The organism is Bacillus cereus group sp. MG16 (assembly GCF_040459875.1).
Classification (GTDB): Bacteria; Bacillota; Bacilli; order Bacillales; family Bacillaceae_G; genus Bacillus_A; species Bacillus_A paranthracis.
In genome coordinates, this window is record NZ_JARVHE010000001.1 from 1,992,094 (window position 1) to 2,107,436 (window position 115,343).

Genomic DNA, 115,343 nt, shown 5'->3' on the forward strand with positions numbered 1-115,343 from the left:
TTTTAGAAGAAGCTTACGATTGGGTGAGAGAGCATCCGGAATATCGTTTTCAGTTATCTTTTTACGAGTACAATAAGTTTGAGGTAGTGAAATGAAACTTTAATTTTGAGAACATACATAGTGACTAAAAGAACTCGGTCCACTAAAAATATTGAAGAAGATACTTTTAATGGAAATGAGCTTGTACAACAAGGAAGCGATATACTTAATACTGCAACAAATGTCTTCTTGAATCAAAAATAAACATATTTTGTTATAAAGCAGAAAAACCGATTCTTAGTAGAATCGGTTTTTAATATAAATGAAAACTATGCCCCAAATAAAAGAGCGCTTATTAAAAGCGCCCAGTATAAACAGTTAAATGGAAGAATTTATTCAATCCCGTTCGGGTCATAAGAATACTGCTGCTTATTCTCAATCCGTTCAATTACGTCTTGCAACTCGTCTGGCTTCAGAAACTCAATTGGAGAGAAGCCTTTCTCAAATGTAAGTGTATCAGCCTCAATCATTAATACGTATCGGTCATTTACCTTTGCGATATGTATTTGATCCCCGAAATCAGCAAGTAGGGCCTTTACAGAGATATGGTCTGCTTTTAGCTTCAATTCCACTTCAGGCGCATGCTCGACGATTTGAGCGGTAGCCTCCATTACTTCTTCGGTTGAAAATTGTTCCATAATTTCGCGTTTCGGACTGGCAGCCCATACTTCCATTGCTTGGTCGAATTGTTCGCGTTCTTCCGTACCTTCTTCAAATACATCTTCAATTTGGTCGTATACCATGTCCATTACTTGTGTTTTCATAATTTCAGGCATAGAGCGTTCGTATTCGACGAATTTTAAGAAGTCTTCAAAGTAACGGGCGTGTGATGCTTGGTGAATTTTTAGCTCGCCCACTTCGACCATACCTTCTTCAGGCATGTACGGATATTGGATAGATTTCATATTTTTTGTTGTGATGGCCATCTCAACGTTACGAATTAGTGTGGATTCATCGGAAATAGAAGCGACTTTCGGCTCGAAGTCACATTTCATAACGAAGACGAATGGATCATCAAAGTATTTGCGTAGTTTTGCTTGCGCAATTAAAAATACACCACCGCGCACAGCACTTGTGTCAAGATATGTATAAACGAGAGGTTCGCTCATATCTTTGAAGTTTTCCTTCGTTTCTGCAAAGCGGATGCGATTAAATAAGTTGTAATGAGGATTTGAATCAAGTTCGTGCCCTTCTTCTACAATAAAGCGACCGATCTTTGTCGGAGCTTGCTCTGTTTTCGCATGACGTTCTACTTTTCTCTTTGAAATTTTTAATAATTCTCCATTCAAAAATTCTTTTAAGGAGCTATCTTCATACTCTTCAGCGTCTAATGTTTGAAAATGTTTGTAGCGTTTATCAACAGCTTCACCTTTTCCTTCTACTTGTACAACATAAAAGGAAAGATAATTTATTTCAAAATCCATATTTATCACCTTGTTTCATTTCATTAACTCTTATCAGTATAGAGATGGAAAAAACTTTCGTCAATTTATATAAGGAAGGGGAAGCCCCCTTCCTTCATATATTTTTTATTTCCGAAATTAAAATCCGTCTTCTAATGCTGAAAATGGAATGTTCAGTCTGTTTTCTACTGTACGTAAACGTTGGTTTAAGCGGTTTAATCTACGTGTATGACGTTCAACCGTGTTTTCTAATTGACGTACTCTTTGTTCAAGCTCATTTACTCGTCTTTCTAGCTGACGGTTTCCAGCACCAGGAAAAGAGATTGGAAGTTGGAATTGTCGAGTTTGATCATATGGATTAACTTGTTCTACTGGATCTATATATTGTTGGTATTGTGCTTGTAAATCATATTGAGGTTGATAACCAGTTTGGTTATATGGATCGTATGGATTGTAGGGGTACATAAAAACATCCTCCATTTCTTTAAAATAGGTTAATTCACCATAATGTATGTGTAAAAGCGGAGTGTGGCACGGCAAATACCTATTTATGTTCACAGGATGTTTTTTATAAATACCAATATGGATTTTTACATTTGTATTTCGTTCGTTTTATGGTATATACTGGATAATGGGGAGAGGTTACGTAAAGGTTACAATTCTATCAAACTCAAACTTTTATGTAAATATGTATAGACATTTGGAAAAGAAAAGAGTAATTTATATAGAGTAAAAAATAACTTGTAACAATTTATAAATATATTGTAAAATGATTGTAACAAAACATACATAAAAATGAAATAATACATAAAAGTAGTATTGGGGAAAAGGGGAGAGTATATTGTTCCGTAAAGTAAAGGGTATATTAGTTGGGGTTTTATGTGTAGCTGTAGTGAGTGGCTGTGGTACAAAAGTAAGTGATGTTGCATTAGTAAGTGATATTGGTGGCCACACGGTAGAGGCTAAAGCAGAAGTACAGGATTCTATTAGTTTAGTAGATGGTCGTACAGGTACGGAAGTAAAAAAGTTAGATTTGTCGAGTCTAGGTTATTTTGAAGATGAAGCGAAATTTAAAAAATCAGTTGAGAAGGTTGCTAGGGAAGTTGGAAAAAATGTTGACAAAAAGATGGTCCCTTCACGTCTAGGATCTGATGGAAGTTGGCAAGAAGGGAAACCTTCTTATGAATTAATGGAAAAAGAATTAGTAGATAAATTATTAAACGTAGGTATGTGGGATTCTTCCTATCAATTACCTATTGTTGAGAAGAAGCCTACTGCAACATTAAGTGATGCGCAAGGAAGTGGTACGGTAATTGGTAGATATGAAACGAATTTAGGTGGCTCAACAGGTGGCCGTATTGAAAATATTCGTTTGTCAGCAGCGAGTATAAATGGAGTTGTATTAGCGAAAGGGGACAGTTTCTCTTTCAATGCATTAATTGGTGATACAACGCCAGATAAAGGATATCAATTAGGAAAAGAAATTGTAGATGGTAAGTTAGTAGATGGATATGGCGGTGGCGTTTGTCAAACATCATCAACATTATACAATGCAGCAGATCAAGCTGGTTTGAAAATGGTAGAGAGAACAACACATTCTAAAACGGTAGGTTACGTTCCACAAGGAAGAGATGCTACAATTGCATATCCATACTTAGACTTAGTGTTTGAAAACACGAATGATGCACCTGTGAAGCTTTATATGGGCATTCAGGGCGGAAAGTTAGTTGCTGAAGTACATAAAATGCGATAAGAATAATAATCTATAAAAAAGCCATGCTTTCTATTAACAATAGAAGCATGGCTTTTTCTGTACGGTTTATCCAGTATTAGTGATACATTTCAAGACTAGGTGAATGTGAGGGACAAGCTATTTGGAAAAGTATTGAATTTAATTCTTAGTTTTCATATTGACATTATGTGTGATTAACTGTATTCTTCATAATAACAACTAAATAAATGGAAAAATTTATTAGTTTTCTTATCGAGAGAGATGGAGGGACTGGCCCGATGAAATCTCAGCAGCAGGCTACAAAAGTACTGTGCTAATTCCAGCAAACGTATGAAGCGTTTGGAAGATGAGGGGAAATGGATTAACATTCAACTCTTCTTATATGTGTAAGAAGAGTTTTTTATTTAGAGAGGGGGGATAGAGTGAAGTTTGATGTAACGTATTTTTTAGAAAGTTTTCCGCAATTATTTAAGTATGTATACATAACTTTAGGAATTACTGTAGTTTCAATGATTATTTCTTTTGTTATAGGGATAGGCTTGGCGATCATAACGAAAAACAAAACGAAATTTCTATATTCTATTGCAAGAGTATATATATCTTTCTTTAGAGGAACACCTTTATTAGTTCAATTGTTCGTATTGTATTTCGGATTGCCACAAATATTCCCAACCTTTACAGTACTTACAGCGATGCAAGCGACTTTAATTGGTCTCAGTTTAAATAATGCAGCGTATTTGTCAGAAATTATTCGGGGTTCATTAAATGCTGTGGAATCAGGACAAATGGATGCTTGTTTATCAGTTGGAATGACAAAGGCGCAAGCTATGCGACAGATTATCTTTCCACAAGCTATTCGTGTTGCAGTACCGTCACTTGGAAATAATTTTGTTGGATTGTTAAAAGAATCTTCGTTATCTTTTGCACTTGGGGTGGCTGAAATTTTAGCGCAAGCGAAAATGTTAGCGGCACAATCGTATCGTTATATGGAAAGTTACTTAGCGGTAGCGATTGTATATTGGATTATTACAATTGTAATTAGCTGGGGACAGAAAAAGTTAGAAAAGAAACTGGATGCACCATACTTGTAACAGAAATGAGGTGATATGTGTGATTGAGGCAAGAGATTTGTATAAGTCTTACAAACAAAATGAAGTACTAAAAGGAATCTCACTTACTGTCGGTAAAGGGGAGGTAGTAGTCATTATTGGACCTTCTGGTTCAGGTAAATCGACACTATTAAGATGTTTAAATTTATTAGAACAACCAGAGGATGGAAGTATTAGAATTGAAGATTTAGAGATTCATGCGAAGAAGCTTTATAAAAAGGAAATAATAAAATTACGCCAAAAAACAGCAATGGTTTTTCAAAACTATAATTTATTTAAAAATAAAACAGCATTGCAAAATATTACAACGCCATTAACAGTTGTACAGAAAAAAAGTGAAGAAGAAGCAAAAAGAATAGGAAGAGAAATATTAAAACAAGTAGGTTTAGCTGAAAAAGAAAATTTTTACCCAACGATGTTATCAGGTGGGCAACAACAAAGAATAGGTATTGCTAGGGCAATGGCTTTAAATCCTGCTGTATTATTGTTTGATGAACCGACTTCTGCACTTGATCCAGAATTAGTGAACGAGGTATTGCAAGTCATTAAGGATTTGGCAAGGCAGCATATAACGATGGTTATTGTCACACATGAAATGAATTTTGCAAAAGAAGTAGCGGACCGTATTATATTTATGGCTGATGGCATTATTGTAGAGCAGGGAACGACAGAAGAAATTTTTCGGAATCCACAAAATGAGCGTACGAAAAAGTTTTTGCGACAATTGAATGCTTCAGAAGAAGGCAATCATTTCGTTATTTAGGAGGGAAAATTATGAGGAAATCATCATTATTACTAACATTGGCATTAACAGTATCGATTGGGCTTTTATCTGCTTGTGGTTCAGATACAGCGAGCAAAAAAACAGATGAAAAAGTAGTGAAAGTTGGGACGTCTGCAGGTCGTAGTCCATTTATTTTTAAAGAGGGTGAGAAAGTAAAAGGTTTTGATGCTGAAATTATTGAAGCGGCTGCTAAAAAAGCTGGATATAAAGTTGAATGGAACGTTTCTGATTTTGAAGGATTATTCGGTTTATTAGATTCAGGTCGTATTGATACGATTGCAAATGAATTATCGGTTTCTCCGGAAAGAAAAAAGAAATATGACTTTTCAATTCCGTATGTATATTCAGGATCTGTTTTCGCGGTGAAGAAAGATAATAATACAATTAAATCGTTAGAAGATCTAAAAGGAAAGACTGTAGGTGTGGGGCTTGGTACAGCTGGGGAACAAGAATTAAAAGCTTTAAATAAAAATAATGCTTTTACAATTAAAACGTTCTCAGAGGATCCAACAGCAGAATTGAACGAAGTAGGACTTGGCCGTGTAGATGCTTACTATAATGATAAAGTGCAAGTAGAAACAACAATTAAAAAAGCGGACTTAGATAATGTGAAAGTAGGATTTGGTCCACTTAAATGGGGAGAGATTGCATTTCCATTTGCAAAAAAGAGCGAAAAGTTAGAAGATATAAATAAATCGTTAAAAGAATTAGAACAAGATGGCACATTAAGCGAAATATCAAAAAAATGGCTGAAAGTTGATGCTACGAAAAAAAAAATTAAGTTATGTTCGTTGAATGTGGCTATTGTCCATCAACTTATATAAAAATAAAAGAGAGTTGGAGAGGAAGTTATTCATGGTACAAATTCATCCGAAAACACGTATTGGTCATGTTGAATTTAAGGTGATAGATTTAGAACGTCAAATTGCCTTTTATGAGAATGTTGTAGGCTTAGAAGTAATTAAGCAAGAGGGGAATAAAGCATATTTATCTGGAAAAGGTGGAAAAAATACATTACTTGTTCTTGAAAAGTTAGAGGACGGGGTACTGCAAGAGCCGCGTACGACTGGTATATATCATGTAGCCTTTTTGGTTCCGACTCGTGAGGCTTTTGCGTCGGCATTATTTGGTGTGATTCGTAATAAGAATGTAATTGATAGTCCAGCTGAGCAAGAGGGGCGTTATACATATTCAAATGAAATTTTACCAATTTCAAGGTTTAATAGTGCGAGTGATCATACGTATAGCGAAGCGTTTTATTTACAAGACTTAGAGGGAAATGGTATTGAAATATATGCGGATCGTCCGCGCGATCAATGGGGAGAAGGGCCAGGAGGAAGTACCCCGCTTGATTTAAAAGAACTAGCAACGCTTGTTGATTATGAATTTGATGGATTACCTGCTAATACTGTCGTTGGACACGTACATTTACGAATAGCTGATGTAGAAAAGTCACACGAGTTTTATGTAGAGACAGTAGGGTTTGAAGTGCAACAACGCGAAGATGACTGCTTATTCATTTCTGCAGGAGGATATCATCACCATATAGGTGCAAATACGTGGAACGGAGTAAATAATCCGCACCCACCGGCATATGCAACTGGATTAAAAGTGTATACGATAGTACTGCCGCATAAAGAAGCGTTAGATGAAGTGAAAGAAAGATTAATAGAAAAACAACATGGAATAAATGAGATTTTAACTGGATTTACTGTAGTAGACCCGAGTGGTATTACAGTACAGTTTGAAATAGAAACAGCATAAAAGAAGTCGGAAGGTGTATAATTACCTTCCGATTTCTTTTTGATACGTAATCCAGGTAGCACAAGGATTGAAAGGAACGGATTTTAATATCTCCATTGCATATATACTTGTTGAATCGAATTCACCTTGAATGAAAGAATAGCCATGTTTATTTACATACATAAATTGTTCGAAAACGAGCAGTTTCAGTAAGGATAAATCGTCTTTCGTGTGAGTTCCGCACCATCCTAGTTCTACCGTATTATCCTTTTCTGATGTATGGAGGAAAGAGTATGCCATAATTTGATGCTCTTCATCTATAATGAGAAAGCTCCCATCTAGTAGTACGTCATCAGCTAAAATCATCTCTTACCAAGTTTGTAGTGGGAATGCGGCAACGGGATTTGCTAGGTGGGTTTGCTCATAATTTTCTTTTACTAAGTAGGCTAGTTTTTCTAATAAATTATTATTTGATACGATGTTCGATAAAGTTTTTACATGATAATTTGAATTAGGGACTATATCGATAGAAACTATTTTTTGTAAGTCTAATATCGGCATATATGTTCTTCGAATTTCCGTAAAATTATGTTCTTCAAAAAACGTTTTTAAATGAGCTGATGTTTCCCATATAGAGGTTTGTAATGGGAGTTTAAAGTTTTCTCGCTTTTGAATCTCGTTTAATAAAAATTCTTCAATGTGTAGCTCTGCATAGAAAGGATTCGTATATATTCGAAAGTATGTGCAGTATGGATGGAAGTTACTGCCCCAGGTGAAAAAGATGCCTACTACATCTTTTTTATAGTAGGCAACATACGCACATTTTGTTTTATTATCTCGTAATAAGTGAAATACGTACGATTCTTCATTGTATAAATCAATAAGTTGTTTTACTTGTAGCTCATTATTTTTACTATACTTCTCTATAACAAGATTATTTTCATTGGAGGACTTCATCATAGCTCAATCCAAAAACGTCTTACTACATTCCCATCTTCCTCAATGAAATCCTCATCACGAAGCCCGCCGTTATGTAAAATTGTTTTTTCTGAAGCAGTATTTACTTCATCGCAAACGATCAGTGCTTTCGTGATGTTTAATTGCTTCGCTTTTTCCAGTGATAATGCTAGTAATTTCGTAGCGTAACCTTTTCTTCTTTCAGAAGGGCGAATGCCATAACCGATATGACCGCCAGCGTTAAATAAATGTTCGGTTAAACTATGACGTATATTAACAGCTCCTACGATCCTATTATGGTCTGTAACGAGCCAATACGTAGAATCTGGTACCCAAGAGTCAGGAAGATTTATTCCATTATGTGCATCGAGTAATTCTTGTACCATAGCAGGGAAGTTAGAAGGATCCTTTGTAATAACCCACGGAATCATCGTTTCACCACTATCTTTCCATTCGTTATAAAAATCTAAGTATTCTTCTTGTAAATCGGTAGTAGGTGTAAGTAAAGAGACGTTCATTGTTAATAAGCTCCTTTATTTATGTAGTATGTATAAAAAAATTACGACACAAAATGAAAGCGTTTTCTTGATTTTCTCAACCTCATTTCATGTTATCCACCTTTGTTTTTTCAAGAAAATGATTGGATGTTTAAAATTAGAAGTTATTTATTTTATGTTAATATTTAAAATATTAACATAAAACAGCCTAGGTATTAAGTGTATTTTAGTAAAATTCCTTCATATCGATAAATGGATGTGTGTGATAATTTTTATTTTATCTATCTATAATGAATGAAAGGGGGAAGGGCTCGTGAGTGTAAATATTGATTTCATTATACGAATCGGTGTTGCTGGTTTTTTAGGAGCAATAATCGGTATTGAAAGGGAAATTCGATCAAAAGAAGCGGGCTTAAAAACACATTTCCTAGTAGCGGTAGGAAGTGCTTTAATAATGGTCGTTTCGAAATATGCTTTTTCAGATATTATGAATGAAGATCATATGGCGCTAGATCCGAGTCGTATTGCAGCGCAAGTTGTTAGTGGAGTAGGTTTTTTAGGTGCAGGTACAATTATTATTCAAAAGCAGGCGGTGAAAGGATTAACGACAGCAGCTGGTTTATGGGCTACAGCAGGAATTGGATTAGCAATTGGTGCTGGTATGTATGTAGTAGGAATTGGAGCGACGATTCTCGTTTTAATTGGTTTAGAGATTGTAAGTCGTATTTTTAAGGTGCAATTTTTATTTCCGCAAAATATAATGGTGCAAATGTGTATAAATAAACGTGAAGCAGTACAACAAATATTAGAAACACTTCATATGAAAGGCATTCCAATACTTTCATATGAAGTGGAAGCTTCACAGCAAGGGATAGAAACTGTTTATAAGGTAGGGATTCAACTGAAAAACATATCGTCAGAAGAAAAGAATGAGTTTATTCAGCATATGCAAACATTACCAGAAGTTACATTCATAAAGTTAAAATCATAGTTTTGAAAACGAGGATAGATGTAGCGGGAATTTCGCTATTATCTATCTTTTTTTGATATAAAACGCACATAAAGTCAAGTGTTAATTTTGCATGGTATGGATACATGTGTGAACGTTACCTTATTTTTTCTCAATACAGTATAAAAAGTAAAAATAGTAAAATAATGGTGCGGTACACTAAAAAATGTAAGGTAGGGGAGAGCATGAAAGGCTATTCAAAAAAAGTGTTAGTAGGGGTAAGTTTTGCTAGTTTAATATTAGGGAGTTTTCAAGGGGACGCATTGGCAGAAGGTACAAAGGGAGAGCAAGTTTCATATCGGAATGTGCTCAAAATGGAGCCGATTGGTTTACAATTACCGGTGCAAGAATTAGCTCATTCATCAAAAGTGTTGGAAAATAAGTCTTTTGAGAAAAGGCTACAATTTGCTGATTTGTCACAAAGACCGCCTGAAGTGAAAAAGGAAAGTAAGCAATTAGCTGTAGCGAAAACGTATACAATTGCTGAATTAAATCAATTGAGCAATCAGCAGTTAGTGGACTTACTTGTAACAATTGATTGGGAGCAAATTACTGGGCTATTTCAGTTTAATAAGGATAGTCTTGCATTCTATCAAAATGATAGTAGAATGCAGGTAATTATTGATAAATTGAACCAACAAGGACAAGCTTATACGAAAGATGATTCAAAAGGGATTGAGACTTTAGTAGAGGTGTTACGATCTGGTTTTTATTTAGGATTTTATCATACAGAATTAAGTAAACTAAATGAGCGAAGTTATCATGATAAATGCTTACCTGCACTAAAAACGATTGCGAATAACCCGAATTTTAAACTCGGTACGTTAGAACAAAATAGAGTTGTCTCATCATATGGAAAATTAATTGGAAATGCTTCAAGTGATGTGGAAACGATCACATCAGCTGCAAAGATTTTTAAACAATATAATGATAATTTTTCTACATTGGTAGATAATCTTTCAGCTGGAAATGCGATTTACGATATTATGCAAGGTGTTGATTATGATATTCAATCATATTTGTACGATACGAGAAAAGCACCGAAAGATACAGTATGGTATCAAAAAATTGATAGCTATATTAATGAATTAAGTCGTTTTGCTTTAATTGGAACGGTGACAGAGAAGAATGGTTGGCTTATTAATAATGGTATTTATTATACAGGTAGACTTGGTACGTTCCATAGTACAGGGACGAAAGGGTTGCAAGTTGTAACAGATGCCATGAAAATCTATCCATATTTAGGTGAGCAATATTTCGTAGCTGCTGAGCAAATTGCGACGAATTATGGCGGGAAAGATGCGAATGGTAAAGTGGTTGATCTAGATCAAATAAGAGAAGATGGTAAGAAAAAATATTTACCGAAAACGTATACGTTCGATGATGGAGCAATTGTGTTAAAAGCTGGAGATAAGGTGACTGAGGAAAAAGTAAAACGTCTATATTGGGCGGCAAAAGAAGTGAAGGCACAATTCCATCGTACGGTTGAAAGTGACCAGCCGTTAGAAAAAGGCAATCCTGATGATGTATTAACGATAGTTATTTATAATAGCCCAGCTGAATATCAATTTAACCGTCAATTATACGGGTATGAAACGAATAATGGCGGTCTTTATATAGAAGGAACAGGTACGTTCTTTACTTATGAACGTACGCCAGAAGAAAGCATTTATAGTTTGGAAGAATTGTTCCGACATGAGTTCACGCATTATTTACAAGGTAGATATGAAGTGCCAGGACTTTGGGGACAAGGGAAGATGTATGAGAATGAGAGATTATCTTGGTTTGAAGAAGGGAATGCGGAGTTTTTTGCAGGTGCAACGAGAACAGATAATGTTGTACCGAGAAAGAGCATTATAGGAGGAATATCTTCAAATCCAGCAGACCGTTATACGGCAGAGAGAACGTTAAATGCAAAGTATGGGACGTGGGATTTCTATAATTATTCCTTCGCTTTACAATCGTACATGTACAATAAGAGATATGATATGTTTGACAAAATTCATGATCTTATTAGAAAAAATGATGTAACAGCATATGATGCATACCGCTCTGCTTTAAGTAAAGATGCGAATTTAAATAAAGAGTATCAAGACTATATGCAAATGTTAGTAGATAACCGTGAGAAATATAATGTTCCATTAGTATCAGATGATTATTTAGCGACGCACGCACCGAAACCAGTTTCAGATATTGCAGCAGAAATTACAGCAGAAGCAAAATTAAGTAATGTATCGGTTAAGAAAAACAAATCACAGTTCTTTCATACATTTACACTACAAGGAACATATACAGGTACGACTGCAAAAGGAGAATATGAAGACTGGAAATCAATTACACAAAACGTAAATGATACGTTAAAACGTTTAAGTGCAAAAGAATGGACAGGCTATAAAACAGTAACAGCGTACTTCGTGAATTATCGTGTGAATGCATCAGGACAATTTGAGTATGATGTTGTATTCCATGGTATTAATACGGAAGAAGGCGCTGTGAATAAAGCGCCAGTTGCGGTTATAAACGGCCCATATAGCGGAAATGTAAATGCAGCAATTTCGTTTAAAAGCGATGGATCGAAAGATGAAGATGGAAAAATTGTTGCTTATAAATGGGAGTTTGGTGATGGTACTGTAAGTAATGAACAAAATCCGACTCATGTATACACAAAAGAAGGAACATATACGGCAAAATTAACAGTAACAGATGATAAAGGGTTAACGAATACTGTTACAACGAATGTAACGGTTCAAAAGAAAGAAGATAATAGTGTAGAAAAAGAGCTGAATAACTCATTCCAGACAGCAAATAAACTGCAATTCAATCAAGTTTTACGTGCTAGTTTAGGAAACGGTGATACGAGTGATTACTTTGAAATAAATGTGGAAACGGCGAAAAACCTGCAAATTAATGTAACGAAGGAAAATAATATTGGAGTAAACTGGGTTCTTTATTCGGAAGCAGATTTAAATAATTATGTTACGTATGCCTAGCAAGAAGGAAATAAGTTAGTAGGAAGTTACTACACGTATCCAGGGAAATATTATTTACATGTGTATCAGTATGGCGGGGGAACAGGGAATTATACGGTAGAAGTGAAATAGTAAAAAGGTCGCCGTGAGTGGCGACCTTTTTGTTGCGTGTTATACAAAAAAAATTACAAAAGCTTGATAGGCACTACCAAGAGAAAATAACGTAGCTACCATATGTGCAGTCCATTTAGGCATATTTAAATTCAATACGACATTATACAAGATTCCATATAAGATACAAATGATTAATATAAATGCAATGAATTGAAGAACTAATAAAAATAGTGGTTGTCCCATTTATTCTCACCTCTTTATTTGATATATTAATATAATAAATTTATAAACGGAAGAATTATTTTTATAAAGTACCAAAAATGCGATATGAAAGGATCATCACCAAAAGATGGGGTTGATAAAATCAACGTTCTGTTTTTAAGCGAATGCGCAAGAAAAGATGGTCATCACTTCTGTAGCCAAACCCACGCCGTTTGATAAGTTTAATCTTATTGTTTGTTCCCTCCATGATTCCATTGGATAAAGGTGACACAATTGTATCGAGCATCGCTTTCTCACGTAATACGAAGCTTTTCACAATTTTCGCAACCGCACCACAAACATGGAATTGATAGCGTTTTATCCAATCAGCTAATCGTCTTTTTGCCTGTTTCGATTACCTCTTGATTACGATTCGGAACGACAGTTAAAACACGCCCTGTATCTGCATTTAGCACACTTGTTGCATACGTGTGCTCTTTACGAATCGCAAACTTATCTACACAAATTCGAGTAGCTATTTCATCATGGAATTGTTCAGGTGTATACCAATAAAACCAGCGCTTTACCGTGGTGTAAGGCAAGTTATATTCGCAAGCAACATCTGACAAAGCGCGCCCCTTACAACGCTGTACAATTTCACGACGAAATGAGGCTGTTGAAGAGTGAATCAGCCCTAACCCGTAATCAAAAGTAAATGTATAATTGCACTGTGTACAACGTTGACGAGGTACCGCTAATTCAATCCAAAGCACTCCAATTCATGCTAAGCATAAGTTTACCAATAAAATAAAAAACAAAGTCTGTAAATTTATGTAAAATAATGATATAATTTAATTGAATATAAAGAAAAAGGAAACCGATACAGCTTGTGCGTATGCAGTGCATTTTGGTCTGGGTCGCAGTCTTTTAACGTGCTCGAACTACAGGAGGAGTAAGCATATTCCCGATGGATCCATTTCTGTACTTCCATTATTTGGGGAAACCCCCTGGTATCCAAGACTAAATTTTACCCATACATCATTTTTTTGATGTAGCTCTTGAAGATAAAAACTATTTAATTTTCAAGGAACAGTTATTAACTTAAAACTTATTATACGAGGAGGGTGTATCATGAAAAAAATATGCTTTGTATTAATTGTCGACGCTGGTATAAATTATGGTTCAATATTTTCTCTACCATTTTTAAGGAATCAGGATGATTTGAAGGAATATTTTTCTGAGTATTATGATGTTTCGATTAATTATATTAGGGATAAAAACTCAGTTGACTATTTGGTAGTTCCTAAACCGTGTCCACCTTTTGATAATGAAAATAATCTTCCAATAATTGAAGTACCAGCAAACTTATTTATGGAAAAGAATTTTGAAAAAATAAAGACTTATATAGACAATTATTTTTCTAATAACTCATAAAGAAAATAAAAGTACAGTAAAAAGAAGTCCGATAAAAAACGAGTGGTGAAGATTCAATGAATAAGGCACAAGCAACATTAGTAAATTACCAGCACCAACTAGATTTAGCTTCTTATTGGGGAGATGGTACCACTTCGTCTTCAGATGGGATGGGCATGCAAATGGGGGTTTCATCTTTACATGCAGACGCAAATCCACAGTACGGAACAGGTAAAGGTGCTACCATTAAAGTCCGATTGGTGAAGGCAAATAATCAGTGGGGGATGAAGAAAACCCAAACTAATTAAAGTTTCACTTTATCGCTTTATGAGTGATCAATTCTCTAGCTTTCATACAAAAGTGATTAATCCGAATGCTAGGGATGCCGTTCATGTCATTGATGGTTTACTACATCACGAAACAGATTTACATATTGAAGAGCATTCTATTGGATCATTACGCCTCTTAGAACATAAATAAAACCCTTGATTTTCTGCTTAGCGTAGACAAATCAAGGGTTTTTCTTTCAAAATCTTTTTTACGCGTTATACCCGAATAATTTTAAACCTTCTTCTGAGTCTGAAATTATCTTTTCGAACTGCAATCCTACTTTTTCTAAAAGCTTTCCTGAATGGATGTTATCAATAGTAGTAATTGCTACAATTCGTTTCAGACCTAGGTTCTGTACACCGTAGTCTATTACAGCAGAAGCTGACTCGTAGCCATATCCATTTGAACGGAATTCTTCTAAAAAGGCAAAGCCGATATCAACATCTTCTAATGAATCTCTTTTAATAAGACCGCACATACCGAGTGGAGTGAGATCTTCTTTTCGCTCTACTAAGTAAAGACCAAATCCAAGTTTGTTATACATATCGATTGGTCCGTTTACAATATAATTTGTTGCGTCTTCCAAGGTTCTAACTCCTTTATTACCGATAAACTGAATCCATGCAGGATCGTTTACTAACTCAAGAATAAACGGAGCATCTTTTATATCGAGCCAACGAAGAATGAGTCGTTCCGTTTCTAGAACTATCAAGCTACTGCACCACCTTTAACATTTATAATCATTAGTATGGATTGTGTAATACAAAATCGCAACATATTTTAAAAGAGCCCGGATTGTTCACATAAAGTTCGTTTGTTTTGTATAAAGGGATATTTTATAATTAGAATTGATTGTAAAGAGTGAGATGCTTATACAATGACTCCTAGGTGACTAGGAGTTTTTACTATATAACTATCATTATTACTAAATATGACACACTACACATTCTACTCAAGGAGGTACATAATGAAGAAATTATATAATGCATCGTTTACGTATTTGATTATCGGTTTATTATCAGGGATTTTCGCTAGGGAGTATGGAAAGTATAAAGGGATTGTAGGATCTACTTTGTTAAACCTTTTACATACACATACACTTGTACTCGGCTTTTTCTTCTTTTTAATTGCTTTAGGATTAGCAAAAGTATTCGCGTTTCATGAAGCGAAAAGTTTTAATAAGTGGTTTGTTGTACATAATATCGCATTAATTTTAATGTTAGGTTCGCTAGCAGCAAGAGGGCTTCTTCAGTTAAATGGAGCGAACTTTAAAGGATTAACTTATATTGTTGGTTTTTCTCATTCGCTGATGGCATTTACTTTAATTTGGTTTATGTTGTTAATAAAGAAGTCGTTTAAAATGTAGTTTTATAGAAAAGAACTTGCGATAGGTATTGCAAGTTCTTTTTGTTTATTCGACAGTATGAAACGAATTGCATATGTATAAAACTTGAATTATTTAATTTTTCGGATTATTATGTATAAAGCACTTAACATATTTTGTAATTCTAATTTATAGAAAGTAGGAGAATGTACGATGGAGATAACAGTAGAGCGTTTAGTAAATGAATTAAAGGGTGTACTTCCCGGCGATCGAGTAGTTGTGAATACGACAGTAAGAGAGTTACATAGTAAAGATGAATCTTATCATGCCAGTAGTTTACCTGATGTAGTAGTTTTTCCGAAAACGACAGAAGAGGTTAGCACGATAATGAAAATAGCGAGTGAGCACGGGACACCCGTCGTTCCGTTTGGGGTAGGTTCTAGTTTAGAAGGACATGTAATTCCTTATGAAAAAGGAATTACGGTTGATTTTTCATTAATGAACAAAATTCTTGAAATAAGAGAGAAAGATTTTCTGGTGAAAGTACAGCCAGGAGTGACTCGTTCTCAGCTCAATAAAGAATTGAAGAAATACGGTTTGTTTTTTAGTGTAGATCCAGGGGCAGATGCAACGTTAGGTGGAATGGCTGCTACAAATGCGAGTGGAACGACAGCCGTGAAGTATGGTGTTATGCGTGATCAAGTTCGTGATTTAGAAGTCGTTCTTGCTAATGGAGAAGTAATACATACTGGGAATTTAGCAGCGAAGTCATCATCAGGTTATCATTTAAATGGTATTTTCGTAGGTTCAGAAGGGACACTTGGATGTTTTACGGAGTTAACATTAAAAGTATACGGTATACCAGAACATGTTATGGCCGCGAGAGCATCGTTTCCAACTATAAATGATGCAGTAGAAGCTGTTATTAACATATTGCAAGCGGGTATTCCGATTGCGAGAATTGAACTCGTTGATGAACTATCTATGAAACAAGTCAATCATTATAGTGAAACAAGTTACAGAGAAGAACCTACATTGTTTTTAGAGTTTCACGGTAATGAAGCAGGGTTAAAGCAAGATGTTGAATTTACGAAGGAAATTGTTTTTGATCATAAATGTAAAGAAGTTGCTTTTGAAACGGAAACTGCAGCGAGAAATAAATTATGGGATGCACGGCATAATCTAGCATATGCTTACGTTCATAGCTATCCTGGTAAAAAGCTTATGAGTACAGACGTATGTGTACCTATTTCAGAATTAGCTGGAGCTATCCAACAAGCGAAAGAGACATTAGAAAAGAATGGTCTTGTTGGTGGTATTCTTGGTCATGTAGGAGACGGGAATTTCCACGTGCTCTTGATGGTTGATCCAAACGATAAAGAAGAAGTGGAAAAAGCAGATGAAATAAATGAAAGTATCGTTCTATATGCTCTTAAACGAGGAGGAACATGTACAGGGGAACATGGCGTTGGTATTGGAAAACGGAAGTATCAGGAAGAAGAACATGGGGAGGCATTACTCGTAATGGAAAAAATAAAGAAAGCTCTTGACCCGCAAAATATTTTGAATCCGAATAAAGTTTTTCAGTTAAAGGATAGGGGATGATGGGGTGAAAGTACTAGAAGCGATAAGTAATATAGCTGGAAAATATTTTGCATTTTGGGTTATTTGTATTGCAGCTATTGCGTATTTTATTCCTGCTCCATTTCTGGGGTTAACTAGTTACATAACGATTTTACTTGGGGTTGTTATGTTTGGGATGGGATTAACGTTAAAGGCTGTTGATTTTAAAATCATTGCTACAAAACCATTGCCAGTTATTATCGGTGTATGTGCTCAGTTTATTATTATGCCACTTGTCGCATACGTACTAGCCTACGTTATGAATCTGCCAGCCGAATTAGCAGCTGGATTAGTGTTGCTCGGTTCAGTACCGGGTGGCACCGCATCAAATGTTATGGTTTATTTAGCAAAAGGGAACTTAGCGCTGTCTATTGCAATGACATCATTATCAACGTTACTAGCACCAATTGCTACACCTCTTATTTTACTATTGCTTGCAGGACAATGGATGCCGGTTAATCCTATGTCTATGTTTCTTTCTATCGTACAAGTTATTATCATACCTATTATTTTAGGATTAGTAGTGAAGAAGTTTTTCCCGAAAACTGTTACGAAAGGAATGACTGTTATTCCTTTCATATCAGTTTTAGCAATTATCATTATTGTTTCAGCGGTAGTTTCAGCAAATGTAAGTAGTATTACTTCTTCAGGCCTTCTTATCTTTATTGCCGTTATGCTCCATAATGCTTTCGGTTTTTTACTCGGATATATAACAGCATTCATACTTAGACTAGACGAAGGGACAAGAAGGGCTATTTCAATAGAAGTAGGAATGCAAAATTCAGGTTTAGGTGTTGCGCTAGCAACTGCACATTTTGGACCAGTTGCCGCACTCCCAAGTGTGTTAGCAGCAGTATGGCATAACATTGCAGGACCGATTTTAGCAACCATCTGGTCAAAAAATGCAAAGGATACTTTCAGTGATGAAACTTTATCGGTAAATATAGAAAAATAGGAATGATAAAGAATGCAAAAACGTATTGTACATTTTGAAGGGCTAGTTGTTTTCATAGCTGCGATTTATGCGTATTCATTATATGAATTTAGTTGGATAATATTTTTTCTGTTCCTTTTAGCTCCGGATTTATCAATGTTAGCGTATGGTATAAATAATCATGTTGGGGCTAACATTTATAATTTATTTCACACATATATCATATCGATATTAATTGTTATCATAGGTGCTTATTTTAAGATAGATATAGTTATTATGATTGGTTTAATATGGACAGCACATATTGGAATGGATCGAATGTTTGGATATGGATTGAAATATGAGAGGCACTTTAAAGATACTCATATTCAAAGGTTATAGTTGCTTTTGAGAAGAGGGATACATTGAAACAGAGAATTACTATCGAAGAATATAACATTAAATGGGAAAGTGAATTTAATAAGCTACAAACTCTCATTAACGATGTAATGGAAGACAGCATTTTATCCATTGAACATGTGGGGAGTACATCTATTAAAGGGCTTGCAGCAAAACCAATATTAGATATTGATATCGTAATAGAAGATTATGAAATCTTTCCTGAAGTAGTAAAAAACTTGAAACGATAGGATACTACCATCAGGCAGAATGGAGCTACAAAGGGAGAGAGGCGTTTGGCAGAAAGGACGCTTTCGTTCCGTGGGACGGAGAAAGTACAGATTGGATGGAACATCATTTGTATGTGTGTGATAAAGAAAGTGAAGAGCTAAGAAGACATATAGCGTTTCGGGATTATCTTCGTGAACATGAAGATGTTGCTGTTGAATATGGACATTTAAAGGAAGAGTTAGCAAGAGAGGCAAAAAGTAGAACGAGCTATAGTGAAGGTAAGACAGCATTTATTACAAATATATTAGAAAAGATAAACTAAGGCGGCATGGAATACATGTTGCCTATTCTTTTGAAATAGAACGCTGCCATTATAAAACAAATACAAACTGGCCCTGTTGAATGCCACAAGACTTAAATATAATGAGAAATAAAAGACCGGAAAAGAGGGAGGTTATGTATATACCAAAATATTTCGCAATACAAGATGAAGAAATGAAGTACGAAATAATGGAACAAAATAGCTTTGCAACGTTATTTTCTCAACATAATGGGGAACCATATGCAACGCATTTACCATTGTTATTAAATAGAGAGACCCTTACTTTACATGGTCACTTCGCACGGCCGAATGAACAGTGGAAAGATATTGGGACTCAGCAAGTACTAGCTATATTTCAAGGACCACATAGTTACATCTCTCCGTCATGGTATGAAACAAACAATGCAGTACCAACATGGAATTACGTTGCAGTGCATGTATATGGTGAATTAGAAATTGTTGAAGATGAACAGGAATTAATAGATTCTCTTCAAGAGTTAGTACATAAGTATGAAGATCCAGAGAGCGCCTACTCACTTAATGATGTAGACCCGAATTATATGGGAGGATTAAGTAAGGGAATAGTTGGGTTCAAAGTAAAGATAAATAAAATAGAAGGAAAAGCGAAGTTAAGTCAAAATCATTCTGTAGAGAGACGGAAATTAGTTGTGGAGGAACTTGAGAAAGTTGGTAGTGAGGGGAGTAAGGGGATTGCTAGAATGATGACATGGAATTCATTGTGATAGAAAAAACAAGTTATATATTATTGATTTTGATAATGTAAATGAAATAAGAGAGCTAAGAAAAAGAAGCAAAAATTTTAACGAATAAAAATGAAGTCATACGATAATGAATGACTTCATTTTTTCGCGTGAACAAATGTATAGATCAACCGCCTCCATCACCTACAGAAAGGCTTTGTATCTTAGTATTAGAATGATCCAAATTTGTTGGACTTGTTATACCAGTACTAAATGCTAGTATTGTAACGATTCCCATAAAACTTAAGAGTAATTTTTTCATTTTAATCCTCCTTTAGCATTTGCTTTTTTCTTTGCTTGTAATGCCATATAAAAATATTTACTTGCTTCAGAATGTTCGTTTTCATCATAGAATTTAATTGCCAATGTTTCATATTGTTCCTGAACATCTTCGTATAATTTTTCGCGTTCGAAATATTTAATTCCTGCTAATGCTATTTTTTCAAGTGTTTTAACAGGTGAACTGTTATTTAGTTCTTGTAAAATCATAAAGCGATGTTGGAACTCCTCTTGTTTTAGTTCGTTACTAATATTTAATCCTCTTTTTATTAGCTCGTCTGCGACGCTAAGTTCCTTTAATTTGTAGTATTCTAAAGCACTAGCAAAGATAGCTTTATAATGATTTGGGGATTTCTCGATAACTTCAGAGAGATAACGAATAGCTAATGCATTAAGATTTTGATTTGAATACATCCATCCTAAGTTATGTCGAACCATTAAAATGAATTTTTCTTCTCCTGTTTTTTGGAATTGATTCATTGCAGCTGTAAAGTGTTCTTCAGCAAGTTCCCATTCTTTTAAGTTTATACATGCTAAACCTAAAATGTTATCACAAAAAGCTACATTCACTTCATATCCTAGATGATTAGAAAACATATCTTTAGCTTTTGTTACTTCTTTGATGGCTTGAAGTGCTTGTTGATTATCATAGTAGGAATATCCTAGTTTATAGTAGAACTCTGCTTTCTCAATTTCATCTGGAATGTATTGAAGCAAAGCTTCAGCTTTATCATAATGTTCTCTCGCTAGTATATAGTTTCCAATTGCATCTGAGTGAATAGCTTTAAAGAAATGATAGTAATATGATAAGAAATTATTTGTTGGAATTTCAAACGACTCAATTTTATTAAAACTGTCTTTAGAGACGCCTAAATTATCAATTAAATAATTATATCGGAAATTTAGTAAAGAATAATATAGCAATAAGTTTTGATCAGGTATACCTTTTGGATAGTCGTTTTTTAAAATATTGATTCTATTATCTATTTGTTCTTTAAAACGGTTTGCGCTATCAATGCGTCTTAAACGGATTTCTATGTACCACTCATTTAATAGTTGTGTGATTTGTTCACTTTTAGTGGATGTAAACATGAAGATTCCTCCTTTTTAGAATATTCTTATAAATAATGATAACAAAAATAATAATACTAAAAAGCAAAACTTATATTTCTCAACATTTTTCACGAAGATAATCAATTAATATGATTGGAATAGTGATATATGTGTGGTTTGATTGGAGTACGATTTATGCCTATGTAAAAAATGTGCCTTCAATAATTGAAAGCACATTAAAAGAGATTAAACCATCAAGTCCCACAAAAAGTACGATAAGGACGATTCGTAGGCGCAGGTGGAGCGCAGTATTCTTCTTGATCTGTAGAATACGCATAAGGATTTGCTAGAGCTTCAAGAAGTTTCTCCATTATGCTATAATCTCCACTTGTAACAGCTGCTTCTAATGCTTCTTCTACACGGTGGTTCCTAGGGATGATGGATGGGTTATTATTTTTCATCATTTCGTAGGCATTTTCTTTCGATTCTTCTTGTCGTTCTAATCGAGATTGCCACAGTTTGTACCATTCTTTAAATTCAGGACTTTCAAATAGAGCTGTATTTTCGATCGTATTAAGAGTTAATGAACGGAATGTATTTGTGTAATCCGCTTTATATTTCTCCATCATTTTTAAAAGTTGCTCAATAAGTGATTGATCTTGTTCTTCATTGCTAAATAGTCCTAATTTCTTTTTCATTCCAAGGAACCACTGGTTTTCATACTGTACGCTAAATTTTGAAATTTCATCTTGAGCAATCTTTAATGCTTTTTCTTCATCTTCGTGCAGGATTGGTATTAAAGATTCAGCTAGTCGCGCGAGATCCCATGCGGCCATATATGGCTGATTTCCATATGCGTAGCGACCTTGTGTATCAATCGAGCTAAATACGGTTCCTTGATCATAATTATCCATAAATGCACAAGGACCGTAATCAATCGTTTCTCCGCTAATTGTTATATTGTCAGTGTTCATTACACCGTGGATAAATCCAACAAGTTGCCATTTAGCGATGAGGCTTGCTTGTTTCTTTATGACTTCTTGTAGCAATGCAGTATATCGGTTTTCATGAGCTTCAATTTCTGGATAATGCCTTTTTATTGTATAGTCAGCTAGTGATTGAAGATCCTCGATAGAACCGCGAGCTGCAGCATATTGAAATGTGCCGACGCGTATATGGCTACTTGCTACTCTAGTCAAAATAGCTCCAGGTAACTTTGTTTCACGATAGGTTGGTTCACCAGTTGTGACAACTGCTAAACTGCGGGTAGTTGGGATATCAAGTGCATACATTGCTTCGCTAATAATATATTCACGTAGCATCGGACCGAGTGCAGCACGACCATCACCGCGGCGTGAATACGGAGTAGGGCCAGAACCTTTTAGCTGAATGTCAAAACGTTTACCTGAAGGAGTAATTTGTTCGCCAATTAAAAGAGCACGACCGTCGCCTAACATATTAAAATGCCCGAATTGATGACCAGCATATGCTTGAGCTAATGGATGAGCGTCTTCTGGGAGAGCATTACCGGCGAAAATAGCGATTTCGGCTTCTTTCTTCAGTTCTTCAGGATTAAAGCCAAGAGATATTGCTAGCGAATGGTTTAGCTTAACTAACTCCGGTGAACTTACGGGAGTAGGGGGGATTTCTGTATAAAATGATTGTGGTAAAGTCGTATAACTATGGTCTAAATTCCAACCAGCTTCATTATTTTTAGTCATTTTATCTCCTCCTTGTTTATTTTTTTATTATGTATTTGTACGTATGTATTCTTTGTAAAATTAGCTAAAAGTATAATATGATATTTCCCCTTGCAATCTATTGTAAGGACTTCAGTACACTATGTCTATTTAACAGCAAATTTAAAACCTCCATTTTAAGAAAATGGAGGTTTTATTATTATTTCATTTTTACAATTATTTTCCCCTTTGCTCTTCCAGCCTCTGAATATTCCATTGCTTTTTGAGCATCCTCAAAAGGGAAAACGCGATCGATTACCGGTTTGATTTTGCCAGCTTCAATATAGTTTGCAATAGTGCGTAATTGATCGCCGCTTGGCTTCATAAATAAAAATGAATATTGAGCATTATGCTTTTTTTCAAGTGCAGTAAGTTTTTTGCTTGCTAATGAAAATAAGAATGTTTTAAAAAATCCAGAACCAAATTCTTTACCGAAACGAGCATTTGGCATTCCTGAAACAGAAACAATGTTGCCACCGCTTTTTATAATATCGAATGATTTTTCAAGTGTTGTACCACCGATTGTATCAAATACTGCATCATAATCTTTTAGTATTTCTTCAAATTTTTCTGTTTTATAATTAATAATTTGATCTGCGCCAAGAGACTTTACTAAATCGGAACCAGCTTCACTAGCAGTTGTTGTAACGGTAGCGCCCATTATTTTTGCTAACTGAATTGCGAAAGTACCAACACCGCCAGATCCAGCGTGAATTAAAATGTTTTGACCTTTTTGTAATTGCATAATGTCATGTAATGCTTGGTATGATGTTAAGCCAACAAGTGGAATTGAAGCAGCTTCTTCAAAACTTAAATTTTTCGGTTTTAAAGCTATGTCATCTTCATGAATGGCTATATACTCCGCAAAAGTACCAATCTTATTTTTTCTTGGACGTGCATATATTTCATCGCCGACTTTAAAACGAGTTACTTTTGATCCAACCTTTATGATGACACCAGAAAAGTCATTCCCAAGGATTAGGGGCATTTCATATTTAAGTAACATCTTTACTTTTCCATCGCGTATTTTAAAATCAATTGGGTTAATACTAGCTGCATGAATTTCTGCGAGCACTTCATGCTCATTTATTTCAGGAATAGGTACCTCTGTCATGCGCATTGGAACTTTTCCGTACTTATCAATTATCATCGCTTTCATTTCTTATACCTCCAAATTTCAATAAAGTGAAACTTTAATCAGTGGGGGGGTTCTTCATCCCCCACTGATTATTAGTTGAACCAATCGGACTTTTATGGGCAGTTGATCCCCTATCTAAATTCTTTGCTTTCGCTGAATTCTGAGGTGGGGGTCTTACTGCCCGTTAAAGTGGGATAAAAGTTGTGCAATAGCTTTTCGATATCTAATACAAGATTTTTTAATAAACTTAATTTTGTACGTATATCAATATAATAAAAGTTTTTTGTACCTTCTTTTCGCATTAAAATAATACCGGCTTCTCGTAAAATTCTAAGGTGATGTGATACCGCTGGTCGAGAAAGGTGTGTTTGTTTCGTAATTTCACCTACACGTAATCCTGTTTGACATTCCGTTTCCATGAGAACTAACAAAATAGCTTGACGTGTTTCATCGCCAATTGCTAATAATACTTTTTGAGAATCTATAAAATCTTTTTTTATAACATTTAATTGTTCTTTTTTATTCATTTCAATCACTATACCTCCTGGAAATTAGTCGAAAGGTTTAAGATGATGGACCATTACATCGATACGGTAATGCTACATGATTATTGTATGTGCTGCAATATTGGGAAAGAAAATCGAGACGAATGAAATTTTTATGTTGAAAATGGTAGGGGGATAAACAAGGCTTTAATAATACGTTGTTTACAGATGAGAAAGGTTAAGCTATTGGCCAAAAAATTAAGCGGTCGTAACCTTATATAATTTATAGGGTTACGACCGCTTATCATGTTTTTATTATTTTAAAGTGAGTTGTTTCGTTTTACTCTTTCATACATGCATAATTCAAGCTGATTATAGATGTATGAAAAAGTAAAAAAAATTGGGGGCGTAATCTATCTATATGATAATTTAAACTGAAATATAAGTCTATATCTTTGTTGTTTTTTTGATTATATTTATATCACTGAGCTCAGAACAATGATGTGGAGGATAAGTATATGGAATCGAATGATGTACCAGTTTTAATTGTTGGAGGGGGATTATCAGGGTTAGCATCTGCGTTATTTCTTGCAAAACATAATATTGAGTACTTACTTATTGAAAGGCATCCGTCTACTGCAATTCATCCAAAAGCAGGTGGAATCACTTTTCGTACGATGGAGTTATTTCGAGAATTAGGTTTAGAACAAAGAATTAGATCAGCGGGTAAAGCGTTAGAAAATTGCCGAGGAAGAATAGCGGTGCATACAATAGCTGAGGCGAATCAGGAAGAATTGGCACAAATGAGGGCGAATCAGTATGAAAATGATGAAAAGTTACTTCAGAAAATAGAAGAGATTAGTCCATTAAAACAAACTGCTTGTTATCAAATTACTTTAGAAGAGATCATGTTACAAGAAGCGAGAACATTAGGCGGAGAATTATCTTTTTATCATGAATTAGTTTCTTATGAACAAAATGAGCAAGGAGTAATCGCAACGATTCGGAATCGTGAAACGGAAGAAGAAAGTATTATTCATTGTGACTATGTAATTGCAGCGGATGGAGCGAAAAGTAAAACACGTGAGCAGCTAGGGATACGTACCGATGGAAGAGGTACAATCGGTGGCTATTATATGAATATTTATTTTGAAGCAGATTTAAGTGAGTTTATGCAAGGAGATGCATTTGGTTTTACTATGGTACTTCATCCTGAAGTTCTTGGTGCACTTATTCCAGTTGATAACGCAAGAAGGTGGATTTATCATGTATCCTACGATCCATTAAAAGGAGAGGGGCCAAAGGATTTCACTATAGAACGTTGTAAACAAATTATTCAAACCGCAATAGGAAGTACAAATGTTGAGTCAGAAATAGTAAGTGTTTTACCGTGGGAAGCGACTGAAAGTACTGCTACAAAATTTCAAGATAATCGAATCTTTTTAGTTGGAGACTCAGCGCATATTATGCCGCCAACAGGAGGATTTGGTTCGAATACAGGAATACAAGATGCGCACAATCTAGCCTGGAAATTAGCGGCTGTTATAAAAGGAAAGGCAAAACCAAAACTGTTAGAAACATATCATAAAGAGAGATATCCTGTTGCAAAATTAACGACAGATTATGCAAGTAGTTTACTGTTTCGTGCTGCGAATAGAGAGGAAGGCAGTTTGAATAAGATGGATGGTTTAGCTGTAACTGCTGGGTATCATTATAGTTCAGATGCAATAATAGATGATGACTCAGTCACTCCACATAGAATGGATATAGTACAGTTGAACGGAAGACCTGGAACGCGAGCACCACATTTTATTGGAATGTATGAGGAGAAAGAAGTCTCTGTCCTTGATTTATTAGGTAACGATTTTGTTTTGCTTACTGGAGCAGAAAATGATTCTTGGGCTGAATCAGCACATACTGTTTCAGCTAAATTAGGAGTAAATATAAAAGTATATCGCGTTGGTTTAAGTGGAGATTTTATTGCTCAAGAAAATGTTTTTAGCGAATTATATGGTTTAAGTGATGGAGGAGCTGTATTAATTAGACCAGATGCTTTTATAGGATGGCGTTCGGAAAAAGAGGTAGTAAATCTAGATGTAGTGATTGAAGAGGTAATGGGTAATTTATTATGTGATTTTTAAGTAACTAAGGAAGTATTGTCTTTTATAGAACGATACTTCTATTTTTTTAGCTTAAAAAATAAAGATTGTGTAGTGAAGAGACATTATTATTATAAAAATATATGCAAATTAATTCTCTTTCTTTTTTTGTTATTAGAATTTTTTTAGTTTTTAGTTATAAGTGTTGGCAATTACTAGATTGAATCATTTTTTTATTGTATTATATTTCCTAGAGATTACATACTACATTACCTCTAGCCGAAGTAAAGCAAATAGACGATGTAAAAAGACATATTTTATCACCAAAAGAATTTCTTAAAGATTGATTAAAATTAAAAACAATTGCTTTAGGCTATACAGCAATTGGGGTTGGTACAACTGCTGTAAGTGCTTTTGCGGGAGCCAAAGCAGGTGCATTGGTTGGAACTTTTTTGGGAGGTCCAATCGGAACTGCTGCTGGGGCTTGTATTGGCTTTGGTGTTTCTATAGGAGCTAGTATAGTAACTGATGGAATCAAAGGTGATTGGAATCATGATGGTAAACAGGATTCGATAAAAGATAAAGTTAAAACTGGAATCGGAGCAACTTTAGATAAAATTTTTTAGTTTTTGGGAGATAAATATGGAAAAATACCACGGAAAGAGCACGGAACAAATTATTCAGAAAGTGATGCCTGGCAGTGTAAGATCGAGTGTCGTTATGGTATGGGTAGTTATTAATTTTATGATTTTAACCCCATTTTTATTTCCACCAACCTTTACTATATACTTATATATAATTTTACCTTTTCTTTTGATTGCTAATATATGGGGAGTATGGGTATTTTTTTATAAACCAAATGAGCTAAGGTTGGTACACATTTTATATAATGGATTTATGGGAATAACTTTTTCTTTTGGAAGCTTTATAGTGATTCAAAAGATTGCATATACTTTTATTAAAATTGAAACACCTCTGTTTTTTATTGTTACTTTTCTGCTTTACATTCTTACAAACTATAAATTAATTTCTATTGGAATGAAAAGTTTTTTAAGGCGATTAAACAATGAAGAAAATGATAATATAAAAATTTCTCCAATTGTGTATGTATCAGGATTGGGATATGTTATTGGACAAATATGCATAGGTACATTATCACAAAACGGTTTAGCGACGGTCTTAATTTTAGTCTTTTCTTTATTTGCTGTTGTGCTTAGTATATCTGGAGTATATATATATATGGGTATATGTTGATTTGAAGAGGAAAGAAATGGATGGGATGCATAATGGACAAATATAATGGCAACAACATAGTGGATTGTATACGAATATTAATACCATTTGATATAAGAAATATTGTAGGGGCCTTTATGTGGGTTATCATGAATTTTATGCTACTTATCATTTTATTCATATTTCCACCGTTCAATATATACTCTTACGTAGCTTTACCATTTTATGTGATATGTAATCTATGGGGGATTTGGGTTTCCATTTATAAGCCTCGGCAGCCTCAGTTGCAACATTTATTATATTCTGGATTTGTTACGTTAAGTATTTCATTATGTAGTTTTATAGCTGTGCAAAAGTTAGCTTACGAATTCGTAGAAATAGAATCTCCTTTATTTTTTATTCTATCGCTTATTGCATATAGTTTAATTGTTTATAAATCTGAATTATTCTGGATTAAATATTTTACAGCCCGCTTAAGAGGGACAACGGATCAAGATGTGAAAATCCCTAAAATTGTATTTTTTTCAAGTTTAGGTTATATGATTGGTCAAATTAGTATTGGAATTTTGAGCCAAAAGGCTATGGCTATTTTATTAATCATTCTCTTATCATTTTTTTCCGTTGTGTTCTTAGCTCTAAGTACACATGTATATTTTTACTTTGATTTTAGAAAACAAGGTATTACTTCGGGACATTTAAAAGAATTACATTCTCAAAAGAAACCTAAATTGTCAAGGAAGGAAAGGAGACAATCCACGGCTACTTCGGGGCATGTAAATATACCACATTCTCAAAAGAAACCTAAACTTACAAGAACGGATATACGAAATTAAGAATTTGTAATTAAGTAAAGCCTAGATTTACGTAAATATCATGTCAAATGACAATAGAATTTTATCTTGTATGAATGGAAATTAAAGAAGTTACATAGGAATCGGGCTGTTCGGAAAAATTCGATGTGTTCAAATACTAATTAGTATAAGATAGATATATAACTTATACTGATTAAAGCTTTACTGTACTGAAAAAATAATATTCACAAATTTTAATAGGTTTGGTATGATTAATTTCGACAAGTTAATCGAGGCCGGAGATATTTGAGGTAAGCCATAAATTTATTTATTTAGGGATACAGAAGTGTCCTCTAAATAATTTATGGCTGGAATGTCAACACTAGACTGGACAATTTTTATAAGGTCTGTTTCTTATATTCCACTGGCGTTAAATAGCCTAGTGTTCCGTGAATTCGAATGTTGTTAAACCAATGAACATAATCATCAAGTTCAAGAGCGAGCTGTTCAAGAGAAGCGAAGTGTGCTCCGTTTGCGAATTCTGTTTTAAACACTTTGAACATCGCTTCGGCCACAGCGTTATCGTAGGGGCAGCCCTTCATACTTAATGATCGTTGAATTCTGAATGTTTCTAAAGCCTCTGAAATCAGTTTATTATCAAACTCTTTTCCTCGGTCTGTATGAAACATCTTGATGTTATGTAAATTTCCTTTAATACTCGCTAATGCTTTATACACAAGGTCTGCTGTCTTATTTGGACCAGCACTGTAACCTATAATTTCTCGGTTGAAAAGGTCCACAAATAAGCATACATAGTGCCATTTTTTTTCAACACGGACGTATGTTAAATCACTGACAACTACAGCTAATTGCTCTTCTTGTTTAAACTGACGTTGTAACTCATTTTTGATTGGTGCTTCATTACAGGTTTGTTTATACGGCTTGTATTGTGACACCGTATAATTTGATACAAGTCCTAATTGTTTCATAATTCGACCGATTCGACGTCTAGAAACGACCATCTTCTGTTTCTTTAATTCTACTTTGAGTTTACGAGTACCATAGTTACTACGGCTTTCTTTAAAGAGTCGTTCTATTTCGTTGGAAAGCTCAACGTCTTCTTTTTCATGTGCGTCTTGTTCACGCGGCTTGGCGTGATAGTAGTAGGTACTTTTGGCGATGTTAAGGACGTTACACATTGCTGATACTGAATATTTGTGAGTGTTATTTCGGATCACATCTATTTTCGTCCCATGATCAGCGCTGCTTGCTTTAAAATGTCATTCTCCATCATTAAACGTTGATTTTCTTTACGTAATCTGATTAACTCATTTTCTTCTTCTGTCCGATTTTCTTTAGCAGTAAATGTCCCAGTTTCTTGATGATTCTTAATCCAGCGATCCAACGCAGAAGGCGTTATTTCATATTCTCGACAGATATCTGCACGGGACTTTCCATTTCCATATAGCTTTACTAATTGAAGTTTAAATTCTGGTGTAAAAGTTCGACGTTGACGTGACATAGTAGCACGCTCCCTTAGGTTAGTATGTTAAGTCTACTAGCCCTTATAGTATCTGTCCAACTTAGTGTAGCCGATTCAGGCTTTTTTTATTGATGAAATGTAATTAATAGGAAGTTACATGTGAATAGGAGGGATATGGAAAATAAATAGTATAGTAATAACATAGGAGAATTATATTTGTAAGATTGGAATTTTAATATAGGCTTATAAAAATAATGAAAGTGTATCTTCTATTTCGTGTAAATCTTATTAACTTGTTGAAATTTACAACGTAGGAAGGGTTAAAAGGATGAGAAAAATTATTAGCGTATTAGTTATTTTCTTTATGACGGGAAGTATTTTTGCTGGGGGAGCTGTTCATGCGAAAGCAGAAGGAAAGCATGAGTGGAATAAGAATAAGTTTTTAAATATTGCACATCGCGGAGCAAGTGGACATGCACCTGAGCATACTTTTGCTTCTTATGATTTAGTGAAAAAAATGAAAGCGGATTATTTGGAGTTAGATATTCAATTAACTAAAGATGGCCAATTAATTGCAATGCATGATACAGCAGTTGATCGCACGACAAATGGAATAGGTGAAGTACGAGATAAAACATTAAGTGAAATAAAAAGCTTAGATGCAGGATCTTGGTTCAATAAAGCTTATCCAGAAAAGGCTAAGCAAGAGTACGTTGGTCAAAAGGTTCCGACTCTTGAAGAAATCTTCCAAAAGTACGGAAGAAGCATGAAGTATTACATTGAAACAAAATCACCAGATGTGTATCCAGGAATGGAAGAGAAATTATTAGCTTTATTAAAAAAATATAATTTAGTAGGTCAAAACATGTCTTCTAGCCGTGTTATGATTCAGTCATTTAGTAAAGATAGTTTAACAAAGATTCATAGTATGAATAAAAATATTCCGTTAGTTCAACTGCTTTGGTATTATCCAAATGAAAACAATGAGATTGTTGAATGGTCTGGCATTACACATGAACCGAAAAGTGTAACAAATGAAGATTTTCAAGAAATTAAAAAGTATGCAGTTGGTATTGGACCGAACTTACGCAATGATAACGGAGAACTAATTATTGATGAGTCATATATGAAAATGGCTAGAAATAATGGTCTGTTAATTCACCCTTATACAATTAATGAGAAACCAGATATGAGATTGTTAATGAAATGGGGTGCTACAGGAATGTTTACAAATTATCCTGATCGATTACATAGTGTGTTAAAAGAAAAATAAATAGGAGAAAAGGTATACCGACATTTTGGTATACCTTTTTCTATTATGCTAGATTATAGTAATAGGATACATATTCTTCTAAACCTTCAACCTCATTTTCAGGTGGCTCAATGCCGCCCTTTCTACCGTAGCAAATATTTCTCAAGTATTCTCCAAAAATCATAGAGCGACTTTTTTCATTTTCCATCCAATTATATCTATTAATTATAAACTCACCATCGAAACTTGTATCAAATGTATATGGGATACAAGTAATAGTTTTAGGTAAATGTTTTTTTAATACTCTGTATTGCCGACCAGCGCCTAAGCTTTTGCAAACAAATAGTAGCCGATTAATCTTTGTAAAATCAAAAATCTTTTTCGCTTCTATTACATTAGCGATAGAATGGAGGGAGTTTTTCTCGAACATGATAGCGTCTTTTGGTACGCCGTGTTCCATTAATTTATTTACAATTACTTCTGCATCTGACAAATCCCCATAATTCCAGCTCGGATGTTTCATACCATGCAAACTAGTACCGCCTGTAACAATAATTTTATTTCCTAAACCTTGTCGATAAGCTTCTAGAGGAGCTTGCCAATTGCCGGGGTGAGAACCGCCGAAAACGAAAATGACATCACATTTTTGTGGTGTTATTTCTTTTAGAAAAGCGATTTCTGTAATTTGATCGATTTGTTTTTTCGTAAGAGTAGGGACATCAGGATATTTAGGTATTACCATTTGAAAACCTCCTATATAATAAAATGACAAATTCATTATATAGCGATTTTAATAAGTGGAAAAAGGGAAGCTTTTCATTTGAAAGTACCCCTTTTAAGATAACTCTCCAATAAACCAAATCTCTTTTTCATCGATTGCATCCTCATCATAAATGACTTCTTGAAAGCGCAACATTTGAGGAGTAGGACAAATTGAAATTCCCCATGTTTCCCAAAAATCAATTTCATTCGAAAGAAGAATCCATTTTTGAAATTCATTATTTCTATTGAAAAAGTTATGAAAGTAGTCATCGTTTTTGAATACGATAATTTGCGATCTCCATAAATTCTCTATAGAAATTAAAGCAACAACTCGATATGTATGTGTATCACTCGGTTTTATTTTTATTAAATAATTTACTCGATCTATTAAGGTTTGTATACATAACCGTTTTACTTTTCTAGGTGTTTTATGAGACTCGATAAAATCTTGCGAAACGGGTAAAGGCATATACCAATATTCATCGTTATAGAAAGTAGAAGGGAACGTTTTTGTATGTTCCTCAATTCGTTTTATCATAGCGTTTGTTTTTCGTTTTATCCCACGTATTTTCTTTTTATGCATTGTGAGTTACCTCCATAAATTTTTGTAATGCAGCTGAGCGAAATATATCGTTTCTAGTAATGAAAGTAGTAGGAACTTTTTTGAAGCTATTTGGTAAAGGATTGAATGATACGTTATGTTCATGACCCTTTAAAATTGATTTCATCATAATCGCTACGCCCATACTTGATTTTACACATGCAAGTATCGCTTCAATTGTTCCGAACTCTAATACTCGCTTAGGCGAGATGTCTTCTTCTTGAAGCCAGTCTTCTAATAAACTTCTATAATAGCAACCGTGACTAAAGGCAAGTAAATTCATATCTTCTATGTCTTTAAGAGAGGATAAAGTTTTTTTACTAATGAGAACTAATTCTTCTTCATGAAATACATTTGAATGAAGTTCATTATGCTGAGTAGAGCCAGCTATAAACGCTCCGTCTAGTTTTCGATCTAATACAAGCTTAATTAGTTGTTCGGTCGTATTTGTTTCTAAAATCAATTCGACTTCTGGGTACTTCTCATAGTAGGTCGTTAATATAGAGGGGAGCCTTACCGCAGTTGTAGATTCTGTACATCCAATTTTTAAAGTGCCTTTAGGTGTAGTTCCATTACTTTGAACCGCTTTTATAGATTGATCCATTAAGTGGATAATTTGTTTGGCGTACGTTAATAAAATCTCACCGTTAGAAGTTAAAGTTACACCTTTTCCGTTACGGTAAAATAAAGGCACGCCTAATTCATTTTCTAGTTGTTTCATACGCATTGTTACGCCTGATTGTACATAATTTAAATTTTTCGCTGCGTGAGAAATATTATTTTCCTTCGCGACTTCGAAAAATACAGTTAAATCTTTTATGTCCACGTATCATCCCTCCAAAAAGATATCAATTTTTTTGATGGATTATATGATGAATCTTTATTTTATATGATATCAGAACTTTCATACAATGGAAGAGGATGGAGGGATTATTGTGTTAATGGAAGAAAGGCTGAACAGTACTTATAAGTGGGTGATGTTAATTGTTGCGACGATTGCTCAAACAACAGCTACACTTATAACATATGGTGTCGGGGTTTTCGCTTTATTTTGGAAAGAAGAATATGCGCTTACGAATATGGAGAGTGGATTGTTAGTAAGTGTTGTAAATGTTGGACCGTTATTTTGTATGCTTTTTGTCGGTCGGCTACTTGATCAATATAATGAAAAAATATTAATTTCTATCAGTTCATTTTTGCTAGGGAGTTCGCTTTTACTGACTAATATAGTAAGTGGATTTAATGGGTTATTATTTGTACTTTTATTAATAGGAATGTTTTATAGTGTTTCCCAGCCAGGAGGAAGTAAAGTGATTTTAAAATGGTTCCCAAAAGAAAATCGTGGGTTAGCGATGGGAATAAGGCAAGCTGGTATACCGATTGGTGGCGCGTTAGCGGGAGTGTTAATCCCGTTTCTTACAGTACAATATAATATGACTTACGCGATCAATAGTATCGCATGCATTTGTATAATTGGAGGAGTATTATTTTTTGTGTTTTATAAAGAGCCATATGTTCAGGAGGAAGCGAGGAAAGGACATAATAAAATTTCCTTTTGGATGGAGCTAAAAGTAGTGATCTGTAAAAAAGAGTTGTATCCAATTTATATAACGGGTATTTGCATGATTTCATTACAAATGGTGTTAGTTGGACACTTCATGAAATTTTTAGCAGGGGAACAATCGATTACATCTATTGTAGCCGGAACAGTATTTTCAGTTATGTTCTTTTCTGGAATGATTGGTCGTGTTGCATTAGCAACTATTAGTGATGTGTTGTATAAGGGGAATCGGCGTATACCTTTATTTATAGCTGTCTGCGCTTCTATCGGCTTGATGTTATTGTTAGTAATGAATATACATACAATAACGAGTGGAGTCTTGTATAGTGTAAGTGCATTGTTAGGATTCTTTTCAATTGGATGGTTTAGTCTTTTTATAGCCGAAGTTGCTGAATTGGCAAGTGAAGAGTCTGTAGGAATAACAGTGAGTGTAGCACTTACATTAAATCAAATTGCTATTATTGTTGCACCTGTTTTATTTGGTTATATTGTGGATGAGAAAGGGTATGCGTATGCGTGGTTATGTATAGTAGTATTGTTAAGTATCTCGGCAGTCAGTTTATATAGAAAAAACAAAAAAATAAAAGAAAGTTAGCAATGTAAATTTTTTATGAAGAAAATATAAAGAAATGCCGAGTGAGCGACATTTCTTTTTTTATTTGTTGTATAATCAAAGTATAAATGAGATTCATTTTCAATGAGGTTCATTGCCTGTAATTTTAGCTATAATGATTTGTTTTTCTTTATCGTTATTTACATGATTTATTTTGTTTGAAAATTTTTAGTATCATTTCCTTTTAAAGTTATAATCTATTTTACTTAATATTAAATTATAACTATATTTTATTATAGGATAATGAAACGTCATATCATTTAAACGATTGTTTCTATCTGTGTTTTTCATCGTAACAACTCCGTTTCTTATCTTGTGTAACAAATGTTACATAATATGTTGAAATTATAGTAGGGTGCATCCGATTGTAAGGTGGAAATTTTGCAAGAAAGAAATACAATAGAGAGTAGTCAAAAACTGAATATGAGAAAAAGGAATCTAGTTCATTTAGGTGAATAATAGGTAGTATTATAAAATATTTGAAAATTAAAAGATATAGAACAGAATGGATGTACGTTAAGTGAAACTATATAAAAGAGGGTTCCTATTATGCTAAAGAAATGGTTAATCGTTTTCTTTGTTTTTGCTATTTTTTGTGGGAGTGTCGTTGCACTAATACATGCAAATAAAGATAAGAAATATGATATAAAGGCATTTTCTAATTTAAATAGTAAGCAAAAGGACGATATGCAAGAAGTTGATGCAACTGAGAAAAAACGCTATGAAGCTGTAGCTGGAAAACTAGATCAATATTTAAAAGATAAAGGATTTAATGGGAGCGTTCTTGTAGCTAGTAAAGATCATGTGATTTTACGAAAAGGTTATGGATATGCGAATGTGAAAGATAAAGTAGTAACAACGCCAAGAACGAAATATCGTATTGGTTCTATTACGAAAACGGTCGTTGCAATATCTATTATGCAGCTAAAAGAAAAAGGGAAATTAAATATTGAAGACAATGTAAATAAGTATATTCCATCGTTTCCAGCAGATAAAAACATTACGTTACGAAATCTATTAACACACACATCTGGCTTGCCAGATCAAGGACAAGGTAGGGTGGATGCAGGGTCACGTTTAAAGTTAGTAACGTGGATTGGAGCGCAAAAATTGCAATTTCCTGCAGGGACAGGCTGGAAATATACAGACTATAATTATATGGTGCTTGCATATATTGTAGAAAAAATTACGAATAAACCGCTCGCTGAATACGTGAAAGAAAATATTTTTACTTCTGCTGGCATGTATGAATCTGGAATGGGGGCGACTCTCCCAGAAGATATTTTTTTAGCAGAAGGTTATACGAGAAAAGATAATGAATTAATAGCTGCCCCCCGCTTAAAAATGAACTGGTTGTATGGGTGTGGTGAAATGTATACAACTGTTGAAGATATGAAAAGATTAGATGAGGCAATAATGGATGGAAAGCTGTTATCTAAACAAAGTGTATTAGATATGTTTACTGCATCACCTGCAAGAAAATATGGATTTAGTTTCTATACGTATCCAGATTATTATCATAACCACGGGGTATTAGCAGGTTGGAATACTTTTAATAATTTTAACTGGGATAAAAAAACGTTTGTCATATTATTCTCTAACGTCCAAAATGGTATGAATGATGCATTTAATCAAGAGTTTAGGAAAATGGCGAATGATTTAATAGAAGGAAAGGGAGCATGAAAGAGAAAGAGCCTCTAGCGAGAGGCTCTTCTTTTTTATAAAGTTGAAAACTCTTCAACAAGTTCACTAAAACGATGTAATGCACTTTCAATCGGTTCTGGCGTAGTTAAATCAACCCCAGCTTTTTTCAGTAGATTTAATGGATAATCTGAACTTCCACCTTTAAGGAATTCGAGATAGTTTTTCTGTGCATTTGGATCGCCGCTCAATAACTTATCTGCAATTTGGATTGCAGAAGCGAATCCAGTTGCATATTTGTATACGTAAAATGGACGGTAGAAATGCGGTATTCTAGCCCATCCGTATTTTACTTCTTCGTCAAATACGAGGGAGTCGCCATTATACTCTCTAAACAAGTTTTCATAAACTTCGCTAAAGACTTGGGCATTTAATGGTTTACCTTGCTGCGCCATTTCATGTGTGATTTTTTCAAACTCAGCGAACATGATTTGTGTAAAGAAAGTGCCTTTAAATTTATCGATGAAATGGTTTACTAAATGATTACGTACATTAGCATCTTTTGCTTCTTTTAATAAATGATGAATTAATAGCACTTCATTTACTGTAGAAGCGACTTCTGCAACAAAAATAGTATAGTGTGCAGAAATTCTTGGTTGATATCCGTGTGAGTAGTGCGTGTGCATACCGTGTCCACATTCATGAGTGAGAGTAAAAAGGCTATTTAAATCATCGTGATGATTTAAAAGAATGAAAGGATGAACACCGTATACACCAAAGTTATAAGCACCGGAACGTTTTCCTGGCGTTTCTCTCACATCAATATAACGTTTATCTTTAAAGCTTTTTAATGTTTCAATATATTCTTCACCTAATGGAGCTAGTGATTCAATCATGATATCAAACGCTTTGTCATATGGAATGTCTTGTTTTACACCCGCTACTAAATCAACGCTCAAATCGTACTGGCGTAGTTCATCTACATTTAATTTTTCTTTTCGAAGTTCATTATAAGTATGTAGTGATTGAATGTTTTTTTTCGTCGTATCAATTAAATTTTCATATACTTCTTTCGGAACCATGTCGCCAAATAATGATTTTTCTAAAGCTGATGGATAGTTTCTTAGCTTTGAAACAGTAACATTATTTTTAATAGCAGCAGATAAAGTAGAAGCGATAGAATTTTTTAATTGTACGTATGGCTTGTAATAAGCTTTATAGGCTTCTTTACGTTTCTCGCGATTCTCATCTTCTATTAACTTTGCATACATCCCGCGTGTTAAATTTACTTTTTCTCCATCATCATTTGTAATTTCTCCAAATAGTATATCTGCATTATTTAACATGCCGTATGTATGCTGAGGAGAGGAAAGTGCTTCACCCATTTGTGATAAAATCTCTTCTTGGTCCTTATTCAATACGTGTTTTTTATAACGATATAATTCAAATAAGTCTTCTTTATAATATTGTAAGCCTTCTGCTTCTTCTATGTAAGAATGTAATGTGTCTTCATCTATGCTAAGTAAGAATGGAGAAAAGAAAGATTTAGCCGCACTTACTTTCACGTGCAATTGTGACACTTTATCAACAAGAGATTGAGCGTCAGTATCACGCGTATCAAGATCAGACTGTAATCGTGCATAAGCAAACATTAAAGATATTATGCTAGATATTTCTTCGCTCTTTGTTAAATAGGCTAATAAACTATTGCCATCGTGAATGTTTCCATTAAACTCGTGTAATTCATTCGTTAATACTTCAATTTTATGAAAATCGCTTTCCCAATCTTCAATGGTATCGTAAATATCCGTTAAATCCCATTTCTCTTTCTCATCTACTTGTAGTCGCTCTTTAAGTTCAGTCATAATCATTTCCTTTCTAAATATGTAGTTATATTCCTATATAACTATGAAATACAACAAATTGCAAAAAATCCCTGCTGAAAATTAAAAAGCCTTGCTAAAAGGCAAGGCTAAACAAATTATAATGTAATTCCGAATTTTGAATGTAAAAGATTTTTATATTGCACATCTGTAACTTTTTCTTTCATTTTTTTACCGGTTTTCGCTATTGTTAGACTATCCTTCGTTAAAGAAGCATGCCCATCTTCAGTTAGTTTTACAATAAGAGGTACTTTGTTAAATGGTGAGCCATCATGTTCAACAATAATTTTTTGTACTGCATTTGCTTTTTTTTCATCCACTTCTTCTATATAAAATGCATAGCCTAACGTCCAATCATCAGTAGAAGATTGATCCAAAAACTCATTATTTTTACGCATCTCTAACATGTAGTTTCCTTTTTCGGTCATTTCTTTACGAATACGATAATCTCCTGTAACGGATTGAACGACTTCACCTGAGAAAGGAACAGGTGCAAGCGGTAAGTATGATCCGAATCCAACTTCAATTAAATAAAGCTCATTATGATGTTTTAAAACGGTTGCGATATGTCCGGAATCAACAGCCCATATGGAATTTGCAGCGTTATACACTGTTCCTGAAACGAGATAAACATCGAATCCAGCATCTTTAAGGAAATAATACATAGTAGGATTGAGTTCATAACAAAGACCACCACGATTGTTTACTAAAATTTTTTCTTTTAGATTTTCTTTTGATATTTCCTTAAAATTCTTTTCGAGAACATTTAAGTTTTCAAATGGGACAGTTTGTGCCATCGCGTACATAATGTTAGGTAAATCTTCAAATGAAACTTTGTCTTTTTCTTCTATATGTAATCGTGCGAAAAATTGTTTTTGAAAGTCTGTCATAGAAACCCCTCCGTTAAACGATTTATATATATTGTATCTAATATTGCAAGAGGAAACATCTGCATATGTGCGTACGACTAAAGTATGACACCTTTACTTCTTGCTATACATATAGTATGATGATTTCAGTAAATTAGATTTCAATGACCATAATATAAAATAATGAGAGGTGCTTTTTGTGAGTGCGGTAGGTACTAAATAGGAAAAATTGAATGAAATAAATCGGATAAGAACAGGGGATTTTTATGTATACCATACCCCTAATTTTGTCATGGATTTATTTCGATACCTATGAAGATACCTACAATACTTTATAAAGCGTGTAATAAGGGGATTGCCATCCGTTTTTTATGGTTTATTTCCCCATATGTTATTACTCATGCCTTGTAAATGTAAAAGCTGCGGTATCCCCGCAGCTTTTTTGTGTATATTTTTAATGTTTAAAAATGGTAATTGAATAATGTAGAACTCATTGGAATCTAATGAGTAGGTATCTTCATTTATGATAGAAATCAATCATAGTGAGGAGAAACAAAATGAATACGATGACTTTTGAAAAGTTACAATATAACGAATTAAAGGATATAGTGAAATCTTATTGTGTAAGTGGATTAGGAAAAGAATTAATAAATAAATTAGAGCCGAGTGCAAGTATAAAAGTAGTAAGGAATCGATTGAATGAAACAACCGAAGCGCGAGCTATATTAGATGCAGAAGGGCATGTTCCTTTCTTCGGTATTTCAAATATCGCAAGTACAATTCAAAAATTAGAAAAAGGGATGATTTTAGATCCAGAAGAATTAGTAAGTGTTTCAGACTTTTTACGTGGATGTAGAAAAATTAAAAAGTTTATGTTAGATAAAGAATTTTTTGCGCCAGTATTAGCTTCTTATGCAAATTCAATGACTGAATTTAAAAGTATTGAAGAGGAAATTAACTTTTCAATTAAAGGAAATAGTATTGATTCTGCCGCTAGTAAAGAGTTGAAACGAATTCGAAATAACATGGATTCGGTAGATGGGAAAATAAAAGAACGTTTAACGAAGTTTTTAAATAGCAGTGCAAATAAGAAGTATATCCAAGAATTCTTTATTAGTAAGAAGGACGATAGGTACACGATTCCGATTAAATCTTCTTATAAAAATCAAGTTGCGGGGAGTATAGTTGAAGCTTCCGCTAAAGGTTCTACTGTATTTATAGAACCACATACGGTTACAAAGTTAAATGTGGAACTCGCAAGTTTGAAAGCAGAAGAAGCGATGGAAGAATATCAAATTTTAGCGACTTTATCAGGAATGGTAGTAGAAAATATTTATCATATAAAAATTAATATGGAATTGATTAGTCAGTATGATATGGTGTTTGCGAAAGCGAAGTTTAGTAAAACAATTGATGGAATAGAGCCGAAGTTAAATGATCATGGCTACGTTCATTTAGTAAATTGTAAGCATCCGCTTTTAAGCGGAAAAGTAGTACCATTAAACTTTGAAATCGGTCAAAACTATCGTAGTTTAATTATTACAGGGCCGAATGCGGGCGGGAAGACAATTGTGTTAAAGACGATTGGATTGTTAACATTAGCGACAATGTCAGGTTTGCATATTGCCGGAGATAAAGAAACAGAAATTGCTATTTTCGAAAATGTATTTGTAGATATTGGTGATAATCAAAGTATTGAAAATGCACTCAGTACATTTTCATCACATATGAAAAATTTATCTGAGATTATGAGGATGTCAAATAATAATACGTTGCTATTGTTTGATGAAATAGGAAGCGGGACTGAACCGAATGAAGGAGCAGCACTTGCAATTTCTATTTTAGAGGAGTTTTATCTTGCAGGATGTATTACAGTTGCGAGTACGCATTACGGTGAAATTAAACGCTTCTCAGAAATGCACGATGATTTTATGAATGCAGCGATGCAATTTAATAGTGAAACGTTAGAACCACTTTATAAATTAGTAATCGGTAAATCAGGGGAAAGTAATGCGCTTTGGATTGCGAATAAAATGAACGTAAGAGAACATGTACTGAAAAGAGCAAAAGCGTACATGGGAGATAAAGAATACGCATTAGAAAAAGTGAATGAAAGTAAAATTAGAAAACCGAAATTCGTGCAAGAAAAAAGAGAGTCCCATTATGAGTACAAAATCGGTGATCGTGTAAATTTATTGGATCATGATGATTTTGGTATCATCTATAAGGAAAAAGATAACTTCTATAACGTCGTTGTATATTATAACGGTGAATTCATTGAAGTGAATGTAAAACGTATTACTTTAGAGGTATCAGCAAAAGAATTATACCCAGAGGGATACGATTTAAATACACTATTTGTCGATTATAAAGAAAGAAAAATGCAGCATGATATTGAGCGCGGATCAAAAAAAGCACTTCGTAAAATCCAAAAAGAAATAAGAAAAAATAGAGGATAAGTTAAAATGGTAACGATTAGACAAGAACGACAAACCGATTATAGAAAAACGGAAGAAGTTGTACAACAAGCATTTTTAAATGAAGAATTTAGTGATAAAAAGGAACATGAACTTGTAAAACGTATTAGAGAGTGTGACGCATTTATTCCAGAGTTATCAATTGTTGCAGTAGATGAAGAAATAGTCGGTCATATTATGTTATCTAAAATTACGATAGAACAAGATGGAGCTTCTGTAGATTCATTAGCGCTTGCACCAGTATCAGTTACTAGGGGCTATCAGAAAAAAGGAATTGGTGGAAAGCTTATAGTAGCTGCGTTAGAAAAAGCGAAAGAACTTGGATACGGATCAGTTGTAGTATTAGGACATCCAAAGTACTATCCGAAATTTGGTTTTAAGAAAGCAAGTGAGTGGAATATAAAGGCACCATTTGAAGTGCCTGAAGAAGTGTTTATGGTAATGGAATTAACAGAAAATGCTCTTGAAAGTGTAAAAGGAGTTGTACAATATTCGAGTGCTTTTGCTGAGTAGGAGTATCGGTTAAGAAATGTAATCATAAAAGATGCTATCTTTTTGTATGGATATACAGAAAGGTAGCGTTTTTTATTAAGTGAAGCTACTTACATATATTTTGCTCAATGAATAATTTTGGTGGTAAAATTGATATAGAAATGTAAAGGGAGAGAAAAAAGAATGAAGACTCGAGAAACAGATAGCAACGTAGTTACGTTATATGTTACAAGACATGGTAAAACAATATTAAATACGAACCATCGCGCGCAAGGTTGGGCAGACTCTCCGTTAGTAGAAAAAGGTGTGGAAGTTGCCTCTAATTTAGGAACGGGATTAAAAGATATTCATTTTACAAGTGCGTATAGTAGTGATAGCGGCCGCGCGATTGAAACTGCTAATTTAGTATTAAAATATAGTGAGCAATCAAAATTGAAACTTGAGCAAAGAAAAAAATTACGAGAATTAAATTTTGGTATTTTTGAAGGTGAAAAACTTGATAATATGTGGGATGCGGTTGGAAAAGCTGCAGGCGTTGCATCACCAGAAGAACTTATGAAGTTTTCTATTCAAGAAGTTATTGATCTTATTAGAGCAGCAGATCCTACAAAACAGGCGGAAGATTGGGAATTATTTTCTACTCGTATAAAAGCAGAGATAGATAATATTAGTGAAGAAGCAGCTAAAAATGGCGGCGGTAACGTTTTAGTTGTCGTTCATGGGCTGCTGATTACAACCTTAATAGAAATGCTAGACAGTAGTAAAACAAAACTTGGCGTGGAAAATGCTAGTGTGACGAAGATTGTATATCAAGACGGAACATATACAGTCGAGTCAGTTGGAGATATGAGCTATGTTGCAAAAGGGAAAGAAAGTGTGGAAATATAATTATACCTCAAATAGAAATATGAAAAGGAAGTTAGAAAAATCTAGCTTCCTTTTCACTTTTTAGTATACTATTTATAGATTTGAGTTTGAATGTTCTGATAAAAGTATACCGTGAGAATTATTGTGATGATATAGTAAGAGGTAGGTATTTAGTAGCATCTTAGGAACAAAGAACCGTCTTGTAATATATTGGATGGATAGTGGCATAGTCTTACATCCCGAAATTTAAGTAAGTTTACAAGAACTAAAACAAAGTAAGGAACGAGTAAATATGGATCGAATATATTTTGTGGACAATCCGTGGCCTAATGGTCATCGAATTGTTAATTTTAAGTGGAGTGCACATTTTAAATATGCAGAGGAAGAAGAGTTAAAAGGTATAGCTGGTTTGTATTTTGATTTACATTTAGAGACTGCGGATTATGATGAGGAAGATTTGGATGAAGAAGACGAAGAAGATGAAGAAAACGAAGATGATTGGCATGCGAAGATTGTATGGAACAACTTCCATAGTTGCACCTTGTCATCAGAAGAATGGGATTTTAAAGGATTTCGTGTAGGAAGTGATGAGGTACCATTTGACTTGGATATGCTAAATGGGAAGGAATTTGCAATTGATTTTTTATCCGAAGATGAACAGAAGAACTTAGATTTAGAGTTAACGGCATTTGATGTTTATTTACTTGGACATGATGCGTCAGCCTTTCATGATATTAAGTTCACTAGATTAGAAGGGAAGACGTATCAAATTGAATGGAAAGGGAAATTGGCGCTTGCGTATATTGGAGACTATGAGTTCAAATATGATTTTCATACATTAATTTCCTCAACGTCATTTAGTGGAATTAATATTCCTAATGAAATAACTGATCATGAGGCATACGTTTTGTTAAAACGATTTGTTAGTAATCCAGTAATGTTTAAATTGCTCCATGATAATGGCAATAGACGATTTGTATTTAAATAAAAATATATCGTTGCCTTTGCGAAATAACTGTATAATGTTTTCAATTTATTTGATTAATTTTTGAGTCGAAGAGTAAGTGATAATATAAAACCCTTTTTTTAGGTCATGGACGAGAAAGTCTAACGATATATAGGAGGGGGTTCTACTGTATATGAGGTTTTGGATATGAGTAAAAGTCATACTGTGTTCAGCATAGTTAATAACTTTCGTGTCGGAAAATTCAAATGAAATGATACATATTATGTTATTTATGTTCAGCTCTAAGAGGAAAAGAATATTAACAATTATATGGAGAAGTGATTATGTTGATTAAATTAGTTCATTTTTTATTTGGAAAACCGTGTAAAAAAGGTGATTCGTTCCAAACTAAATTTCCACGTTTTATTTATTGGAATGCAGTTGTATTTTATTTTTTTGGAATGATATTCTTTGGGATTTTTTCTTTTATTGATACTGTATTTATTGAGTCGTTCATATTTGGAGGTTTGTTTTTTCCTTTAATATTTAGATTCGTTTATTTTATGAACTTAAAAATGAGCGGTCTAGAAAAAGAAGTATAGAAAGAATATAAATAACAGGGTTATTGGGAAGAAGCGAAAGTGAACATAAATAACGTTAAAAAAGGAAGCGAAGAAATACATTCTAGCTTCCTTTTTTATTGGAACGATTATGGGATTAATAAAATCTTCCCTGTGCTTTTTCTGCTCTCTAATAATTTATGTGCAAGAGCACCATCTTGTAAGGCGAATGTAGTAGGACTCGCGCTGTTTAATTTTCCAGTAGCGATCCAATCAAATAATTGAGTAGAGCGTTTTTTACGTTCTTCATACGTAGTAAGCACGTTCCAAAGGTCTCCGCCAGTTAAAGTTTTTGAAGTATCCATAAGCATACGTGGATCAACGGGAGCAGGATTACCGCCAGCCATTCCGAAAAATACGACAGTACCACCAACTTTAGTAGCGTTAAAACTTTCCTCAAGTGTAGAGCCTACTGATTCATATACAACATTTACCCCGGTACCATTTGTTATTTCAAGTACTTTCGTAGCCCATGATTCCGTATATAAAAATACGTGATCGGCACCAGCTAATGTGGCTACTTTTCCTTTTTCGCTTGATGAAGTTAGGCCGATTACTTTTCCGCCTAGCAGTTTAATCATTTGAATAAGAAGTTGACCAACACCGCCAGCTGCAGCGTGCACTAAAGCTATATCACCTTGTTTTATTTCATAGCTATCTTTCGTTAAATAATGTGCTGTTAAGCCTTGCAATAAGACAGAAGCAGCTGTTTCAAAAGAAATTGAATCTGGAAGCGGGATTGCTTTTTCTACTGGAACGGCAACTAATTCTGCATTTGCAAATGGAACATCAGCAAATGCAATACGGTCTCCGGGATTGATATTTGTAACGTTAGCTCCTACCTCTTCAACAATACCAGCCCCTTCATAACCTAATATATATGGCGGGTTGCCAGCGAGATGATAATCACCGCGCCGTCTATAAATATCAGCGAAGTTTAAGCCAATTGCTTTCGTACGGATAAGAATTTCTTTTGGATTAATGATTGGATTGAGGATTTCTTTATATTGAAGTACATCAGTATTTCCGAATGTTTCGAAACAAAGTGCTTTCATATGGAATACCTCCATTTATATTGTTTGTCGATGCTCTTTATCATACAATACAAATATCAATAGACAAAGAAGATTATTTCGATGAAATCAATCGAGAATTACGATTGAAAAGAGGGATGATAAATGGAGATAAAACAATTAATTACATTTAAAATAGCGGCAGATACTTTGAACTTTACACAAACTGCGAAGAAATTAAACTTTGCTCAATCGAGTGTAACGGCGCAAATTAAAACGTTAGAAGCTGAGTTAGGTACGCAGTTATTTGAAAGATTAGGAAAACGTCTTTTTTTAACGGAAGCAGGCAGAAAGTTTCAATTATATGCCGACAAGATGATTGTACTTAGTAATGAAGCGAAAATGGCTGTGAAAGATGATGAAGAAATAGCTGGCACGTTAATAATCGGTGCACAAGAAAGTCAATGTACATATAGACTTCCTTCTATATTAAAGAGGTTTAAAGCACAATTTCCTCAAATAAAGCTTATATTTAAACCAGCACATTCTAATAAAGATGCGAAGGAACAATTGATAGAAGGAAAAGTCGATCTTGTATTTATTTTGGATGAATGTAAAACAGAAGATGCTTTACATGTGAAGCCTCTTATGAAAGAAGAATTAAAAGTAGTAGCTGCTCCAGGGCATCATTTACTCCAGCAAACTTCTGTTTCGATAAAAGATTTAGAGACGGAAACACTTTTATTAACAGAACTAGGGTGCTCATATCGGACTTTATTTGAGGAGTTATTTCGTGCGAAAGACATATATCCAGCAAATAAGATTGAGTTTGTTAGTGTCGAGGCAATTAAACAATGCGTCATTGCAGATTTAGGTGTTGCTGTGTTACCAGCTATAGTAGTAGAAAAAGATATGCGAGAAGGGACGATAAAGGAGTTAGTTTTAAAAGAAACAATTCCTCCGATTTATACGCAAATCGCTTGGCATAAAGACAAATGGATGACAGTGCCACTGCAGCAATTTATTGATGTAACAAGAGAGTTTTTTACAACGGATTAAGTGGAGAAATATTTGTTTTCTATAAAAGAAAAAATAGCAATTTTGTATAAAGAACCGATGCTTGCATGAAACGAGTATCGGTTCTTTATGTTTTAAATAAAGGATGTTTTCAAATGTGTATTTCTCAACTTTTTTTCTTACAAGGGTAAGTAAATTTCTTCGTATATTCCAATAATCGTAAGGGAATTTACAACTTTTATTCGTTTCTGTAAGATGCCTCTAGGCAGCATGAAAGGAGGGGCGTACATAGGGGATAGATATACGTACTTATTTTGAGGGAGGAGATTTACAATGTTTAAAAAGCTAATGAAAGTATGTGTGTTAAGTGCAGCGAGTGTAGGGGTATTATTTAGTTTTCAAGGGAGTACATTTGCAGCTACTGATTTAAGTAGTTATTATGACGGGAAAAATCCAGCTACAACGAAAGTATACGGGGGAAGTACAACGTGTGATGCAGATGGATTTAATGCAAAGTCTACAGCGGTATACGAAGGTAGTAAAAAAGTAGGGACAGTGTATTTACGTTACAGTAATAAATGTCATGCAGCTTGGGCTAAGTTTGTTTTAGATCAACCAGCACCAGCTGTTTCAGGAGGAGTGTATGCGTACGCTGTTGTGAATAAATACAAAAATGGTGTGTTTCAAAAATCAGTCACTTCCAATCAAGGAAATGGCACAATTAAAACTGGTCAAACGAGTACTTATACAGGAATGGTATTTGATTTAACTGCTGATTTCGGATACACAGCAGATGCTGAAGCAGTTACGTTTAATAACGGTTACGGGAAAACAGCACGTTATTAATAAAGGAGTGAAATTATATGAAGCTATTAAAAAAGGTGAGTGCATGTTTATTGCTATCTTTACTCGTTGTAACTAATATGTTTAGTACAACTAATAGCGATAAAGCATACGCAGAAGACCATTCATATGATGGGAAAAGTCCGTATTACAATAGTTGTGATCAATCAGCAGTAACGAAAGAGAAGAAGTGGATTGATTCAAATTCTTATGTGGAATTAAAATTTAGCACGACGTGTAAAACAGCATGGGCAAAAGTTACTGTAACCCGCCCGGCAGTTTATAATAACGAAGCTGATGCAAGGATTGTTAGAAAAACAGATGGAAAGGCATATACTTGCGGAAGGGCTGGAGGAAATGGTGTTGTAAATAAAGGGCAAACATCATGCTATACGCCGATGGTATATGATTTAGATCCAAGAAAAGCGCAAGCGCAGGGGAAACATGCAATTCCGAATAGTGATGCATATAATTATGCTGAGACTATTTGGTATTGATGAGGATATGGAGATTGTAAGGTAGAATATTTTAAGAGCATGTTTTGATTGGTTTTCAAAACATGCTCTTTTTGTTCGTTTATTCAGTGGTAACGAATAGCAAGACCCTAACGTTGAGCCTTGATTGAAGTGGAGCGGATAGCGGGATATTTCGTAAAGGTCTAATTCAGTATGGATATTCCTTTCGGGTATTGGGATAATTTAACATAACTTATTTTCATCCTCCGAAATTTATGCTCTAATTAAAACAAGGGAGGCAAGTAGATGAGTAATGATATTAAACGATATGTAATTTGTACTTTTATAGGTACATGGACACTTTGGGGGTTATTAATTAACTTAATAAAATTAAACATTACGACATTTGGTACACCGCTAGCGATGATATTATTTGTTTTCGGTGGGATTATGCCGGCAATCATTGCGATTAGTCTAAAGAAAAAATATGGATCACAAGAGGAGTTTAGAAGTTTTATTAAAAATATTGTAAATCCTAAACATCACTTTGCATGGTATATTCTAATCATTATTCTAGCTTTTATTAGCTGTTATCTTCCAACGATATTTGGTGGAGCAACGATGCAAAAACCATTATACGTAGCATTGATTAGTTTTCCAATAATGATTGTTGGTGGTGGTCTTGAAGAAATTGGATGGAGAGGATTCTTACAACCTGCCCTTCAGAAAAGGTTTTCGGAATTATTTAGTACGGTTATTGTGAGCGTTATATGGGCTATTTGGCACTGGCCGTTATGGTTTATTCCGGGCACGAATCAAACTCAAAGGGATTTTATAGCTTTTATAATTACGACAATTGCCATATCGTTCTTATTAACTACAATTTTTAACGCAACTAAAAGTATTTTTATGTGTCTAATTTTCCATGCGCTTCTTAATTCTTTTTGGAGTGTGTACGTGCCAAATGATAAAGTGTTACCAGCGTTTTTGACTTTTATTTTCGGAATTTTCGTGTTTGTTTTATATACATTCATAATAAAAAGAAAGAACCTCTTATTGATTAGGTAACTGACATTATAGAAGGAAACATATTAATATATTTTTTATGGATATGAAACTAGTTAGTAAGAACACGACACAAACATAATTAAAATATATTACAAGTTTGTGCCGCAAAAAAATTGCAAAACTATAAATAACATCAAAAAGAATGAAGAGCCTTTCCATATATATAAGGACTGCTAACGATAGTTATAGTAATTCATTTGTTTGAACGATTGAATTAATTAAGATTAAGATCTGTATTAGGAGGAGTGTATCCAAGGTGACGAGCCATAGATACAATTTGTCCTTTATGGTGAAATTCATGCGTTTCCGTATGAGTTAAAAGCCATAGCGGAGTTATGCTCCAAGGCTCTTTTTGCCATTTTACTTCATTTGCTATATTTTCGAGCCATCGGTCGTTGTATTCCTCTAAAAACCGTTGTACAGTCTCATCTACTAACTTAAATCTAGCACGGACTTTCTCTACATCTGCATGCTCAATTTCATCATCACTAGCAAATGAAAAATCTTCTCGTTTTTGTTTGAATGCAAATGATCCAAGCCAGTATCGATAGCAATCGGCTACATGAATATGTGTCTTTATAATGCTACCGTTTCCGAAATCTGGAACAGTACTATGTAATTTTTCTAATGGGATTCCTTCTAAAAATGTGAATAGAGTTTCTCTTGTAGAGCTAATGAGATTATATTGTTGTTTTAAAATATGTAACATGAAATTAACACTCCTCTTTTGTTTATTAAAATATTTGTGCAGTAAGTAATTCTATATTGACGAGGAGTGAACCTTTTTATTATTTTTAATAAGCATATTAGATGTGTTTTTTCATTGTTTCTGATAGATTAAACAAGGTAAAACCTTAACGAATTGAACATTTTTAGTTCATAATAAATTGAACATGGAGAAAGGGAACGATAAAATGAATAGACTAGTTGGTTTAAAACAATTTGAAATAACGCGTGGGGAATTGCTTAAATTTATGGAGACGCTAGACGATAAAACTTTGGATACGCAGCCGGATGGCTTTAACAATACAATTCGCTGGCATATTGGTCATGTATTAACAGCAGCAGAAACTTTCATGTTCGGAAGAGAGTTTAAACAATTACCAACGGAATATCCAGGTATGTTTGGGTATGGGTCAAGACCGTCTAGATGGACAACAGAAGGACCATCATTAGAAGTATTAACGACTCAATTAAAAGACCAAGCAAAACGTATTAAAGAAATTCCAGCAGAAGCATTTGAGAATAAACTGCCAGAGCCATTCTTAGGACTAGAAACAGTTGGTGAGCTTTACGGTATGATGCTTTATCATGAAGCAGATCATATTGGGCAAATGAAGGCGATGGAACGTATTATTAAGGTTCTTTAGTTTGAATTGCATATAACAAGCAATACAGGTGTAATGTTAAATAATATATACAAAAAAGGTAGATAAATTATTATCTACCTTTTTTGTATAACTTCTTGAAGGATTAGGGGTTATCATCGTGATGCTGATGAAGAAGGGCGAAAAACCAATATATAGGGATAAAAAATTATTATTTTTATGATGGATTATTAATTATAGTATTCCTAAATATGGAATATGCGTATAATAAAAGAGAAGAATTAGAAATAGGGGTGAATACTATGATTACATTAGAACAAAAGTTGGAGCAATATACATATACATATGCACAGTTAAAGGGCGAACTAAAATGGAAAACGAGTGATTCTCGAACGGGAATGATGATTGCTGCTATGTATGCAGGTAGTGATAGATTGTTTGATCTCGCACGTTTTTTAGAAATTAGTAGCTATATTAAGAATGAGGTAGGGATGTTTTCATACTTAAAGTCTTATCATCGCTTTGTAGTGGCCGCAACATTAGATATTCACTTTACAGATTATAAGAAAGCTTTTCGAAGTTTTTTAGATTTATATGAACAATTGGTTGCTGTTGGTTTTAGCCGGAGTATATTTACTTATCTCGCAGCAGCTGTGCTTTTAACAGAAGAAAATGAACAGCATAGCACGCACATTCAGCGTTCGATGCAAGTATATAAACGCATGAAAGAGGATCATCTTTTTCTTACAGGTACAAATGATTACCCGCTCGCGGTTTTACTAGCAGGACAATCAGAGAATGTAGACAAGCTTATGGACCGAGTGGAACGTCTTTATAAAAAACTAGCGGAAGCTGGTCTGCGTAAAGGGAATGATCTTCAATTTCTAAGTCATATCCTTTCACTAAAGAAGGATGTCCGTGAAGAAATGTTAGTTGCAACATGTACAAACATATGGAATTTGTTAAAACAAGAAAAGGTAAAAGTGAAACAGATGCATTATCCAGCTATCGGGCTACTAGCGTTACTTGAGGATGGAGAAAAAGAGATTCATTCTGTTAAAGCGTTGATTGAAAAATTGCAGGGAGAGAAATTGTTCCGTTGGCATACAGATACGAATATTCTTATTGCTATTCAACTATTCGTAAGTCAAAAAGGTGAGGAAAGTAAAGCTACCAACACAGGTTTACAAACAATGATAGAAGTCCTCATACAAGCACAACAGGCAGCTATGATGGCAACGATTGCCGCTTCATCTGTAGCAACTGCTTCTGCTAGTAGTAGTTCATAATGTGCAACTGCTTATGCTTTTGTAAATTATAAGTCCTTTGATAAGGATGGTTTAAAAAATATTACTAAAAAAAGTCCGTCACTTTCTAATGAGTGATGGGCTCAGACTGTAGATAAGCTATTTTGGAGAGTCCAGATGCTAAAAAATAGTTTGTCTTTTGCTTTATGCAAGATTTATACGTAGTGCTTTCTATGCTACAACTTACTATAAGTGAGGAAGGTATCTTATGAAAATATCTGTTTATGTTGCAAGTGCATTTAGTAAGGATCATAAAGGCGGAAATAAAGCAGGAGTGGTATTTATTGAGAATCCATTGACCACTACTCAAAAAATGGCAATAGCCAAACAACTGGGTTATGCGGAAACCGCATTTATATCAGAATCTGAAATTGCGGATTATAAATTTGAGTATTTTACACCAAAAGAAGAAGTTGATTTATGTGGTCATGCTACAATTGGCTCTTTCGCGATACTGATACATTTAAATAAACTTTTCAGGAATCGCTATACAATTGAAACGAACAGCGGTGTTCTTACTATTACTATAAAAGATGACAGCATATTCATGGAACAAAACAATCCGATATTCTATGATGTTATATCTCCAAACGAGTTCATCGACTGTTTTGACATGAAAGATATAGACAATACATACCCAATCCAAATTGTCTCCACGGGCTTAAAAGATATTTTAGTTCCTATAAAAAACGAAACACGATTACATGCACTGCAACCTAATTTTGAAAAAATTAAAGAAATCAGCAAGTATTATAATGTTGTCGGGATGCATCTATATACTTTTAATGACGATCGAATTATATGTAGGAATTTTGCGCCACTATACGACATTAATGAAGAAGCAGCGACTGGAACTTCAAATGGTGCATTAGCTTGCTACCTTCATGAACAGCACAACTTGCAAAAAGAAGTCTATGTATTTGAACAAGGTTATTCTTTGGAATCGCCTTCTGAAATATTAGTTAAATTAGCAACCAATAGCAAGAATGAAATAGAAAAGGTTTATGTTGGCGGCAAAGGCTATTACTGTGAAACTAAGTGTTTAAATGTAGAAAATATGGAGTGAAAATAAAAACAACGAATAAAAAGGTTGAGAAAATACTTTCTCAACCTCGGACTGTAGACAAAGTATCTGATTATTCGATGCTTTGTCTTTTTTCTTTGTAATATGAGGGCACAGATGTAACAGAAGAAAATTACAAGCTTACAAGAAGAGGTTGAGCAGGATAGAGAAAAATGATTGGAAAAGTCCTTAAAAAGAAAAATAGGAAGTGATTTAAAAGTAAAAAAGACGAAAGTAAGTACGACAGATAATGAGAGTGTTTTTTTGTTTTTACATAATCAGCATTATTTTTTCAACTGCTTCAAATGTTTAAGTTGTGTAACAATCATAATGCTAATAACAACGAGTAAAAACCATGAGCTAATTTTGCTTAAGTGAACGAGATTCCATACTTCTCGTTGATTTGGATATTGCCATGCTCCGAAAAATGTTGCGATGTTTTCGGCAATCCAAATAAAGAATCCGATAAGGAAAAAGGAGAGAACGAGTGGCATTTTATATGTAACGCCTCGTAATGAAAATTCCACAAATGTCCGAAAGAAAACGATGAATAAAAGGACAGTTAATACCCATCTAAAGTCATATAGAAAATGATGTGTGAAAAAATTAAAGTAAATCATTGCTCCTAGCGGTATGGCAAAAATAGCCCTCGGCCAATGATGCATTTGCAAATGCAATCTTCTCCAAGCTTGGCATATGTAACTTGCAACACTTGCATACATAAAACCACTGTATAGCGGAACTCCAAAAACCTTCGCATATGCCTCTTCAGGATAACTCCATGAACCGAAATGTACTTTATATATTTCTAGTAGCAGCCCGATAAAGTGAAAAACAGTAATTACTTTTAGTTCGTCTTTCGTCTCAAGTCCAGTCTTGTACATAATCAACTGCATAAGAAGACATACGATAAGTATGAAATCATACCGATATAAACCTGGAATCATTATGAGTTTTGAAAGAGCTAGTGTTAAAAAAATGACGACTGGGAATAAGCAAGATAATGCTTGCTCATAAGTGAAGTGTAGTAGTTGTTTTATATAGAACATTGTGTCACCTTCGATATTTTTGTTAGAAAACTCAAAATAATGACTAAGTATACTACAATTTTAAAAATAATCCAGTAGTCTATTTTTCATGTATGTGTAAGTTTTAGAAAGGAATTGTAATAAGCATTTTAATATTTAAAGAAGTAAAAAAATAGTTTGCTATTTAAAAAAAGTAGGGATATAATATCTAAATGAAAATGATAATTATTATCAGTAATGATTATAAATTAAAAATAATTATAAAAATCAACTGAATATAAAGGATGAAATGAAACATGTTACATAAGTCTACTATACGTGCTGGCAATAACTGCTGGATGCATCTTAAGTTTATATGTTTTATGAGCTTAACAATTATATGTTTAATTGGATCTATATTTTTGGCCGTTGCATTTGGTGCAAAGGATATTCATTTGCAAACGGTGTGGGCAGCGGTTTTTGATTACAATCCGAAATTAACACAGCATCAAATCATTTACGAATTAAGGCTCCCAAGGGTAATTGGCGCAGCAGTTGTAGGAGCGGCTTTTGCAGTGGCTGGCGCTGTTATGCAAGGAGTAACACGAAATCCTTTAGCTGATGCAGGTGTGCTTGGCATAAATGCAGGTGCGATGTTTGTAGTAGCACTTAGTTTTGCCTTTTTCCCGCATATGCCGTATTCCTATTTGATGGTTGTTTCCTTTATTAGAGCGGTTTTAAGTACAGTACTCATTTTTATTATCGGATCAGCAACAGCAGGCGGATTAACACCGATGAGGTTAACGATCGCTGGGGCAGTTATGGCAGCACTTTTACATTCATTAAGTTCAGGTGTTGCAATTTATTATGACTTAAGTCAAGATTTAGCGTTTTGGTACGCTGGTGGTGTTGCAGGAGTTAAGTGGGAACACTTGAAATTTTTAGTTCCTATTATTTTTATAACGATTGTTTTTGCGACAGTGTTAGGGCGGTCTATTTCACTCATATCAATGGGGGATGATGTTGCTACGAATTTAGGTGTGAAAACGAATCGAACGAGGATACTTGGAATGATTATAGTAGTTATTCTAGCAGGTGTTTCTGTTTCAGCTGTTGGTTCTATTGGATTTGTAGGACTCGTTATCCCGCATATTGCTAGAAAAATAGTTGGTGTGAATTATCGACTCATTATTCCTATGTCAGCATTATTAGGAGCTATGTTATTAGTTTTAGCTGACCTAGGGGCAAGAACAGTAAACCCTCCTAAAGAACTTGCGATAGGGATTATGGTAGCTCTCATTGGAGTTCCGTTTTTCCTCTATATAGCACGTAAAGTTGGGAGGGAGTTGTAAGTGAAGAAGATTTTAAACACAGATAAGAAGAGAGTTATTACTGTGACTACTATATTTGGTTGTATTGGTATCGCTGTCATTTTGCTTAGCTTAAATACGGGGACACTTAGCATTGCACCGCTCAAAGTAATTCAAACGCTTTTCGGTTATGGTGATTTTGAGAGTGCAACCGTGCTATACGATTATCGTATGCCAAGAATTATAATCACAATGTTAGCTGGTATTGGCCTTGGGATTTCCGGTGCGATTTTGCAAGGGTTATCAAGGAATGCGTTGGCCGATCCTGGTATTCTTGGATTGCATTCAGGTGCATCTTTCGGGCTAATTATATTCGTTACTTTCTTTCATTCTATTAATGAGAATGCATCGATATTAATACCGTTATTTACATTTGGCGGAGGAGTATTAGCTGCATTTCTTATTATTTTACTTGCGAGTGATCGGTCAAAAGGCTTACTTCCCATTAGACTTATTCTCGTTGGTATTGCGGTTTCAGCTGGCTTTAGTGCAATTTCGTTATTTTTCTCTCTCAAGTTAAATGATGAGACATATACATTCGCTTCTAGATGGCTAGTTGGTAACGTGTGGGGGAGGGAGTGGATTCATGTCCTAGCATTATTACCTTGGATTTTCATACTAACCCCGTATGCATGGCTAAAATCTAAAACGTTAAATGCATTGTCACTAGGTGATAGTGTAGCAGCAGGACTTGGTGTTTCCGTTCAAAAAGAGCGATTATTACTTTTGGCTACAGCGGTTGGATTATCTTGCGGGAGTGTATCGATGACAGGAGGAATTGGCTTTATCGGTTTAGTTGCTCCGCATATCGCCAGAAAGTTAGTAGGTACTACCTATCAACATTTCCTTCCACTGGCTGGTATTATCGGAATGATTATTTTAGTACTAGCAGATACGATAGGTCGTTCTATATTTGAGCCAAATTCTATTCCAGCTGGTGTAGTAGTGGCCGCATTAGGAGCACCGTATTTTCTTTATTTACTTACAAAAACAAAATAAATACTTCAAAGAGGAGAACATATGAAAAAGAAACTTACTATTTTATTTAGCATCATGTGTATTTTAGTATTAGCAGCATGTGGTCAAACGAAATCTAATGAAGAGGCAACGAAAAAAACGGAAAAAAGTAATGACCCAAAAATTGCTTCAATGTCTATTCATTTAACAAATGATTTACTTGCATTAGGAATTACACCAGTAGGTTCTGTAATTGGTGGAGATTTAAAAGATTTCTTACCACATGCAAAAGAACAACTGAAAGATACGAAAAAACTTGGTGTTGTAACTGATCCGAATATGGAAGCATTACTTCAATTAAAGCCTACTGACATTTATGTGGATGAAAAATACGCGGGTAAAGATGTAGCGAAATACGAAAAAATTGCAAAAACACATACTTTCAATTTAGATGAAGGTACGTGGAGAGACCATTTAAAACAAGTTGGTAAACTTGTAAACCGTGAGAAAGAAGCGGATCAATATATTCAAGATTACGAAGAGCAATCAAAACGAGTAAAAGGTTTAATAGATAAAGAGCTAGGTAATAACGAAAAAGTAATGGCAATTCGCGTTACTGCAAAAGAATTACGTGTATTTAGTACGAAAAGACCGATGGGACCAATTTTATTCCAAGACTTAGGATTACAACCTGCAAATGGTGTAGAGAAAATCGATGGAAACCGTCCTTTCGAAGTCATTTCACAAGAAGTATTACCTGACTTTGATGCAGATGCTATTTTCGTTGTTGTAAACAGAGACGATAAGGCAAAAGCTGCATTTAAACAACTTCAAGAAACACCAATTTGGAAAGACTTAAAAGCTGTTAAAGGCAAGCACGTATACATTATTAATGACCAACCATGGCTTGACTATTCTGCTTTAGGTAACAAAATGGCAATGGATGAAGCGGAGAAAATGTTTACGAAATAATATCGATTCGTCGTTAGGAAGATCCTCTAAATTTAGAGGGTCTTTTTTTATTGTTAGAATAAATGAAAAATTATACAATGAATTTAATTTAACGTAGAGGAGATGTGCCAATGTCAGCGCTTATTGTAAATATCCCGTTTATGAAACGAGGGGGTAAATAGGCTCGAATAATTATCCCCGTTATTTAATAAAGGGGGAGTTTGAAATGACGATGAATCTTTTTCAAAATAAAACGATTAAATTATCAGCTATGAGAGAAAAAGATGTTGAAGTAATGGCTATGTGGCAAGAAGATAGTGAGTATTTAAGAAATGTTGATACAGATGTAGCATTCCCGCAATCTTTAAATGAAATAGCAAGTGATGGGCTATTAAAAGGACGGAGATCGAATAGTGTATCTTTCATGTTGAGGACAGTTCAAGATGATCGTTTAATTGGTTTTGTTGCAATTCATGGCATAGAGTGGAATAACAGAACAGGGTTATTAGCAATTGGTATAGGAGATGCAAATAATAGAGGTAAGGGATATGGAAGAGAAGCAATCCATCTTATTTTAAAGTATGCTTTTTATGAATTGAATTTACACCGTGTCGGTCTTGATGTTATTTCTTATAACAAAGCTGCTATTGAGTTGTATAAAAAGATGGGTTTTCAAATGGAAGGCTGTATGAGAGAAGCTGTGCAAAGAGATGGGAAGTGTTTTGATCGCATGATTATGGGGATATTGCGGGATGAATGGATAGAGCTGCAAGGTTAGAAAGTACATTCGAAATTATATATGTAGTATGCAGGAGATATAATAATAATTGGCGAATTTTTACAGTGTACTGATTGCATTTATAAGGAGCTATGTGAGATGAATTTAGAAAAAGCAAAACCAGTAAATGAAGAGGTCGCTGAATTAAAGGAGTTAATTAAAGAATTGCACGGAAGTGTACATCAATTGCAAAGCGAAGTGCAGCAACTAAGGCACGAAAGACCGGTTGTTGAAGTGAGGAAAGGTGTTCAACTATCACCAGCAATCATTGGACAAATTGGTGGTATGATTTTAGGTGGATTAGCAATTATCGGTATATTTTGGTGAACGAAAAAAGGTATGCAGTTTAGCGCTACATACCTTTTTCGTTGTCGTTATTTGTCGGTAAGTCGATATTGTCTGTCGAATCGTCGATATACTTAGAAAATTGTTGATATATTTTAAAAATCGTCGATATAATTTCATGCACTACAACTTTTACATTAAATAACGTAAATATATATAAGCATGTGATAATAGTAATGCAATGATTGTTAACGGCAAACCAATTTTTAAGAAGTCCATATAAGAGAAAGCATGTCCTTCACGTTTAGCAATACCAGCAACGACTACGTTTGCTGATGCTCCGATTAACGTTCCGTTTCCTCCTAAGCAAGCTCCAAGTGATAATGCCCACCATAGTACTTCAATTTGCGGAGAATCGACAGATAGTCCGAGTCCTGTAGCTAAATCTTGAATAAGCGGAATCATCGTTGCGACAAAGGGGATATTATCAATTGTCGCAGATGCGATGCCTGATACCCATAATATAAGTACGGCAGCGAAACCAATATCACCGTTTGTTACGTCGAGTACTTCTTTTGCGAGTGAAGAAATAAGTCCGATATCAATTAATCCGCCAACGAGAACGAATAGTCCAGCGAAGAAGAAAATAGTTACCCATTCAACGTGGGCAAATACATCTTCAATATCATGTTCTTTCACGCCGATTAGCATAAGAAGTGTAGCGCCTGTCATCGCGATAACGGCAGCGTCTACGTGAATAATCGAATGAAGTACAAAGCCTAAAATAGTTAGTCCCAAAATCGTGATCGATTTTAAAAGGAGGCTTTGATCTTTAATATAATCTTTTTCGTTCAATGCCATTAATATTTTAATTTGCTCAGTTGTTGTTTTTAGTTTGTTGCGATACATGAAGTAAATAATGCCAAGTGTAACGATAGAAATAATAATTACGATAGGAGCTAAGTTAAGTAAAAAGGCATTAAAGTCTAAATGCTTATTTGCTGATCCAATCATAATATTAGGTGGGTCACCGATTAATGTTGCTGTTCCGCCTATATTTGAAAATAATACTTCTGAAATCAAATAAGGAACAGGGTTTACTTTTAAAATACGTGTAATGGACAGTGTAACAGGTACGATTAATAAAACGGTTGTTACGTTGTCCAAAAATGCAGATCCGACAGCAGTTAATAGGGATAGCAATAATAAAATGCGGATTGGTTTTCCGCCAGCTGCCTTCGCTGCTTTAATGGCCACAAATTCAAAGACGCCTGATTGACTCGTAATATGTACGAGAATCATCATCCCAATTAAAAGGGTGATTGTTTCCCATTGAATATGTGATGTGAAAGCAGCGTGTAAATCTACAATTCCAAAAATAATCATAATAGCAGCACCAAATAGTGCAATTACAGCACGATTCAATTTCTCAGAAATAATAAATCCGTACGTGACTAAAAATACGGCAATTGCAAAATAATATTGCCAATTTGCTACTTCATGTGCTGATTGTTCCAATCATGTCACCTTCTTTAAAGTATGTATTCAATTGTAAACATGCATCCTTCTGCATAATTTATATTGTAGCAAATTCAAAAAAGAAAGAAAACTATTTAACAAAGTGAAGGAAAAAATGATGATTTTACAGATTTTCCGAATAGGAAAGCCCACTACGTTGCGATAGTACCCCCTTTAGGGGTGGATGATAGTGAGGTCAAATGCGATGTACAGATAAAATACCGAAAGTATGTTCTGTACATCAAGTATTTGAAATGGTATGATTTTCATAACAGACAAGTAAAAGTCTCTAAAACAATCTTGTTCTCTGAAAACAGAATACATATGAGGTTGGAGTAACAAATTCTTCTACTCCGTAAAATGTATTGAGTCGTCAAGTACAAGACGCTAAAACACATTTGAGAACTCACAATCTGACTCGTTTGGTAATAGAACGAGTGCCGTATCTGCTAGATGCACTGGATACGGAGTGGTGATGGCACACCGCAATCTTGCACGTCAGCGATACTAGAAATAGACGTCGCCTTTGGTAGCAAGAATCCCATTGACGTTAGTCAGCTTGCGGCTTTAGCCGTGGGAGTGTCAAATATGATATAAAAAAATGAAGAAACACAGTGCAAATTATTAGGAAAAGTGGGCGTTGTCCTCTAATATAGAGATAGCAATTTACATTATTTTTGCGTAAAATGGTTTAAAGAGGTGAATTCCGATGGAAATAGTAAAAGATAGTTCTCTTATTCAAAATGAAATTGAACGTTTTGTAAATAAAGATGTATATATTCATTTAGAAACGACGAACGGAGCGTACGCGTCACACTTTAATGAAAAGATGATGACAGTTGGAGCATTCATTCGAAATGCAATTATTCGCTTTGAGCGCGGGAAAATAACTGGAACAAACCCATACCGAGTTGGTTTAAAGATGGATCACGGCTGGGTATATGCTGAAGGTATTACGCACTGGGAAGTAGACGATAAAGAGCGTTTATTACTAGCAGGGCATGATAATCAAGGTCGTTTAGCAGTAGCGCTTGAGTTAAGCTTAACGCCATTTAAGTAAGAAGGAGGGAAACTTATGGAGAGACATGTACTTGTTGTATTTCCGCATCCAGATGATGAAGCATTTGCTGCGGGAGGAACAATTCGCTTATTAACAGATCAAGGAGTACCTGTAACGTATGCGTGTGGTACTTTAGGACAAATGGGACGTAACATGGGAAAAAACGTGTTCGCTAACCGTGAAACGATTCCAAATATCCGTAAAAAAGAATTGAAAGATGCATGTGAAGCGATGGGGATTCAAGACTTAAGAATGCTTGGTTTCCATGATAAAACGTTAGAATTTGAAGATGTTGATTTCGTAGCAGATAAAATTGAAGCGATCATTCAAGAAGTAAATCCATCTCGAATTATTACATTTTATCCAGAGCACGGCGTACATCCAGATCATGATGCATTTGGCCGCGCTGTTGTTCGCGCTGTATCACGTATGTCAAAAGAAGAACGTCCAGTTATTCATGCGGTTGCGATTACGAAAAATCGCGAAGCTGTACTAGGTGAGCCGGATGTTGTAAATAATATTAGTGAAGTATTCGAGCATAAATTAGCTGCACTAGGTGCGCACCGTTCGCAAACAGAAGCGATGCTTGAAGAAACGCATGTAAAAATCAAAAACAAAGATGCAGCAACATTAAAATGGCTGCAACTGGAACAATTTTGGACTTATAAATGGGAGTAGACTAGAAGGGAACCTTCTAGTAGCTCTTACATAGAAAAAGCGCCGTCACTTGTGACGGTGCTTTTTTGTGCCATTAACAACATTAGCATCATCCTTTGTAAAAGATAGGAGAGCTTTAGCTACTTTCTTACTAGAATAAGAATTTTATAAGAAAGTTATTTGGTTTTATCATTATTTTAAACAAAAACAGTAAATAAATAATGTAATACAATAATTATTTATTGAAAAACGATAAACAACATGGTATTATCAAATTGAAAATTAGTAAGAGAGGTGCTTTTTATGAAATGTAAAACGAATGTTATGTATTAAAAAGAAATTGATAGAAATTAGGAAAATTATATATTTTAATAATAAAATAAGAAAAGGGAGTTAGAGCATGATTCATAAAACAGTAAAGAAAGTTATCTTAATTGCAGGTGGTTTGTATATTACTTATTTAGTAGGTGTAGTCACTTTAGCGGAATCGATCCCGTATCCTACATCTCAGCAACTTAAAGAAGCTGAAAAAGTAGTTGAACGCTATGTAGGTGAAAATAATGGAGTGAAAATGATAACTACATCTAGCAGCTTCACGGCTGAGATGTCCGATCGTACAATTCATATTGAAGGGAATTCAAAAGAGAATCCAAAACAAATATTTCGAATGGATTTAGATCAAGTTTCTAGTGAAAGTGAAAAGATAACCGAAAAATCGATAAATAAAATTTGTAAATCAAATGATGCAGGAAAGAAATTTACGTGTGCTGATGCTGAATAACTAAAGATAGGAATGTGTAGCAGCATAGTAACGGTTGATAACTACTATTCAAGTTAAATAGGAAAAAGCCTCGCAGGGGGGCGAGGCTTTAAAACAGGGTATTAAAAATTATCGGTTCATTAAGAATAATTTCTTTTGAATAAACTAATTTTAGCATGAAAACTTATATATATGTGTTACGAATTTATGAACAAAAAATCAATGATAAGAATATAGAAAAGATAATAATTTATTTAGAATCTATATCATTACATAAAGTTAGAGTGGAGAAGAGAGTATACTTTTTGTATGGTGTAATAAAGATATAGCCCGCCTACAGAAATAGGCAGGCTATTTTTTATAAAGAAAAGACAACTTAAGGCTAGAGCCCTTGTTAAGAAATAGGGTGAAAACAAGATTTTTTAACGAGAGATAAGGTCGTTCAACAGATAAAGATATCGTATTTGAAACACGTGATTATTCGTGGGTTAAGTTATATTTTTGATAAAAAATCTTTAAAAAGCATTACAATTCCTAGAAGAGATAAGACTTCAATCGAAAACCAAAATACACTTTTTTGAGGTTTTTTAAATTCCATTATTATGGAGAAAAATAAAAAGATAGCAATGAGAAAAAAAATTAAGAGACGAAGTATATCAAACATCAATAGCACTCCTAATAGTTAATTTGTTTCACTATATAGTTATTTCCAATATTACAGAATTTAAGAAGCGACTAATTAATATTAAAGCAAAAAGTTCTCAGAATCCATGAATTAAAAATGAAAAAATTTGAGCCACTGAAAACAGGGGGATTATATATTAATTAGTTTAGCGATTGAAAGAGTAATTTTTTAATCTTGTAAATGTCTGGTTAGTTCAACTAAACAATTAGTGGGGGATAGATACCCCTCTTAATGATTAGAATTTCACTTTATTTGTTTTCTTTTTTATATAAAGCCTTAGAACTGGAATTTAGTAATGGTTTATAAGAAACATATATTTTGAATTATTTAATAGAATAATATATATTTATATAGATTTAATGATTTTAGTTTGTTAAAAATGGGGAAATCGATATGAAGGTTAAATTTGCTGTAATAAAAGATGAGAACTTTGATTGTAGTTTATTGGAAAGAAAATTAATGAAAACTTTTAAAGAAGTAGATTGTGAAGCAGATATTGTAAAGATTGAGGATGGTATTTTTGAAAACAATGGTATACAAACGCATTTATTAGAAATAACCATTCATGTTACTGGAAAAAATATTGGGTATAGGTCTGTTTCTGCCAGTATATTTATTGTTCTAGAGAGTTTATCAATGGAACTATTTCGTATTACTATTAGTATACATTAAGCAGCTAACAAAGTAGAAATCATACTGACTATATTGAGTTAGTAAACATGAAAATGGTGATGAAAACAATAGAAATTATCTTAGGTGCTCTCGTATGCTGGAGAGCACCTTGTTTACTGTTACATAAACAAGGGATTCCTTTTCTATATTTAATTTATCCTAACGCTAATTTTAATATAGAAGAATGGAAACATAATTAGATTTTGCAAATAATTTGGTGCGCACATATACGGAATGTATTCACCGGTAAGAGGGTTGTCTCATAATATATATAGATTTTTCTATTAAGATGAACAGAGGGTGTGAATATATGGAAGATGTTTATGCTAAAATTGACAGTCTCAAGGCCGACCAAAAAGAAATTATGAGAGACATTCGTGCTTTAGAAACGCGTACCACTATTAATGAGAAAGACATAGCAACAATTAATAAGCAATTAGAAAAAATAAGTACAAACACAACTTGGATTTTGGGTATTATTATTAGTACGATAATAATGTCAGTTTTAGGATTGATATTAAAAGGGATGATTTAAAAGAAAGAGGGGAGCTCCCTCTTTCTTTTATGTAAATAAGAAGCTATACATTTTCCGTTTCTTTTTCATCTGCATACTGAATCGGCTACACTAAGTTGGACAGATACTATAAGGGCTAGTAGACTTAACATACTAACCTAAGGGAGCGTGCTACTATGTCACGTCAACGTCGAACTTTTACACCAGAATTTAAACTTCAATTAGTAAAGCTATATGGAAATGGAAAGTCCCGTGCAGATATCTGTCGAGAATATGAAATAACGCCTTCTGCGTTGGATCGCTGGATTAAGAATCATCAAGAAACTGGGACATTTACTGCTAAAGAAAATCGGACAGAAGAAGAAAATGAGTTAATCAGATTACGTAAAGAAAATCAACGTTTAATGATGGAGAATGACATTTTAAAGCAAGCAGCGCTGATCATGGGACGAAAATAGATGTGATCCGAAATAACACTCACAAATATTCAGTATCAGCAATGTGTAACGTCCTTAACATCGCCAAAAGTACCTACTACTATCACGCCAAGCCGCGTGAACAAGACGCACATGAAAAAGAAGACGTTGAGCTTTCCAACGAAATAGAACGACTCTTTAAAGAAAGCCGTAGTAACTATGGTACTCGTAAACTCAAAGTAGAATTAAAGAAACAGAAGATGGTCGTTTCTAGACGTCGAATCGGTCGAATTATGAAACAATTAGGACTTGTATCAAATTATACGGTGTCACAATACAAGCCGTATAAACAAACCTGTAATGAAGCACCAATCAAAAATGAGTTACAACGTCAGTTTAAACAAGAAGAGCAATTAGCTGTAGTTGTCAGTGATTTAACATACGTCCGTGTTGAAAAAAAATGGCACTATGTATGCTTATTTGTGGACCTTTTCAACCGAGAAATTATAGGTTACAGTGCTGGTCCAAATAAGACAGCAGACCTTGTGTATAAAGCATTAGCGAGTATTAAAGGAAATTTACATAACATCAAGATGTTTCATACAGACCGAGGAAAAGAGTTTGATAATAAACTGATTTCAGAGGCTTTAGAAACATTCAGAATTCAACGATCATTAAGTATGAAGGGCTGCCCCTACGATAACGCTGTGGCCGAAGCGATGTTCAAAGTGTTTAAAACAGAATTCGCAAACGGAGCACACTTCGCTTCTCTTGAACAGCTCGCTCTTGAACTTGATGATTATGTTCATTGGTTTAACAACATTCGAATTCACGGAACACTAGGCTATTTAACGCCAGTGGAATATAAGAAACAGACCTTATAAAAATTGTCCAGTCTAGTGTTGACATTCCACAGTTTGGGTGTAAACTGTGGTTTTTTTTATAGGGGACCAACACTTCGCAAACAAGTTAAGCTCATACAACGTCAATTTTTGTTTTGTTAGCTTAATAGTAGCCCTATTACAATTAAAATAATATGTCTATATTGTTTTAAGTACTCTTTTTATAATAAAACTTAATCAATTTTAATATATGTTATGTATAACATATATTTATCTAAAATAAGGGGGGATATCATGACTGAAATAAACGAATTTTCAGGAAGGAATTTACAAAAGGATGTGAAGTTTTCTATTATAATCCCTGCACATAATGAAGAAAAATACATTAGAAAATGTTTGGATTCAATTGCAAAAGCATCAGAAGCATATAAAGAGCAAACGGAAGTTATAGTTGTTTTAAATCGTTGCACAGATAAAACAGAGGAAATAGCAAAATCTTATGATTGTATTACATTAAAAAATGAAGATAAAAACTTATCTAAAATCCGAAATGCAGGGGCAGAAATAGCTAGTGGAGAAATAATCGTTACTATAGATGCTGATACGATAATGACAGAGTCTTTGTTATCTAATGTAGATAAATATTTATCTTCAGGTAAATATATTGGTGGTGGGGTGAATGGGAAGTTCGAAAGAATGTCTTTTGGAATATTCTTTTCTGCAATTCTAATTATAATTCCCTTACTTTTTAAGTACGGAGCTATATCTGTGGGGATTTTTTGGTGTTATAGAAAAGATTTTATGGCAATTAACGGATTTAATGAAAACATGCTTATGGCAGAAGATGCAGATTTCGCGAAACGGTTAAAAGAATGGGGAAAACGAAATAATAAGAAATTTGGTACCATTAAAAATGGCATGATAACTTCATGCAGAAGATTTGATACATATGGAGACTGGGCTTTACTTAAAAATCCAAAAGTAATATTAGCTTATCTAAAAGGAAATGATCAAAAATATGCAGATAAGACATATTATGATAATCAAGAAAGATAACGATGGAGAAAAGCGGCAGGAAATAGGGAGAACAGCAGATTTTCTTATACATAATGAGAGCCTAACTTAATTTAATAGATATGATAAGAAAACCATCAATTTGATTAGTCCTTTTTCAAATCAATGGTTTTTATTTTTGAAATAAATATCTATTTTTTTATAAAAATATTTTTTGACCCCCATAAAACTTTGTATTCCTCCGAATATGTATAGTGAAGAAAATAAATAGAAGAAAATTGATTATGAAAGAATATTGACGTGTTAATAAAATTACTAGATTAAGTGGGGCATCCGAAATAAAAGGGTGAAATTACCAATGATATAGAGAAGAGTTATTCAAGGATTGCAGATAAAATAGAAACAGAGCAAGCAAAACAAGCGGAAGAAAATAAGAAAGTAGAGTGAAATGTAAGCCTAACTGTAAGAACGATAGAAAAGTTGGCTTTGAAAAATATGAACAACAAGAAGACAAGCCTAAAGAAACTGTGGTTGAATGGTCACTTGTTTAGTGACCATTTTTCTATTTCAAGCAGAAGGAGGGAGAGAGATTACCCGTGTTGAGTTTAGTAATGAAGATCTTAAGAAAACCGAAAATAGAAGATATCGTATGTAACATACAAAATAATGAAGAAGATAAAGAAGCTTTTATCGTACAGTATCAGCCGTTTATTAGAAAATCAATCTCGTCTGTCTGCCGCCGATATATTACAGAACAGGATGATGAATATAGTATTGGATTGTTTGCGTTTAACGAAGCAATTGAACAGTATTCATATAAAAAAGGGAAATCTTTTCTAGCGTTTGCTGATCTTCTTATAAAAAGAGATGTAATTGACTATATACGCAAGGAGTCTAAGCATAACCTTGTCTTTTTAAAAGAAGATGAGCAAGAGGAAATGTTAGAAATGCAAGTATCGCTTACGGAGTATATGAAGGAAATAGAAAATGATAACCGTAAGGAAGAAATTCTCCATTTTCAAAGTGTGTTAGCTGAGTTTAAAATCACATTTTCAGAGCTTGCTAAAGAATCTCCTAAGCATCGTGATACGCGTGAACACTTAATAGAAATTGTAAAGATGATTATAAAAGAAGAGGAAATGATGGAGGAGCTGTTCCGGAAGAAAAAGTTACCGCTTAAACATATTGAACCGCGTGTTAGGGTAAGTCGTAAAACGTTGGAGCGGCATAGAAAATATATCATTGCAATGTGTATTATCTTCGCAAACAACTATACATACATTCTTGATTATATAAGGGGAGGGAAGCATGATGAATAAAGGAATTGTGATGGATATAAAAAAACATAGCGTAGTTGTTTTAACGCCAAATGGAGAGTTTATTTCGTGTAAAAGAAAAGGGGATTCTTGCATGATTGGAGAGGAAATTTCATTTGATGAGCAAGAACAAAAAGTATCGCGTTTTTCAATCCCTTATTTCTTAAAGCCGGCATCATTACTTGTTGCTTGTTTTCTATGTGCGCTGTTATTTTTCTACAACCAACCGGAAGAAAAAGTATTCGCTTACGTCTCAGTTGATATAAATCCAAGTTTAGAAGTGAGCGTAACGAAGGATCTTCGCGTTATAGATTTACAAGCTTGTAATGATGATGGAAGGCGTATTTTAAAAGAATTAAAGCAATGGGAAAATAAACAATTGCAAGAAGTAATACGTACAATTATAAAGCAGAGTCAAGAGGATAAGTATTTAACGAATGATAAGCAAGTTATGCTAACCGCTATTGCAAAGGATAAGTTGCTAGAACCGAAGTTGGAAAAGGTAATGAAAGAATTAAAGAAAGAATATGAGCTAAAACATATTACAGTCGAATATCAAAATAGCACGATGCAAGTACGAGAGAATGCTAGAAAAGCTGGAATGGGCACAGGTGTCTATATAAAGCAAGAGAATGAGAAGAACAAATCGGTTACGCCGCCCGCCACGCCGTCTAATCCGGTGGAAAACGAAGAAGAGAGGCAATCGCAGCCGGATTCATCTGCTGATGTAGCGCCAGATTTGTCTTCTGTAAAAGACAAAAAATATGAGAAGCCAGAGCATAAAGAACAAAAGAAAATAGAGGAACAGCCAACGAAGCAAATAAAAGAAAACAATGGTAGAGGATCTCAGCAAGAAAATAGGGGGAATCAGCAGGAGAATAACGGTAGGGAATCCCAACAAGGAAATAATGGGAATCAGCAAGGAAACAACGGTCGAGAATCCCAACAAGGGAATAATGGAAATCAGCAAGGAAACAACGGAAGAGGATCGCAAGGGAATAATGGACACCAGCAAGAGAACAATGGAAGAGGATCGCAAGGGAATAATGGGAATCAGCAAGGAAATAACGGGAGAGGGTCCCAAGGAAATAATGGGAATCAGCAAGGAAACAACGGAAGAGGGTCCCAAGGAAATAATGGGCACCAGCAAGGAAACAACGGAAGAGTACCCCAAGGAAACAATGGGAATCAGCAAGGTGACAATGGAAGAGGATCCCAAAAAGAAAATGTTGGAAACGAGCAAGGAAACAATGGTAGGGGATCTCAACAAGAGAATAGAGGCCACCAGCAAGGGAATGAAAAGAAGAATCAATAGAAATATAGAAGTGGGAGATTCATTTTAAAGTGAAAAGGAGTTATCTCACTATTGCGGGCAGTAAAACTCCCATCTCAAAATTTGGCTAGGGAAAAGAAGTTAGGTGGGAGTTGAGCTGCTTAAAGTTGCACTTTATTATTTTATAGTTCTATTAAGAAGGAGTATGTGAAAAATATAATGGAGAAAAACATTCAACAAGAGAAAGATAAAGTAAAACCTGTTTTTTATGATCCGAAAGGAAGAAGAAACATAGCTTTTATTTCGTTTCTATGTATCTCAATAGTTAGCGTAAGTGTTGTATTTTATTTTTTCTTTCAAAGTATTTTTTCAACACCAGAAATTCCAAATATGAATACCGCTGTACAACAAGATAATAAACTTGTACCAATTAATCAAAAACTTAGTGATCAGCAGTTAAAGAAGGAAGAGTTTAAACCAAATACCGAAACGAAGGATAATAAAAATTTGGTGAATTCGCCGAAGGATAGTAAACAACGTAAAGAAGTGTATGGTTTTTATGTAAACTGGGATGAAAATAGTACCGCTTCTTTAAAAGAAAATATCGATTCATTAACCACGCTAGTACCAGAGTGGTATCATTTAAAAGCAGATTTAACGATTAGAAGTGAGATAAAACCTGAGATAGTAAAGTTAGCAGAAAAAAATCAAGTGAAAATTATGCCTTTACTAACTAACTATACTGAGGAAGCTTCTGGTCCGGATAGTGGGCTAATTCATAAGTTGCTGAATTCCTCAAATGATGTAAAGACAAAGTTTATAAATGATTTAGTAAAGCAAGTTGAAAAGAATCGATTTGCGGGTATTAATATTGACTTTGAGGCTGTACCTGAAAGTGATAGAGAAAACTTAACAAATTTTATGAAAGAACTTACTACGGTCTTTCATAAACATGATTTGCTCGTTACACAAGATGTTCCAGCTAATGATAAGGCTTTTGATTATAGTGCGTTAGCAAAAATAATAGATCGAATGATTGTAATGATGTACGATGAGCACTATGGAGCAGGAGAGCCAGGACCAATTGCTTCAAATAAATGGTTTCAACATACATTGAAAGAACTGAATATTCCGTCTAATAAACTTATAGTTGCTTTCGGTAACTATGGATATGATTGGAAAGTAAATAGTAAGGAACCGGCGAAATCTTTAACTTTTTCAGAAGTTATGGTAATGGCTCATAATTCAGATATGAATATTCAATGGGATAAGATGAGTGGAAATCCTTATTTTAGATATAAAACAGGAGATAAAGAACATACTGCTTGGTTCTTAGACGGCGTTACTCTCTATAATCAAGTGAAAATCGCAATGGACAACAATGCAAAGGGGTTTGCGTTATGGCGATTAGGAGCAGAAGATCCTACAATATGGAAAGTTTTAAAAAATCCGATTGAGGCACAAAAAAATCCTGATGTATTACATAAAATCACTAGTTTAGATGAAGTGAATTATTCTGGACAAGGTGAAATTTTACAGATTGAGAATGAAAAGCAAAATGGATTGAGAGATTTTAAAGTAGGTAAAGATGGTTATCTTACAGATGAAGTATATCAATCCTTACCATCTGCATACGAAGTGCAACGATATGGAAAACCGAAAGGGAAACAAGTAGTACTAACATTTGATGATGGACCAGACCCGAAATATACGCCGGAAATCTTAGATATATTAAAAGAGAATAAAATAAAAGCTGCTTTTTTTGTCCTTGGTGAAAACGCACAACTAAATCCTAGTATTGTGAAAAGAATATACGATGAAGGGCATGAAATTGGCAATCATACTTTCAAGCATCCTAACGTAGCTGATACGTCTTTACTACGAACAAAAGTAGAACTTAATACGACGCAACGTCTGATCCAGGAAATAACTGGGCATTCTACAGTTTTGTTTAGGCCACCATACGAAGCGGATGCTAACCCGGATTCCTCAAATGAAATATTGCCTATTTTACGGGCACAAAATATGAACTATACAATGGTAGCAGAAAAAGTGGATCCTGAGGACTGGGCAACACCATCAACAAATGAATTAGTAAAGCGTGCTCTTAATCCCGTTTATAAGGGAGAGGGAAATATTATTCTTCTCCATGATGCGGGAGGGAATCGTACCCATACGGTAGAGGCGTTGCCGATCATTATTAAAGAGCTTAAAAAGCATGGATATAGTTTTGTAACAATTTCAGATTTAATGAATAAAGAACGTGATGAAATTATGCCCCCAGTTTCTTCTGAGGGTGAGCAGTATTTACTTTACAATAAAGCTGTCTTTTCAGGGGCGGGATACTTTAAACATATATTAACAACTATTTTTTATATCGCTATTGGATTAGGGATTTTTCGATTCTTATTCTTAATTTATTTTGCATGGAAGCAGAAAAGAAAAACGCTATCTCGCACTATTCATTCGTCCTATCAACCTTTTGTTAGTGTTGTCATAGCAGCATATAATGAAGAAAAGGTGATAGCTAAGACGATTCGCTCAATTTTGGATAGTAAGTATGGAGAATTTGAAGTTATTGTTGTGGATGACGGATCAACAGATGGTACGTCAAAAGTAATGCAAGAAACATTTTATAAACACCCTAAAGTTCGTTTCATTCAGAAAGAAAACGGCGGGAAATCATCGGCAATGAACTTAGGGTTTCAACAATCGCGAGGAGAGATCATTGTCACTTTAGATGCGGATACTATTATTGCGCAAGACGCCATTTCTCTCATGGTTAGACACTTTGAAGATCAAAATGTAGCAGCAGTTTCAGGTAATGTCAAAGTGGGGAATAGACGAAACTTGTTAACTACTTGGCAACATGTTGAATATATTACAGGGTTTAATTTAGAACGCAGAGCTTTTGATGAGTTAAATTGTATTACAGTCGTTCCAGGAGCTATCGGGGCATGGCGTAAGAAGAATGTTGTTGAATCTGGATATTTAAGCGAAGATACATTAGCAGAAGATACGGATCTTACTATTACATTTTTACGTCAAGGACATAGAATTGTATATGAAGAAAAAGCGTATGCTTTTACGGAGTCACCTGAAGATGTGAAAAGTCTCATTAAACAGCGATATCGTTGGTCATATGGTACACTCCAATGTCTTTGGAAACATCGAAAAGCGTTATGTAATTCAAAGCATAAAACGTTAGGGTTTATTGCATTGCCTAACATGTGGTTATTCCAATATGTTCTGCAATTCATTGCTCCTTTTGCAGATATATTAATGATTATGGGGTTATTTAGTAGTGATCCGCTAAAAGTTTTAGGATTTTATTTTGTATTCTTTTTAATGGATCTTCTCGCATCTCTATTTGCATTTAAATTAGAGGAAGAGAATCCGAAACCATTAGTATGGTTAATTTTACAACGCTTTATTTATCGTCAATTTATGACTTATGTTGTCGTTAAATCTATATTCTCATCGATTCGAGGAATAGCGGTAGGTTGGAATAAGCTAAAGAGAGTGGGAAGTGTAGAACATTCTACGGAACATAAGGAGGCATCTTAAGAGAGCAGGTTATCTGCTCTCTTTTTCATTGATTTTAGTGAGCTGAGTGTAGAGTAGATACGTCTGTATCTATAAGGGTACTGATAGTGAGACATTATGTTAAGATACTCCTTTAGTTTCGGAAAAAAGTTTTTTTATATTTTTTTAAAATGACGGACATAAAATCGTACATACCTTCGAATTATATATATGGATAACATAAATATGTATATAAAAGGGGAAAATAAGATGAAAGAACAAAAAGAAATGTTTGAAGAAATCTCTGAAGTACTAAAGGTATTGGCACATCCTGTTCGTTTATCCTTAGTAAAAATAATGCTTGCAAAAGGTCCCACTAATGTAACAACAATGTATGGGGATTTACAAATGCCTCAAAGTACAATTAGTCAACATTTATCTAAATTAAAAGCTGCTAAAATGGTTACAGGTACTCGGAAAGGATTAGAAATTTATTATGAAGTAACTGACAATCGTACAAAATCAATATTAGCATGTTTAGTTTAAATGCTGACGTCTATTTCAAAATAAGAAACGCTATTCTTTCCTATGCTTTTATAGAGAGAATAGCGTTTTTTACAATTGGTATGTTTAAAGAAAAAATGATACAAGGATTTACTATGATACGAGGTACTTTGATGACAGATAAAGCCACAAAATTGTCAGATGTAGAAGTTGAGTTTGATTTTATTCAAAGTACTCTCCGTACAATAGATGGACGTACATTAGTAATTGGTAAGCAGGGATATATGCCTATAGAATGGAGTGAAAGGTTTATGGGTTTAAATGTACCTACTATTACCTTAGGTTCTAATGCGTCTAATAACGAAAAAATTCTCGGTTTAGGTGTGCTCCTTTATAGTTTACGTACAATTGAGATTAGAAAAAGTCGGGCAAGTGTTTAATGAGGTAGAAGTAGTGTTTATATGCGAAATTGTATAGAAATCTCATTTTTCTAATTATATCTTTTTAGATTGATGGATGTGGGGTCACGTCCATCAATCTAAGAAAACAAGTTAGCCCAAAAACGATAAAAATAAAATTTATAAAAACACAAAATATAAACATTGAGGATTAAACAAAGTATATAGTGCCTTTTTAGTCATGTAATCTTTTGAGCTGATGATCTTTTCCCCATTCAAATAGTTCATTCATAATTTGCATTAAAGATTTCCCGTATTCGCTTATTGTGTACTCAACCTTTGGTGGTACTTCTTGATATACAGTACGATGGATAATCCCATCAGCTTCAAGTTGCCGAAGTTGTTGAGTCAGAACTTTTTGCGTAATGTTTGGGATTTCTCGTCGGATTTCATTTGTTCGCATTTTTCCATCCATCAAAACACATAAAATATGAACTTTCCATTTTCCACCGATTACATCGAGCGTCGTTGCAATTGGACAGTTATCATTTTGATTCATATAACACCTCCAAAGGTACCTCAAGGTTCCTATAGCACCTGAAAGTACGTACTTTTCAATTATATGTAATGCATTCATACTAATATGTAAAGGATTGATTCATTTATAAAGGGGATGGAAAATGATGAGAACACTTGTAATTGTAGCACACCCTCATATTGAAAAATCAAAAATTAATAAAAGATGGACAGAAGAACTTGAGAAACATTCAGATGAAATTACGGTGCATGAATTATATAAAGTGGCACCAAACTGGGAGTTTAATATTGAAGAAGAGCAAAAGTTATTAGTAGAACATGACAGATATATATTTCAATTTCCGCTTTACTGGTACAGCACACCGCCATTATTAAAAAAATGGTTTGATGATGTATTAACATATGGATTTGCATACGGATCAAAAGGGGATAAAGTGAAGGGAAAAGAGTTTGGTGTAGCAGTTTCTATAGGTGGATTAGAAAAAGATTATGAAAATAGCGGAATTACGATGGATGAGTTGACGAAACCATTCCAAGCTACTTGCTTATATACAGGTATGGAATTTATACCTTCATTTTATTTATATGGTGCAGAATATAAACTAAGTGATGAAGAGATTGATAAAAGTGCACCTGAGTATGTGCGATATGTAATGAATAAGAAGTATTCTAATATATAAGAGGAAATAGCCATTTACTTGTGAAGTAAATGGCTATTTTATATTCTTATTATATTCACTAAGTGTAATCTTTAGTAAATTAATAGTTAATCTGGTAAAATAAAAAACCTAACATATATAAAGGGGAGTTTTACTTGAGAACGATGCAAAAATTATTACAAAAAAGAGCAATGCAATCACCAAATTTGGAAGCGCTTGTAGGCGGAGGGAAAAGATATTCGTTTCAGCAGTATAATGAACGAGTAAATCAGCTTGCACATTATTTGTTACATAGTGGTGTGCAAAGAGGGGATCGTATAGGAATACTATGCAAAAATAATCATCCGTTTCCAAGCGTTATGATGGCAAGTTTAAAAATTGGAGCGGTATGTATTCCGCTAAATCATCAGCTTACTGTATATGAATTAGAAACGATTGTAAAAGAAGCGAAATTAAAAGTGTTAGTTATTGATGAAGAATTTAGTGAAGTGTTATTAAATGTTGATGCTGTTAAAGAAATTCCTTATGTAATTCAAACGACAAAAGAAGGCTTTGGTTCATTTGAATTAGAGTTGCAAAAACAACCAACGACAGAACCGAACGTAGAAGTGCATGAAGAGGATGATGCCATTTACTTATTTACTTCGGGAACGACTGGACAGGCAAAAGCATGTGTAATTGGACATAAAAACTTACATCAATATTTTGCAGAGATTGCGGGACAAAGAGAAATTCCAACAGGTGAACGCTTTTTATCCGTGCATCCATTGTTTCATATGAGTGGTGTGCTTTCTATTTTAAATTGTATTTATCATGGTGTTACGATGATCTTCTTAGCTGATTCGAATCCTACTCTTATTTGGGATAAGATTGAAGAAGAGAAAATTACTACGATGCTTGCATTCCCAGCTGTTTATAGCTATATGCTTGATGAACTAAATAAAAAAGAACGTAACATTTCTACTTTTAAAGTAGCACAAAGCGGTGGAACAAAGGTGCCAGAAACACTCATCCAAAAATATATGGAAAAAGGAATCTATATGGTGCAAGGCTATGGTAGTACAGAAGGTTGGGTTGTAACATCATGGCATCCAATGATGGGAAAAGAAAAGATGTCTTCTGTAGGAAAAACATTGAAAAATGTAGAGGTAAAAATTGTTCATCCAGAAACAGGCGATGAACTAAAAACAAATGAAGTTGGAGAGATTCATGTAAGAAGTCCATACATGTTTAAAGGGTATTGGAATAATGAAAAGGCGACAAAGAAGGTAGTAAAAGATAATTGGTTTAACATGGGTGATGCTGGCATGATAGATGACGACGGATTCCTGCATATTATGGGAAGATATAAAGACGTTATTATACGTGGTGGTGACAATGTATATCCAGACCAAGTAGAAGATGTTATTCATGAAATACAAGGTGTTTTAGAAGTTGCAGTAGTTGGAGTTCCAGATGAATTTTGGGGAGAGGTTCCAAGAGCTTACATTGTGAAGGATGGCGAAACAACAGTAACAGAAGAAAGTATTATTCAGTATTGTAAGGAGAAATTAGCAAGTTACAAAATTCCAGAAGTGGTATTCGTAGAAGAATTACCGAAAAACGCTTTAGGGAAAGTGTTGAAGAGGGAATTAAGGGATGTAGTTCTTGTGAAATAAAAATGTTATTAAACGATGAAGAACCCAGTTATGTATAAAGCATGACTGGGTTTTTGTCTATCAAAACATAATAATTTACTAGATTTTGTATTTTGTGTAAGATAATAAAGAATATTCAAATATTAATTAAGGGAAGAGATGTAAATGAAGCTGCCACTATTACAGGTAGAGACAGAGAGACTGATGATCCGTCCGTTCCAAAATGATGATTATGAAAGTTGGTTAGATGGATTTTATAAGAGGTTACCATCGCAGTATAAATATGACGATGGTTATCAAGTTATGGCATCATCAACGAAAGAATGGTTCACGGAATGGATTAGAGGCTTTGATGAAGCAGCACATCGAGATGAGATGTACGTATTAGGTATTTTTCGTAAAGAAGACGGAGCTAATATTGGTAAGCTAGAGCTGATTAAAATTTTACGTATGGACTATCAATGGGCGATGATGGGATATTCCATACATAATCAATACTGGAAAAATGGATATGGCATGGAAAGTGTGAAAGCTGCAGTATCGTTATTTTTTAATCATCTTCATTTTCATAGAATCGAATTACATATACTTGTTGATAATGAGCCATCCGTTCGCCTTGCGGAAAGAACAGGTTTTTCATTTGAATGCAAGAGAGAGGCGTTTTCATTAGAGAATGGTAAGTGGATGGATTTTCTTATTTATTTTAAAAATAAGGAGATGAATATATGAGAGTTCTAATTACAGGTGGAAATCGCGGATTAGGGTTACAGTTAGTAAAAGTATTTCATGAAAATGGGCATATTGTTTATCCATTAGTTAGAACTGAGGTTGCGGTAACGCAATTGAAGCAAATGTTTAGTTGTAGATGTTTTCCTATATTAGCAGACTTATCGGCTGATGAGAGTACAGAACAAATTAAGAAACAGCTTGAGCAATATACAGAGTATATTGATCTAGTTATAAATAACGCAGGAATTACTGGAAAGGAGACTGAGGTTTTACATACAAATTCAGAAGAGTTAACGGACTTATTTAATATTCATTGCTTAGGTGTAATTCGAGCTGTAAAAGGTACATATGTGGCTTTAGCTAAATCGGATCATCCGAGAATCATAAATGTGTCCTCTCGGTTAGGTTCATTGCATAAAATGGCCAACAAAGAGTTTCCGCAAGGCCATTTCTCATATTCATATCGAATTGCTAAAGCTGCACAAAATATGCTAACACTCTGCTTACAACAAGAGTTTGAGAATAAAGGAATAAGTGTAACTGCCATTCATCCTGGAAAATTAAAGACTGAAATTGGTGCTTTTGATGCGAATATGACTCCCGCTGAAGGAGCAAAAAATATATATGATTGGGTAATAGATTCAAATGAGGATGTTTCAGGGCAGTTTATTGAGCCAGGTGTAGGTGAAATAAAGTGGTGATATACGATCTTGCAATCATTCAGAATTTGTTTGGCCCTTCTAAAAAAGTATTAAATGGATTACCAAATGCAGTGACAATTGAAGAAATAGAAGAAGACGTTTTGTATAACGTACAAACATATAAAGAAAAGATAAGTAAATTTGAAGAGGTTTGTTTTAATTGGGAGTTAAAAAGAGCGAGTATTGTATTAAACAAAAGGTTTAGTAGTCATAACTCAAGCGCAAAAGTGTTACTTGATGCCGGTTTTTCTTTGTATGCCGCAAAGATAGAAGTATGTAGAGAATTGAACAATGTAGAAGAGCTTGAAAGACAATATACATATCGATCAATAGCAGAAGGAATGTTATCGGAAAAAGATTTTAAATAAATTTGGGAACAATGTATGTCGGGTTCAGGGAATCAAACTTCAATTTTAACTATCGATGAACATTTTTATTCTGTACAAACAGAGTTAGGTAAGGGGTGGGAAAAGTCATGTATTGTTTTTTATGATAAAAATGAGCCGATTGGTATGTCCATACCGCATATAGAAACTGGAACAGAAAGTGAAGGACGATTATTTTATTTTGGGGTAATGCCTTATTATCGTGGGAAAGGAATTGCTTCCCGGCTGCATCTTCAATCTTTACATATGTTAAAGGGAATAGGGGCTACTTATTACATCGGAAGCACACATACTTCAAATGAAAAGATGCAGAGAATATTTTGGAGAAATAATTGTTCGTTGAAAACGGAGATAGAGCTTTATTATAAAATTTTTAAAGAAGGTTAGGAGAAAAGAAAATGAAGACTATAAACGTATTTCATTATGACGCATTTACGAATAAACCGAATATGGGGAATCCAGCAGGTATTGTATTAGAGGCAGATGGATTAACAGAAGAGGAAATGCAGCGTATTGCTGAAAAAGTTGGATATAACGAAACAACTTTTGTTCTTTCCTCAGAAGTAGCAGATATAAGAATGCGTTATTTTACACCTGGTTATGAAATGGATTTATGTGGTCATGGGACAGTTGGAACTATATACGCCTTACGTGAAAGAGGTTTATTAGAAGAGAAAACAAATATTACGATTGAAACGAAGGCAGGGATTTTACCGATACAAATAGATGTAAATGAAAAGGAAGGAACCTTTATTAAAATGAGGCAGGCTACACCTCAGTTTAAAGATTTTACAGGTTCAACAGAAGAATTAGCTCATAGTATCGGTTTAGAAGTAAATGATTTAGATGTAAGTTTACCGATTGTATATGGAAGTACAGGGAACTGGACTGTAATTGTACCAGTTAAAAATCTAGATGCGTGTGAGAGAATGAAGCCTAACAATGAGATGTTTCCATCAGTATTAAAAGAAATACCTAACTCTTCTATTCACCCAATTTGTCTAGAAACTTATGATGAACTAGCACAAATGCATGGGCGTCATTTCTCATCTGCTTATGCTGGAACGATTGAAGATCCAGTGACAGGAACGGCTTCAGGTGTAATGGGAGCGTATTATGCGACATATTTGGAAAAAGATTTTGACCATGAAATGGAGTTAATTGTTGAACAAGGACAGGAAATACGTAAAGATGGTCGTGTAACGGTGTATGTAACGAAAGTTGAAGGGAATGCGAATTTACAAATTGATATTGCTGGAACAGCGGTGTATGTGAAAGAATTTGAAGTTTCAATATAAAAAAAGAAAGCCCGGCATACATCCGGACTTTCATTATCTGTTCAATACTTCAATATACGAAGCGTCTCCAGTTGTTCTTAAAGCAGAGCGAAAATTGTTATTTTCTAGCGTTTTAGCGACTTGTTGTAACTGCTGTGCATCATCATGATGGATAAGTAAGCTGTCAGCACCGCTTTCCTCTATATGAATGTGTTCGACATTTCCGATGGCATCATGTACAGCTTTTAAAAATTCAGGTTTCATATTGTCCTCCTATATGTATGTAACGTTGTTGTTAGTATTTCCTTATTTATGAAATATAAAAGTAAATGAAAGGAGAAATAAAAATGAATATAACGCAGTTTAATGAATATATAACATCATTATTTGGAGAGCATCTTCATAAATACGGTGATGATGAATATGGATTTACTCATATAAGTAAAGATGAATTTCACAAAATTGGTTACACAACAAATTTGACGTTAGAGACGATTGAAGAAGGATATAAAAATGGAGTCGACATGATAGTTACACATCATGCACCGTGGAGTTTTTTATTTGGAATGGAAGAGGCTTGTATTGAGAAATTAAAACAATATGAAATGAATCATTTTTGGATTCATTTGCCGTTAGATTTTATTGAATTTGGTACGTGTACATCATTATTTAATGAAATTGCGATAGATACAATTTTAGAATACTCTACGTATGAGGAAGAGGAATTACCTGGAATAGGAGAATTTAAAGCACCGATTGCATTTTTAAACTTGGTTGAAAGGCTTGAAGAAAAAATGGAAGAGAAAGTGAAGAGCTGGAGAAACCATGATAAACCAGTAAAACGAATTGCGATTTTAACTGGTGCAGGGAACAATACAAATTTGATTGAACGTGCATTAGAAAAAGGGTGTGACACGTATATAACTGGAGAAAAAACATTATACACAGTGCAACATGCGAAATTTAAAGGCATTAACTTAATAGTAGGTAGCCACACATTTACAGAAGTTTTTGGTGTAGAAAGTTTAGCTCGTAAGTTAAAAGAAAGAGATAATTTAATAGAAATTACTAGATTAAATGAAGATCATTTGGAGTGAAGAAATTGTATCACATTATCATAAATGGAATGAATTATTTGATGAAATATTGAAGGAAGCAGTTGCAATGAAATAAAATTACTTTTTGTTATATTAAGATTTTTAGGAGGAATTCCCTTATATTTGTCAAATAATAGTAAAGTTGTCTTTTGAATTGAGGGAATATTCTGGATTAAAGGGTGAGAGAATGGACATTTCAATAATCACTGCACAACTAGTTAAGGAGAAAGTGATTTCACAGGATCCAACTAGCGTAAAAGTGCTGAACGGGGGAACGACAAGTACCGTATATTTGTTGGATGAAAAATATGTAGTAAAGTTGAATGAACCGGACGTAATACGTGAAGAAGCGGATTTTCTTTCGTTTTATAAGGGGAATACTTCATTTTCAAAGCTTTTGTATAAGGAACATTTACATACATATATTGTGTATTCCTTCCTTGAAGGTAGTACGTCGTACGAACAAGGATATAAACGAAGTATGCTTTGTGTACTTGTAAAAGAAGTTATTAATAAGTATAAAATTGTTCCAGAGGCAGATGGCTGGGGATGGAAAGAAAGTCCGGTTCAATCTTGGAATGAATTTTTAACGACAAATGTGGTGGAAGCTCATAAAAATGTAAGACCGTACATAAGTGAGGAAGAGTATAGAAAAGTTCTTAAGTTAGCGAATAGGGATGTTGGAATAAATCAGCCATTTTTATTACATGGTGATCTTGGATTTCATAATTTTATATTTCAAGGAAATATGCTACATGGTGTAATTGATCCCCTACCAGTGTTAGGAGATCCTATATACGATTTAATTTATGCGTTCTGTTCAACCCCGGAAGATGTAACGAAAGAAACGATTGATTATGCGATGAAACAATGTGTATTTCATAAAAAAGACCGTGATTTATATGAAGAAATAGTTATAGGATTATATTTGCGTATAGATACGTGTTTAAGACATCACCCGAAAGATTTAGAAGATTATTTAATAGCTTGGCGTTATTGGATGGAAGAGGTTGAGGTGACTTTATAGTACAAATATTTTGGGGGAGATCGTGAAATGAATGTTTCAGAAGCGAAAAAGGATTTAGCAATCAAAACGAAGAGAGGATTACCGATTATATTAGCTGGTGTTTTATTTTAGATAGTTATGAGTATAATGGGCTTTGTTCTTTCTGAAAAACAAGTAGTGTGGGTATATTTAATCGGTATGGGATGTGTGTTTCCTTTTGGATTAATGATAGCTGCTATATTGAAAATTGATATGTTTGCGAAAGGAAATCCATTAGGAGTTTTGGCAGGATTAATTGGTGGGATAAATGTATTGAATATTCCGCTTGTATTACTTGCTTATTTTCAATTTCCAGAATGGTTACCTTTTGTAGTAGCGATGTTAATAGGTGTTCATTTTATCCCGTACGTGTGGATTTACGAAAGTAAAAGTTACGGTTTATTGTCAGTGTAGGGACTGTATTTGTAACGTCAGTTTGCGGGATTCTTTTTGCAGAAAAAGGATTCACTGTCATTCCATTATCCGTTACGGTTGTTTATTTACTTACTTTTATCAGTTTATTAATTGAAAATAAAAAAGTAAATCAGTATCAACAAAAATCAGCTTAATAAAAATAGAGGGATAGGGGAAATTATGATGAAAAATTTCGTTTGTACAACGTGTGGCGTGCAGTATGCAGCGAGTGTAGAAGAACCGGTGAGTTGTCATATTTGTGATGAAGAGAGACAATATGTGAATCCGAAAGGGCAGTCTTGGACGACGCTAGAAAGCTTACAAACAAGTGATACATATAAAAATAAAATAATCGAAGAGGAAAATGGGCTTTATAGTATTACAACAAAACCAGAATTTGCGATTGGTCAAACGGCATATGTAGTGAAAACAGAGTCATATCGTTTACTGTGGGACTGTATTACTTATTTAGATGAAACGACAATTGCGAAAATAAAAGAGCTTGGTGGATTAAATGCAATTGCCTTGTCTCATCCTCATTATTATTCAACACAAGTAGAATGGGCGGAGACATTTAATGTACCGATTTATATACACGAAGATGATAAAGAGTGGGTGATGCGCCCGAGTAGTCGTATTATTTATTGGTCTGGTGAGTCTTTACAATTAGCTGATGGATTGGTCATTCATCGTTTAGGAGGTCATTTTAAAGGTGGATCTGTCTTACATTGGGAAGAAGGTAATGATGGAAAAGGAATTTTGTTAACAGGTGATATTATTCAAGTTGTAGCGGATGAGCGGTGGGTAAGCTTTATGTACAGCTATCCAAACTTAATTCCATTACCAGCGAGAAAAGTGGAAGAAATGGTGAATCGAGTGAAGCCGTTACAGTTTAATCGTTTATACAACGCTTTTCATCGCGTAGTAAAAGAGAATGCAAATGAGGCAGTGGAGCGTTCTGCTGAAAGATATATTAAGGCGGTAGAAGGAAAGTTGTTTCATACGTAAAAGGAGAGTTAGTCTTATGAAAACGTTAGTATGCTTTGGGGATAGTATTACAGCTGATGAAATGTTTTTCAATGGAACGCCGAGGTTAACACCACGTTTGCGAGAGATGTTTCCGAATTGGAACGTAGTGAATGCAGGTGTTCCAGGTGATAATACGTTTGATGCGTTAAAAAGGATTAAAGAAGATGTATTATCACATAAACCAGATTTCGTAACAGTTTTTCTTGGCGCGAATGATGCAGTCTCTTTTTCGCAAGGATCATTACAAGCATACAAAGAAAATTTAGAGAAGATTGTGAACCATATTTCTTCAGGTAAAGTACTGCTTATTAGTCCTGCCCCAGTTGATGAAGAAAGACAGCATAATAGAACAAATGAAGTACTCGGTCAGTATGCAGACGTGGTAGAGGAAGTGGCGAAAGAAACAGGAAGCTATTTTCTAAATTTGTATGCTGAAATGATTCAAGAACGGAATTATAAAACATTTGTAGAAAATAATGAAAGAGATGGGCTACACTTTGGACCAGAAGGCTATGAGTATGTAGCGAAGTTAATTGGTGAAAAGTTAAAAGGGATTTTATAAAAAAGCAAAGCGATATCGCTTTGCTTTTCATTGTTTTTAATAGCTCAATCTAGAAATGCTTGCTGCAATGCTTTCAGTCCATCACTGTAAATACCATGAAAAAGGTTTATTGCCTCTTCATCACTAACTTCAACAGGAGTGAACGTACCAGACCACTCTACTACCGATGTGTTACTTTCAGTACCTTCTTTCACCTGGATTGTAGATAGATAATTAGTGACTGGGAATGGTGCATTCATGATTGAATACGTGTAGTATCGTTCTTTCTCATTGAATACTTCTAATCGTTCTATAATCGTGTCACCATCTGGATTAGCTAGGTGACGTACACGACCGCCTTCCGTTAATTTACTGCTAGGTATATAAGGTAACCAGTCTGGAAGGGAGTTGAAGCCTCCGATTAATTGCCATACTTGTTCAGGTGAACCGAAAATTTCCATAGATGTAGTAGTATGTACCATGTTCATTACGCTCCTTTTCATCCCAGTATTTGCGGGTAAATAATCAGTGGGGATTGCCCCACTGATTAAAGTTTCACTTTATTTTACGTTGATTGGTAGTGGTGCATTAGGTGCTACTAGTTTTTGTTCGCGCATTTCTTCCCAGAATGCTGCTAGAATTACTGTGTTTAAGGCATTTTGATCTTCTACAATTCGTTCCGGTTTACTTGCACCAGGAACAACGGCAGCAACTGCTGGATTCGCTAATGAAAATTGTAATGCAGCAGCTTTGATGCTAATTTCGTGACGATCTGCAAGAGCTTTGATTTTCTCAACTTTTGCAATAATTTCTGGTGATGCTTTTTGATATTCGAAGTGAGCACCTCCAGCAAGAATACCTGAGCTATATGGGCCACCAACAACAATATCCATATTATGCTTAACAGCTGCAGGCATTACTCGTTGCAATGCACGCTCGTGGTCTAGTAATGAATAACGACCAGCTAGTAAGGATATATTTGGCTGCGCTTCTTCTAAATCAAGCATAAGCTCGATTGATTCTACTTTGTTTACTCCAAGTCCCCAGCCTTTAATGACGCCTTCTTCACGTAAACGTGTTAGTGCACGGAATGCTCCTGTTCGAGCTGTTTCAAATTGTGAAATCCACTCATCACCATAAAAGTCTTGTGCTAAATCATGAATGAAAACAAAGTCTAGACGATCTGTTTTTAAACGTTTCAAACTTTGCTCGATAGAACGAAGTGTTGCGTCTGCGCTATAGTCATTGATCATTTTATTTTTACGGCCAAATTCGAAAAGCCCGCCTTTTTCACCTAAATCACGTGCAGATGGATCTTCTAGTTCATCTGAAATCGTTCGACCGACTTTTGTGCTTAAAAAGTAATCATCACGATTTCTCTTTGATAGTGCTTCACCAAGACGAATTTCTGCTAAACCAGATCCATAAAGTGGAGCTGTATCAAAGTAACGAACACCATTCTCCCAAGCAGCATCCACTGTAGCGATTGCTTCTTCTTCAGGAATATTACGGTACATGTTTCCTAGTGGTGCTGTGCCAAAACCGATTTTTTCTTTTAGTAATTTACTCATTATAGATATCCTCCTAAAATGTATTTAAAAATTAATTCATCATTGTGAATGGATGTGAAAATGAAAACATGTCATTTCATCGTCTGACAAAAGGCATGATAAAAGTATATAAACAGTTAAAAAAGTACGTTAGCACTAAAAGATAACATGGGTAATTTCTAACACTGCATGACTCACTCAACTCTTACAAATGCTATTATGAAATGTATTTTACATAATGAAAAGTACGTACTTTAAAGTGATATAGATACTAAAAAGTAATACAGGTACTTTTTAGTGCCGTACTACTCATCTGCTGTTTACGTATGCTATTATGAAACATGTTTAACAGGGTAAAAAGTACGTACTTTAAGGTGCTATAGATACTTAAAAGTAATATTTAAATCTTTAGCTTAATTGCCTTATAACATTATTAAAGGAGATTTTTATATGAAAACATACAATATTCCTGTAGAGGCGACTTTACAGGTTATCGGTGGAAAGTGGAAAGTAGTAATCCTTTGTCATTTAAAGAAAGACAAAAAGAGAACGTGCGAATTAAAACAATTAATGTCTGGTATTACACAAAAGATGTTAACGCAACAATTACGTGAATTAGAAGAAGACGGTGTAATCGAGAGAAAAGTGTATAACCAAGTGCCGCCAAAAGTAGAGTATTCGTTAACGGAATACGGTCATTCTTTAGATGCTATACTCGATTCTCTTTGTAACTGGGGAGAACATCATCTTGAAAAGAATGGCAACACGTCTATGCTCATTACAGCAGAATAAACAAGAAAAAAACGAACGAGAATACGTTCGTTTTTCTTTTTGTATATAGGAATATTTTTAAACGGCATAATTACTTTTTGGTAATATAGGTACTTTTTTGTGCTGTAGGAACTAAAATGTGCCGTATAGAAAATTATTTGTTTTTACGTAACAATAGAGAAGAAATTTAGAAAAAAGGAGGGAGATCGTGTGAAACAATACAATATACCGATAGAAGCAACTTTAGAAATTATCGGGGGAAAGTGGAAAGTCGTCATTTTATGTCACTTAACAAAAGGAACGAAGCGAACGAGCGAGTTGCAGCGTCTAATTCCTGAAATTTCTGTTAGAATGTTGACGCAACAATTACGTGAGCTAGAAGATGATGGTGTGATTACACGTGAAATCTATAAAGAAATTCCACCCCGAGTAGAATACTCCTTAACTGATTATGGGTGGTCTTTGCAAAATGTATTAAATCAATTGACCGTATGGGGAGAACGATGCATAGATAGAAAAAATAGTGAAGTTAAGTGAAATCTATATATGTAATATTGAAACACCACCTATTGATGAGGTGGTGTTTTTTCAGTATAAAACTTTAGAAAGTTACTACGGTGAAAAGTAGGGATCTATACCAGAATAGCAGTTGTTTTAGCCGTGATGAATAATTGATTAAAGTTTTCATAGGTACTTAAAAGTGCCTTCATCACTTTAAAGTACGTACTATGCTTCATAATATAACCGTTTTATAATGACACTCGTAGCAAGAAGTCATAACGGTTTTAAGCTATGTTCAAAAAGACTTATTAACTAGAATAGTTTTTTGTTCAATTTTTTAGTAGGAGATGTTTATATGGTTGAAGAACTTTTTTATAAAAAAATACTTAAAAATCTTTTTTCAGATCCAGTTCAAATTACACTTTGGAATGGAGAAACAATACAATATGGAGAAGGGGAACCTCAATTTCATGTAACATTCCATAAGCCGCTTTCAAAAAAAGAGATTGCTAAGGATCCTTCTATCGCATTCGGTGAAGCATATATGAATGGAGATCTTGAAATAGAAGGTAACCTTGAAAAAGCAATTCAATCTATTTATAAAAGGCAGGATAGCTTTTTAGGTGATAGTAAGTTGCAATATTTCAAAAGTAAATGGAATTTCTCAAAACAAAAAAATAAGGATGATATTGCTCATCATTATGATATTGGGAACGATTTCTATAAATTATGGCTTGATGAAACGATGACATATTCTTGTGCGTATTTCCAAAATGAGCAAGATTCTTTAACGACAGCTCAGCATAATAAAGTGAATCATATTTTGAAAAAGTTGAACCTTCAAAAAGATGATACGCTATTAGATATTGGTTGCGGGTGGGGTGAGCTCATTACAGCTGCCGCTAAGCAGTACGGTGTGAAAGCGATGGGAGTAACGTTAAGTGAGGAACAATATGCTAAGACTTCCGAGCGAATTAAACAAGAGGGACTTACGGATTTAGTTGAAGTATCTTTACTTGATTACCGTGATATTAAGAATCGTAAATTTGATAAAATTGTTAGTGTAGGTATGATTGAACATGTAGGAAAAGACAACATTACACAATACTTTGAGACAGTGAATGCACTACTAAATGATGGTGGGATTTCGCTACTTCATTGTATTACTTCTCCGGCCAATGGTGGTGCTACGAATGGTTGGATTGAAAAACATATATTCCCTGGCGGATATGTTCCTGCTGTTAACGAATTAATCACGAACATGACAAACGAACAATTTTACATTGTTGATGTGGAAAGCTTACGTAGACATTACGGGAAAACATTACAGCATTGGGCTCGAAATTTTGAAAACGTACTGGAGGAAGTTCGCAAAACGAAAGATGAGCGATTCATTCGTATGTGGCGCTTATATTTAAATGCATGTGCAGCTTCGTTCTTTACAGGTAATATTGATTTACATCAATTTGTATTTACAAAAGGTATTAACGATACAATTCCGATGACACGTTCTTATATGTATGAATAAGAGCATGTAATGAAGCAGCTCTGTAACTACTCATCGAGTGTAAATAAAATGATGGTAGGACATAAGTCTATAACTTAAAGTCGAGATGGGAATCAGAAAATGATTTCCATCTCGACCTTTTTGTATATAATTTTAAAAACAAAACTATATACTTTTAATGATAAAAATATATAATAAATATAGAATCAAAAATTTATGAGCAAGGAAGTTGAAGAATATGACATTAACAATGGGCTTTATTGGATTTGGAAAATCAGCTAACCGCTATCATTTACCTTATGTAAATACACGTAAAAATATAAAAGTAAAAACAATTTTTGCTCGCCAAATTAATGAAGAATTAGCGGCTCCATATAAGGAAAAAGGTGTTAGTTTCACTACTGATTTGAACGAATTGTTGAATGATAAAGAAATCCAAGTAGTGACAATCTGTACGCCAGCACATACGCATTACGAATTAGCGAAAAAAGTTATACTTGCTGGAAAATCAGTTATCGTAGAAAAACCATTTTGCGATACAGTAGAACATGCGAAAGAATTATTAGCCTTAGGACGAGAAAAAGGTGTAGTAGTTATGCCTTATCAAAACCGCCGTTTTGATGGTGATTTTTTAGCTGTGAAGCAAGTTGTGGAACAAGGATTCCTTGGTGATATCGTTGAGATTGAATCACATATTGATTATTTCCGTCCGGGTTCAATCACTCACGAAGGTCCGAAAGAAGAAGGTTCATTTTATAGTTTAGGTATTCATACGATGGACCGTATGATTTCACTATTTGGCCGTCCAGATACAGTAACATACGATATTCGTAATAATGAAGTGAAAGGTGCGGTTGATAATTATTTCGATGTTGGTCTACATTACGGAAATAAGTTGAAAATTAAACTGAAAACGAACCATGTTGTAGCAAAAGATTATCCGCGCTTTATCGTTCATGGAACAAATGGATCGTTTATTAAATATGGTGAAGATCAGCAGGAAAATGATTTGAAAGCGGGTATTATGCCTGAGAGTGCAGGATTTGGTGAAGATTCACCAATGTACTATGGAATTGCAAAATATCGCAATGCAAACGGTGATTGGATTGAAAAACAAATTAAAACGCCGCTTGGTGATTACGGTCGTTTTTATGATGCAGCGTATGAAACAATCGTAAATGGTGCACCAAAGCTTGTGAAAGACGAAGAAGCGGTAACGAATATTGAAATCTTAGAAAACGGATTTGCTGCGCCATCACCTTCCGTTTACAAACTTGAGGCTTTAAACTTAAATGAATAGAAGAGGGAATACAGCATAAAGGAGGTATGGAAATGGCAAGCGGATCCACACAAGTAAAATACCTCGGCATTTATCAAAAAATGAAACAGCAAATTTTAGACGGCGAATATAAGATTAAAGAAAAAATTCCAAGTAGCCCCGTCCTCGCTGAAGAATTTGATGTTTCTGTCCTTACTATAAAAAAAGCGCTGGATCTGTTAGTTAGAGATGGCTACATCATTCGCCGGCGCGGAAGTGGAACGGTCGTTCAAGATTGGCGTCAGCAAGAAAAGGCGCGAATGATTCAAACTTTAACAGGTACGAAAGCTGTTTATGGCAGTGAGGTAGAAAGTAAAATTATTGAGTTTACGATTGTCGGTGCCGATGAAGTCATTGCTGAAAAATTGGGTATTTCAGTAGGGGATTTTGTATATAAAATCATTCGCCTCCGCATCATTCACAGTATTCCAACGATTATGGAGCATACATGGATGCCAATTTCGGTCATTCCAGGTGTTGAGGTTTCTGTTTTAGAGGAATCAATCTACTCCCACATTCAAAATAAACTAGGTCTTCAAGTGGGAACATCCGTTGTTAGGGTTAAAGGAATTCGCCCGGATGATAAAGAAAAGCAGTTTATGAACTTAACAAATCAAGATTTCCTAATGAGAGTGGAACAGGTGGCCTACTTAACGGATGGACGCACTTTTGAATACTCTTATGCTGATCACTTGCCGGAAACCTTTGAATTCGAAACAGTTATTACTGCAAAAAGTTATAAAGAGGTATAAAAAATAGGTTGGGGCACGTATTGCCTCAACCTATTTTCTGTTTTCAATATAGTAGGAACAGCTATTATTCATCTGCTGTAATCAGCATGGATGTGTTACCGGTTTTTTCAAGATGAACTTCTCCCCAGGAACAGAGGGAATCGAGTATAGCTCCTAAAGACGAACCGTAATCCGTTAAAGAGTACTCTACTTTCGGTGGCACTTGGTCATATACTTTCCTTTGGATTACACCATCTTCTTCTAGTTCCCGTAATTGTTGTGTTAACATTTTTTGTGTAATACCAGGCATTAAACGTTTTAATTCACTCGTTCTTTTTGTTCCTTTTTTTAAATGGCAAAGAATAACAACCTTCCACTTTCCGCCAATAACTTCTAAAGTCGCTTCTACAGGAATATTGTATGTCTTCATAAAAAACCCCTTTGATGAATGTAGATTACAGTTTTGGACCTAGATACGCTTTAATAATAAAATTATTTCTTTTTAGTGCCTATAACACTTTAAAGTGCGCACTATTTATTGTGCGAAATATCGTTCATACTAACCGATGTAGAACTGCACTAGAAAGTTTATATGTTACTTTTTAGTACCTATAACACTTTAAAGTACGTACTTTTTATTATGCGAAATATCGTTCATACTAACACATGTAAGTAAGAAATGAATAAAATGTACTTTGAAGTGCATTTGGAATGGGTCGGCATAACACTATGGGGACATTCACAAAAAATGATTAATTAATCCAAGACTTAACATTTGATTAATAGAACTGTAAGGTTTAAAATTACAGTATAGATTTAAGAAGTGAGTTGTCATCATCTGTAAAATGTAGTTTCAACTATTTTATAAAAGAAGCATGCAAAGAACCGAGTAGTAAAAAATAAACGAAACATTGCGGAATAACTAACATTACGTGAATTTGATTCTAAACTGTAATTTTTTTAAATACATTTCAACAAACGATATTTAAAGTGTACATTTTATAAAGAACATTAAAGGAGTGAGTGAAATATGGTGGTTTTATATACAACAGCAAGCTGTGCTTCATGCCGAAAAGCGAAAGCATGGCTGGAGGAGAATCAAATTGATTATACGGAAAAAAATATCGTATCCAATTCTATGACAGTGGATGAACTTAAGTCCATTCTTCGTTTAACTGAAGAGGGTGCTACTGAAATTATTTCAACTAGATCCAAAACTTTTCAAGACTTAAATATAAATATAGATGAGCTTTCGCTAAATGAATTTTATAAATTAATAATTGAGCATCCGCTAATGTTGCGTCGCCCAATTATGCTGGACGAGAAAAGATTACAGATTGGTTTTAATGACGAAGAAATTCGTAAATTTTTACCACGTAGCGTTCGAACATTTTTAAATATTGAACTGCAAAAGTTGGCTAATTAATAAGTAATGGTATGAGAGAGAAATTTTTTGAAAGGAGGAAACTGAAGGTGATAGAAGTATGCGTTACAGTTAATTATAAAGATAGAAACTATCAAACAAATGTTATTGTAAGCAAAGATACGGTGTGGACAAAAATTAAACAATTGGCAGAAGAACAAGTCAAAAAACAGTGGGATTTTTAAATATGATTATCAAAAATATGAAGTTATAGGTTAGAGATTATAACTAAATCCAAGATTTTCAGGACTTAAATATAGATAAGAAATTTGTTTGAAAGGAGGAAGCAGGAAATGATAGAAGTATGTGTTACAGTCAATTATAACGATAGAAATTATCAAACAAATGTTATTGTAAGCAAAGATACGATATGGACAAAAATTAAACAATTGGCAGAAGAACAAGTGAAGAAACAATGGAGTCTTTAAATGTATGTTTAACTTAAAAAGCTCAATGAAGTTATGGAATCTATTTCTTTATGCTAAGAGTGGTTCTTATATATTTTAACGTTTGGCTAACCTATCTGTAATATTTATGGCTACAGTATGTTAATATAGGAGAAACAATATTTTTGATCGTAGGAGGAAAACCATGAGCAGCGACTTTACTTTGGCCATACACAGTTTAACTTATTTAGCTTTACAGCCAGACCGGATGTCAACAAGTAATGCGATTTCAGAAAGTGCAGGTGTTCACCCAGTACGTATTCGCAAAGTACTAAGTTTATTAAAAAAACATAAGTTTATACAATCAAAAGAGGGGACCGGTGGAGGTTTTATTTTTGCTCGGGATTTAGATGAAGTTAATCTTTGGCATATTTATCAAATAACCTCTGAAGGTGCGTTGCAGCCTAAGTGCCCAGAATCAAATGATCAGTGCATTGTAGGTTCAAACATGCGAAAAGTGCTGTTTACTATTTTCTTAGGTGCGGAAGAACATTTAGGTGAATATTTAAAGAACTATACAATGAAAGAAGTTGTTGATCTTATCAATCAAGAACGTTAAGCGGCTTACTTGTTATATAGAGACGTAAGTTCTTACTATTTAAATGTAATAGAAAATATTACAGTTTGATTTCGTTTTTATTTCTTTTTTATCGCCACAAAAAATATTTATAAGAAGGTGAAAAAGTATGATGTCAAATAATAATCAAGTTTTAAAAGTAGGAGATTGGGTTCGTGGAATATCAAATGAGGGTGAATTCATAGTTGGTTACATTGTATCACTTGATGAAGTGGAAGATGTAGTTACAGTTAGTATTGTGAAACGTGACGACAAGTACACAATAAACGAAGCGATTTTACTCTTTAGTAAACATGTTAACAAACTTCCTGAATCAAAGGTAATTAATAAGGAGCAAATCCTTTATCTGATAGACCTTGCATTATTAACAGGAGACGAAGAATGGTTTATGGAGCTTTCTTCAAAATTAAACTCGATAAAAGAGCTAGTTAACGAGGGAGTTTAAAGATTACATTATTGGCTTTTAATAGTTTGAATCGTGCAATAAGCAATAATATCATCTCTTTTGTCGCACTTTAATAAAAGAGGTGATTGATGGTATGAAAATAAAAATAATTAGCATCATATGTTTTCTGAGTTTTGTATTACCCTGTATTTCTGCTCAAGCAATTGTAAAAATAGAAAATAATAGAAATCAAAGCTTTGACATAAATTTAAGCGGTTATGAACTTTATTCGTTTGGTGATTTTAATCAATTAGGTTATAAGATAACGCCACTTACTCAACTGTTTTTAGGGATAATTCAAACAGAAGGTGAGTGGATTGATGAACCAAGATTATATATTAAGGGAAATAAAGGTTATTTTCATCTTTGGAAAGCAGACGGTACGAATGTTCTTTATACTGTTGAAAAGAGTGGTGATTTTTGGAGAATTATAGATGTAAAAAGGAAGGAAATTAACAGAATACCTGTACCAAAACAATTTTTAAAAGAAGTGGTCATTAATCTCTTATTAGAGCCGATAAGTAAAGAAGTTGAAAACTATTATAAGGAACCAAAACTTTGGTATCGAGGTTCTGAAAAAATACTTGAAATAAAAAAAGACGAAGTAAATTCTATTTTCTATGTAACTGTTCAAATTCAAACCTTTGAGGGGGCACACAATCCCCCTTATGGAGAGGACACAATTACTTTTCGTATTAAAGGAAATGATGTAAAAACAATTCATTACAAACATAGAGATATTCCTGAAGAAGAGTTAAAAAAACTCGAATTAAGATGACTTTGAAATGATTTGTTTGCCCACTCCTGATAACGATAATTATGTCAATGAGCTGCCTGATATGGGCAGCTTATTGTATTTTTGCGTTTAGCGTAGGTTTTTGTAAAATGTTAGCGGTCCTCTTATTGCCATCAAGTAAAAAGGTAGCTTCCTAAAAATGTATATGAATGCAATGTCGATAATATATATCCTGAAAATTGGTTGGTATATTCAAAAAGATATTTCTTTTTAACCACGTTAATTATTTATTAGAATATCTTTTTTAATTAAAATGATTTTTTTTGACAAAGGAGAATATAAGTATCTTTATAATGAGTAAATTGGATAAATAATATATGACTGTGTTTTATGCTAATTCATTCAGTTTTAAGCGATAGGAACAAGGGTTGCATGCGAACTGTAAAATGTTATCCATGTAAAATTATATCCAGCTAATATTTCTGAAAATATAAAAATATTAATTTTATAAATATACACGTTATAATGAGGGCGTCGAGAGAAATTTTATTATCTCTGGAGAAAATATAAAAAATGCGATTATTAGTAAGAAAGGTGTGTGATTAGAGGCGAAATGTATGTAAAGTACTTCAGTGGCTTGTGTAAGCAATATCATCAGTGCTACCGAAGTTATGAAAGTAATGTATAGAATTGAGAAAGAAATGCCTCGCAAATGAAGAGAGGCTGGTTTAGCTAAAATTACTGTTAAAAGTAAAAAAGAGAAACCATTAAAGTAATACACTGTTATTAGAAATGTTGCAACGTATTTATGAAGTCTATTCCATATTGTTCTTTTAACGGGTCTTTATATAAAGAGCGGATATTACGAGTAAACTTTTTTGTGAACGCTAACAATTATATTAGGACGCTAACTAGCGAATGTTTCAATTTGGTTTCATTATGATGAAGGACATACAATGTGGGGCAACTTGTAAGGAATTCATTTTCCCAAAAAGGAAAATATTCGGTAGCTATTAAGAGAGAGACAGGAATAGATACAAGGGGGAGCTATTATATGAACGGGAATACTGCAAAGAAAATAGAAGTTCAAGCTGAAAATACCGCACTAAAAAATGAGCAATATGCAGATCCGAAAAAGTGGCATAAGCAGGATACTACATGGGCACTCAGTCTATTTGGAACTGCAATTGGAGCAGGGGTGCTCTTTTTACCGATTAATGCAGGTTCAGGTGGTTTATTATCTTTACTGCTAATTACATTGCTTGCATATCCAGTTATGTACTACTCACATAGGGCGCTTGCTAAAATGATATACGCTTCTAATTCTGCTGATGAGGGGATCACAGGTACAATTAGAGAGTATTTCGGAAATAAAGCGAGTATCATTTTTAACATCGTATATTTCGGTTCAATTTATACAATCGTACTAATGTATTCGGTTGCGCTTACAAACACTGCAAGTAGTTTTATCGTGCATCAATTGCACATGCCAGAACCTCCAAGAGCAATTTTATCACTTGTATTAGTTCTTGGTCTTATCACTATACTAAATTTTGGTCAAGATATTACTGTAAAGGTAATGAGTATGTTAGTGTATCCTTTCATCGTTTCTCTACTGTTTATCGCAATATCTTTAATTCCACAGTGGAATACGTCAATGCTTAGTTTTTCAGCTGTTTCAACTGCTTCAACAGGAACAGGCTATTTTGGGACGATATTGATGATTCTACCAATCATCGTATTCTCATTTAATCATTCACCTATGATTTCATCATTTGTTGTGAAACAGAGAGCTACGTATGGAATCGAAGCCACTGATGCGAAATGTGCGCAAATACAAAAGGTTTGTTATATTATGACATTCGCTGTTGTTATGTTCTTCGTTTGGAGTAGCGCATTGAGCTTGACTCCAGATGATATAAAAATGGCAAAAGAACAAAACCTATCAATCCTTTCATATCTTGCGAATGAGCTTAATTCACCTGTAATCACGATTGCAGCTCCAATCATTGCTTTTGTGGCTATTACAAAGTCTTTCCTTGGCCATTATATCGGAGCATTTGAAGTAATGCGTGACATGATTATTAAGTTTGGTAAATCACGTGGAAAAGATATTGAAGAAAAAACAATTAAGACAATCGTCCTTACTTTTGTTGTATTATCATGCTGGTTTGTTGCTTATACAAATCCAAGTATTCTTGGACTTATTGATTCTCTAAGCGGTCCATTAGTTGCTGCTATCTTATGTCTATTACCGATGTATGCGATTCAAAAAGTACCGGTATTAGCTAAGTACAAAGGGAAAATGAGTAACGTATTTGTTATTATTGTAGGTGTACTTACTGTTTTAGCAAGTATTAAATCATTATTCTAATTCACGATTGTTGATTTTAGTATAAAAATAGTGGACATGAAAAACCTTTTATTCAATCTATCAACAAACAGCCACCTTTCAGAGAAGGTGGCTGTTTGGGTATTAATTTATTTTAATTATTCGCGTCTAAATGGACCTTTTGGAGCAATTAGTTCTAGATTAGTACCATCTGGATCACGGAAGTAGGCAACTCCTGTACCAAATCCAGATTTCAAGCCGTCTTCTTCTTGAAAGACAATTGGATCTCCATCTGGTTCTACCCCAATTGCTTTTAGACGTTCTACAGCAGCATCGATATCTTCTACTTCAAAACAAAGATGCATCGCACTAATTTGATCATTTGAGTAAGATGCTTTATCTGATTTAGGGACAACGTATTCTAAAATGTCGATATTTAAATTGTCTAAATGAAGGTTGGCATATTTAATACGAGTATCATCAAGTCCTTGAGTTTGTGCCATTCGTTTCCCGCCAATTTCATCGATGTTTGATACTTTCCTACCTGTTAATGCTTCATAAAAAACGATAGATTTTTCTAAATTACTTACTGTAATTCCAACATGATTTACTTGTGAAAAGCCTGCTGTTTTTTCACTCATTTTTGTTACCTCCTATTTTTAGGTGGTGTAATGTATCGTTTCACCAATCTTTTACTGTAATTAAAATGAGCCTTTAGCTGAAGTTCTATTCTAATTCGTTTGTAACAACTCAAAAGAAATATAAGAGTATTTTTTTGATAAGAAAAGAATCTAGTATCGGCTAGGTTCTTTTCTTTTTCGTTTGTTTTTATACAAAAATTTGATGGGCTTGAATTACAGCTATTGAGCAAAAAAGTTTGATATGAAAAATATTATTCTTTAGTACATACATTTTTAAGATGTTAAATATATTTCATAGTAGTCTCTGTAAGATAGGGATAAGTAAAATAGTACTTTAAAGTACCTATAGCACTTTAAAGTGCGTACTTTTTATAATTTTGAATATCATTCATAATAGCACCAGTAAGAAGAAAACAAGCTTTTCGGTACTAGTTACCAATGATGTTATAACAGTTTATTTAGATTCAGATTGTTTAAAAGGTTGTACGATATGGCCTAATAATTTCAAAAAAATGTCGGTGTGGCATAAAACAATTATGGAGGTTAAAAATATGAGTTCTTCAAATTTGAATGAAATAAGTAAACAAATTTTAAAAGAGGAGGAAACACTTCAATTTTCCTCTTTTACAAATGAAGATGCGTTGCAACTAGGTTTATTTATCGTGGAAACAGCAAAGCGAGAAGGAAAATTGATTGCTGTTGATATAACGAAAAACGGTGTGCAATTATTTCATTTCAAGATGACAGGGACAAATGCGGAAAATACGAAATGGATTGAGCGTAAAAAGCGAGTCGTTTCCCTGCATGATCGTAGCTCGTATTATATGCAGATACAAAGTGAAATAACTGGAATTTCATATAATGAAAAATATCTTTTAGATACTTCGGAATATGCTGCGTTTGGTGGATGCTTTCCTATCAGAATAAAAAACGTAGGGGTTATTGGAATGATAACCGTTTCAGGATTACCACCAGAAGAAGATCACGAATTGGTAGTAAGAGCAGTTAAAAATCATTTAAACCAATAGTTGTAGCTAGTGAATAAATAATTAATTAACTTTAGGGGGCAATACTATGCCATTAATTGAACTAAATACTTGGCCAACCATGTCAACAGAAGAAAAGAAAGAATTCATTTATAATGTAACGGAACTTACAATAAAACGATTAAAAATTGTCCCTGACAAAATTCAAGTGTTGATAACGGAACTTGAGAAAGAAAATTGGGGGAAAGCTGGAGCTGGAGCAAGTGATGCTACCTTTGCTGAGAAAAGTAGGGTGTCCAATTGGGAAACAAAAGAGTCTTACGATACATCGGATCGTAACGTTGATGGAATGGCTATCATTAAGATTGACATATGGAATACATTTGATCAAGAGACGAAGGATAAGTGGGTAAAAGAACTTACACAAGTAACCTCTAAATATACGCATGCGCCTTTGGATAAAGTGCTAATTCTTATTCGTGAAATGATTCCAGGAAACTGGGGACAAAGTGGTGTAACGGGAGCCGATAAAGATTTCCTTTCTAAAAGTCGTACATTTTAATTGTTAAATAAAAAAGGCAAAAATGAACATATTTCTGTTCGTTTTTGCCTTTTTATTATTTGTCTGTGGTAATGAACATGATCCTTTACATGTTTAAGTAATGTCCTCTAAAGTTGCCTCTACGAGAAAAGTGTATTTCTTCATTTGAAAGCCTTCTTCATGGAATGTAGATTTCAATTTTTGAGCAAAATAAGCTAGGTTATATAAATGTTACTTTTTAGTACCTATAGTACTTTAAAGTACGTACTTTTTATTATGTTACATATCATTCATAATAGCACATGTGAGAGGGAAACAAGCTTTATAGTACTAGTAATTAACTATGTTACTTTTTAGTACCTATAGCACTTTAAAGTATGTACTATTTAATATGTTAAATATATTTCATAATAGTACATGTAAGAGAGAGACAAGCTTTATGGTACTAAAAAGTACCTATAGTACTTTAAAGTGCGTTCTTTAAAAAGAGAATGAAACCATTCATAATAGCGTTTGTAGAGATTAAATATATTTTTGAAAGATAAAAGGGCCTTTTTATCGCACTATTATGATAGGAATTATAGGGAAGGGGGGGACTCAATTGAATTCATATACAGCATCGTCTTCAGAAGTTAAGACAAGTCGAAGAAGTATATTTGCGTTATTAGCGCTAGCAATTAGTGCGTTCGGGATTGGGACAACTGAATTTGTTAGTGTCGGTTTATTGCCATCTATTTCGGAAGATTTACATGTGTCGGTTACAACAGCTGGTTTAACAGTTTCTTTATATGCGTTAGGTGTAGCGTTTGGTGCTCCAGTATTAACGTCATTAACAGCTAATATGTCACGAAAAACGTTATTAATGTGGATTATGATTATTTTCATTATCGGTAACGGAATTGCAGCTGTCGCAACAAGCTTCACTGTATTACTTATTGCGAGAATTGTGTCTGCACTTTCGCATGGTGTGTTTATGTCAATTGGTTCGACGATTGCTGCGGCACTCGTACCAGAAAATAAACGTGCTAGCGCCATTGCAATTATGTTTACTGGTGTAACAGTTGCAACTATTACAGGAGCACCAATTGGAACATTTATTGGTCAACAATTTGGCTGGAGAACATCATTTTTAGCAATTGTAGTCATTGGAATTATTGCCTTAATCGCAAATAGTATTCTCATTCCGTCTAATATGAAAAAAGGTGCGTCTATATCATTTCGTGATCAATTTAAACTGATTACGAACGGAAGACTACTACTTGTTTTCATTATTACCGCATTAGGATATGGGGGAACATTCGTAACATTTACGTATTTATCTCCTTTATTACAAGAAGTAACAGGATTTAAAGCTAATACAGTTACGATCATTTTATTAGTGTATGGAATCGCCATTGCGATAGGGAATGTGATTGGCGGAAAATTATCGAATCATAATCCGATTCGAGCGCTATTTTACATGTTCTTTATTCAAGCGATTATATTATTTGTTTTAACATTTACAGCGCCATTTAAAGTAGTTGGGTTAATTACAATTATTTTTATGGAATTATTCGCATTTATGAATGTTCCAGGGTTACAAGTATATGTCGTAATGTTAGCCGAACGATTTGTACCGAGTGCTGTCGATGTTGCATCGGCAATTAATATTGCGGCGTTTAATGCTGGGATTGCTCTTGGTGCTTATTTAGGTGGTATTGTAACGAATTCGTTAGGGTTAATTCATACGGCTTGGGTAGGCGGCATTATGGTAGTAGGTGCTGTTATTTTAACAGCATGGAGTATGTCATTAGAAAAACGAGATCAAGTAAAATAAAAGGAGAGAAAATATAATGAAAAACTTACAAAGTACAACAACATTGCATAACGGTGTAGAAATGCCTTGGTTCGGTTTAGGTGTATTTAAAGTAGAAGAAGGACCAGAACTTGTAGAAGCTGTAAAATCAGCGATTAAAGCAGGATACCGTAGCATCGATACAGCTGCAATTTACGGAAATGAAAAAGCTGTAGGTGAAGGGATTCGTGCAGGTATCGAAGCAACTGGTATTTCAAGAGAAGATTTATTCATCACTTCAAAAGTGTGGAACGCAGACCAAGGATATGAAACAACAATCGCTGCATACGAAGAGAGTCTAAAAAAATTAGGACTAGATTATTTAGATTTATATCTTGTTCACTGGCCTTCAGAAGGAAAATATAAAGATACATGGAGAGCGCTAGAAACACTTTATAAAGAAAAGCGCGTACGTGCAATTGGTGTAAGTAACTTCCAAATTCATCACTTACAAGATGTAATGAAAGATGCAGAAATCAAGCCTATGATTAACCAAGTAGAATACCACCCTCGTTTAACACAAAAAGAACTACAAGCTTTCTGTAAAGAACAAGGTATTCAAATGGAAGCATGGTCACCACTTATGCAAGGTCAATTATTAGATAATGAAACATTACAGGCAATTGCTGAGAAATACTGTAAAACAACAGCCCAAGTGATTTTACGTTGGGATCTTCAAAATGGAGTAATTACAATTCCAAAATCAACGAAAGAACACCGTATTATTGCAAATGCTGATGTATTTAACTTTGAATTAACGAAAGAAGAGATGGAGAAAATCGATGCGTTAAACCAAAATCACCGCGTTGGTCCAGATCCTGATAACTTTGATTTCTAAGATTAAAGAATGAGTAAAAAGAGTGCAAAGCTGCACTCTTTTTTATTTTCTATTCAATAAAATGTTTCTGTTTATTTGATTAGCGTTTATATTATGGCTGTTGAATTGCTTTTGGCTATGTAGAGAACTTACTCTAAGACAGTATTAAAGTTTGACATGTAATCATGCATTCTATAATATGTATGCTATAGCATGTATATTGTAAGTTATTTGGAGGTGGCATATGGACTTATATGAGTGAACAGGACATCTTGTTCATCGCACTGATGTGAAATTAACAAAATATATAATGTAAGTTTTTAATCACATATTGATTATAAATTTTATCTTTTATATGCTATAGCATATAAAATTTACCTCTTAAATTGTAATGGCGAAAATTTAAATAATACAGTAGATATATTATGAAACGAGGAGATTTTAGTTATGGAAAAATTCATATTAGCGTTTGATAGAGAGCTTGTAATTGCAGAAAAAAAAGACTCAACATGGAGTGTCCAATCACAGTTTGTAGGTGCGAATCCAGTTGCGTTAGCTTTAGATCCATACGATCCAGAAAGAATGTATTGTGGTACTTTTGATAGGGGATTATGGAGAAGTAAAGATGGGGGAAGTTCATGGGAAGCGATTGGTACGTTACCTTCCTTCGGTGAAGTTTTCCCGGCTAATGCCATTCATATGAGAGCTATTACAGCAGTTGCTGTATCTCCAGCGAAGGGTGATGACGGTAACGGGATCGTATATGTAGGAACTGAACCGAGCGCCATGTTTGTATCCAAAAATGGAGGAGACAGCTTTGAACTGCTAACGGATTATCGACAAATGCCATCATATTCATCATGGTTCTTTCCTCAAAGAACATATACGCACCACGTAAAACATATTGAAATTGATGCTAATAATCCAGAAACTATATATACAACGATTGAGGTTGGGGGATTAATTAAAAGTGTAGATGGAGGTAAGACGTGGACTGAGGAAAAAGAGGGGAACTATCCTCAAGATATTCACATTCTTACATCACATCGCAATGCCCCAAATCGCTTATACGGGGTGTTAGGCGATTCATTCTTGAAAGAACCGGGTCAAGAGTATGCGGAGAGTAATGATGGAGGTAAGACGTGGAACTATATGTGTAGTGGGCTAAAGCATCATTACGCATATCAAATGGCAGTTGATCCTAATGATCCGGAAAATATTATTATTGCGACATCGTCAAATCCACACGTAGCACACGATTACAATAATGGAAATTGTGAATCATTTATTTATAAGAAAGAAAAAGATCAGCCTTGGGCAGAAATGAATACAGGTTTACCAACTCCTAAGGGCACAATCATACCAGTATTAAAGGCAACAAGTGATGGAACGTTCTATTTATTTAGTAATAAAGGGGTTTATAAGTCGGTAGATGGCGGTTCAAATTGGACGTCATTAGATATTCCATGGGAGAACAGATTTATGGAACAACATCCTTATGAGATGTTAATTATTAAATAAGCGATAAGTATAGTTTTGACTACTATTCATTAAACATGGTTAGTTGAATTTACAATGTAAAAAGCCAGGTAATGCATAATTCATGCTACCTGGCTTTTTTGATCATCAATTTAAGGTTATTTTCATATTTGTGTAAATATGAAACAAGCAGGATACATGAATAGAGAATGGGTAAAATAATACCGAATGATCACTAGATTGTATCAATGATGCTATAAGAGTTTTTTAGGTAAACTGAAGCAATAAGCAGTGGTTTAGATTCAGAATGACTGGCAATTGGTGTTATGGAGTTCAATCATTTAAAAATGAACTCATTTAAACGAATATTATCTTCGAGATGTATCATTTTGAAGAATATTAAAGCTTGGGAGGAAATGAACTATGACAAAAGATTTCTATACTGCACTGAAAGAAAGACGTACTTACTATGGGATTAATAAAGAGGTACAAGTATCAGATGAAAAAATTAAAGAAATTGTGGAGTTTGCTGTGAAATATACTCCATCCGCTTTCAATTCTCAAACTGCGCGATTAGTTGTATTATTTGGTGAAGCTCATAATAAATTATGGGATATTACAACTGAAACATTAAGAAAAGTAGTTGGAGATGGAGATTTTTCAGGAACGCAACAAAAAATGGATTCTTTTAAAGCTGGTTATGGAACCGTACTATTCTTTGAAGATGAGTCTATCGTTAAATCGCTTCAAGAAAAATTTGCTGCATATGCTGAAAACTTCCCAATTTGGTCACACCAAGCATCAGGTATGCACCAATTAGTCGTGTGGACAGGGCTAGAAGCAGAGGGATTAGGGGCGTCTTTACAACATTATAATCCATTAATTGATGATGAAGTGAAAACAGAATGGAATGTTCCTGCTAATTGGAAGCTCATTGCACAAATGCCATTTGGTAATCCAACGGCTGCACCAGGAGAAAAAGAATTCCAACCACTTGAAGAGCGTGTGAAATTTCATAAGTAATAAAGTGAAACTTTAATTAGTCGTGGTCTTACTGTCCGCAAATAGCGGGGGAAGCTATCTGTATTGTGAAAATAAAACTGTTTAGTTACAAAAAGTTTCTTCGTTCTTTTTATTAAGCGAGTATGTATAAATAAAAGGCGTTAGAAATACTATTTTAATCTTTAAAGGAACAAGGTGATCGGTTTGATCATCTTGTTTCATTTCTTAAATTTTATTTTATTTATTAAAAAACGCTAGGTTTTCATAAATGTTTGAAAAGCTAGCGTTTTAATTATAGGTATCTGTAATTTGATTATTTAAAACTATATACGAAAAAGCTTTTATGCTATTCCTCAAGTTCTATCCATTCCTGTGACCATTCTTCTATTCCGCGAATAATAGCTTCTAAAGCAAATCCTTTTTGAGTTAAAGAATATTCTATACGAACTGGTGTCTCAGGAAAGACTTTACGTTCGACAATTCCTTCTAGTTCTAATTCTTTCAATCTTTCTGAAAGTAATCTTCCGCTAACAGGAAGAGAAGATTCAAGTGTACAAAAGCGCTGAGATCCAGAAAAAAGTTGGTAAATAATTAGTGCTGTCCATCGTTGACTAAAAAATTTCATTCCTTTTTCAAAGCGAGGGCATAATGTAGAATCATTCATTTTCCTTCACCTCCTAAAATAAATTATATAACATCTTACTATTAGTAACAAATATTTTTATAATTAATTACTTGACGTAAATTAATTACGAATGTATACTCACTTACATAAAGTAACTAAGTAGTTTTATGTAACTGAAACTCTTTTCTTTAAATGGCCAAAGTTGTAATGATACATATTGCATATAAGCTGAGAGAAAAAAGAATAGCATCTGTAAAAACACTTACGTTGTGTAAGTTAAACAATAAAAAATATAACAATGGAAGAGAATTTTTAGAGATTCTCTATACTAGGAGGTACCTAATGGTTACAACAGATACAATTCATATGTTAGAAGATAAAATTCAATTTATACATCAAGATGGAAAGGATATATATTTAGTAGGCCCTATCAAATTGCCAATTAATTTATATGGGGAGACTAAAGTTTTCCAATGGTATTCTTGGTTACAATGTAGTGAGGTTACAAATAGTGTAGAAGGAATTATCGAAAAACTTTCATCTATTAATTTAGCTGATATGCAGCAATCTAGTGTGCTTGTATATGGTGATTTTGAGAATTCTGAAGATGCCCTAATTCGTATGCATAGTATTTGTCACACCGGTGATATCTTTGGTAGTAAACGTTGTGACTGTGGATTCCAATTAAAGCAGTCTTTACAAATGATTACAGAACATGGTTCAGGTGCTTTATTTTACTTAGCGAATCATGAAGGAAGAGGAATTGGTTTGTTTAGTAAGGCTATGACGTACCTCTTGCAAGAAAATGGGTTAGATACAGTGGAAGCTAATCTGAACCTAGGTTTTGAAGATGATGTTCGAAACTATGATGATACAATTGAAGTATTAAAAGCGCTACGCTCAAAACCTGTAAAACTTATTACAAATAACCCGAAAAAATTAGAAGCGTTACAAAAAGCTGGATTAAATGTTACGAGTCGTGAACCGTTATGGGGTGATGTCTCAGAGTTTAATGAGAAATATTTGCAAACGAAAATTCAGCGTTCTGGACATTTTGAAGGGGGCCACTTACATGCTTGAGCATGAATTGTATATGAAGCTAGCATTAGAAAATGCCAAGGCTATGAAGGGACAAACCACTCCTAATCCATTGGTTGGATCTGTAATTGTAAATGATAACCGAATTGTAGGGATTGGAGCACATATGAAGGCCGGAGAACCACATGCCGAAATACATGCGATACGTATGGCGGGAGAACAGGCTCGTGGAGGTACAATCTATGTAACTCTTGAACCTTGTTCTCATCATGGAAGAACAGGCCCTTGTGCAGAAGCAATTGTACAAGCAGGCATTAAGAGAGTAGTAGTTGCTACACTTGATCCAAATCCACTTGTTTCTGGACGAGGAATTCAAATTCTACAAGATGCAGGTATTGAAGTACTTGTAGGAGTGTGTGAAGAAGAATCTAAAAAAATGAATGAAGTCTTTAATAAATATATTTTGACAAAGCGCCCATTTGTAACGATTAAATCGGGTGTTACATTAGATGGGAAAATTGCTACTTCTTTATCGGATAGTAAGTGGATCACATCTACAGAGGCAAGACAGGAAGTACACCAAATACGAAATGAAAATGCAGCCATTTTAGTAGGAGCGAATACTGTACAAAAGGATAATCCATCATTGACAACGCGTATTCCAAATGGAAGAAATCCAATTCGCGTAATCTTGGACTCAACATTACGCATACCGATGGAAGCTAACGTTGTTACAGATGGAGAAGCTCCTACCTGGATATTTACAACAAATAATCATGCAGCGGAAAAAAAGAAGGCATTAGAAAATGCAGGAGTCAAAGTATTTGTTACTAGCGGAGAAAAGCATATAAACTTATATGAAATGCTTGATGTTTTAGGGCAAAAAGGAATTTCCTCCCTGCTTATTGAAGGTGGTGGAGAGGTAAATGCTTCGTTTATTGAAAATAAATTGATGGATAAACTTATATTATATGTCGCACCAAAAATTATTGGGGGCAGATTAGCGCCTAGCTTTGTAGAGGGGACTGGTATTACTAAAATGCAAGATGCGATTGAATTTAAGGATATATCATTTACTCAGGTTGGAAAAGACTATAGATTTATTGGCTATCCAGAATATCGGAAAATATAAGGAGAATAAAAACTACTTATATTTTTCGATAGATGGATGGCAGAATGGAGCGATGAAGAGTGAAGTTTGGATTTGATATCGATGATACGTTAATTGATTTAAGGCAGCATGCTTTTCATTTATATAATAAAAAATTAAACAAAAAAATAGGATTGGATATATTTCATTCTTTAAAAACAATTGAAATTCATGAAGCATTTGGCATGACTTCGGAGGAAGGCAGTCATATGTGGAATAGTTTGCTGGATGAAATTTATTATACTTCTTGTTCACCGTTTCCGTATGCAGTAGAGACATTGCAAGAATTAGAAAGACAGGGACATGAAATTTACTATATAACGGCGCGACCTAAAGAGCATGGAGAGCAAACAAAAAAATGGTTAATAGAAAAAGGTTTTCCAGTACATGAAGATCGCTTTTTCTATGGAATGAAGGATGAAGAAAAAATACACTTCATACAAGAAATAAAATTAAACTATTTCTTTGATGATAAGCCGGCAGTCTTAGAAACGTTAATAGGAAAACCGATAAATGTGTATGCAAAAACTACTTCTTACAATCAACATCTCAACATCCCGCGTATTACAAATTGGACGGAGTTAGGAGATATTATACAGAAAGATATGTAAGGATTTAACTAGAAAATCAAATAGAGCTCAGAGCATATTGAGTGCTGCAACTTTAGAGGGAAGACATATGTGTTATGTCTTTCCTTATTTTTTGGGACTACAGGGAATACCATCGTTTCTTTAAAGTGTGATGTGCTAGGAGTACTTTTGATAAAGAGGAAATAGAAAAATGAGCAATAAGAAAAATATTTTTAAGCTAGTCTTGTATGGCAGTGTAATTTATATATCAATGATGGGTTCCCCTGGTGCCACAATATTTTTGGATATTTTGGATGAGAAGTTCAAGAATTAATAGGGTGTGTTCATAATCATGAATTTTTGGAAAACCAAAATTACAATGTTAGGTTATTTTGAATCAGTAGTGGATGATATGCAAAATTGCATATTACAAAATAAAGATCGTAATTTTTGGATTCTTATTATAAAATACATTACTTAAACTATATATTAGAATGGAGAAAGTGAATTGGAATTATTAAGAAACAGTAAGGTTGGTACAAAACTAAATATACTAATAGCTATATCAAGTATTGCATGTATAGTATTATCCCTAATAGGGTTTTGGGGATTAGAAAGAGGGAAAAGTACTTCCTCTAATATGTATGAGGATAATTTACTACCAATTGAGCGGATTGGGATTGTAGAATCTAATTTTTATCATGTTAATATGAACTTTATGGAAATTATGGTATCAAAAGATGAAAAAAGAATGAATGAATTAATAAGAGAAATGGACGGAATTCGTAAGGAAAATGATCATCTTTTAAAGCAGTTTGAGGCTAAAGTTATTTCTACTAAAGAAAAAGAATTATATAACACGTTTCATGAAACATTTAATGAATTAAGAACTCAAATGAAGAAAGCGCAAGAATTAGGGAAATCTAATAATGAGGAAGCATATGCATATTACCTAAAAGAGATTGAACCTAATATGCAAAAATCAATAAAATCAATTCGTGAATTGATTTTATATAATAGTAATGATGCAGAGCTTTTACAAAAGGAAAATAATAATGGTGCAAAAAATACAATGATAATGTTTGTTAGTATTTCGATTTTAGCAATCTTAATAATTATGTTAATTGGATACATTATTAAATTAACTATCCGAAAACCACTTGCGTTACTACAAAATGATATGGAAAAAGTAGCAGCTGGAGATTTAACAACACGTACTCCTTATAAAGCAAATAATGAATTAGGGCATATTGTCCAGTCTTTTAATAGTATGTTAGATAACCTTCAACAATTAATTGCGAATGTTAAAATGACAACACAAGAGGTTATTTCTTCTACGGAGGGCGTATTACAAGATACAAAGCGAGCATCTCATATTTCAAATGAGGTTGTACAGACTGTTTTAGAAGTAAAAACAAAAATAGAAGGACAGGTAACTAGTATTCAGGAGAGTTCATCCTCGATGGAAGAAATTACAACCGGGGTGCAAACTGTAGCTGAATCTTCAGCAGTAGTTGCTGAGGTAGCAGTAACAACTACAGAACAAATAAATATCGGTAGTGAAGTGATAAATCACTCTATTCTTCAAATGAACAGTGTGCATGACGCTGTCGAGGAAACATCAAAAGTAATAAATAAACTTGTTACACGTACACAACAGATTGATACAGCTCTCGCTGCAATTACTAATATTGCTGAGCAAACGAATCTTCTTGCCTTAAATGCTGCTATTGAAGCGGCACGTGCTGGAGAGAACGGAAAAGGATTTGCAGTGGTTGCCGCAGAAGTTCGAGACTTGGCAGAGCAATCTAAAGAATCTGCAAAGGAAGTGAATCATTTAATAAAATCCATTCAACAAGATACCCAAGATACAGTTAATGTCATGCAAAAAGGACAACAAAAGGCAGTAGAAGGAAAAGAAGCTGCTTACAAAGCCAATCAAACCTTCTTGTCTATTATGAAAGATATTGATAAAATTACAGGTCAAATTCAAGAAGTATCCGCAGCGACAGAAGAGATGTCTGCTGGTACAGAAGAAGTAAATGCTTCTCTTTCGCTAGTTTCTGAAACTGCAACGGATGTAAAAAAAGAGACTCTTCAAACAGTAAAATCAATTCAATCCCAGGCCGTATCAATTGAACAAATATCAATTCAATCTAACAAAATGAAAGAAAAGGTGGAAGAATTAACGGAACTGGTTTCAAAATTTAATATTACAGAATAAGATAATTTATTCAATTACAAGTATAATAACATGTATGAAAACACATGAAGACTTAAGGGACTTCGTGTGTTTTTTTATTGAATAATGTATGAAATAATATTGGATCATTATACGATATTTCGGAATTTGTCATTAAATATTCGTATATGCAAAATTACATACATATAATGATTGATAATCACGAGTTAATGTAACTATAATAATTACACTGATAAGTAACTTACTGATGACAGTTATAAGTGAAGAAGGAGGGTTTTATTGTATTTTGTATATAAAAAAATAGAATAGGAGATATGTAAATGAAAAGGTTACTTGTTATAGGCATCATGTATACAATGTTTTTCCTCATAGGAAATATACATTTACATGCTGACGAACGAACAAATGTCAAAGAAATTACTAGTTTAGAAGAGCCTATGTGGATATTTCAAGCAGGAATAAGTAAGGGGAAATATCATGATCGACAAGATTTAGGATTTATTTTGCAGAGAAATACACCATTAAAGGTAAGACAAACGAATCCTAATTTTAAAGACAAATTAACAGTACGTTTATTGTCTAATGACTCAAAAAATGAAAAATCCATACAAGTAGGAAATGAATGGGTTACGATTCAAGGTGATACGTCTTTAGTTCCTTTCATAGATACCCCGTATGGTGAAGAGCACGCTGTACTTGAGTACCAAGTAGGGAATGAAAGTACTACGAAACCTCTTCCCATTTATAAACAACAAGGAAGTGTATCTCAATTTTTTAGTACATGGGATCACTTTAATGGGGAGTATGCATTAATTCAAGGTGAGAGTTTCCAATTATTTATACCTAAAAAAGATAAAGAGTTAGTAAGATCTTTAAAAGATTTTCAATCGTTGGATGAGTTAATTGCATATTATGAAGATATTTTTGAGATGTATGATTCCATTATTGGTTTAGATGGCTCAACGGTTGAAAATAAAAAAAGTCAAAATCGTTATTTCTTAAAAGCAGATATATCCGGTGCTGGCGGTGCCTATTATGGTGCAAATTGGACAGCGAATAGTACAGATAGTACAAAAATGTGGTTAGATAAACTAAGTTGGGGAACTTTACATGAAATCGCTCATGGATATCAAGCAGGTTTTGATAATCAAGGAATATTTACAGGAGAAGTTTCTAATAATCTATTTGGTGTTCAATATCAATATAGTAAATACGGCAAAAAAGCAGATCAAGTTGGTTGGTTATTTAATTTTGGGAAGAAGGAACAGGTAGAACGGAATTTATACAATGCTTTAATGAAAGAAAATAAAAATTATGATGACTTAGATTTACGACAAAAACTTATTCTTTTAACGATGGCGAAACAAAAAGCTGGCGATGAAGCTTTTGCAAAAATGTATCAAGGTTATCGAAAACTAGCTAGTAATGCTGCTTTTAAAAAAGGTGACCATTCTTTACCAGATTTAATGAATCAGTATTATAGCGAGAATGTACAAGTTGATTTTACACCCGTTTTTGAAAGATGGGGCTTTAAGCTTAATCATAAACAAATAGAGATGAATAGGGCGAAAGGTTATCCGGCAGTTACTTCTTTAGCGTATATAGTGCCTGAATCACAATTAGCTAAGGCGAGAGCTCTAGTTGATCCTGATATTCCGATAAACTCTAACTTTGAAATAGTTACGAATCAGCAAATTGCTTCACTTGGGTTAAAAGGGAATTTGCATATCCATTTAAATACAAATGAAATAGATACATTGAAAGGAGGAAAGATTAAATTAAAAGAAGGGAATACAGTTATTCAAGTAAAAACAATTGAAACAGCAGATATCAATTTACAAGACGTACCAAATGGAATCTATACGTTTGAGATTTCAGGTGGGAAAACGGATAGTATGTACCATTTCAGTACGTATTATGCCTATGTAAAGGAAAAGGATAATAGTCTAACGATTGATGTTAACGAAATGAAAGTAAGCAATTTGGTAAATGAAACGATTCAATTCCTAGGATTAGGAGATGATCAGTTTGCCGAATTAAATACAGACTTAGAGCAAGAGCGAGCTGTTTTTACGGTTACTACTAAAACGCCTCATAGCTATTATGCAGGTGAAAAATATGCATCAATAGAGTTGTTTAATGAGAAAGGTGAAAAAATTTATACGAAGGAAATGGAAGGAACAAATGTAACCGTTGTAAAAGATATCATCCCACTAAAAGAAGGATATAGAATTAAAATCTATCATGATGAAGTAAAAAAACGATTAACTAGTAAAGCTACTATTATTAATCCTATGAATAAAACAAATGAATTTATAATGACAAAATGGGGATTGAAAAATACTTATTTAAAAAATAATCCAGAAGAAAATCTTATGAAAAGAATTGATGAAGAAATGGAAGTGATTATAAGTAATCCCTTGTTAAAAGAAATACCAATGCAAAAATTAGAAATGAAAAAGAATGTGTGGATGGCAATAAATATGTTATCAGAACCACAAAAAATAACGTATATAAATAAATATAAAGATAGTTTATATAATGAGTGATTTTTGAGAAATGAATTGAATCTAAAAATGTAGCAAACCAATCTATAAACCTATGTATGTAAAATTGATTGACTATAGTTAGAAGTTTTATCTATGCTTAAAATTCTAAAATGAATTCATTTAATTTAATAATACGATTATAAAGGAGTAAGAATATGAATAATTTCGTAAAGTTAGGTTTAACTACAGGAGTGGTGTTATCGGCGATTATGCCTTATGGAGGAGTACATGCGGCAACAGAAGATTTAAAAGTGGAAACAAAGGAAGATACGTTCCGAACAGGTAATTTAACAGCACCTTCTCAAAAATCGGCAGAAAATGTAGCAAAGGATGCGCTGAAAGGGAAAACAGAACAAGCATTATCCTCAAAGCAAGTTAACACGGAATCAAAAGTTAATTATAATGTGACGCAAAGTCGTAAATCTTATGATGGTACTACATTGGTGCGTCTTCAACAAACATATGAAGGACGTGATGTATACGGATATCAACTAACAGCACATATTAATGATGATGGTGTCCTTACGAGTGTTTCGGGGGATAGTGCCCAAGATTTACAACAACAGGAAGATTTGAAACAACCTATTACTCTATCAGAAGAGGATGCAAAGAAGCAGCTTTTTAAAATCTATGGAGATAATCTCACATTTGTTGAAGAACCAGAAATTAAACAAGTGGTATATGTAGATGAAGATACAAATAAAGCTACAAACGCATACCAAATTACTTTTAGTGCATCTACACCTGAATATGTATCTGGTACAGTATTAATTGATGCTTTTGGTGGTAATCTATTAAAAGAACTCGTTCAAAAATTGGGTATACAAGTAGATAGTAGTATTGTCCAATCTGCGACAGCAAATAAATCACAAGATCCTTCAAAATTAACAGGAACAGGAAAAGATGATTTAGGTATGAATCGTACGTTTGGAATTACACAGCGAAGTGATGGAATGTACATGCTTGCAGATTATTCTCGTGGTAAGGGAATTGAAACGTATACTGCTAATTATAAAGATTATAATAATTATAGAAGAAATGTATGGGGGTATCTCGATGATTTAGTAACAAGTAATTCTACAAATTTTACAGATCCTAAAGCAGTTAGTGCACATTATTTAGCAACGAAAGTATATGATTTTTATCAAGAAAAATATAGTCGTAATAGCTTTGATAATAATGGACAAAAAGTAATTTCAGTCGTTCATGGCTGGAATACAAATGGTAAGAATATAGGAAATCCTAAGCAGTGGTTTAATGCATTTAGTAATGGGGCTATGCTAGTATACGGAGATCCAATTGTTAGAGCATTTGATGTGGCAGGACATGAGTTTACACACGCGGTTACAAAAAATGAGTCTGGACTTGAGTACGCAGGAGAAGCTGGTGCCATTAATGAGGCTCTATCTGATATTTTAGGGGTAGCAGTTGAAAAGTATGCCAATAACGGAAAGTTCAATTGGACAATGGGGGAACAATCAGGTCGTATATTTAGAGATATGAAAAACCCATCATCTATCTCTTCTAGATATCCAGAAGATTATAGACATTATAACAATTTACCTATTGATGCTGATCACGATTATGGTGGTGTACACACAAACTCTAGCATTATAAATAAAGTAGCTTATTTAATTGCTAGTGGTGGAAATCATAATGGAGTAAATGTACAAGGCATTGGAGAAGATAAAATGTTTGATATTTTCTATTATGCAAATACGGATGAATTAAATATGACTTCTGATTTTAAAGAATTAAAAGAAGCTTGTATTCGTGTAGCAACGAATTTATATGGTAAAGACTCATTAGAAGTACAGGCTGTTCAACAAGCATTTAAAGCAGCTTATATTTAATAATATTGTGATGAATTATAAACCCTTTCATTTTAATATAATGATTAATTTGTATTTATACACAAAAACCTTGTAGAATTTTTCTGCAAGGTTTTTTAGAATTTTATTTTACAAATGTGTTATATGGTTTTTAGTTAATAAGGATAAAAATAATCCTATAACTGTATGTAAGAATGTGTGATTTTACAACCTTTTCTATGATAAAAAAAGATAATACTTTAGCAAATATAAAGAGTTAGAAATTATAGTTTATAGGGCACTTTTTTGTTCCTATGGAACTTTAAAGTGCGTAATTTTCTTTATCGTTAATATATATCATAATGGTATTTACTAGTTGGTTTTAGCTTTATTCTGCTGTTGATGTGATTTTTTAATATGACAATGATTAGAATCAGAATTATCGAGTAGATCTAAATGCTGATAATTTCGATTTTTTAATTCCGTACAGAGTGTAATAGCTACATAATTTTCGTTTATACTCTTTTGAAAAAAGGGTGGATCAGCTTATTTTCTGTTAAAGATAAGAGAAATGAACCAAAATATAAACGTAATTATTTATTCCAACGTAAGTCAATCATGTAGCACATGAATTTGGAGGGATCTATATGCATATGCAATTAAAAGGAAAAACAGCACTGGTTACTGGATCTACGGCAGGCATTGGAAAAGCAATTGCCACTTCATTAGTAGCGGAAGGAGCTACTGTACTTATTAATGGACGCCGTGAAGAAAATGTTAATGAAACGATAAAAGAAATTCGAATGCAGTATCCAGATGCTATCCTTCAACCCGTAGTAGCTGATTTAGGAACAGAACAAGGGTGCCAAAATGTGATTGAAAAGTACCCTGAAGTAGACATTCTTATTAACAACCTAGGAATTTTTGAACCTGTAGAATATTTTGATATCCCTGATGAAGATTGGTTTAAATTGTTTGAAGTCAATATTATGAGTGGTGTTCGACTTACTCGCTCGTACTTGAAAAAAATGATTGAAAGAAAAGAAGGAAGAGTTATCTTTATTGCTAGCGAAGCAGCTATTATGCCCTCTCAAGAAATGGCTCATTATAGTGCGACTAAAACGATGCAACTCTCACTTTCTCGCAGTTTAGCTGAGCTGACGACAGGAACGAATGTGACTGTTAATACTATCATGCCTGGTTCGACTTTAACGGAAGGAGTGGAGACTATGTTAAATAGTCTTTATCCTAATGAGCAATTGACAATAGAAGAAGCTGAGAAGCGATTTATGAAAGAGAATCGACCAACCTCTATCATTCAAAGACTTATTCGACCAGAAGAAATTGCTCATCTTGTCACTTTCTTAAGTAGCCCACTTTCCTCAGCGATTAATGGTTCCGCGTTGCGAATAGACGGGGGATTAGTACGTAGTGTATTTTAATAAAAAAGCAAATTACGATATGAAAACAGCCGAATTTTTCTACTATAAGAAAATCCGGCTGTTATTTTTGGACTTGTTGTAAAGGATGGAAAGATTTTGGCGCTGTGGTATCTCTTATGTTAAATTGATAATCAAGAAAAAGGTATGCTCCATTTGAAGCATACCTTTTTCGTTTACAATTTTATTTATTTGTATCTAGCTCGTCTTGATTATCAAATTTCTCTAAAACCTTTAATAAAATAGTTAAGATAATTGTGGATACGATTGCTATAATTAAAATGCCATGAGGTGATAGTTGAACCGAAGTTAATCCAACTTTAGCTATGCCAAAATATCCTACATAAGTAGCTAAGAATGATGTAACCACTGAAATCGTAAATCCTAAAAATCCTAATTCATCTAGTTTCTTTTCAGGTAATCCACAAATACTTAAAATCTTAGTAAAAATAGCAGCTACTATGAATAACTCAATGGACAGAATAAATAATGACATGACTCCAGAATATACAATTTCATCTGGCATCCATTTCCCTAATGCTAGCATTAGAAGAGCAGGAAGGAAGAGTGGTAAAAATAGTCCTAAAATCATGACTACGATTTCCATTTTATTTGGTGCTTCATTATTATTTTGATTGCTCATAAATCCCCCTAAATAGTAATATGAATGATAGTCTCATGAAGAGTTCAATATATACTATCACATTAAATTAATGAATTTAATATTATGTTTTATTCAGAAAATGGGGTGCGATTGAGGTCCTTAGAATAGGGTTATTTTCGTATTTTAACTGTAAGAAATTATATAGTTGGATTCAGCTGGGGTTTTCAAGGATTACATAGTTCAACAGTAAATTTTAGATATGTAGGTACTTATGGAAGAGGGACAGCAATTTGAAGTTTTTATAATTCAGATA

110 protein-coding genes, 10 pseudogenes and 1 riboswitch (1 of these 121 running past the window's edge) are annotated in these 115,343 nt (G+C 34.0%); of the genes and pseudogenes, 88 read left to right on the top strand and 32 right to left on the bottom strand.

From position 1 onward, the window contains the following. Positions 1 to 95 carry the end of a hypothetical protein gene (locus tag QCI73_RS10215; RefSeq protein ID WP_262725524.1) on the top strand. It extends 253 nt beyond the left edge of the window, so 95 of the gene's 348 nt are visible here — the last part of the coding sequence; its start codon lies off the left edge, out of view; the stop codon is at positions 93 to 95. Between the two features lie 276 nt (positions 96 to 371). Here QCI73_RS10215 and QCI73_RS10220 read toward each other — a convergent pair whose 3' ends face one another. Then, positions 372 to 1,463 (bottom strand): DUF3900 domain-containing protein, encoded by a 1,092-nt coding sequence (locus QCI73_RS10220; RefSeq protein WP_000345047.1) that lies wholly within the window; start codon positions 1,461 to 1,463, stop codon positions 372 to 374. A gap of 117 nt (positions 1,464 to 1,580) precedes the next feature. Beyond that, on the bottom strand, positions 1,581 to 1,922 hold the full coding sequence (locus tag QCI73_RS10225) for a hypothetical protein (RefSeq protein WP_001997954.1): 342 nt from the start codon (positions 1,920 to 1,922) through the stop codon (positions 1,581 to 1,583). Positions 1,923 to 2,283: 361 nt separating this feature from the next. Here QCI73_RS10225 and QCI73_RS10230 point away from each other — a divergent pair, with 361 nt between their 5' ends. The 5 genes from QCI73_RS10230 to QCI73_RS10250 all read left to right on the top strand — a co-directional run bounded on the left by QCI73_RS10230 (position 2,284) and on the right by QCI73_RS10250 (position 6,831). Further along, positions 2,284 to 3,195 (top strand): VanW family protein, encoded by a 912-nt coding sequence (locus QCI73_RS10230; RefSeq protein ID WP_327922805.1) that lies wholly within the window; start codon positions 2,284 to 2,286, stop codon positions 3,193 to 3,195. A 225-nt stretch (positions 3,196 to 3,420) separates the two neighbouring features. Continuing rightward, positions 3,421 to 3,527, top strand: a riboswitch (SAM riboswitch). A 69-nt stretch (positions 3,528 to 3,596) separates the two neighbouring features. Further along, a complete protein-coding gene (locus QCI73_RS10235; protein WP_000667175.1) occupies positions 3,597 to 4,265 on the top strand; it encodes an amino acid ABC transporter permease in 669 nt (222 codons plus the stop codon). A 19-nt stretch (positions 4,266 to 4,284) separates the two neighbouring features. Then, positions 4,285 to 5,046, top strand: a complete 762-nt coding sequence (locus tag QCI73_RS10240; RefSeq protein ID WP_029439257.1) for an amino acid ABC transporter ATP-binding protein — start codon at positions 4,285 to 4,287, stop codon at positions 5,044 to 5,046. Between the two features lie 11 nt (positions 5,047 to 5,057). Then, on the top strand, positions 5,058 to 5,891 hold the full coding sequence (locus QCI73_RS10245) for an amino acid ABC transporter substrate-binding protein (protein ID WP_353822837.1): 834 nt from the start codon (positions 5,058 to 5,060) through the stop codon (positions 5,889 to 5,891). 31 nt (positions 5,892 to 5,922) lie between these two features. Further along, positions 5,923 to 6,831: a VOC family protein gene (locus tag QCI73_RS10250; RefSeq protein ID WP_318582468.1), complete on the top strand. Its 909-nt coding sequence runs from the start codon at positions 5,923 to 5,925 to the stop codon at positions 6,829 to 6,831. 21 nt (positions 6,832 to 6,852) lie between these two features. On the opposite strand, the pseudogene QCI73_RS10255 reads toward QCI73_RS10250, so the two are convergent. Then, a pseudogene (locus tag QCI73_RS10255) lies at positions 6,853 to 7,770 on the bottom strand (GNAT family acetyltransferase). Beyond that, entirely contained in the window at positions 7,767 to 8,285 is a 519-nt protein-coding gene (locus QCI73_RS10260; protein WP_001103128.1) for a GNAT family N-acetyltransferase, read from the bottom strand. Before QCI73_RS10260 ends, QCI73_RS10255 begins: the two are co-directional and overlap by 4 nt. 292 nt (positions 8,286 to 8,577) lie before the next feature. Here QCI73_RS10260 and QCI73_RS10265 point away from each other — a divergent pair, with 292 nt between their 5' ends. Together QCI73_RS10265 and colA are read left to right on the top strand one after the other, a co-directional pair. Further along, positions 8,578 to 9,255, top strand: coding sequence for an MgtC/SapB family protein (locus QCI73_RS10265; protein ID WP_353822838.1), 678 nt, complete (start codon positions 8,578 to 8,580; stop codon positions 9,253 to 9,255). 203 nt (positions 9,256 to 9,458) lie between these two features. Next, positions 9,459 to 12,374: pseudogene (gene colA / locus QCI73_RS10270) on the top strand (collagenase ColA). Between the two features lie 39 nt (positions 12,375 to 12,413). Here colA and QCI73_RS10275 read toward each other — a convergent pair. The 3 genes from QCI73_RS10275 to QCI73_RS10285 form a co-directional block, all read right to left on the bottom strand. Beyond that, on the bottom strand, positions 12,414 to 12,599 hold the full coding sequence (locus tag QCI73_RS10275; protein ID WP_071741760.1) for a hypothetical protein: 186 nt from the start codon (positions 12,597 to 12,599) through the stop codon (positions 12,414 to 12,416). Between the two features lie 121 nt (positions 12,600 to 12,720). Further along, positions 12,721 to 12,939 carry a transposase gene (locus QCI73_RS10280; protein ID WP_353824100.1) on the bottom strand — a complete coding sequence of 73 codons (219 nt, stop codon included), beginning with the start codon at positions 12,937 to 12,939 and terminating at the stop codon, positions 12,721 to 12,723. 4 nt (positions 12,940 to 12,943) lie between these two features. Continuing rightward, positions 12,944 to 13,330 (bottom strand): transposase, encoded by a 387-nt coding sequence (locus QCI73_RS10285; protein ID WP_262726003.1) that lies wholly within the window; start codon positions 13,328 to 13,330, stop codon positions 12,944 to 12,946. Positions 13,331 to 13,688: 358 nt separating this feature from the next. Between QCI73_RS10285 and QCI73_RS10290 the strand changes: the two genes are divergently transcribed. Together QCI73_RS10290 and QCI73_RS10295 are read left to right on the top strand one after the other, a co-directional pair. Next, a complete protein-coding gene (locus QCI73_RS10290) occupies positions 13,689 to 13,991 on the top strand; it encodes a hypothetical protein (RefSeq protein WP_262726002.1) in 303 nt (100 codons plus the stop codon). 47 nt (positions 13,992 to 14,038) lie between these two features. After that, positions 14,039 to 14,414, top strand: a pseudogene (locus tag QCI73_RS10295) (Tn3 family transposase); the annotation flags it as partial. Between the two features lie 94 nt (positions 14,415 to 14,508). Here the strand turns inward: QCI73_RS10295 and QCI73_RS10300 are convergent. Next, positions 14,509 to 15,012 (bottom strand): GNAT family N-acetyltransferase, encoded by a 504-nt coding sequence (locus QCI73_RS10300; protein WP_353822839.1) that lies wholly within the window; start codon positions 15,010 to 15,012, stop codon positions 14,509 to 14,511. A gap of 255 nt (positions 15,013 to 15,267) precedes the next feature. Here QCI73_RS10300 and QCI73_RS10305 point away from each other — a divergent pair, with 255 nt between their 5' ends. From QCI73_RS10305 to QCI73_RS10330, 6 genes and pseudogenes are all read left to right on the top strand, one after another. Continuing rightward, positions 15,268 to 15,666 carry a DUF2871 family protein gene (locus QCI73_RS10305; RefSeq protein WP_353822840.1) on the top strand — a complete coding sequence of 133 codons (399 nt, stop codon included), beginning with the start codon at positions 15,268 to 15,270 and terminating at the stop codon, positions 15,664 to 15,666. 171 nt (positions 15,667 to 15,837) lie between these two features. Beyond that, positions 15,838 to 17,229: an FAD-binding oxidoreductase gene (locus QCI73_RS10310; protein WP_353822841.1), complete on the top strand. Its 1,392-nt coding sequence runs from the start codon at positions 15,838 to 15,840 to the stop codon at positions 17,227 to 17,229. A gap of 4 nt (positions 17,230 to 17,233) precedes the next feature. Beyond that, positions 17,234 to 18,202 (top strand): bile acid:sodium symporter family protein, encoded by a 969-nt coding sequence (locus tag QCI73_RS10315; RefSeq protein ID WP_353822842.1) that lies wholly within the window; start codon positions 17,234 to 17,236, stop codon positions 18,200 to 18,202. Positions 18,203 to 18,214: 12 nt separating this feature from the next. Next, complete coding sequence (locus tag QCI73_RS10320; protein WP_048550272.1) at positions 18,215 to 18,562, top strand: DUF4260 domain-containing protein; 348 nt, start codon at positions 18,215 to 18,217, stop codon at positions 18,560 to 18,562. A gap of 23 nt (positions 18,563 to 18,585) precedes the next feature. Then, positions 18,586 to 19,112: pseudogene (locus tag QCI73_RS10325) on the top strand (GrpB family protein). 134 nt (positions 19,113 to 19,246) lie between these two features. Further along, positions 19,247 to 19,855 carry an FMN-binding negative transcriptional regulator gene (locus tag QCI73_RS10330; RefSeq protein WP_353822843.1) on the top strand — a complete coding sequence of 203 codons (609 nt, stop codon included), beginning with the start codon at positions 19,247 to 19,249 and terminating at the stop codon, positions 19,853 to 19,855. 145 nt (positions 19,856 to 20,000) lie between these two features. Here the strand turns inward: QCI73_RS10330 and QCI73_RS10335 are convergent, their stop codons facing one another. From QCI73_RS10335 to QCI73_RS10355, 5 genes are all read right to left on the bottom strand, one after another. Next, positions 20,001 to 20,135, bottom strand: coding sequence for a hypothetical protein (locus tag QCI73_RS10335; RefSeq protein ID WP_000735070.1), 135 nt, complete (start codon positions 20,133 to 20,135; stop codon positions 20,001 to 20,003). Beyond that, the gene (locus QCI73_RS10340; RefSeq protein WP_353822844.1) at positions 20,132 to 21,244 is read right to left on the bottom strand and encodes a response regulator aspartate phosphatase; all 1,113 of its coding nucleotides are present in this window, start codon (positions 21,242 to 21,244) and stop codon (positions 20,132 to 20,134) included. The genes QCI73_RS10335 and QCI73_RS10340 overlap by 4 nt, the downstream gene beginning before the upstream one ends. A gap of 215 nt (positions 21,245 to 21,459) precedes the next feature. After that, positions 21,460 to 22,926 (bottom strand): protein adenylyltransferase SelO, encoded by a 1,467-nt coding sequence (locus QCI73_RS10345; RefSeq protein WP_353822845.1) that lies wholly within the window; start codon positions 22,924 to 22,926, stop codon positions 21,460 to 21,462. 178 nt (positions 22,927 to 23,104) lie between these two features. Continuing rightward, the gene (locus QCI73_RS10350; RefSeq protein WP_353822846.1) at positions 23,105 to 24,103 is read right to left on the bottom strand and encodes an NADP-dependent oxidoreductase; all 999 of its coding nucleotides are present in this window, start codon (positions 24,101 to 24,103) and stop codon (positions 23,105 to 23,107) included. A gap of 110 nt (positions 24,104 to 24,213) precedes the next feature. Then, positions 24,214 to 24,618, bottom strand: coding sequence for an ArsR/SmtB family transcription factor (locus QCI73_RS10355; protein WP_353822847.1), 405 nt, complete (start codon positions 24,616 to 24,618; stop codon positions 24,214 to 24,216). Between the two features lie 467 nt (positions 24,619 to 25,085). Between QCI73_RS10355 and QCI73_RS10360 the strand changes: the two genes are divergently transcribed. From QCI73_RS10360 to QCI73_RS10375, 4 genes and pseudogenes are all read left to right on the top strand, one after another. Beyond that, a complete protein-coding gene (locus QCI73_RS10360) occupies positions 25,086 to 26,708 on the top strand; it encodes an FAD-dependent oxidoreductase (RefSeq protein ID WP_353822848.1) in 1,623 nt (540 codons plus the stop codon). Positions 26,709 to 26,929: 221 nt separating this feature from the next. Next, a pseudogene (locus tag QCI73_RS10365) lies at positions 26,930 to 27,292 on the top strand (WXG100 family type VII secretion target); the annotation flags it as partial. A gap of 16 nt (positions 27,293 to 27,308) precedes the next feature. Beyond that, positions 27,309 to 27,966: pseudogene (locus QCI73_RS10370) on the top strand (hypothetical protein). Continuing rightward, the gene (locus QCI73_RS10375) at positions 27,941 to 28,732 is read left to right on the top strand and encodes a hypothetical protein (RefSeq protein ID WP_262725987.1); all 792 of its coding nucleotides are present in this window, start codon (positions 27,941 to 27,943) and stop codon (positions 28,730 to 28,732) included. The pseudogene QCI73_RS10370 and the gene QCI73_RS10375 overlap by 26 nt, the downstream one beginning before the upstream one ends. Before the next feature lie 356 nt (positions 28,733 to 29,088). On the opposite strand, the gene QCI73_RS10380 is transcribed toward QCI73_RS10375, so the two are convergent. Beyond that, a protein-coding gene (locus QCI73_RS10380; protein WP_085964333.1) for an IS3 family transposase occupies positions 29,089 to 30,212 on the bottom strand; the annotation gives its coding sequence in 2 pieces (ribosomal slippage) (positions 29,089 to 29,966 and positions 29,966 to 30,212; 1,125 coding nt in all). A 289-nt stretch (positions 30,213 to 30,501) separates the two neighbouring features. Between QCI73_RS10380 and QCI73_RS10385 the strand changes: the two genes are divergently transcribed. Next, positions 30,502 to 31,446, top strand: a complete 945-nt coding sequence (locus QCI73_RS10385) for a glycerophosphodiester phosphodiesterase (RefSeq protein WP_353822849.1) — start codon at positions 30,502 to 30,504, stop codon at positions 31,444 to 31,446. A 43-nt stretch (positions 31,447 to 31,489) separates the two neighbouring features. Here QCI73_RS10385 and QCI73_RS10390 read toward each other — a convergent pair whose 3' ends face one another. The 3 genes from QCI73_RS10390 to QCI73_RS10400 form a co-directional block, all read right to left on the bottom strand. Continuing rightward, positions 31,490 to 32,167, bottom strand: coding sequence for a YdcF family protein (locus QCI73_RS10390; RefSeq protein WP_353822850.1), 678 nt, complete (start codon positions 32,165 to 32,167; stop codon positions 31,490 to 31,492). A 93-nt stretch (positions 32,168 to 32,260) separates the two neighbouring features. Further along, a complete protein-coding gene (locus QCI73_RS10395; protein WP_262725984.1) occupies positions 32,261 to 32,770 on the bottom strand; it encodes a DUF3916 domain-containing protein in 510 nt (169 codons plus the stop codon). Further along, positions 32,763 to 33,614, bottom strand: a complete 852-nt coding sequence (locus QCI73_RS10400; protein WP_262725983.1) for a LysR family transcriptional regulator — start codon at positions 33,612 to 33,614, stop codon at positions 32,763 to 32,765. Before QCI73_RS10400 ends, QCI73_RS10395 begins: the two co-directional genes overlap by 8 nt. A gap of 85 nt (positions 33,615 to 33,699) precedes the next feature. Between QCI73_RS10400 and QCI73_RS10405 the strand changes: the two genes are divergently transcribed. Then, positions 33,700 to 34,944, top strand: a complete 1,245-nt coding sequence (locus QCI73_RS10405; RefSeq protein WP_353822851.1) for an MFS transporter — start codon at positions 33,700 to 33,702, stop codon at positions 34,942 to 34,944. 99 nt (positions 34,945 to 35,043) lie between these two features. Here QCI73_RS10405 and QCI73_RS10410 read toward each other — a convergent pair. Then, positions 35,044 to 35,253: pseudogene (locus QCI73_RS10410) on the bottom strand (hypothetical protein). A gap of 258 nt (positions 35,254 to 35,511) precedes the next feature. Between QCI73_RS10410 and QCI73_RS10415 the strand changes: the two are divergent. Beyond that, a complete protein-coding gene (locus tag QCI73_RS10415; protein WP_353822852.1) occupies positions 35,512 to 36,645 on the top strand; it encodes a serine hydrolase domain-containing protein in 1,134 nt (377 codons plus the stop codon). 35 nt (positions 36,646 to 36,680) lie between these two features. On the opposite strand, the gene pepF is transcribed toward QCI73_RS10415, so the two are convergent. Both pepF and QCI73_RS10425 read right to left on the bottom strand, forming a co-directional pair. Then, positions 36,681 to 38,468, bottom strand: coding sequence for an oligoendopeptidase F (gene pepF, locus QCI73_RS10420; RefSeq protein ID WP_353822853.1), 1,788 nt, complete (start codon positions 38,466 to 38,468; stop codon positions 36,681 to 36,683). Positions 38,469 to 38,584: 116 nt separating this feature from the next. Continuing rightward, positions 38,585 to 39,376: an arylamine N-acetyltransferase family protein gene (locus tag QCI73_RS10425; protein ID WP_353822854.1), complete on the bottom strand. Its 792-nt coding sequence runs from the start codon at positions 39,374 to 39,376 to the stop codon at positions 38,585 to 38,587. Between the two features lie 536 nt (positions 39,377 to 39,912). On the opposite strand from QCI73_RS10425, the gene QCI73_RS10430 reads away from it, so the two are divergent. From QCI73_RS10430 to QCI73_RS10450, 5 genes are all read left to right on the top strand, one after another. Then, positions 39,913 to 41,814, top strand: coding sequence for an endonuclease MutS2 (locus QCI73_RS10430; protein ID WP_353822855.1), 1,902 nt, complete (start codon positions 39,913 to 39,915; stop codon positions 41,812 to 41,814). Between the two features lie 6 nt (positions 41,815 to 41,820). Then, positions 41,821 to 42,345, top strand: coding sequence for a GNAT family N-acetyltransferase (locus QCI73_RS10435; RefSeq protein ID WP_353822856.1), 525 nt, complete (start codon positions 41,821 to 41,823; stop codon positions 42,343 to 42,345). A gap of 162 nt (positions 42,346 to 42,507) precedes the next feature. Further along, positions 42,508 to 43,212 carry a histidine phosphatase family protein gene (locus QCI73_RS10440; RefSeq protein WP_044793302.1) on the top strand — a complete coding sequence of 235 codons (705 nt, stop codon included), beginning with the start codon at positions 42,508 to 42,510 and terminating at the stop codon, positions 43,210 to 43,212. Between the two features lie 271 nt (positions 43,213 to 43,483). Beyond that, positions 43,484 to 44,179: a hypothetical protein gene (locus QCI73_RS10445; protein ID WP_353822857.1), complete on the top strand. Its 696-nt coding sequence runs from the start codon at positions 43,484 to 43,486 to the stop codon at positions 44,177 to 44,179. Positions 44,180 to 44,481: 302 nt separating this feature from the next. Continuing rightward, complete coding sequence (locus QCI73_RS10450) at positions 44,482 to 44,739, top strand: hypothetical protein (RefSeq protein ID WP_327922826.1); 258 nt, start codon at positions 44,482 to 44,484, stop codon at positions 44,737 to 44,739. Positions 44,740 to 44,846: 107 nt separating this feature from the next. On the opposite strand, the gene QCI73_RS10455 is transcribed toward QCI73_RS10450, so the two are convergent. Next, the gene (locus tag QCI73_RS10455; RefSeq protein ID WP_353822858.1) at positions 44,847 to 45,812 is read right to left on the bottom strand and encodes a quinone oxidoreductase family protein; all 966 of its coding nucleotides are present in this window, start codon (positions 45,810 to 45,812) and stop codon (positions 44,847 to 44,849) included. Between the two features lie 123 nt (positions 45,813 to 45,935). Here QCI73_RS10455 and QCI73_RS10460 point away from each other — a divergent pair, with 123 nt between their 5' ends. From QCI73_RS10460 to QCI73_RS10475, 4 genes are all read left to right on the top strand, one after another. Beyond that, complete coding sequence (locus QCI73_RS10460; RefSeq protein WP_353822859.1) at positions 45,936 to 46,829, top strand: LysR family transcriptional regulator; 894 nt, start codon at positions 45,936 to 45,938, stop codon at positions 46,827 to 46,829. Positions 46,830 to 47,120: 291 nt separating this feature from the next. Further along, complete coding sequence (locus QCI73_RS10465; RefSeq protein WP_000473741.1) at positions 47,121 to 47,633, top strand: YjfA family protein; 513 nt, start codon at positions 47,121 to 47,123, stop codon at positions 47,631 to 47,633. A gap of 17 nt (positions 47,634 to 47,650) precedes the next feature. Then, positions 47,651 to 48,127 (top strand): DUF2690 domain-containing protein, encoded by a 477-nt coding sequence (locus tag QCI73_RS10470; RefSeq protein WP_353822860.1) that lies wholly within the window; start codon positions 47,651 to 47,653, stop codon positions 48,125 to 48,127. A gap of 264 nt (positions 48,128 to 48,391) precedes the next feature. Beyond that, positions 48,392 to 49,153 (top strand): CPBP family intramembrane glutamic endopeptidase, encoded by a 762-nt coding sequence (locus QCI73_RS10475; RefSeq protein WP_262726268.1) that lies wholly within the window; start codon positions 48,392 to 48,394, stop codon positions 49,151 to 49,153. A 214-nt stretch (positions 49,154 to 49,367) separates the two neighbouring features. On the opposite strand, the gene QCI73_RS10480 is transcribed toward QCI73_RS10475, so the two are convergent. Continuing rightward, positions 49,368 to 49,862: a DinB family protein gene (locus QCI73_RS10480; protein ID WP_262726267.1), complete on the bottom strand. Its 495-nt coding sequence runs from the start codon at positions 49,860 to 49,862 to the stop codon at positions 49,368 to 49,370. 184 nt (positions 49,863 to 50,046) lie between these two features. On the opposite strand from QCI73_RS10480, the gene QCI73_RS10485 reads away from it, so the two are divergent. The 3 genes from QCI73_RS10485 to QCI73_RS10495 all read left to right on the top strand — a co-directional run bounded on the left by QCI73_RS10485 (position 50,047) and on the right by QCI73_RS10495 (position 52,854). Then, positions 50,047 to 50,523, top strand: a complete 477-nt coding sequence (locus QCI73_RS10485; protein WP_353822861.1) for a DinB family protein — start codon at positions 50,047 to 50,049, stop codon at positions 50,521 to 50,523. Positions 50,524 to 50,732: 209 nt separating this feature from the next. Continuing rightward, complete coding sequence (locus QCI73_RS10490; RefSeq protein ID WP_353822862.1) at positions 50,733 to 51,770, top strand: DUF4003 domain-containing protein; 1,038 nt, start codon at positions 50,733 to 50,735, stop codon at positions 51,768 to 51,770. A gap of 226 nt (positions 51,771 to 51,996) precedes the next feature. Beyond that, positions 51,997 to 52,854, top strand: coding sequence for a PhzF family phenazine biosynthesis protein (locus QCI73_RS10495; protein WP_353822863.1), 858 nt, complete (start codon positions 51,997 to 51,999; stop codon positions 52,852 to 52,854). A 281-nt stretch (positions 52,855 to 53,135) separates the two neighbouring features. On the opposite strand, the gene QCI73_RS10500 is transcribed toward QCI73_RS10495, so the two are convergent. After that, positions 53,136 to 53,900 carry a DUF817 domain-containing protein gene (locus QCI73_RS10500; RefSeq protein WP_353822864.1) on the bottom strand — a complete coding sequence of 255 codons (765 nt, stop codon included), beginning with the start codon at positions 53,898 to 53,900 and terminating at the stop codon, positions 53,136 to 53,138. 275 nt (positions 53,901 to 54,175) lie between these two features. Here QCI73_RS10500 and QCI73_RS10505 point away from each other — a divergent pair, with 275 nt between their 5' ends. From QCI73_RS10505 to QCI73_RS10525, 5 genes are all read left to right on the top strand, one after another. Then, positions 54,176 to 55,210 carry a FecCD family ABC transporter permease gene (locus tag QCI73_RS10505; protein ID WP_353822865.1) on the top strand — a complete coding sequence of 345 codons (1,035 nt, stop codon included), beginning with the start codon at positions 54,176 to 54,178 and terminating at the stop codon, positions 55,208 to 55,210. Beyond that, positions 55,211 to 56,227: a FecCD family ABC transporter permease gene (locus tag QCI73_RS10510; protein ID WP_353822866.1), complete on the top strand. Its 1,017-nt coding sequence runs from the start codon at positions 55,211 to 55,213 to the stop codon at positions 56,225 to 56,227. 21 nt (positions 56,228 to 56,248) lie between these two features. After that, positions 56,249 to 57,157: an iron-hydroxamate ABC transporter substrate-binding protein gene (locus tag QCI73_RS10515; protein WP_000728195.1), complete on the top strand. Its 909-nt coding sequence runs from the start codon at positions 56,249 to 56,251 to the stop codon at positions 57,155 to 57,157. A gap of 205 nt (positions 57,158 to 57,362) precedes the next feature. Then, positions 57,363 to 57,914 carry a GNAT family N-acetyltransferase gene (locus QCI73_RS10520; RefSeq protein ID WP_000178479.1) on the top strand — a complete coding sequence of 184 codons (552 nt, stop codon included), beginning with the start codon at positions 57,363 to 57,365 and terminating at the stop codon, positions 57,912 to 57,914. A 99-nt stretch (positions 57,915 to 58,013) separates the two neighbouring features. Beyond that, positions 58,014 to 58,241, top strand: a complete 228-nt coding sequence (locus tag QCI73_RS10525; RefSeq protein WP_001047301.1) for a coiled-coil domain-containing protein — start codon at positions 58,014 to 58,016, stop codon at positions 58,239 to 58,241. Positions 58,242 to 58,391: 150 nt separating this feature from the next. Here QCI73_RS10525 and QCI73_RS10530 read toward each other — a convergent pair whose 3' ends face one another. Then, on the bottom strand, positions 58,392 to 59,717 hold the full coding sequence (locus QCI73_RS10530) for an ArsB/NhaD family transporter (RefSeq protein WP_262726259.1): 1,326 nt from the start codon (positions 59,715 to 59,717) through the stop codon (positions 58,392 to 58,394). Between the two features lie 709 nt (positions 59,718 to 60,426). On the opposite strand from QCI73_RS10530, the gene QCI73_RS10535 reads away from it, so the two are divergent. The 12 genes and pseudogenes from QCI73_RS10535 to QCI73_RS10590 all read left to right on the top strand — a co-directional run. Further along, positions 60,427 to 60,777 carry a YojF family protein gene (locus QCI73_RS10535; RefSeq protein ID WP_000407039.1) on the top strand — a complete coding sequence of 117 codons (351 nt, stop codon included), beginning with the start codon at positions 60,427 to 60,429 and terminating at the stop codon, positions 60,775 to 60,777. A gap of 15 nt (positions 60,778 to 60,792) precedes the next feature. Then, positions 60,793 to 61,455 carry a bacillithiol biosynthesis deacetylase BshB2 gene (gene bshB2 / locus QCI73_RS10540; protein ID WP_000439477.1) on the top strand — a complete coding sequence of 221 codons (663 nt, stop codon included), beginning with the start codon at positions 60,793 to 60,795 and terminating at the stop codon, positions 61,453 to 61,455. Positions 61,456 to 61,834: 379 nt separating this feature from the next. After that, a complete protein-coding gene (locus QCI73_RS10545; RefSeq protein ID WP_353822867.1) occupies positions 61,835 to 62,215 on the top strand; it encodes a hypothetical protein in 381 nt (126 codons plus the stop codon). 1,057 nt (positions 62,216 to 63,272) lie between these two features. Then, positions 63,273 to 63,551, top strand: coding sequence for a hypothetical protein (locus tag QCI73_RS10550; RefSeq protein ID WP_000865001.1), 279 nt, complete (start codon positions 63,273 to 63,275; stop codon positions 63,549 to 63,551). Positions 63,552 to 63,861: 310 nt separating this feature from the next. Then, positions 63,862 to 64,086 carry a hemolysin XhlA family protein gene (locus QCI73_RS10555; protein WP_353822868.1) on the top strand — a complete coding sequence of 75 codons (225 nt, stop codon included), beginning with the start codon at positions 63,862 to 63,864 and terminating at the stop codon, positions 64,084 to 64,086. 155 nt (positions 64,087 to 64,241) lie between these two features. Beyond that, positions 64,242 to 65,365, top strand: a protein-coding gene (locus tag QCI73_RS10560) for an IS3 family transposase (RefSeq protein ID WP_085964333.1) whose coding sequence is annotated in 2 segments (ribosomal slippage) — positions 64,242 to 64,488 and positions 64,488 to 65,365 — 1,125 coding nt in all. Because the reading frame shifts where the segments join, the coding sequence is not laid out codon by codon here. A gap of 252 nt (positions 65,366 to 65,617) precedes the next feature. After that, positions 65,618 to 66,379 (top strand): glycosyltransferase family 2 protein, encoded by a 762-nt coding sequence (locus QCI73_RS10565; protein ID WP_353822869.1) that lies wholly within the window; start codon positions 65,618 to 65,620, stop codon positions 66,377 to 66,379. A gap of 554 nt (positions 66,380 to 66,933) precedes the next feature. After that, positions 66,934 to 67,656: an RNA polymerase sigma factor SigI gene (gene sigI, locus QCI73_RS10570; RefSeq protein WP_033704180.1), complete on the top strand. Its 723-nt coding sequence runs from the start codon at positions 66,934 to 66,936 to the stop codon at positions 67,654 to 67,656. Further along, positions 67,646 to 68,968, top strand: a complete 1,323-nt coding sequence (rsgI, locus tag QCI73_RS10575) for an anti-sigma-I factor RsgI (RefSeq protein WP_353822870.1) — start codon at positions 67,646 to 67,648, stop codon at positions 68,966 to 68,968. Before sigI ends, rsgI begins: the two co-directional genes overlap by 11 nt. 177 nt (positions 68,969 to 69,145) lie before the next feature. Further along, entirely contained in the window at positions 69,146 to 72,493 is a 3,348-nt protein-coding gene (locus tag QCI73_RS10580) for a trifunctional glycoside hydrolase family 18/polysaccharide deacetylase/glycosyltransferase family 2 protein (protein ID WP_353824101.1), read from the top strand. A 228-nt stretch (positions 72,494 to 72,721) separates the two neighbouring features. Continuing rightward, positions 72,722 to 72,997, top strand: a complete 276-nt coding sequence (locus QCI73_RS10585; protein WP_000662958.1) for an ArsR/SmtB family transcription factor — start codon at positions 72,722 to 72,724, stop codon at positions 72,995 to 72,997. 74 nt (positions 72,998 to 73,071) lie between these two features. Beyond that, positions 73,072 to 73,395: pseudogene (locus QCI73_RS10590) on the top strand (hypothetical protein); the annotation flags it as partial. 193 nt (positions 73,396 to 73,588) lie between these two features. Here QCI73_RS10590 and QCI73_RS10595 read toward each other — a convergent pair. Further along, positions 73,589 to 73,912: a winged helix-turn-helix transcriptional regulator gene (locus QCI73_RS10595; protein WP_001072984.1), complete on the bottom strand. Its 324-nt coding sequence runs from the start codon at positions 73,910 to 73,912 to the stop codon at positions 73,589 to 73,591. 124 nt (positions 73,913 to 74,036) lie between these two features. Between QCI73_RS10595 and QCI73_RS10600 the strand changes: the two genes are divergently transcribed. From QCI73_RS10600 to QCI73_RS10625, 6 genes and pseudogenes are all read left to right on the top strand, one after another. After that, positions 74,037 to 74,570, top strand: a complete 534-nt coding sequence (locus QCI73_RS10600) for an NAD(P)H-dependent oxidoreductase (RefSeq protein WP_041184936.1) — start codon at positions 74,037 to 74,039, stop codon at positions 74,568 to 74,570. Between the two features lie 143 nt (positions 74,571 to 74,713). Then, a complete protein-coding gene (locus tag QCI73_RS10605) occupies positions 74,714 to 76,207 on the top strand; it encodes a class I adenylate-forming enzyme family protein (RefSeq protein ID WP_353824102.1) in 1,494 nt (497 codons plus the stop codon). A 144-nt stretch (positions 76,208 to 76,351) separates the two neighbouring features. Next, complete coding sequence (locus QCI73_RS10610; protein WP_353822871.1) at positions 76,352 to 76,915, top strand: GNAT family N-acetyltransferase; 564 nt, start codon at positions 76,352 to 76,354, stop codon at positions 76,913 to 76,915. Continuing rightward, on the top strand, positions 76,912 to 77,616 hold the full coding sequence (locus QCI73_RS10615) for an SDR family NAD(P)-dependent oxidoreductase (RefSeq protein WP_353822872.1): 705 nt from the start codon (positions 76,912 to 76,914) through the stop codon (positions 77,614 to 77,616). The genes QCI73_RS10610 and QCI73_RS10615 overlap by 4 nt, the downstream gene beginning before the upstream one ends. Then, positions 77,613 to 78,389 (top strand): annotated as a pseudogene (locus QCI73_RS10620) (GNAT family N-acetyltransferase). The gene QCI73_RS10615 and the pseudogene QCI73_RS10620 overlap by 4 nt, the downstream one beginning before the upstream one ends. Positions 78,390 to 78,400: 11 nt before the next feature. After that, positions 78,401 to 79,300 carry a PhzF family phenazine biosynthesis isomerase gene (locus tag QCI73_RS10625; RefSeq protein WP_327922869.1) on the top strand — a complete coding sequence of 300 codons (900 nt, stop codon included), beginning with the start codon at positions 78,401 to 78,403 and terminating at the stop codon, positions 79,298 to 79,300. A gap of 33 nt (positions 79,301 to 79,333) precedes the next feature. On the opposite strand, the gene QCI73_RS10630 is transcribed toward QCI73_RS10625, so the two are convergent. Beyond that, the gene (locus QCI73_RS10630) at positions 79,334 to 79,543 is read right to left on the bottom strand and encodes a hypothetical protein (protein WP_000801653.1); all 210 of its coding nucleotides are present in this window, start codon (positions 79,541 to 79,543) and stop codon (positions 79,334 to 79,336) included. Positions 79,544 to 79,626: 83 nt separating this feature from the next. Here QCI73_RS10630 and QCI73_RS10635 point away from each other — a divergent pair, with 83 nt between their 5' ends. The 5 genes and pseudogenes from QCI73_RS10635 to QCI73_RS10655 all read left to right on the top strand — a co-directional run bounded on the left by QCI73_RS10635 (position 79,627) and on the right by QCI73_RS10655 (position 83,426). Further along, positions 79,627 to 80,376, top strand: coding sequence for a Nif3-like dinuclear metal center hexameric protein (locus QCI73_RS10635; RefSeq protein ID WP_098946545.1), 750 nt, complete (start codon positions 79,627 to 79,629; stop codon positions 80,374 to 80,376). A 187-nt stretch (positions 80,377 to 80,563) separates the two neighbouring features. Continuing rightward, a complete protein-coding gene (locus QCI73_RS10640; protein ID WP_353822873.1) occupies positions 80,564 to 81,403 on the top strand; it encodes a phosphotransferase in 840 nt (279 codons plus the stop codon). Positions 81,404 to 81,430: 27 nt separating this feature from the next. Next, a pseudogene (locus QCI73_RS10645) lies at positions 81,431 to 81,990 on the top strand (DUF7010 family protein). Positions 81,991 to 82,015: 25 nt separating this feature from the next. After that, entirely contained in the window at positions 82,016 to 82,843 is an 828-nt protein-coding gene (locus tag QCI73_RS10650) for an MBL fold metallo-hydrolase (RefSeq protein ID WP_353822874.1), read from the top strand. Between the two features lie 16 nt (positions 82,844 to 82,859). Further along, positions 82,860 to 83,426: an SGNH/GDSL hydrolase family protein gene (locus tag QCI73_RS10655; protein ID WP_353822875.1), complete on the top strand. Its 567-nt coding sequence runs from the start codon at positions 82,860 to 82,862 to the stop codon at positions 83,424 to 83,426. A 44-nt stretch (positions 83,427 to 83,470) separates the two neighbouring features. Here QCI73_RS10655 and QCI73_RS10660 read toward each other — a convergent pair whose 3' ends face one another. Beyond that, a complete protein-coding gene (locus QCI73_RS10660) occupies positions 83,471 to 83,887 on the bottom strand; it encodes an SRPBCC family protein (protein WP_353822876.1) in 417 nt (138 codons plus the stop codon). A gap of 78 nt (positions 83,888 to 83,965) precedes the next feature. Then, on the bottom strand, positions 83,966 to 84,976 hold the full coding sequence (locus tag QCI73_RS10665; protein WP_353822877.1) for an aldo/keto reductase: 1,011 nt from the start codon (positions 84,974 to 84,976) through the stop codon (positions 83,966 to 83,968). A 429-nt stretch (positions 84,977 to 85,405) separates the two neighbouring features. On the opposite strand from QCI73_RS10665, the gene QCI73_RS10670 reads away from it, so the two are divergent. The 5 genes from QCI73_RS10670 (at position 85,406) to QCI73_RS10690 (ending at position 89,804) form a co-directional block, all read left to right on the top strand. Further along, positions 85,406 to 85,747, top strand: coding sequence for a winged helix-turn-helix transcriptional regulator (locus tag QCI73_RS10670; protein WP_000860838.1), 342 nt, complete (start codon positions 85,406 to 85,408; stop codon positions 85,745 to 85,747). A 189-nt stretch (positions 85,748 to 85,936) separates the two neighbouring features. Next, positions 85,937 to 86,263 carry a winged helix-turn-helix transcriptional regulator gene (locus QCI73_RS10675; protein ID WP_029440931.1) on the top strand — a complete coding sequence of 109 codons (327 nt, stop codon included), beginning with the start codon at positions 85,937 to 85,939 and terminating at the stop codon, positions 86,261 to 86,263. Between the two features lie 319 nt (positions 86,264 to 86,582). Further along, positions 86,583 to 87,755: a cyclopropane-fatty-acyl-phospholipid synthase gene (locus QCI73_RS10680; protein ID WP_353822878.1), complete on the top strand. Its 1,173-nt coding sequence runs from the start codon at positions 86,583 to 86,585 to the stop codon at positions 87,753 to 87,755. A gap of 217 nt (positions 87,756 to 87,972) precedes the next feature. Continuing rightward, positions 87,973 to 89,034 (top strand): oxidoreductase, encoded by a 1,062-nt coding sequence (locus tag QCI73_RS10685; protein WP_353822879.1) that lies wholly within the window; start codon positions 87,973 to 87,975, stop codon positions 89,032 to 89,034. A 32-nt stretch (positions 89,035 to 89,066) separates the two neighbouring features. Continuing rightward, complete coding sequence (locus QCI73_RS10690) at positions 89,067 to 89,804, top strand: GntR family transcriptional regulator (protein ID WP_088667213.1); 738 nt, start codon at positions 89,067 to 89,069, stop codon at positions 89,802 to 89,804. A 64-nt stretch (positions 89,805 to 89,868) separates the two neighbouring features. Here the strand turns inward: QCI73_RS10690 and QCI73_RS10695 are convergent, their stop codons facing one another. Further along, positions 89,869 to 90,213: a winged helix-turn-helix transcriptional regulator gene (locus QCI73_RS10695; protein WP_000860831.1), complete on the bottom strand. Its 345-nt coding sequence runs from the start codon at positions 90,211 to 90,213 to the stop codon at positions 89,869 to 89,871. Positions 90,214 to 90,813: 600 nt separating this feature from the next. On the opposite strand from QCI73_RS10695, the gene spxA reads away from it, so the two are divergent. The 7 genes from spxA (at position 90,814) to QCI73_RS10730 (ending at position 95,784) form a co-directional block, all read left to right on the top strand. Then, on the top strand, positions 90,814 to 91,209 hold the full coding sequence (gene spxA / locus QCI73_RS10700; protein ID WP_074606723.1) for a transcriptional regulator SpxA: 396 nt from the start codon (positions 90,814 to 90,816) through the stop codon (positions 91,207 to 91,209). Positions 91,210 to 91,256: 47 nt separating this feature from the next. Next, complete coding sequence (locus tag QCI73_RS10705) at positions 91,257 to 91,391, top strand: BA3454 family stress response protein (RefSeq protein ID WP_000573519.1); 135 nt, start codon at positions 91,257 to 91,259, stop codon at positions 91,389 to 91,391. Positions 91,392 to 91,499: 108 nt separating this feature from the next. Continuing rightward, on the top strand, positions 91,500 to 91,634 hold the full coding sequence (locus tag QCI73_RS10710; protein ID WP_000573531.1) for a BA3454 family stress response protein: 135 nt from the start codon (positions 91,500 to 91,502) through the stop codon (positions 91,632 to 91,634). Between the two features lie 163 nt (positions 91,635 to 91,797). After that, complete coding sequence (saiR, locus tag QCI73_RS10715) at positions 91,798 to 92,211, top strand: Rrf2-family transcriptional regulator SaiR (RefSeq protein ID WP_000093217.1); 414 nt, start codon at positions 91,798 to 91,800, stop codon at positions 92,209 to 92,211. A 127-nt stretch (positions 92,212 to 92,338) separates the two neighbouring features. Continuing rightward, on the top strand, positions 92,339 to 92,674 hold the full coding sequence (locus tag QCI73_RS10720; protein ID WP_000987470.1) for an IDEAL domain-containing protein: 336 nt from the start codon (positions 92,339 to 92,341) through the stop codon (positions 92,672 to 92,674). Positions 92,675 to 92,768: 94 nt separating this feature from the next. Continuing rightward, positions 92,769 to 93,452: a DUF3888 domain-containing protein gene (locus QCI73_RS10725; RefSeq protein WP_353822880.1), complete on the top strand. Its 684-nt coding sequence runs from the start codon at positions 92,769 to 92,771 to the stop codon at positions 93,450 to 93,452. 1,012 nt (positions 93,453 to 94,464) lie between these two features. After that, the gene (locus QCI73_RS10730; RefSeq protein WP_353822881.1) at positions 94,465 to 95,784 is read left to right on the top strand and encodes an aromatic amino acid transport family protein; all 1,320 of its coding nucleotides are present in this window, start codon (positions 94,465 to 94,467) and stop codon (positions 95,782 to 95,784) included. A 116-nt stretch (positions 95,785 to 95,900) separates the two neighbouring features. On the opposite strand, the gene QCI73_RS10735 is transcribed toward QCI73_RS10730, so the two are convergent. Further along, complete coding sequence (locus QCI73_RS10735) at positions 95,901 to 96,383, bottom strand: VOC family protein (RefSeq protein ID WP_242304219.1); 483 nt, start codon at positions 96,381 to 96,383, stop codon at positions 95,901 to 95,903. 512 nt (positions 96,384 to 96,895) lie between these two features. Between QCI73_RS10735 and QCI73_RS10740 the strand changes: the two genes are divergently transcribed. The 6 genes from QCI73_RS10740 to QCI73_RS10765 all read left to right on the top strand — a co-directional run bounded on the left by QCI73_RS10740 (position 96,896) and on the right by QCI73_RS10765 (position 103,063). Beyond that, positions 96,896 to 97,411, top strand: a complete 516-nt coding sequence (locus tag QCI73_RS10740) for a heme-degrading domain-containing protein (protein WP_139302722.1) — start codon at positions 96,896 to 96,898, stop codon at positions 97,409 to 97,411. Between the two features lie 46 nt (positions 97,412 to 97,457). Next, positions 97,458 to 97,931, top strand: coding sequence for a tautomerase family protein (locus tag QCI73_RS10745; RefSeq protein WP_353822882.1), 474 nt, complete (start codon positions 97,458 to 97,460; stop codon positions 97,929 to 97,931). Between the two features lie 580 nt (positions 97,932 to 98,511). After that, positions 98,512 to 99,726, top strand: coding sequence for an MFS transporter (locus QCI73_RS10750; protein WP_353822883.1), 1,215 nt, complete (start codon positions 98,512 to 98,514; stop codon positions 99,724 to 99,726). A gap of 16 nt (positions 99,727 to 99,742) precedes the next feature. Further along, positions 99,743 to 100,582: an aldo/keto reductase gene (locus QCI73_RS10755; protein ID WP_483299570.1), complete on the top strand. Its 840-nt coding sequence runs from the start codon at positions 99,743 to 99,745 to the stop codon at positions 100,580 to 100,582. 426 nt (positions 100,583 to 101,008) lie between these two features. Continuing rightward, a complete protein-coding gene (locus QCI73_RS10760) occupies positions 101,009 to 102,082 on the top strand; it encodes a WD40/YVTN/BNR-like repeat-containing protein (protein WP_353822884.1) in 1,074 nt (357 codons plus the stop codon). 381 nt (positions 102,083 to 102,463) lie between these two features. Then, positions 102,464 to 103,063 (top strand): nitroreductase family protein, encoded by a 600-nt coding sequence (locus QCI73_RS10765; RefSeq protein ID WP_000158948.1) that lies wholly within the window; start codon positions 102,464 to 102,466, stop codon positions 103,061 to 103,063. A 325-nt stretch (positions 103,064 to 103,388) separates the two neighbouring features. Here QCI73_RS10765 and QCI73_RS10770 read toward each other — a convergent pair whose 3' ends face one another. Then, positions 103,389 to 103,706, bottom strand: coding sequence for a winged helix-turn-helix transcriptional regulator (locus QCI73_RS10770; RefSeq protein ID WP_001000104.1), 318 nt, complete (start codon positions 103,704 to 103,706; stop codon positions 103,389 to 103,391). A 303-nt stretch (positions 103,707 to 104,009) separates the two neighbouring features. On the opposite strand from QCI73_RS10770, the gene QCI73_RS10775 reads away from it, so the two are divergent. The 7 genes from QCI73_RS10775 (at position 104,010) to QCI73_RS10805 (ending at position 114,429) form a co-directional block, all read left to right on the top strand. Then, positions 104,010 to 104,747, top strand: coding sequence for a GTP cyclohydrolase II (locus QCI73_RS10775; RefSeq protein WP_000258865.1), 738 nt, complete (start codon positions 104,010 to 104,012; stop codon positions 104,745 to 104,747). Continuing rightward, complete coding sequence (ribD, locus tag QCI73_RS10780; RefSeq protein ID WP_098215137.1) at positions 104,740 to 105,837, top strand: bifunctional diaminohydroxyphosphoribosylaminopyrimidine deaminase/5-amino-6-(5-phosphoribosylamino)uracil reductase RibD; 1,098 nt, start codon at positions 104,740 to 104,742, stop codon at positions 105,835 to 105,837. The genes QCI73_RS10775 and ribD overlap by 8 nt, the downstream gene beginning before the upstream one ends. A 59-nt stretch (positions 105,838 to 105,896) precedes the next feature. Beyond that, on the top strand, positions 105,897 to 106,466 hold the full coding sequence (locus QCI73_RS10785; RefSeq protein ID WP_353822885.1) for a 5' nucleotidase, NT5C type: 570 nt from the start codon (positions 105,897 to 105,899) through the stop codon (positions 106,464 to 106,466). A 466-nt stretch (positions 106,467 to 106,932) separates the two neighbouring features. Then, positions 106,933 to 108,648: a methyl-accepting chemotaxis protein gene (locus tag QCI73_RS10790; protein WP_327922884.1), complete on the top strand. Its 1,716-nt coding sequence runs from the start codon at positions 106,933 to 106,935 to the stop codon at positions 108,646 to 108,648. Between the two features lie 299 nt (positions 108,649 to 108,947). Further along, the gene (locus tag QCI73_RS10795; protein WP_353822886.1) at positions 108,948 to 111,176 is read left to right on the top strand and encodes a putative mucin/carbohydrate-binding domain-containing protein; all 2,229 of its coding nucleotides are present in this window, start codon (positions 108,948 to 108,950) and stop codon (positions 111,174 to 111,176) included. 155 nt (positions 111,177 to 111,331) lie between these two features. After that, positions 111,332 to 113,029, top strand: a complete 1,698-nt coding sequence (locus QCI73_RS10800) for a M4 family metallopeptidase (protein WP_353822887.1) — start codon at positions 111,332 to 111,334, stop codon at positions 113,027 to 113,029. A 605-nt stretch (positions 113,030 to 113,634) separates the two neighbouring features. Beyond that, on the top strand, positions 113,635 to 114,429 hold the full coding sequence (locus tag QCI73_RS10805) for an SDR family NAD(P)-dependent oxidoreductase (RefSeq protein ID WP_327922889.1): 795 nt from the start codon (positions 113,635 to 113,637) through the stop codon (positions 114,427 to 114,429). Between the two features lie 181 nt (positions 114,430 to 114,610). Here the strand turns inward: QCI73_RS10805 and QCI73_RS10810 are convergent, their stop codons facing one another. Continuing rightward, positions 114,611 to 115,069 (bottom strand): epimerase, encoded by a 459-nt coding sequence (locus tag QCI73_RS10810; RefSeq protein WP_140971876.1) that lies wholly within the window; start codon positions 115,067 to 115,069, stop codon positions 114,611 to 114,613. Positions 115,070 to 115,343 lie beyond the last annotated feature (274 nt).

What these genes read in the sequence shown, in the direction of transcription:
- QCI73_RS10220 (WP_000345047.1), bottom strand. Translation starts at nt 1,463, where the DNA reads ATGGATTTTGAAATAAATTATCTTTCCTTTTATGTTGTACAAGTAGAA.
- QCI73_RS10225 (WP_001997954.1), bottom strand. Translation starts at nt 1,922, where the DNA reads ATGGAGGATGTTTTTATGTACCCCTACAATCCATACGATCCATATAAC.
- QCI73_RS10245 (WP_353822837.1), top strand. Translation starts at nt 5,058, where the DNA reads ATGAGGAAATCATCATTATTACTAACATTGGCATTAACAGTATCGATT.
- QCI73_RS10250 (WP_318582468.1), top strand. Translation starts at nt 5,923, where the DNA reads ATGGTACAAATTCATCCGAAAACACGTATTGGTCATGTTGAATTTAAG.
- QCI73_RS10260 (WP_001103128.1), bottom strand. Translation starts at nt 8,285, where the DNA reads ATGAACGTCTCTTTACTTACACCTACTACCGATTTACAAGAAGAATAC.
- QCI73_RS10275 (WP_071741760.1), bottom strand. Translation starts at nt 12,599, where the DNA reads ATGGGACAACCACTATTTTTATTAGTTCTTCAATTCATTGCATTTATA.
- QCI73_RS10290 (WP_262726002.1), top strand. Translation starts at nt 13,689, where the DNA reads ATGAAAAAAATATGCTTTGTATTAATTGTCGACGCTGGTATAAATTAT.
- QCI73_RS10305 (WP_353822840.1), top strand. Translation starts at nt 15,268, where the DNA reads ATGAAGAAATTATATAATGCATCGTTTACGTATTTGATTATCGGTTTA.
- QCI73_RS10310 (WP_353822841.1), top strand. Translation starts at nt 15,838, where the DNA reads ATGGAGATAACAGTAGAGCGTTTAGTAAATGAATTAAAGGGTGTACTT.
- QCI73_RS10320 (WP_048550272.1), top strand. Translation starts at nt 18,215, where the DNA reads ATGCAAAAACGTATTGTACATTTTGAAGGGCTAGTTGTTTTCATAGCT.
- QCI73_RS10330 (WP_353822843.1), top strand. Translation starts at nt 19,247, where the DNA reads ATGTATATACCAAAATATTTCGCAATACAAGATGAAGAAATGAAGTAC.
- QCI73_RS10335 (WP_000735070.1), bottom strand. Translation starts at nt 20,135, where the DNA reads ATGAAAAAATTACTCTTAAGTTTTATGGGAATCGTTACAATACTAGCA.
- QCI73_RS10340 (WP_353822844.1), bottom strand. Translation starts at nt 21,244, where the DNA reads ATGTTTACATCCACTAAAAGTGAACAAATCACACAACTATTAAATGAG.
- QCI73_RS10345 (WP_353822845.1), bottom strand. Translation starts at nt 22,926, where the DNA reads ATGACTAAAAATAATGAAGCTGGTTGGAATTTAGACCATAGTTATACG.
- QCI73_RS10350 (WP_353822846.1), bottom strand. Translation starts at nt 24,103, where the DNA reads ATGAAAGCGATGATAATTGATAAGTACGGAAAAGTTCCAATGCGCATG.
- QCI73_RS10360 (WP_353822848.1), top strand. Translation starts at nt 25,086, where the DNA reads ATGGAATCGAATGATGTACCAGTTTTAATTGTTGGAGGGGGATTATCA.
- QCI73_RS10375 (WP_262725987.1), top strand. Translation starts at nt 27,941, where the DNA reads ATGGGATGCATAATGGACAAATATAATGGCAACAACATAGTGGATTGT.
- QCI73_RS10385 (WP_353822849.1), top strand. Translation starts at nt 30,502, where the DNA reads ATGAGAAAAATTATTAGCGTATTAGTTATTTTCTTTATGACGGGAAGT.
- QCI73_RS10390 (WP_353822850.1), bottom strand. Translation starts at nt 32,167, where the DNA reads ATGGTAATACCTAAATATCCTGATGTCCCTACTCTTACGAAAAAACAA.
- QCI73_RS10395 (WP_262725984.1), bottom strand. Translation starts at nt 32,770, where the DNA reads ATGCATAAAAAGAAAATACGTGGGATAAAACGAAAAACAAACGCTATG.
- QCI73_RS10405 (WP_353822851.1), top strand. Translation starts at nt 33,700, where the DNA reads ATGGAAGAGGATGGAGGGATTATTGTGTTAATGGAAGAAAGGCTGAAC.
- QCI73_RS10415 (WP_353822852.1), top strand. Translation starts at nt 35,512, where the DNA reads ATGCTAAAGAAATGGTTAATCGTTTTCTTTGTTTTTGCTATTTTTTGT.
- pepF (WP_353822853.1), bottom strand. Translation starts at nt 38,468, where the DNA reads ATGACTGAACTTAAAGAGCGACTACAAGTAGATGAGAAAGAGAAATGG.
- QCI73_RS10425 (WP_353822854.1), bottom strand. Translation starts at nt 39,376, where the DNA reads ATGACAGACTTTCAAAAACAATTTTTCGCACGATTACATATAGAAGAA.
- QCI73_RS10430 (WP_353822855.1), top strand. Translation starts at nt 39,913, where the DNA reads ATGAATACGATGACTTTTGAAAAGTTACAATATAACGAATTAAAGGAT.
- QCI73_RS10435 (WP_353822856.1), top strand. Translation starts at nt 41,821, where the DNA reads ATGGTAACGATTAGACAAGAACGACAAACCGATTATAGAAAAACGGAA.
- QCI73_RS10440 (WP_044793302.1), top strand. Translation starts at nt 42,508, where the DNA reads ATGAAGACTCGAGAAACAGATAGCAACGTAGTTACGTTATATGTTACA.
- QCI73_RS10445 (WP_353822857.1), top strand. Translation starts at nt 43,484, where the DNA reads ATGGATCGAATATATTTTGTGGACAATCCGTGGCCTAATGGTCATCGA.
- QCI73_RS10450 (WP_327922826.1), top strand. Translation starts at nt 44,482, where the DNA reads ATGTTGATTAAATTAGTTCATTTTTTATTTGGAAAACCGTGTAAAAAA.
- QCI73_RS10455 (WP_353822858.1), bottom strand. Translation starts at nt 45,812, where the DNA reads ATGAAAGCACTTTGTTTCGAAACATTCGGAAATACTGATGTACTTCAA.
- QCI73_RS10460 (WP_353822859.1), top strand. Translation starts at nt 45,936, where the DNA reads ATGGAGATAAAACAATTAATTACATTTAAAATAGCGGCAGATACTTTG.
- QCI73_RS10465 (WP_000473741.1), top strand. Translation starts at nt 47,121, where the DNA reads ATGTTTAAAAAGCTAATGAAAGTATGTGTGTTAAGTGCAGCGAGTGTA.
- QCI73_RS10470 (WP_353822860.1), top strand. Translation starts at nt 47,651, where the DNA reads ATGAAGCTATTAAAAAAGGTGAGTGCATGTTTATTGCTATCTTTACTC.
- QCI73_RS10475 (WP_262726268.1), top strand. Translation starts at nt 48,392, where the DNA reads ATGAGTAATGATATTAAACGATATGTAATTTGTACTTTTATAGGTACA.
- QCI73_RS10480 (WP_262726267.1), bottom strand. Translation starts at nt 49,862, where the DNA reads ATGTTACATATTTTAAAACAACAATATAATCTCATTAGCTCTACAAGA.
- QCI73_RS10485 (WP_353822861.1), top strand. Translation starts at nt 50,047, where the DNA reads ATGGAGAAAGGGAACGATAAAATGAATAGACTAGTTGGTTTAAAACAA.
- QCI73_RS10490 (WP_353822862.1), top strand. Translation starts at nt 50,733, where the DNA reads ATGGAATATGCGTATAATAAAAGAGAAGAATTAGAAATAGGGGTGAAT.
- QCI73_RS10495 (WP_353822863.1), top strand. Translation starts at nt 51,997, where the DNA reads ATGAAAATATCTGTTTATGTTGCAAGTGCATTTAGTAAGGATCATAAA.
- QCI73_RS10500 (WP_353822864.1), bottom strand. Translation starts at nt 53,900, where the DNA reads ATGTTCTATATAAAACAACTACTACACTTCACTTATGAGCAAGCATTA.
- QCI73_RS10505 (WP_353822865.1), top strand. Translation starts at nt 54,176, where the DNA reads ATGTTACATAAGTCTACTATACGTGCTGGCAATAACTGCTGGATGCAT.
- QCI73_RS10515 (WP_000728195.1), top strand. Translation starts at nt 56,249, where the DNA reads ATGAAAAAGAAACTTACTATTTTATTTAGCATCATGTGTATTTTAGTA.
- QCI73_RS10520 (WP_000178479.1), top strand. Translation starts at nt 57,363, where the DNA reads ATGACGATGAATCTTTTTCAAAATAAAACGATTAAATTATCAGCTATG.
- QCI73_RS10525 (WP_001047301.1), top strand. Translation starts at nt 58,014, where the DNA reads ATGAATTTAGAAAAAGCAAAACCAGTAAATGAAGAGGTCGCTGAATTA.
- QCI73_RS10535 (WP_000407039.1), top strand. Translation starts at nt 60,427, where the DNA reads ATGGAAATAGTAAAAGATAGTTCTCTTATTCAAAATGAAATTGAACGT.
- bshB2 (WP_000439477.1), top strand. Translation starts at nt 60,793, where the DNA reads ATGGAGAGACATGTACTTGTTGTATTTCCGCATCCAGATGATGAAGCA.
- QCI73_RS10545 (WP_353822867.1), top strand. Translation starts at nt 61,835, where the DNA reads ATGATTCATAAAACAGTAAAGAAAGTTATCTTAATTGCAGGTGGTTTG.
- QCI73_RS10550 (WP_000865001.1), top strand. Translation starts at nt 63,273, where the DNA reads ATGAAGGTTAAATTTGCTGTAATAAAAGATGAGAACTTTGATTGTAGT.
- QCI73_RS10555 (WP_353822868.1), top strand. Translation starts at nt 63,862, where the DNA reads ATGGAAGATGTTTATGCTAAAATTGACAGTCTCAAGGCCGACCAAAAA.
- QCI73_RS10565 (WP_353822869.1), top strand. Translation starts at nt 65,618, where the DNA reads ATGACTGAAATAAACGAATTTTCAGGAAGGAATTTACAAAAGGATGTG.
- rsgI (WP_353822870.1), top strand. Translation starts at nt 67,646, where the DNA reads ATGATGAATAAAGGAATTGTGATGGATATAAAAAAACATAGCGTAGTT.
- QCI73_RS10580 (WP_353824101.1), top strand. Translation starts at nt 69,146, where the DNA reads ATGGAGAAAAACATTCAACAAGAGAAAGATAAAGTAAAACCTGTTTTT.
- QCI73_RS10585 (WP_000662958.1), top strand. Translation starts at nt 72,722, where the DNA reads ATGAAAGAACAAAAAGAAATGTTTGAAGAAATCTCTGAAGTACTAAAG.
- QCI73_RS10595 (WP_001072984.1), bottom strand. Translation starts at nt 73,912, where the DNA reads ATGAATCAAAATGATAACTGTCCAATTGCAACGACGCTCGATGTAATC.
- QCI73_RS10600 (WP_041184936.1), top strand. Translation starts at nt 74,037, where the DNA reads ATGAGAACACTTGTAATTGTAGCACACCCTCATATTGAAAAATCAAAA.
- QCI73_RS10605 (WP_353824102.1), top strand. Translation starts at nt 74,714, where the DNA reads ATGCAAAAATTATTACAAAAAAGAGCAATGCAATCACCAAATTTGGAA.
- QCI73_RS10610 (WP_353822871.1), top strand. Translation starts at nt 76,352, where the DNA reads ATGAAGCTGCCACTATTACAGGTAGAGACAGAGAGACTGATGATCCGT.
- QCI73_RS10615 (WP_353822872.1), top strand. Translation starts at nt 76,912, where the DNA reads ATGAGAGTTCTAATTACAGGTGGAAATCGCGGATTAGGGTTACAGTTA.
- QCI73_RS10625 (WP_327922869.1), top strand. Translation starts at nt 78,401, where the DNA reads ATGAAGACTATAAACGTATTTCATTATGACGCATTTACGAATAAACCG.
- QCI73_RS10630 (WP_000801653.1), bottom strand. Translation starts at nt 79,543, where the DNA reads ATGAAACCTGAATTTTTAAAAGCTGTACATGATGCCATCGGAAATGTC.
- QCI73_RS10635 (WP_098946545.1), top strand. Translation starts at nt 79,627, where the DNA reads ATGAATATAACGCAGTTTAATGAATATATAACATCATTATTTGGAGAG.
- QCI73_RS10640 (WP_353822873.1), top strand. Translation starts at nt 80,564, where the DNA reads ATGGACATTTCAATAATCACTGCACAACTAGTTAAGGAGAAAGTGATT.
- QCI73_RS10650 (WP_353822874.1), top strand. Translation starts at nt 82,016, where the DNA reads ATGATGAAAAATTTCGTTTGTACAACGTGTGGCGTGCAGTATGCAGCG.
- QCI73_RS10655 (WP_353822875.1), top strand. Translation starts at nt 82,860, where the DNA reads ATGAAAACGTTAGTATGCTTTGGGGATAGTATTACAGCTGATGAAATG.
- QCI73_RS10660 (WP_353822876.1), bottom strand. Translation starts at nt 83,887, where the DNA reads ATGGTACATACTACTACATCTATGGAAATTTTCGGTTCACCTGAACAA.
- QCI73_RS10665 (WP_353822877.1), bottom strand. Translation starts at nt 84,976, where the DNA reads ATGAGTAAATTACTAAAAGAAAAAATCGGTTTTGGCACAGCACCACTA.
- QCI73_RS10670 (WP_000860838.1), top strand. Translation starts at nt 85,406, where the DNA reads ATGAAAACATACAATATTCCTGTAGAGGCGACTTTACAGGTTATCGGT.
- QCI73_RS10680 (WP_353822878.1), top strand. Translation starts at nt 86,583, where the DNA reads ATGGTTGAAGAACTTTTTTATAAAAAAATACTTAAAAATCTTTTTTCA.
- QCI73_RS10685 (WP_353822879.1), top strand. Translation starts at nt 87,973, where the DNA reads ATGACATTAACAATGGGCTTTATTGGATTTGGAAAATCAGCTAACCGC.
- QCI73_RS10690 (WP_088667213.1), top strand. Translation starts at nt 89,067, where the DNA reads ATGGCAAGCGGATCCACACAAGTAAAATACCTCGGCATTTATCAAAAA.
- QCI73_RS10695 (WP_000860831.1), bottom strand. Translation starts at nt 90,213, where the DNA reads ATGAAGACATACAATATTCCTGTAGAAGCGACTTTAGAAGTTATTGGC.
- spxA (WP_074606723.1), top strand. Translation starts at nt 90,814, where the DNA reads ATGGTGGTTTTATATACAACAGCAAGCTGTGCTTCATGCCGAAAAGCG.
- QCI73_RS10710 (WP_000573531.1), top strand. Translation starts at nt 91,500, where the DNA reads ATGATAGAAGTATGTGTTACAGTCAATTATAACGATAGAAATTATCAA.
- saiR (WP_000093217.1), top strand. Translation starts at nt 91,798, where the DNA reads ATGAGCAGCGACTTTACTTTGGCCATACACAGTTTAACTTATTTAGCT.
- QCI73_RS10720 (WP_000987470.1), top strand. Translation starts at nt 92,339, where the DNA reads ATGATGTCAAATAATAATCAAGTTTTAAAAGTAGGAGATTGGGTTCGT.
- QCI73_RS10725 (WP_353822880.1), top strand. Translation starts at nt 92,769, where the DNA reads ATGAAAATAAAAATAATTAGCATCATATGTTTTCTGAGTTTTGTATTA.
- QCI73_RS10730 (WP_353822881.1), top strand. Translation starts at nt 94,465, where the DNA reads ATGAACGGGAATACTGCAAAGAAAATAGAAGTTCAAGCTGAAAATACC.
- QCI73_RS10735 (WP_242304219.1), bottom strand. Translation starts at nt 96,383, where the DNA reads ATGAGTGAAAAAACAGCAGGCTTTTCACAAGTAAATCATGTTGGAATT.
- QCI73_RS10740 (WP_139302722.1), top strand. Translation starts at nt 96,896, where the DNA reads ATGTCGGTGTGGCATAAAACAATTATGGAGGTTAAAAATATGAGTTCT.
- QCI73_RS10745 (WP_353822882.1), top strand. Translation starts at nt 97,458, where the DNA reads ATGCCATTAATTGAACTAAATACTTGGCCAACCATGTCAACAGAAGAA.
- QCI73_RS10755 (WP_483299570.1), top strand. Translation starts at nt 99,743, where the DNA reads ATGAAAAACTTACAAAGTACAACAACATTGCATAACGGTGTAGAAATG.
- QCI73_RS10760 (WP_353822884.1), top strand. Translation starts at nt 101,009, where the DNA reads ATGGAAAAATTCATATTAGCGTTTGATAGAGAGCTTGTAATTGCAGAA.
- QCI73_RS10765 (WP_000158948.1), top strand. Translation starts at nt 102,464, where the DNA reads ATGACAAAAGATTTCTATACTGCACTGAAAGAAAGACGTACTTACTAT.
- QCI73_RS10770 (WP_001000104.1), bottom strand. Translation starts at nt 103,706, where the DNA reads ATGAATGATTCTACATTATGCCCTCGCTTTGAAAAAGGAATGAAATTT.
- QCI73_RS10775 (WP_000258865.1), top strand. Translation starts at nt 104,010, where the DNA reads ATGGTTACAACAGATACAATTCATATGTTAGAAGATAAAATTCAATTT.
- ribD (WP_098215137.1), top strand. Translation starts at nt 104,740, where the DNA reads ATGCTTGAGCATGAATTGTATATGAAGCTAGCATTAGAAAATGCCAAG.
- QCI73_RS10795 (WP_353822886.1), top strand. Translation starts at nt 108,948, where the DNA reads ATGAAAAGGTTACTTGTTATAGGCATCATGTATACAATGTTTTTCCTC.
- QCI73_RS10800 (WP_353822887.1), top strand. Translation starts at nt 111,332, where the DNA reads ATGAATAATTTCGTAAAGTTAGGTTTAACTACAGGAGTGGTGTTATCG.
- QCI73_RS10805 (WP_327922889.1), top strand. Translation starts at nt 113,635, where the DNA reads ATGCATATGCAATTAAAAGGAAAAACAGCACTGGTTACTGGATCTACG.
- QCI73_RS10810 (WP_140971876.1), bottom strand. Translation starts at nt 115,069, where the DNA reads ATGAGCAATCAAAATAATAATGAAGCACCAAATAAAATGGAAATCGTA.